The sequence below is a fragment of the Bradyrhizobium sp. URHD0069 genome (assembly GCF_000701345.1).
Lineage (GTDB): Bacteria > Pseudomonadota > Alphaproteobacteria > Rhizobiales > Xanthobacteraceae > Bradyrhizobium.
On record NZ_JNIJ01000005.1, the window covers coordinates 1 to 113,584 of the forward strand.

Sequence of the window (113,584 nt, forward strand, 5' to 3'; positions counted from 1 at the left end):
CAGTCGCCGCTTGAGAGATCGGCCGGTCGGCGTTCGCCACACCGGTTGAGCCGGAGCTGCAAGAGGGGAGCAGATGGTAGGATCGATCGATCCGAGGTGCGAGACAGTCCGTGGGACCCATTGGCCGAAGAAAGGTCGTGAGGCTGTTTGGAGCTCGCGTCGCGGAAACCATCTTGGCCAGCGGTCTAAAACACACCGCATCAACAGGCCGGACATATGGATGCAAGCGATCCGATCAGACCCTGAAGAACTCTTGTGGCACGGGGGCCGTCCACATATGGGTCCCGGCTTTCGCCGGGACGACGAAAGAAATTCGCTTCACACCCGCACCACCGTCTTCGGCCAGTACTTGTCCCGCAAATGCCGCTTCACCAGCTTGCCGGTGGGCGTACGCGGCAGTTCGGCTTCGAAGTCGATGCTGCGCGGGCATTTGATCGGCGACAGGCGCTTGCGGCAGAATAATATCAGCTCGGCTTCGAGTTCCTTCCCGGCGCGCGCCATGTCGTGCGGCTGCACTACCGCCTTGACCTCTTCGCCCATCTCCTCATTCGGCACCCCGAACACCGCAACGTCGGCGACGCCGGGGTGCGTGATCAGCACATCCTCGGTCTCTTGCGGATAGATGTTCACGCCGCCGGAGATGATCATGTAGGACTTGCGGTCGGTGAGATAGAGAAAGCCTTCGTCGTCGAGATAGCCGACGTCGCCGAGCGTCGACCAGCCCCTGGCGTTATAGGCGCGTTGCGTCTTCTCGGGATCGTTGTGATAGGAAAACACCGGCGCGTCGGCGAAATACACCGTGCCGATCTGTCCGGCGGGCAGTTCCTGATCGTTCTCGTCGAGTATCCTGACCTTGCCGACTACGGCGCGGCCGACAGTGCCGCGATGCGTCAGCCATTGCTGCGAGGTCGAAACGGTGACGCCGTTGCCTTCGGAACCGGCATAATACTCGATCAGGATCGGTCCCCACCACTCGATCATCTTCGCCTTGACGTCGATCGGGCAGGGCGCGGCGGCGTGGATCGCGCCCTTCAGCGATGAGACGTCGTAGCGCGCGCGCGCTTCGTCCGGCAGCTTCAGCATGCGCACGAACATGGTCGGTACCAGCTGCGACTGGCTAACCTTGTGCTTCTCGACCAGTTTCAGGAATTCCTCTGCGTCGAAGGATTCCATGACGATCGAGGTGCCGCCGAGCGTGATCGCCATCATGTTGAAGCGCAGGGGAGCGGCGTGATACAGCGGCGCCGGCGACAGATAGATGCTGTCGGAGTTCATGCCGCACATGTCCGCGCAGAGAGTTTTCAGAAACGGGTTTGGCAGATCGATCGGTTTCTTCTCGTTTTCGCGCTTGATGCCTTTCGGGCGGCCGGTGGTGCCCGAAGAGTACAGCATGTCGTAGCCGGCGACTTCGTCAGGGATCGGCGTGGTCGGCTGCACGATGGCTTCCTTGTCCCACGAGCGAAAGCCGGGCAACGGGTCATCGAGCATGTAGAACAGCGGCGCGCCGGGCGCGTTTGTGACCAGCTCCTTGATCTGCTCGGCGCATTTCGGAGAAGTGATGACGACGCGCGCGCCACAGTCTTTGACGATGTAGGCGATCTCGTCCTGGGTGAGATAGCGGCTGATCGCGGTGTAATAGAGCCCGCTGCGCTGCGCCGCCCAGCATATCTCCATGAACGCCAGTCGGTTTTCGATCAGAAAGGCGATGTGGTCGCCCGCTCTCAGGCCGAGCGAACGAAACAGATGCGCGCCCTGGTTCGACAATTCGTCGAGCTCGCGATAGCTGATCGCCTTGCCGCTGCCCGCCATCTGATAGGCGATCTTGTTCGGCTGGGTGCGCGCGTACACCGACGGATGGGTCATGGGGTTTCCTTGGGCGCGAATGGCGAATGGCGAGTAGCGAATAGGGAAGAACGAACGTTGCTCCTTTCCATTCGCTACTCGCCACTCGCTACTCGCCTCTTCCTTCTTACAGCCTTTCCACGATCGTCACATTCGCCATGCCGCCGCCTTCACACATGGTCTGCAGGCCGTAGCGTTTGTTGCGCTGCTTGAGCGCGTTGATCAGCGTGGTCATCAGCTTGGTGCCGGAGCCGCCCAAGGGATGGCCGAGCGCGATGGCGCCGCCATTGACGTTGAGTCTTGCGGGGTCCGCGCCGGTCGTCTTCAGCCAAGCCGTCGGCACCGAGGCAAAGGCCTCGTTGACCTCGAACAGATCGATGTCGTCGATTGACATGCCGGCCTTCTTCAGGGCGCGCTCGGTCGCATGCAATGGCGCATCCAGCATGATCACGGGATCGCCACCCATCATGGTCATGTGATGGATCCGCGCCATCGGCTTCACGCCGAGCGACTTGAGGCCCTTTTCGTTGACCACCATCACGCCGGAGGCACCGTCGCAGATCTGGCTGGCGCTGGCGGCGGTGAGCTTGCCGTTCTCCGCGATCAGCTTGACGCTCTTGATGCCATCGAGGCTGACGTCGAAGCGGATACCTTCATCGATGTTGTGGGTGTCGGTCGAACCGTCGGCGCGGGTGATCTGCAGCGGAATGATTTCGTCCTTGAACTTGCCGGCCTGCGTCGCCGCAATGGCGCGCTGGTGGCTGTCATAGGAAAACTCGTCGAGCTCATCCTTCGAGAGGCCGTACTTTTCCGCCATCATCTCGGCGCCGGTGAACTGGCTGAACACGATGTTCGGATAGCGCTTCTCGATGTTCGGGCTCTTGTAGGTACCGAAGCCGTTCTTGGCCGGCAGCGAGGAGGCGAGGCCCATCGGCACCCGCGTCATGGATTCGACGCCGGCGGCGATGACGCAGTCCATGCTGCCGGACATCACGGCCTGGGCTGCGAAATGCAGCGCCTGCTGCGACGAACCGCATTGCCGATCGATCGAAGTGCCGGGCACGGTCTCGGGAAGCTTCGACGCCATGATGGCGTTGCGGGCGATGTTGTTGGACTGTTCGCCGGTCTGCATCACGCACCCCATGATCACGTCTTCGATCTGGTCGGGAGCAGCGCCGGAACGTTCGACCAGCGAATCCAGCACCGTGGCCGCGAGATCCGCCGGATGCCAGCCTACGAGGCGTCCTCCTTTGCGACCGCCTGCGGTGCGTGCGGCAGCGACGATATAAGCCTCGGCCATGTGCGTTTTCCCTGATTGTTGTTTTGAATGAGAAGCGGATTTAAGGGGCGCAGCGGGATTTAGTCAATCAATCAATTAACTCTTGAGGTGGGCGGCCGCATCGGGTTAGCTGCGGTCCGCACGTCTTCGCGGGCAAGCATCGGATCACAGTTGAATACCGTCGTATCGAACAGCATTCAGGCTGCAAAAAATACCACCGCCGAAAAGCTCCTCGTCGCGGCGAGCGAATTGATGATCGAGCGCTCGTCGATCGAGGTGTCGTTGAGCGATATCGCGCAGAAATCCGGCGTCAACGCCGCCCTGGTGAAATATCACTTCGGCAACAAGGACGGCCTGCTGCTGGCGTTATTGGCGCGGGACGCCGCGACCGAAGTGAGCCATCTTGAATATCTCTTGGCGCAGCCGATTACGCCGACCGCGAAACTCAAGCTGCATATCGCGGGCATCATCCGGGCGTATCACCAGTTTCCCTACATGAACCGCCTGATCCACTACCTCTTGCACGAGAGCAGCGCGGCAGCCGCCGACGAAGTCTCGAAATTCTTTGTCGCGCCGCTGCTGGACTTCCATCGCCGGCTGCTCGCGGAAGGCGTCAAGTCGCGCGAGTTCCGCGATATTGATCCGGTGCTGTTTTACACCAGCCTGATCGGCGCCTGCGATCATTTGTTTTTCGGAAGGCACGCGATGTCGCGGGCGACCGGCGTCGGCCCGGTCACGGAACAAGTCTGCCGCCAGTACATCAGGCATATGGAAGCGCTGATTTGCGGAGGCATGTTGACGACGAGAAAAGCGAATGGCGAGTAGCGAATAGCGAATGGATAGGGTTGTGTGTTCTTGCCCCCATTCGCTACTCCCTATTCGCCACTCACCCACTTAGAAGAAACGCCCAAGGAAAGGTCTTACCCATGCAGTTGAAAGACGTTGCCGTTCTCATCACCGGCGGTGGTTCCGGCCTCGGCGCCGCCACCGCGCGCGCCATGGCCGCCAAGGGCGCGAAAATCGCCGTGCTCGACCAGAGCGAGGAGAATGCCGAGAAGGTCGCGGCCGAGGTGAAAGGCGTCGCCGTCGTTGCCGACGTCACCGATGAGGAGCAGGTCAAGGCTGCGATCGCCAAGGCGGAAGCCGCCCACGGCATCGCGCGCGTGCTGATGAACTGCGCCGGCATCGGCGGATCGCAGCGCACCGTCGGCAAGGACGGCGTCTATCCGCTCGCGAAGTTCGTCCGCATCATCAACGTCAATCTGATCGGCACTTTCAATGTGCTGCGGCTGTTCGCGGAGCGGCTGGCGACCGAAGCGCCGGTTGGAGAAGAGCGCGGCGTCATCATCAACACCGCCAGCGTCGCGGCCTATGAAGGCCAGATCGGCCAGATTGCCTATTCGGCGTCCAAAGGCGGCGTGGTTGGCCTGACGTTGCCGGCGGCGCGCGATCTCGCGAGCTTGAAAATCCGCGTCAACACCATCGCGCCCGGCCTGTTCCTGACGCCGCTGTTGATGGGATTGAACGAGGAAGCGCGCAAGAGCCTCGGCGCGCAGGTGCCGCATCCGGCGCGGCTCGGCGATGCCTCCGAATACGGCAATCTCGCGGTGCACATCGTGGAGAATGCCATGCTCAACGGCGAGACCATCCGCCTTGATGGCGCGATCCGCATGGCACCGAGGTAGTTGTTGTTGTCGTCCCCGCGTTCGCGGGGACCCATACTCCGCGGCGTTGATTGTTTCAGAAGGTCTCGGCCACTATGCCACAATGAGATGGCACGGCGTATGGGTCCCGGCGTTCGCCGGGACGACAGCAATGATAACAAGGATCCGCAAAGGATCGAAACAAAGGGTTCTGGGAGACGCAATAATGAGTGGGAATGCAGCCGTCGCGCTGACCAAGCCGGCCTTTCGCAAGATCGAGTGGCTCGATCGCGACATCGCGGTCGAGCGGCGGCCCGACGGCGTCCTCGTGTTGAAGTCGCGCATTCCATTGAAATCCTACGAGAAGCACATCCCGGCCTCGTTGGTGAAATGGGCCAAGGAGAAACCCAATTGTATCTGGCTGGCGCAGCGCACGGGCGCGGACCGGCAATGGCGCAAGCTGTCGTATGGCGAGGCGAAGCGCACGGTCGACGCGCTGACCCAGGGCATTCTCAATCTAGGGCTCGAGCCCGGCCGACCCGTCGCGATTCTGTCAGGCAATTCGATCGAGCATGCGCTGATGACGCAGGCCGCGATGCAGGCGCGGTTTCCGGCCGCCCCGGTTTCGCCGGCCTATTCGCTGATGAGCCAGGATCATCTCAAGCTCAGATACCTGTTCGACCTGATCAAGCCGGCCGTGGTGATGGTGCAGGACGGACCGACCTTCGAGAAGGCGCTGAAGGTGCTCGATCTCGACGGCGTCACTGTGATTCACGTCGCGCGTCCCTGCGAGGGCATCAAAAGCATCGCGTTCGCCGAACTGGCGGCGACGCCGATAGCAAAAGACGTCGAAGAATCGATCGCCAACATCACGCCCGATACGGTCGGCAAGCTGCTGTTCACCTCCGGCTCGACCGGGATGCCCAAGGCTGTCATCAACACCCAAGAGATGATGTGCGCCAATGCCGCGATGATGATGCAGTGTCGGCCGCGCGATCCAAATGGGCCTCAGGCCACGTATCTCGACTGGATGCCGTGGAATCACACCATGGGCGGCAATGCGCTGTTCAATCCGGTGCTGACCGAAGGCGGCACGCTCTACATCGACGACGGCCGCCCGATGCCAGGCCAGATCGACGAGACGCTGCGTAACCTGCACGAGATATCGCCGACCTATTACGCCAACGTGCCCGCGGGCTACGCCGCGCTTGCCGCTGCCATGGAGAAGGACGATGCGCTGTGCCGGAGCTTCTTCAGGAATCTGGGTTTGATGGCCTATGGCGGTGCGCGTCTGCCGGACGATCTCTATGAGCGGATGCAGGCGCTCGCGGTGCGCGCCACCGGCGAGCGCATCGTATTCTACACCGGCTGGGGCTCGACCGAGACCGCGCCGACGTCGACGGGGACCTATTGGAACACCGAGCGTGTCGGGCTGATCGGACTGCCATTTCCCGGCGTCGAACTGAAGATGGTCCCGGTCGGATCGAAATATGAATTGCGCCTGCGCGGCGTCAACGTCACGCCGGGCTATTTCGGCCGTCCCGATCTCACCAAGGCCGCGTTCGACGAGGAAGGCTTTTATTGCATCGGCGACGCCGGCGTGTTCGTCGATCCCGAAGACCCGCTGCAGGGCATCATCTTTGCAGGCCGTGTGGTGGAGGATTTCAAGCTGACGACCGGCACCTTCGTTCATGTCGGATCGTTGCGCACCGATGCCATCGCCGCCGCGACGCCGGTGATACAGGACGCGCTGGTGACCGGACAGGACCGCCCGTTCGTGGGACTGTTGGCATGGCCCAATCTCCACGCCTGCCGGCAGATCGTCGGCGATCCCGACGCGAGCTATGAGGACGTCGTCAAACACCGTGATGTGATTGCATGCCTCAAGCGCGGGCTGGAAGCGCATAACAAATCGACCAAGGGTGCCAGCAGCATGCGGATCGCGCGGGCAATGCTGATGGTCGATCCGGCCTCGATCGACGGCAATGAACTCACGGATAAAGGTTACATCAATCAACGCGCCGGGCTCGAGCGCCGCGCCACGCTGGTGGAGCGGCTCTATGCCGATCCGCCCGGAGAGGATGTGATTGTGCTGCAATGAACTTCAACCCTGCATCGTCGTCCCCGCGAACGCGGGGACCCATACGCCGAGGCCTATCAGGGTCGGGTCGGAGCCAATTTCGGATAAAACACAAACGCCGGTGGTTATGGGTCCCCGCGTTCGCGGGGACGACCTACTAAAAAGATACACCTCACACACAACAGAGCAGCGCCATGAATTTCGATTTTTCCGACGAACAAAAACAGCTCCGCGACGAGGCCCGAAAATTTCTCGCCGAAAAATGTCCGCCGAAAGCGGTGCGCGTGGTGCTCGACGGCAAGGAGCCCTACGATCGCGAATTGTGGAAGGGGCTCGCCGACATGGGCTTTCTCGGCGTCGCGATCCCGGAAGAATTCGGCGGCGCCGGTGCCGGCCATCTCGAACTCTGCGTGATCGCGGAAGAAATGGGCCGTGCGCTCGCACCGGTGCCGTTTTCGTCAACGGTCTATCTCGCGGCGGAAGCCATCCTGCTCGCCGGCAGCGATGCGCAAAAGCAGAAATGGCTGCCCCTGATTGCGTCGGGCGATGCGATCGGCACGCTGGCGCTGTTCGAAGGCAAGGGCAATCCTTCGCCGGAAGGGATCAAGCTCTCGGCAACCGGCGGTAGCCTCAACGGCGTGAAGAAGCCGGTGCCCGACGGCGCCATTGCCGATTTCGCCATTGTCGCCGCACGCACCGGCTCGACCGGCCGCGACAGCGACGTCTCGCTGTTTCTGGTGGACATGAAAGCCGGGGACGTCGAGGCCAGGACTTTGACCAGTGTCGACCCCTCGCGCGGCCAGGCCGAACTTGCCTTCAGGAATTGCAAGGCTGAGCCGCTCGGTGCCGCCGGGGAGGGCTGGAGCACCCTTTCCCAGCTGCTTGACCGCGCCGCGGTGCTGATAGCGTTCGAGCAGGTCGGCGGCGCCGATCGCGCGCTCGAAATGGGCCGTGACTACGCGCTCGACCGCATCGCGTTCGGCCGGCCGATCGGCTCGTTCCAGGCGGTGAAGCATATGCTCGCCGACATGTACGTCGCGGCGACGCTGGCGCGTTCGAATTGTTACTATGGAGCCTGGGCGCTCTCGACCAACGCGTCGGAACTGCCGGAGGCCGCCGCCGCCGCGCGGATCAGCGCGACGCAGGCGTTCCAGCATTGCGCCAAGAACAACATCCAGGTGCATGGCGGCATGGGCTTCACCTGGGAGTTCGATTGCCACCTTTATTACCGCCGCGCCAATGCGACCGCGCTGTCGCTCGGCAGTCTCTCTTATTGGGAAGACGCACTGATCGACCGGATGCGCAAGAAGAACGCGGCGTAAACAACAAGAGGTGTCGTCCCCGCGAAAGCGGGGACCCATACTCCGGGAAGTCTCGATGAGAAGATGCTGCCAAACTCCGGAACAATGTTAGGCGCCGGTGGCTATGGGTCCCCGCGTTCGCGGGGACGACAACAGAATTCTAGGGACGACACAGATGAACTTCGACGACACCCCGCAGGAAGCCGCGTTCCGGGCCGAGGCAAAGGCCTGGATCACGGCCAACGCGCCCAGGCAGTATGAGGAGGAGTTGCGCAAATCCTCGCTCGGCCGCACTCAGCTCAAGGGCGCCAACATCCTCGAAGTGGCAAAAGCCTGGCAGAAGAAAAAGGCGGATGCCGGCTGGGCCTGCCTGCACTGGCCAAAGGAATATGGCGGGCGCGGCGCAACCCCGATCGAGCGCGTGATCTGGCAGCAGGAAGAAGGCCCCTTCGGCAGGCTCAGCGGAATGTTCATCATCGGTCACGGCATGTGCGGGCCGACCATGATGGCCTTTGCCGGTGAAGATCAGAAGCGAAAGTACCTGCCGCCGCTCGCATCAGGCGAAAAGATCTGGTGCCAGCTGTTTTCCGAGCCCGCCGGCGGATCCGATGTCGCGGGCCTGCGCACGCGCGCGGAAAGGACAGGCGACGACTGGATCATCAACGGCCAGAAGGTCTGGACCTCCGGCGCGCATTATTCAGACTACGGCATCCTGCTGACCCGTACCGATCCCAATGTCCCGAAGCACGAGGGCCTCACCATGTTCTTCCTGGACATGAAGAGCCCGGGGGTCGAGATCAAGCCGATCAAACAGGCCAATGGCCAGTCCGACTTCAATGAAGTGTATTTCACCGATGTGAAAATCCCGGACTCGCAGCGGCTGGGCGAAGTCAATGACGGCTGGAACGTGTCGCTGACCACGCTGATGAACGAGCGTATGTCGATCGGCGCGGGCGTCGCAACCGGTTTCCCGGAGTTGTTCGAGTTCTGCAGCAATCTGATGCTGGAAGATGGCCCGGCGATCGATGATCGTAATGTCCGCTCCAGGCTTGCCAGTTGGGCGGTGAAGGCGAGCGGGCTGAAATACACCAGCATGCGCGCGATCTCGGCGCTATCGAAAGGCGAACGTCCGGGACCGGAGAATTCGATCGGCAAGCTGGTCGCGGGATCGATGATCCAGGATGTCGCGGCCTACGCGATGGACTTGCAGGGCGGGGCCGGCGTGCTGAGCGGGCCTGAGGATGCGGAGGCCGCGGGAAAATTCCAGGCGATGCTGCTGCGCGCGCCCGGCACCCGCGTCGAAGGCGGCACCGACGAGATCATGCGCAACATCATCGCCGAGCGCGTGCTCGGTCTGCCCGGCGACATCCGGGTCGACAAGGACGTGCCGTTCAACAAGATACCGACCAAAGGACGTGGCTGAAGATGCCTCATCCTGAGGAGCCGCGCGAAGCGTGGCGTCTCGAAGGATGGTGCAAAAACTCATGGTTCGAGACGGCGCAAAAGGGCGCCTCCTCACCATGAGGAGGAGACACCGCAAGATTTCAGACTTGAGAGGTTCGTGATGAATTTCGATGACACCCCGCAGGAAGCCGCTTTCCGCGCTGAAGCGCGCAACTGGATCGACGCCAATGCGCCGAAGCAATTCGAGGCGGAGCTATCCAAGTCATCGCTCGGTCGTATCAGACTGCAGAAAGAAGAAATCGTGGACGTCGGCAAGGCCTGGCAGAAGAAGAAGGCCGAAGCCGGCTGGGCCTGCCTGCACTGGCCGAAGGAATATGGCGGGCGCGGTGCCGCGCCGATCGAGCGTGTGATCTGGCAACAAGAAGAAGGCGTTTACGGCAAACTGACGCAGCCGTTCCAGATTGGCGAGGGCATGTGCGGGCCGACCGTGATGGCCTATGGCACCGAGGAACACAAACGCCGCTACCTGCCGAAGCTCGCTTCCGGCGAACAAATCTGGTGCCAATTGTTCTCGGAGCCGGCTGGCGGATCGGACGTCGCCGGATTGCGAACGCGCGCGGAGAAGAAAGGCGAGAACTGGGTCATCAACGGCCAGAAGATTTGGACCTCGGGCGCGCATTATTCCGATTACGGCCTCTTGATCGCGCGGACCGATCCTAATGTGCCAAAGCACAAGGGACTGACGATGTTCTTTCTCGACATGAAGAGCCCGGGCGTCGAAGTGAGGCCGATCAAGCAGGCCAATAGCATGCAGGAGTTCAATGAGGTCTACTTTACCGATGTCGTTATTCCCGACAGCCAGCGTCTCGGCGCGGTCGGCGACGGCTGGAATGTGTCGCTGACCACGCTGATGAACGAGCGGATGTCGATCGGCGCACGTCTTGCGACCGGCTTTCCCGAGATGTTCGAATTTTGCTCCAATCTGATGACCGACCGCGGGCTCGCCATAGACGATCGCGCGACGCGCTCGAAACTCGCCAATTGGGCGGTGAAGGCGAGCGGGCTGAAATATGCCAGCTACCGCGCGATCTCGGCCTTGTCGAAGAGCAAGCGTCCCGGACCGGAAAATTCGATCGGCAAGCTGGTCGCAGGTTCGATGCTGCAGGACATTGCGATGTATGCGATGGATCTTGAAGGCGCGGCCGGCGTCCTCACCGGTGCTGCGGAAGAAGAGGCCGGCGGACAGTTCCAGCAGATGCTGCTGACCTCACCGTCGATGCGCATCGCCGGCGGCACCGATGAAATCCTCCGCAACATCATCGCCGAACGCGTGCTGGGTCTGCCCGGCGACATTCGCGTCGACAAGGATGTGCCGTTCAACAAGATCCCGACCAAGGGGCGATGATTATGGCGGACGCCAACGTGGGCGCGCCGGTCAGCCGGCATAGCGTCGAAGAGCGCATTGGCATGCTCGAAGAGCTGCTGGATGAACGCTATTCCGTCCGCGCGTTCCTGCCGCAGCCGGTACCGCGCGAGACCGTCGAGCATGTGCTCAAGGTGGCGCAACGCACGGCGTCATGGTGCAACAGCCAACCGTGGCAAGTGGTGATCGCGAGCGGCGAAGCCAAGGAGCGTTTCCGCAAATTGATCTACGGTGAAGCCGCTTCGGGTGCCGAAGACGGCCATGATTTCCCGCCGCCGCGCGAATATCTGGGAGTCTATCTCCAACGCCGCCGCGAGAGCGGCTTCCAGCTTTACAACACGCTCGGCATCGCGCGCGGCGATAAGGCGGCCTACGCAAAACAGGCGCTGGAGAATTATAATTTCTTTGGCGCGCCGCATGTCGCCATTATTCATACCGACGAGGCGCTCGGCGTCTACGGCGCGATCGATTGCGGCGGCTATGTCGGGAATTTCATGCTGGCGGCGCAGGCGCTCGGACTCGGCACGATTCCGCAGGCGGCGCTCGCGCGCCATTCCGGTTTGATCCGCCGTCACTTCAATCTCGGCGACGATCGCCGCGTGGTCTGCGGAATTTCATTCGGATTTGCGGATCACGCCCACAAGGTCAACAGCTACCGGACCTCGCGTGCCAGCATTGCCGACACCGTCACCTTCATCGAGGAATAGTTACCCGACCAGTAGCGATGGCTTGACGGCGGAAAGCGGCTCATCGCGAACGCCCGACCTCAGATAGCGTTCAAACGCGTCGGAGGGAAGCGGCCTCGAAAACAGGTGTCTGCGCCGTAACGACACTACACTCCGGTCGAAGGATCGTTGGTCATCTAGTGTGAAAACAGGATCGGCAGTGGCGGTTTCGACAGCAGGCTATGGGTCGCGCCGCCAAGGACGAACTCGCGTAGGCGGGAGTGCCCATACGCGCCCATCACGAGCAGATCGGCTTTATGGGAGCGCGTATACGATTTGAGAACCGCTCCGATCGCCTCGCCTTTGGCATCGACCTCGTCCAATACGACATCGATCCCGTGCCGAGCCAGATTTTTGGCCAGCTCCCCGCCAGAGCGCTTCGTTTTCAGGGCCTTCTCGTTAACAACCGTTACGACGCGAACCTTTTTTGCCAGTTCTAGAATAGGCAAGGCAGCGGATACCGCGCGGGCGGCACAGGTGCTGAAATCCCACGCCACCGCAACCGTCCCCAGTTTGAACGGACGGGGTCGCGGCTCTTCGGGCAGGATGAGGGTAGGCCTTCCCGATCCGAATATGAGCGCCTCGGCGTACCACCGATCGTATGCCGCCCGCACCGAGAGGATCGTAAGATCGCGGAGCCGCGCATATTCAACCACGATATCCGGGACCTCCAGCGTGAGGCATTTCTCGAGGATCGTCTCGTGAAGAACACCAGATTTTTCTGCCGCTGCGTCGAACGCAGCAAGGAGCTCGCGCGCGTTGTTCCGGCTTTTGGCGGCTTCCCCCGCGAGCATGGCATCGACAGCCGAAGTCGAAATAAAATGCCCGGGCACCTGGACGCGGGTCTCGCATGAAAGCGCGGCGATATGAGCGCCGAGCACGGCCGCGATTGAGACCGCATCATCGACCACCGATACCGGCGTCGGATCCGGATAGCTGTTCAGCGCAACGAGGATATCTTTGAATGTCATGAAGCCCTCCTGTTGCAAAAACAATAAGACGCTCTGGCGAGGCAGCGGGTTGATCTAGCTCAATAGCTAAGCTAGACCGATCTACCAACATCGCGGCGGAATCATGCGCCGAACTTCGGTGGACGTTTCTCCGCGAACGCCTTGATGCCTTCCTTGATCTCGGCGCTGCGCATGCTGTCGCGATGGCGGCGGTCGGCAGCCTCTTCATCCATCGTGCCGCGGGCGAATTCGTTGATGGCGCGCTTCATGCCGCGCATCGCGACCGGCGCGTTGCCGGCGAGAGCGGTCGCCAATCGATCGACTTCTTCATCAAGCGCCTCGGCCGGCACCATCGCGGTGAGATAACCGATCCGCAGCATTTCCGCAGCGCCGATCTTCTCCGCGGTCAGGAACAGTTTCTTGGCGTTGTCGACCCCGAGCCGCGACACGTAGCGCTTGATGCCGCTCTTATAGTAATGCAGCCCGAGCCGCGCCGCCGGCATGAACATCTCGCAAGCGTCGACGCCGATACGGAAATCGCAGGCCAACGCCAGATCTGTCGAGCCGCCATAGACGCCGCCGTTGAGCCGGCAGATCGTCGGTACCGCGAGGTCTTCAAGCCGGTTCACGACGATCTCGAACGCCGATCCGGCGGTCTGCTCCTCCGCGTTATCAGCGCGTTCGGCGATCGAGCCAAGATCGTATCCGGCACTGAAGGCACGGCCGGTGCCGGTCAGCACCAGAACCCGAATTGCGGAATCGGCCTCGATCCGGTCGAACAGTTCTAACAGCGCATCGAGATCGTCGGGCTGCAGCCGGTTCAAATGCTTCGGCCGGTTCAGGCGGATGGTGGCACGGGCGCCATCGACATCGAGCACCGGCGGGCTCGCCGTCTCGGCGGCACTGGGAGCGTCTCGCTTCATCATTTGTTCTCCAGCGCGCGCCGCTTGGCAACGCCGCAGGCAACCGCGACATAGGCCGCTTTGGTCATGTTGCGGCCGGCGGTTGAGGCCACGAATTGCGCCAGAGCGGGAGAAACAAGCGGCTTGGACATCGGGAGGTGGCGCATGGTCGCTGAAAAATACCTGATACGGTCATTCCGCGCGTGACCGGTCCGGCAAAGTGCCCGGGTGGGGGGAGGCCGTCAACGATCACCGGGAAACAGCGTTATCGGCGGGGCCGGGAAGGGCGGATCTGATGCAACGTGTCCCGAACGCGGTGCAGCGGTCTTCCGGCGATGGGGTGCATTGGTCCGGTTCACGCTGTTCCGCGGAGCCGGGACCCACGAAGGCGGGTCCAATTTCCGGATCCGCAGCGCCTTGCGGCCCCGAGCGGGCTACACGGCATCCGGGGATCGTCCGCCGAGCCCGGCGAGAGCGGAATTTTTGGCCGGGATTGGATAGAAACCCGGACAAACGTCGCTTTTTCCCCATATATCAAAGGCTCCCGCCGACACTATCATTATGACGGGGCGGGCTCGAATCCGATTCCGCGATTTGCTCAGTCCTTAAAAGCTTGGTTGGCCCCGATGGATACCTCACATCTCGCAGAACACGCCGGCACTGCAGGCATGCTGTTCGCGTCCATTTTCGTCGTTGCAACGACCACAATGCGAACGATGATCCCTTTGCGGGTTTTCGGCATTCTCACCAATATCGTCCTGATCGCGACCTCGATTCCGACCCGTCATTATCCGACCGGGCTGCTGCACTTGGTGTTGCTGGTGCTCAATTCGTATCGGCTGCACCAGATGTTGCAGCTGGTGCGCGACGTGAGGAAATCGGTCAACAGCGATTTGTCGATGGAATGGTTGAAGCCGTTCATGACCGAGCGCAAATGCGAAGCCGGCGAGGTGCTGTTTTACAAGGACGAGAAGGCCGAGGACATGCTCTACATCGTCAGCGGCCGTTACAAGCTGGTCGAATCGGGCATTGAACTGCCGGTGGGCGCGATCGTCGGCGAACTCGGCATGCTGTCGCCCTCGAACATGCGAACCCAGACACTGGAATGCATCAAGGCCGGCGTCATCCTCAGCGTCAGCTATACCAAAGTCGAGGAACTCTACGTGCAGAATCCGGCCTTCGGTTTCTACTTTCTTCGTCTTTCCAGCGCCCGGCTGTTTCAGAACATCGCAACACTGGAGCAGCGGCTGGCGCAGCAGGCGGCACCGGCACCTGCCTCCATTCCGAAGCCCGCGTAGTACGTCGGAGCGTCAAATTGTCAGGCGTGCTTTCCTCGCTGCGCTATTTGCTCTCCGACTTCATCGGAGAGGGCGAAGGCACGCCGCCATCCCTGCCCGACGGTTTGCCCGAGGGCGCAGCGGCTGATGTCAGCGAGGGCATTCATCGGCTGATGGAATACCAGGGCGCCAGCTATGCGCGGCTTTATGTGTATCGGTTGCGCCGGTTCATCGGCCGGCCGGACGTCGATGACGCGATGTTCGGTGAAATCGCGCGGCTGATGGCCGTGCGCATGAGCTATGAGGATCCGATCCGGATTGCGCAATTGAAGCTTGCCGAATACGAGATGAATGCGGGCGATCCGCGCGCTCCAATTAAAGACGACATCAGGAAGTTCAGGCTCGATGAATTGGTCGGCGCGCTGCCCGCTATTATCGCCGAGCCGCTGCTTGATATGCTTGAATGGATGGGTTGGACGCACAAACGGGTCTCGATCCGCTTCAGCGCAAGAAGCTGGTGGGGAATTCGCCGGTTGAAGATGGAGGCGTCGTTGCGGCGATGGCGTCGATTCTCGGTGCGCTACGTCAAGGAGCGGGCCTGGGTCGAACGCTGGCTACACATGATCAGCCGGAGCCTCGCCAAGCAGCCGAAGGCCACGCCCGCCATCGTACAGACCGCGACCATGGTGCAGGGTTATGGCGACGTTTATCGCCAGGGTCTTGCCGACTGGCACGCAATCATCGATGGCCTCGCCAAGCCGACCTTCGACGGTGTGCTGCCCTTGTCGGACCTTGCCGGCGCGATCGCAGGGGCGCGCGCCGCGGCGATGCTCGACCCGCGGCAGGCGGCCCTGAAGCGCACCATCGCGGAGATCAGGGCGCGGGCGCTTAGCGCCGGCGCAAGTGCCGCTGCGGGTTGATGTTCGATTACCGAGAAGACGTCGTTTCGCGTCCTGCCCTCGGCGTCGGTTGCCGTCAGAACGGATTGACGTAGTTGAGGACGGCCAACTGCCGCACCAGGACCTTGCGGATGACATGGGTAGCCGTGGATTGATATTACGCGCTTTGCGCGGTCTTGACGATCACCACGTTGTCGTCGTGGCCGGCGTGCCGCTTCAGGCTCTCGCGCCGCATGCCGAGCTCGTCACGCACGAATTCGTATCCGAGCTTGAAGGTTTCCAGCCCGTCGGTTGAGATCGTACCGTCGCGCAATCCAATCACCACGCGCCGCAGGATGGTTTCGAGTTCGTCCTGCAGCGCATCCAGCGCATCCATCGAAGTTGCATGTTCCATCCGCTCGCCGATGTCGAGAATGGCGGTTGCCAGCTCGCTGGCCTTCTCCGGCGCAACCCGGGTCACCTTGGTGTAGAGCGCGGCAAATATCGAACCGATGATGCTGAGCGCTGCCACGCCCACATATGCAAGGTCGCTGTAGCGGTCCACGAACGATTTGGTATCGTCGTTGATATATTCGGCGGCGCCCTGGTGCGCGACGATGAAGGCATCCTTCTCGGTGTCCGCCGGTTCGATCCTAGAGGCAAATCCATTCTCCAGCGCGAGTTCGGCCTTGTTTTCGTAGATCGTGCGCGCGAGATCTCCTGCGGTTGAGGGCGACATTTTGGACTGCGCGACCAGCAGCCACCGCAGCCCGATGGTGGCGAGATCGTCATCGGGAATCGCGGGCGCGGAGGACAGCATGCCCGTGTCCAGCGTCTCTTCGGAAATCCCCGGATTTCGTCTTGCCAGCGCCTTCGACTGGTCGATCGCGTTCAGGGTGAAAGCGCCACGTTTGGCATGTTGTTCATAGCTCTTGTCCTTCACGATCTTCGAGGCATGCGCAATTGCGATGACCGCGCCATAGCCGCCTGACGTGAACAGCTGGTCGAACGTCGAATACGGCGGCGCCAGCTGGATCCGCGAAGCCGCGTCGGAGCCATCGGGAATTTCCAGGATACCGCGGACGAAGGCGGCGTTATTGTCGCTGTCAGCCAGTACCGCAATCTTCTTTTTCTTCAGCTCCGCGAGCGACTTGATCTTTTTGCCGCCAGGGCTGATCAGCAGCAATACGTCGTGCTCCAGTATCGCAAGCGCACGCGCGCGCGGCGGTACCTTGGCGTCGGTGCGCAGCACCGCGAGATCAGCCTGCCTGCGATCGAACTGTGCGAGCGCCTTGGCGCTATCGGCGTTGGGCACGATCTTGAGGCGCAGCTTTGAGCTGCTGTTCTTGAGCACCGCGGCGAGCTTGCTGGCAAAGCGGGCTTCGACGCTGTTGGCGTCGCCTACCGCGAAGATCAACGTTTCGGAGTTCCTCAGCCAGATCCGGCCGCCCCAAACGGTTACGATGGTCAGGATCAATGTCAGTGCGGCAAACAGCAGCATCTGCCTGCGGTTGCTTACCCGCGGCCGCGCTGGCTGCTTTTCCACATTCGGCGTCGGGACCTCAGCGCTCATGCTCACAACCGCCCCCGGGGCGCTTCGCCGCCATCCGGCTCAGCGGTGCGGCTAAACGAGATCGTAAATGGCTAAGAAAGATACTTTGCAGCTTAAGGATGATATCCGGCCCGGGACCAATTGCAAATTGGGCCTTTTCGGTAACCTTACCGGGTTGGACGCCGATATCGCAGGAGATATCGCAGTTAAGTCACACCATGTGTTTTTCGGACTACCCATAGGTGCATTCCGGCGCCGGAGGTGTCATAAATAAGCAATACCGGTCGGATTGTCCGGGTTTGAGAAGAAGTAGCGCTGAACGCCTCCAGTCTACCCGCACCATTCCGAGTCAGTCCTAGCGAGGACGTCAGCTTTGTCGTTTCCAGCCATGTCGTCGTCGGTTCCCGTTGGTGCGCTGGTGGGATGGATGCTGCTTCTCACCGTCAAGCACATCATTGCCGATTTTGTCCTGCAAAGTTCCTGGATGGCGATCGGCAAGGACCAAAAGACCGGCTGGGCGCTGCCCCTGCTCGCCCACTGTCTGGTACATCTCGCCGTGGCAATGACGCTGATCCTGCTTGTCGCGCCGAAGTTCTGGTTCGTCGCCGTGATCGATTTCGTCATTCACATTACGGTTGACCGCGCCAAGGGATTTTGCGCGTCGACCTTTAACGTGACGCAGGAGCACAAGCACCCATGGTTCTGGACGCTGATCGGGGTCGATCAGGCGCTGCACCATCTCACCGGCTTCGGCCTGGCGATCTTCATGGCGGCGAACGGCTGATATTGCCGGTTTCGGGACTTGCGTCTTGGATCAACACGCTCAGGCGGTGTTGTCCGACATTGCGTTCGATCGAGGTCCAGCCCAGTCTTTCGTAGTACGGCGTACGCTGCGGCCGCGCGCAGAGATAGGCCCGGCTAAAGCCCAGCGCGAAGCAATCGCGCGTTGCACGGTCGACCAACGCGGCGCCAATGCCGCGCTGACGCGCCTGCGGCTCGACCCAAACCGCCGCGACCCATGGCGTAAATTGCGGGCGCTCCACAAGATCGGATGCGATCACCGACGCCGTCCCAAGAAATGCTCCGTCATCATGCGCGACCAGCGCGAAAGGGACGGTCATCGCGCTCATGTTTTCGCGCAACCGGCTGGAAATATAGTCGAGCGGATGGCCATCCGCCTTCCACCAGGCCTGCCAGATCCGGTCGGCAACCGTGTCGAAGAACTCGGGGCGCTGCCGCAGATCGGAAATCGCAAAGCGCATTGCCGGTTTCATGTGAGGAACGTCGCCGTGTCGCGATCAGTCTTACTTCACTCTTCCGGCCATGTCCTCATACCCTGCGAAGCGCGGTGTCCAATGTCACGGGGCGGAAGCACTGAAGCTCGATAGTCGCGCAAAACTAAATCATCCACAGGGCCGTTCCGATTCGCGCGCATCCATCAAGCACCCCGTGCGACCACCGAGTGCCGTGGTTAACCTTTCGTTAGACAGTTGCGTTGCATCTTGCGGACCGGGAGATTGCAAATGTTTTCAAGCCGTGAAGCCTTCGAGAACGATTTCTGCCCGGTGCGGGATGAGTTGCTTGGCGAAATGTATCGCGCCAACGGAAATGGCCTGTCCCGGCTGGTGGAGAGCGTCGCTTCCGATGTCCGAGCCATGCTGGCGCTGTTCTGCTATCGCCGAAGCCATCTGCACTCGCTGGCGCTCTCGATCGCCGCAAGCTGCAGCGAACACGAACTGACACAGTTGGGCGGTCGCGTCGGCACTACGCTTTACGCGCTGTCCCGCGAACCGGCCGCGCACGACGCGCCGTCATCGGCTTACGGCCACCGCAAGCCGATCACGCTCTCGACCAAGCCGCTCAGCACGTTCGCGCCGCTTGACGACGAGCTTGACGAAGAGTTCGCCGAAGCCGTAACGGCGTAAATCCCATAGCCGTCGTCCCGGGCAAGCCAACGGGTCCGCGGCGTCTGGATCCTGCTTTGGCAGGGACGACGCGAGAGAATTAAACCAGCACCGGCAGGCCGTGCTTTCTCCGCGCCATCGCGCATTCGACATCGCCGGGCATGCAGGTCCGGCAGACTTCGGGCCGCGCTGCATAAATCGTACACGAGGTCGCCACGCCGACTTTGCCTGACAGCGCCGAACACCGCTCGCCGTCGCAGCGCATTCCCGACAGCTTTTCGTTGACGAATTTTTCCGGAATGGAATCGAGCGCGGCGTCGTCCTCGACGGTGAACCGCGGCCAATTCGACGAATAGGAACAGCAGGCGCCGCAGGCCTGGCACGGGTTTTCGACACTCGTGGCTTGATCGCTTGTCTCCATGGTTTCGTTTAGCGCGGAATGGAGCGATCGACCAGTGAGAGCATTTTCAAGCGAAGTGGAGGCCGGTTCGCGTCGGGAAAACACGTCAAATCAAGAATCTGGAGCCCGTCGATTCCATCGAAAGGGATAAAGGCTCTGGCCGCGTGGTGCGCCTATCAAATATCGCTCGGCTGCTCCCAGACCAGGCTCCTTCGCCATCTCGCTCTGAGCAGGTCGCGCCGCTCGGGATATTTTTCGTCGAGATACGAGGCATCGACGACACGGTCGGTTCGAAAACTGCGAAAATCCCTGCGCAGTTCGCACCATGCCGCCAGAAGCCGCACGGCTTCGAGATAGCCGATGGCGATCGGCCAGATGGTGCGTTCGCTGTCCCGGCCGTGTTCGTCGCGATAGCGCAGCGCGATCTTCTTTCCTTCGTGGATATGCGCTCGCGTCCGCGTCATGTCGATGCGGTCAGGTTCCCTGCGCCACCCCGGGCGGGCGCGGCTGGCGGGCTCCAGCACAAAAGGTCGTAGCCGTTCAGGGACGGTATCGGCGATCTTTGAAATCAGGTCGTGCGCGGCCCGGGACAAAGCTGTATCGGCATGGCCGGCGACCCATTGCGCGCCGAGCACGGCAGCTTCGATCTCATCGGGGGTGAGCATCAGCGGCGGCAGGTCAAATCCCTTCTCCAGAATATAGCCCATGCCAGCCTCGCCGCGGATTGGCACGCGCTGTGCCATCAGGGTCGCGATGTCGCGGTAGATCGTTCGCTTCGAGGTTTCGAGTTCTGCCGCGATCGCATCCGCCGTGAGTGGTTTGCGGGTGCGCCGGAGCACCTGAATGATCTGGAACAGCCGGTCGGCACGTCTCATGGGGCGTCTCTTTTTAGGGGCAGCCTCGCCGCTGCTGACAGCATGTTGGCAGCAGGTGGCGGCTATATCGGGACAACACTTCAACTGAAGGGAATTTGTCCATGATGAATCTTGATGACTTCGGCCTCCGCGCAGGTTTCGGGCCTCTCTGGCGTGCCCCGACTTGGGGATTTCAGACTTGGAAATTTCAGAATTGGGCATTTCAGACTTGGACATTGGAGCGCCTGATTTTCTTGAACTGCGCGTCCGGGGATATGCGCTGGGCGATTATTGCACTGGCCTTGCGTTCATTCACCGCGGTTTTGGTCTTCGGGCAAAGGCAGTTTGTCCTGTTGCTTCGAAACGTCGCGGGCCGCCTTGGGCAGCGAGCCCGCTTTGCCGCCGACATGACCGATGCTGACACTATGGTGGCAGCAGGGGGTAGCTAGGGTGAGGCGTCCTTTCCAGCGATCGGGAGCTTACATGATTACCCTCTATGGCTTTGGCGCCGGATTCGGCCTGCCGGAGATCAGCCCTTTTGTCACCAAGACCGAAGTGCAGTTGAAGATGGCCGGCCTAAGCTATCGCAAGCAGAGGGCGATGCCTCCGGCCTCTCCCAAGGGGCAACTGCCCTATATCGAGGATGCCGCGCAGAGCATCGCCGATTCCACCTTTATTCGCGCGCATATTGAACGCAAATACGGCTTCGATTTCGATGCCGGCCTTGATTTGCGAACGCGCGCGCAGGCCTGGGCGTTCGAGCGGATGATCGAGCACCACGTCTATTGGGCGCTGATCGGCGCGCGCTGGGTCGATTTTGAGAACTTTGCAAAAGGGTCGGCCCATTTCTTCGATGGCACGCCCGAGCATCTGCGTGACAGGCTCCGCGAAGACGCGCAATTCCGCGTCGCCGAGAACTACCTTCTGAGCGGTCTCGGCCGCCATGCCCCGGACGACGACATCGATCTTGCCGTCCGTTCGTTGTTGGCGTTGTCGGTTCAGCTCGCGGACCAGCCGTATTTAATGGGCGAGAGGCCCTGCGGTACCGATGCCACCGCATTCGGTGCACTTGCCGGGATCCTCACGCCGTTCTTCGATTCGAAATTGCGGGAGCGAGCCGAGGAGTTCCAGAATCTCACGGCCTATGTCGACCGGATGATGCTTCAGTACTATCCGGACTTTGCCTGGAAGCCGCTGCGACAAGCCGCTTGAATTCCAGAGCCTCGGTTCTGACAGAATCAGAATCGAGGTCCGCTTCAGGGCGCCGCGGCGGGCTGGCCCTTCAATGCCGCCAGCTCCGCCTCCAGTTGGGCGATGCGCGCATCGCGCAAGGCGAGCGCCGCCGCCACGTCGGCGGCGTCGAACTTTTGCGGGATATGCTGCGGGCAATTGGTATCCCATGCGGAGATTTTGAACAGGATCACCTGTTCGGGCCGCGCCTTGTAGCCTTGCGGCATCAGCGACTTCATCAGCGCCGGATCGTCATCGACCACGCGGGCCTCGCCCCAGATTTTCACCCTTCGGCGATGGGCGTAATCCATCGCGAAGATGTTGGCCTTCGGATTCTCCGACAGGTTCCCTTGCGTGATGTATTGCCGGTTGCCGCCGTAATCGGCGAACGCCAGCGTGTACTTGTCCAGAACCTTGATGAAGCCCTTTGGCCCGCCGCGATGCTGGATATAGGGTTGACCGGCGGCGCTGGCGGTCGCGAAATACACGCTGTTCGTCTCCGCCAGAAACGCCGCGAGGTTTTCGTCGACCTCGGTGCGCCAGCCGCCGCGCTGCTCGATCTGCGCGTAAGTCTCGCGCGATCCCTTGCGCGCCTGGACCGCCTTCACCGCGGGGGTGAACGCGACATCGTTGGAATGGCGAAGAATGTCTGACATCGGAAGATCTCCGGGGAAGGTCTGGCGCTGGCGCACCCGTTTCGCCGTTTAAAATGAGCCCTTTCGAGATTTAAACAATCCCCTCGATTGACACTTCATCATTGCAATATATGAAATAATGCCATGGATCGCCTCGACGCCATGCAGGCCTTGGTCGCGGTGGCCGACCTCCAGGGTTTTGCGCCGGCCGCCCGCAAGCTCGGGCTGTCGCCGTCAGCGGTGACACGGCTGATCGCGGCGCTGGAGGACCATCTCGGCGCGCGGCTGTTGCAGCGGACTACGCGATCGGTGACGCTGACCGATGTCGGCGCGCGCTATCTGGAGCGCGCCCGCCGGATCCTCGCCGATGTCGAGGAAGCCGAAGGCTCGGCACAGGACGAGCGCGCCCGCCCGGGTGGGCGGCTGGTGGTCTCGGCGCCGATTGGATTCGGGCGCCTCCACGTCAGCCCGGTCATGACGGCCTATCTGATGCGTTATCCCGAGGTGTCGGGCGAACTGCGGCTATCCGATCGCATGATCAATCTCGTCGAAGACGGCGTCGATCTCGCGATCCGGATAGGCCACCTTGCGGATTCCAGTCTGGTGGCGCGCCATGTCGGCGAGATGCGGCGGATCGTGGTCGCCTCCAATGACTATCTTGAGCGGCGCGGCGAGCCGAAGCTCCCGGAGGCAATCGAATCGCATGAGACGATCCAGTTCGGCGCCACCGCCGCGCCGCCGGACTGGCGGTTTGTCGACGACGGCCGCGAGATCCGCGTGGCCTGCCGGCCGCGCTTCGTAACCAACAGCGCCGCCGCCGCTATCGAGTATGCCGAGCAGGGCGGCGGCCTGACGCGGGTGCTGGCCTATCAGGCGGCAGAGGCGATCAAGGCCGGCCGGCTCCGGATCGTGCTGGCCAAATTCGAGCAGCCGCCGCTGCCGATCCACATCGTCTATCCGACGTCGCGGCTGTTGTCGGCCAAGGTTCGCACCTTCATCGATGTCGTCACCGAACTCACCGATTGGCACTTCGGCAAGGCCTAATTCTGCGCTGTCATTCCAAGACACGCGTTCTGCAAAATTCGCCGTCATCGCCCGCGAAAGCGGGCATGACGGTAGAAGCGGATGCGCGCCCCAAAATGACGATTATCCCTGCTTCGGCACCACGCGGAATGTCGCGTTGCCGCGCGCGATGACGACGTCGTCGGCCTTGATCAGGCTTTGCGCGAAGCAGATCGTGCTGCCGGTCTTGATCACGTCCGACTCGACGGCGAGCCATTGTCCGACCTGCGCCGTGCCGACGAAATCGACCGCAAGCCCGATGGTCACCAGCGAGGATACTCCGCCCATTCGATGCGCGCAGCTATGGCCCATCGCGTTGTCGGCGAGCGCCGCAATCAGCCCGCCATGGATCAGGCCGCGACCATTGGTATGGGGTTTTGCCAGCCGCAATCCGATGATCACGGCCTTATCGGTGCGCTTCGAATACAGCGGCTCCCAGGGATCGGTGAGCGGGCTTTGTCGGTAGTGGCGTTCGAAACCTTCGGGAATGTCAGCGGTGGTCATGGGAGGCTCGCGCGTTGGTGCTGCTGATATCATTGAACGCGATTGCCAGGACAAATTCACCGCCTACAAAGTTTTAAACGGGATTTCGGCGGTTGTTTGAAACAATGCTGCCTCGCGAAGTAGCAACAGACATCGCCTCATCCTGAGGAGCGGCCTCTTGGCCGCGTCTCGAAGGATGGGCCGCGGGCCTCCATGGTTCGAGACGCCGCGCAAGTGCGCGGCTCCTCACCATGAGGGATTTTCCAACGTTGTTCTGGGCCAAGCGCGATCTAATACGGCAATCCCACATAATTCTCCGACAGCGAGGTTGTCGCCGCCTTCGAACCCACCAGATAATTCAATTCCGCCAATTGAATCCGCGCTCCGAATTCTCCTTCATCGGGAAACCGATGCAGCATCGAGGTCATCCACCACGAGAAGCGTACCGCCTTCCAGACCCGCGCCAGCGCCTTCGCCGAATAGCCGTCGATCCCGGCGGAAGATCTCTCGTTATAATATTCCCGCAACGCGTGGGAGAGAAAATGCACGTCGCTGGCGGCGAGATTGAGTCCCTTGGCGCCGGTCGGCGGCACGATATGCGCGGCGTCGCCGGTCAGAAACATCCGCCCGAATCGCATCGGCTCGGCGACGAAGCTGCGCAGCGGCGCAATGCTTTTTTCGATCGAAGGCCCGGTGATGAGATTGTCCACCGCCTTCCGATCGAGACGCCGCTTCAATTCGTCCCAGAATCTTTCGTCCGGCCATTGATCGACGTGATCGTCAAGCGAACATTGCACGTAGTAGCGGCTGCGGTGCGTCGAGCGCATGGTGCACAGCGCGAAACCTCTTTCGTGGTTGGTGTAGATCAATTCGTGCGAGACCGGCGGCGTCTCCGACAAGATTCCGAGCCAACCGAACGGATAGATTCGTTCGAATGTCTCGATGGCGGACGATGGCACACTTGCCCGGCTGACGCCGTGGAAGCCGTCGCAACCGGCGATGTAGTCGCAGGCGATCTCGTGGCCGATGCCGTCTTTGACGTAACTGACCCGCGGATGATCGGTATCGAAATCATGCGGCCTGACGTCAGCCGCTTCATAAATCGTGGTGAGACCGGCCGCGCGCCGCGCATTCATCAGGTCGAGCGTCACTTCGGTCTGGCCGTAGATCATCACCGTCTTGCCGGTAGCGGCCTTCATATCGATGCGGTGGCGGGCGCCGCCGAAGGCCAATTCGATGCCATCATGGACCAGGCCCTCGCGGTGTGCGCGCGCGCCGGCGCCGACTTCATCGAGCAGGGCTACCGTTCCCTCCTCAAGCAGCCCGGCGCGGATGCGGCCGAGTACATACTCCGGCGTCTGGCGTTCCAGGATGACGTTGTCGATTCCGTAGGTGTGAAGCAGCTGTCCCAACAGCAATCCCGCCGGCCCCGCGCCAATGATTGCTACTCTTGTCCGCAATACTTGCCTCCCTGATTACTATAGGCTTGAAACGCAGTCAGTGCGGACGTGGCCGCGCGCGTGCTTGCAATGATAATTATCTCATATAACAGTAGGCGCAAAGGGCAGTTGAAGCCTTGGTATTGTGAGGGAGAAGATGCCGATGAGGAAAACGTTTTTGGCGCTGCTGCTGGCCGCCGGCGTGACGCCTGGGTTTGCGCAGGAAAAGACCTTCGAACTCAAATTGTCGCACTGGGTGCCGGCCTCGCATCCGCTGCAAAAGGCGCTGGAAGACTGGGGCTCGGCGGTCGAAAAGGAATCCGGCGGCACGATTAAATCCAAGGTTTTTCCGGCACAGCAGCTCGGCAAGGCGTTCGACCATTACGACATGGCGCGCGATGGCATCGCCGACGTTACCTACGTCAACCCGGGCTATCAGCCCGGCCGCTTCCCGATTATCGGAGCCGGTGAACTCCCGTTCCTGATGTCGGACGCCAAGGGTGGTTCGATGGCGCTCGACGCCTGGTACCGGAAATATGCCGAGAAGGAGATGAAGGACGTCAAATTCTGCCTGGCGTTCATCCACTCGCCCTCGTCGTTCCACTCGCGCACGAAAAAAATCGTGGTTCCGGACGACGTCAAGGGCATGAAGATCCGCCCCGCCCACGCCACCATGGCGAACTTCGTGACGCAGCTCGGCGGCACCAACGTCCAGTCCTCGGCGCCGGAAGTCCGCGACATCATCGAACGCGGCGTTGCCGATGCCGTTACCTTCCCGTGGGGATCGATGGTGCTGTTCGGCATCGACAAGGTGACGAAGTACGACATGGATGCGCCGCTCTATGTCACGACATTTGCTTTTGTGATGAACAAGGACAAATACAACCAGATGTCCGACCGGCAGAAAAAGGCGGTCGACAACAATTGCAACACCGAGGCCGCCGGCCGCGTCGGCGAAGCATGGGGCAAGTTCGAAGACGCCGGCGTCGACAAGTTGAAGGCGCAGGCCGATCGCGAAGTCTACAAGTTGACGGCGGAGCAGATGGCGCTGTGGAAGAAGGCCTCCGAGCCGCTGATCAAGACCTGGGGCGAGGGCGTCAAAAAGACCGGTGCCGACCCGGACGCAGCGATGACCGAGCTCCGTGCCGCGCTCACCAAATACAACGCTTTGGCGCAGTAAAGGCGTAACATCAATGCGGCGGCGGGATATCCTGCCGCCGTCTTCTCCCTTCCATTGCCAGCTGTTCGGAGCGGACATGAATCGCGCGTCGATGGATCGCTTTATCGATACGATCGAATGGATCGCGGCTGGGTTCGTCGGGATCGTCGCCCTCAACATTTTTGTTTCGGTCATTCTGCGTAACACGTTGAACTATGCGATCCCCGACTCGTTCGACATCGGGCGCATGCTGCTCGGTATCCTGATTTTCTGGGGCATCGCCGCCACCAGCTATCGCGGCGGCCACATCACCGTCGACCTGATCTGGGCCAATGTCGGACCGAAATACCAGCGCATGATCGACGTGTTCGCGACGCTGGTCCTGCTGTTCGTCGTGGCGGTGCAGACCTGGACGCTGTTCGACAAGGTGCGCGGCACCTACAACGACAATGTCCTTACATTTGAAATGCACATGCCGACCTGGCCATTCTTCGCGATTGCGTGGGCCGGCGACGTGTCCGCGGTGCTGCTGATCGCGATCCGCACCTACCGGCTGATTTTCTATCCGGAACTGATGGACGATCCCAAGATCAAGACCGTGGAGTAGACGGCATGAGCACCGACGCCGTCGCCATCCTCGGATTTGTCGCGCTGTTTGCGCTGATGCTGCTGCGCGTGCCGGTGGGCATGGCGATGGGCCTCGTCGGTGTGTGTGGCTTCGGTTACCTGGTCGGTTTCTCGCCGGCACTGAAAATGGTCGGCCAGACCTCGATGCGGACGGTGACCGACTATACCTTCGGCGTGATTCCGATGTTCTTGCTGATGGGGACTTTAGTCAGCAATTCCGGCATGAGCCGCGAACTATTCCGCGCCGCCAACGGCTTTGTCGGACATTTGCGCGGCGGGCTCGGCATTGCGACGGTCGCGGCCTGCGGCGGCTTTGCCGCGATCTGCGGCTCGTCGGTGGCGACCGCCGCGACGTTTTCGGCCGTGGCCTATCCGGAAATGCGCCGCTTCGGCTATCCGCAATCCTTCGCCACCGGCGTGATCGCGGCCGGCGGCACGCTCGGCGCGATGCTGCCGCCGTCGACCGTGCTGGCGGTGTACGGCATCATCACCGAGCAGGACATCGGCAAGCTGTTCATCGCCGGCATCATTCCCGGCCTGCTCGCAATGACGATGTACATGATCACCATCGCGTTGATCGGCTATTTTCGGCCGGGCTTCCTCCCGACTGGACCGCAGACCAAATGGCGCGAGAGGTTTGCCGGGCTGAAAAATATCTGGGCGCCGGTGCTGCTGTTCGTGTTTGTCATTGGCGGGCTTTACGGCCTGCCGTTCCTGCCGCGCTTTACCCCGACCGAAGCCGGTGGCGTCGGCGCCACCGGCGCATTCCTGATCGGCGTGTTCACCGGACGGCTGGACAAGGAAAAAATCCTCACCTCGCTGCTGCAGGCGACCCGCACCGCGGCCGCCGTGTTCACGGTGCTGATCGGCGCGCTGATCTTCGGTTATTTCCTGACGGTGACGCAAACCCCACAGAAGGTCACGGAACTTCTCACCGGCCTCGGGCTCGGCCCCTACGGCATCCTCGCCCTCATCATGGTGATGTATCTGGTGCTGGGCTGTCTGATGGATGCGATGGCCATGATCATCCTGACGGTACCGATCATCTTTCCGGTGATTGTGCACCTCGGCTTCGACCCGATCTGGTTCGGCATTATCATCGTGATGACGGTCGAACTTGGCCTGATCCATCCGCCGGTCGGCATGAATGTCTTCGTGATCAAGAGCGTCGTCAAGGACGTGTCATTTTCCACGATTTTCAGGGGCGTGATCCCGTTCGTGGCGACCGACCTCATTCGACTGGTGATCCTGATCGCGTTTCCGCTGCTGGCGACCTGGCTGCCGACACGCATGATGGGAGGGGGCCACTAGCTCGATGGCGCCCACGCTGCAGACCAAGTACGTTTTCACCATCACCGCCCATAGAGCGCATCGCCTAAAGAAGGGGCTGAACTACCAACCGAATTTTGATCTAGACTGAACAGCAATATTCAAGGAGCAACGAATGAAGAAGTTTTATCTGTCCGCGGCAGTAATCGCGGCGTCTCTGGCGCTGCCGGGTTTGCCCGCGATGGCGCAAACCAACGAAATCACCGTCGGCATCACCATCAGCACGACCGGTCCCGCGGCAGCACTCGGCATTCCCGAGCGCAACGCGCTCGAATTCGTGCCGAAGGAAATCGGCGGCGTGCCGCTCAAGGTCATCGTGCTCGACGACGGCGGCGATCCGACCAGCGCCACCACCAATGCGCGGCGCTTCGTCACGGAGTCCAAGGCCGACATCATGATGGGTTCATCGACCACGCCGCCCAGCATCGCGGTGTCCAACGTCGCGAACGAAGCGGGCATTCCGCATTTCGGCCTCGCGCCGTTTCCGATTACGCCGGAGCGGGCAAAATGGTCGGTATCGCTGCCGCAGCCGATCCCGATCATGGGGAAGGTGCTGTACGAGCATATGAAGGCGCACAACGTCAAAACGGTCGGCTATATCGGCTATTCCGATTCCTACGGCGATCTCTGGTTCAACGATTTCAAGACCCAGGGCGGTCCGATGGGGTTGACCATGGTCGCCGAAGAACGCTTTGCGCGGCCGGATACCTCCGTGGCGGGGCAGGTGCTGAAGCTGGTCGCCGCCAATCCCGACGCGATCCTGATCGGCGCGTCCGGCACCGCGGCGGCCTTGCCGCAGACGGCGCTTCGCGAGCGCGGCTACAAGGGCCTGATCTATCAGACCCACGGCGCCGCCAGCATGGATTTCATCCGCATCGCCGGAAAGGCGGCGGAGGGTGTGCTGATGGCGGCGGGTCCGGTAATGGATCCCGAGGATCAGCCCGACAGCGCGCTGACCAAAAAGCCGGGTCTTGCGCTCAACAGCGCCTATGAGGCGAAATATGGTCCCAACAGCCGCAGCCAGTTTGCCGGTCATTCCTATGATGCTTTCGAAGTGCTCAAGCGCGTCGTCCCGGTGGCATTGAAGGCGGCAAAGCCCGGCACCGCGGAATTCCGCGACGCGATCCGACAGGCTTTGCTGAGCGAACGTGAAATCGCCGCGAGCCAGGGCGTCTATAACTTCACCGAAAAAGACCGCCACGGCCTCGACGATCGCTCGCGCATCATCCTCACCGTGAAGGACGGAAAATACGTCCTGACGAAGTGAATAGACGGCCTTCCAAACCCACTGGGCGTCATCATCCGCGAAAGCGGATGATCCAGTAATCGCCGCCAGAGAGTGAATCTCGACGTCACGGATTGCTGGATGCCCCACCGGAGCCTGTCATCGGGCGGCGCTTTGCGCCGACCCGTTGGCGGGGCATGACGGCTGCGAAAGCCGCCTGCGAGCCCATTGATTAAGCCGCAACACCCTTGCATGCTGGCGTGAGGTTTCGCTCGGAACAGCGCGGATGCATAGCCGATGCTGACACTCTATTCCTATCCGGAATTGTTCGGCGTGGCCGACAACAACGGTTATGGGCTGAAGGTGTTTGCTTTCCTCAAGCTGACAGGCGTGCCCTTCGTCCATGAGCATATCTTTGACGCCTCCGCGGCGCCGCGCGGCCAGCTTCCGTATATCGTCGATGACGGCGAGACGATCGGCGACAGCGAGACGATCATTGCGCATCTGATCCGCAACTATCGACTGACGATCGATGCGGCGCTGTCACCGGCCGAGCGAATGACCGACCATCTCGTCACGCGCATGCTCGACGATCTCTATTGGGTGATGTCGTATTCGCGCTGGAAGGACGAGCGCTATTTCCCGGCGTTTCGCGATGGCTTCATGGCGCAGCATTCGCGCGTCGACGCGGCGGGGCTGGACAAGGCCAGGGAGTACAACGGGCAGCGTTATTACTTCCAGGGCATCGGTCGCTACGCTCCCGATGCGGCCTACGCGCGCGGCCTGGCGGACCTTAAGGTCCTGGCCGATCTGATCCCCGCGAAGGGTTATGTGCATGGGGCAAAGCCGACCAGCATCGATGCCGGCATCTACGGCTTCATCGCCAACATCCACTTTTTTCCGATAGAGACGCCGCTGAAGGCCTTCGTCACGGCGCATTCGAATCTGGTGCGCCATTGCGAGGATATTCACGCGGCCGTCAGCGGGTGATGGCAGGCGGCGGGCGCATCTGCGAATTCAGAACAAGACGAATTAAATCACGCTCGTGGCTTCGTGCTGAAATCCGAGATAGCTTGCGGCGACGCGCTGGTTGGTCGCGATATCTTTCGCCGGTCCATCCAGGATAAATTCGCCGAGCTCCATCACATAGGCGCGGTCGGCAATCTGCAGCGCGGCCTGCGCGTTCTGCTCGATCAGCAGCACCGACACGCCTGAGGCGCGTAGCTCGCCGATGGTGCGGAAAATGTCGGCGACGACAATCGGCGCCAGCCCGAGGCTCGGCTCGTCCAGCATCAACAGCCGCGGGGCACCCATCAGCGCGCGGCCCATCGCCAGCATTTGCTGCTCGCCGCCCGATAACGTTCCCGCCAGTTGCTTGCGCCGCTCCTTCAGCCGCGGGAACAGCGTATAGACCCGCGCGAAGGATTTCGCGGCGGTCGCCTTCGCGATCCGGAATGCGCCGAGCTGCAGATTGTCCTCGACATTCATGGTGGCGAATAATTCGCGATGCTCGGGCACCAGGCTCAGGCCCGCCGCGACCCGGTCTTCGATCTCCAGCTTCGCGATATCGTCGCCGGCAAAGGCCACGCGGCCCCTCAGCGGCAGGATCCCCATAATGGCGTTCAACAGCGTGGTCTTGCCGGCGCCATTGGCGCCGATGATGGTGACGATTTCGTTGTCGCCGACCTCGAGCGATACCGAGCGGACGGCCTCGACCTTGCCATAGGCGACATGTGCATCGGACACCGACAATAGCGCGCTCATGCCGGGATTCATGCGACGGCTCCGAGATAGGCTTTGATCACCTCCGGATTGGTCTTGATCGCTTCCGGCTTGCCTTCGGCAATCTTGGTGCCGAAATCGAGCACCACGATGCGGTCGGCCAGATCCATCACAAATCCCATATCGTGCTCCACCAGCAGCACCGACATGCCGCCGTCGCGCAGCTGGCGCAGCAACGCCGCCAACTTCTGCTTCTCCATATGCCGCAATCCCGCCGCCGGCTCGTCGAGCAAGAGCAGCATCGGATCGACGCACAGCGCGCGTGCGATCTCCACGATGCGCTGCTGGCCGAGCGACAGGCTTCCCGCCAACTGGTCGATCTGGTCGGCGAGGCCGACGCGCTCGATCTGGCGCGCCGCTTCCGCCAGCAATCTAGCCTCATCGGCGCGGTCGAGCCGGAACATGCTGGAGAGGGCGCCGGCATGGCCGCGCAGATGCGCGCCGATCGCGACATTTTCCAACACGGTCATGTCCGGCACCAGTTTGACATGCTGGAAGGTTCTGGCGATGCCGAGCTTTGCCACTTGCTGCGGCGGCGCGTTATCGATTTTCCTGCCGAGGACCGAGATCGTGCCGCCCGATGAGGTGAGCACGCCGGTGATCAGGTTGAAGGTCGTGCTCTTGCCGGCGCCGTTCGGGCCAATCAGCGCGACGATCTCGCCGGCCCGGACGTCGAAGGAAACGTCGTTGACGGCGATCACGCCGCCGAACTGCTTGCGCGCACGGTCGATCTGCAGCAGTACGCCGGCAGCGTCGGCATCCCTCACGCGGGCCGGCAATGTCAGGGAAGTGTCGGGCCGCTTGCGTTTCGGCTTGAACGGCAATCGCGCCATCAGCCAGGGCCATACCCCGGTCGGCGCCAGTTGCAGCAGCAGCACCAGCAGGATCCCGAACACGATGGTCTCGAGCTGGCCCTCGCCGTGAAACAGATACGGCAGGTAGCTCTGGAGAATCTCCTTGAGAATGACGACGATGCCGGCGCCGAGCACGCCGCCCCAGACGTAGCCGGCGCCGCCGACGACCGCGATGAAGAGATATTCGATGCCGGCATGCGCGCCGAACGGGGTCGGATTGGCGGCGCGCTGGAAATGCGCATAGAGCCAGCCGGAGAGGCCTGCCAGCACCGCTGCATAGATGAAAACCAACAGCTTGGCGCGCGGCGTTTGCACGCCAAACGCTTCGGCGGCGATGTGTCCACGCCGCAGCGCGCGGATCGCGCGGCCGGTGCGCGAGTCCAGAAGGTTCAGGGTGAGCACCGCGCAGATCAGGACCGCGATCCAGATCGCGAAATAGATCGTGCCGGGATCGATCATCCGCAGCGAGCCGATCGACAGCGGCGGGATCGCCGAGATGCCGTCGTTACGACCGAGGAATTCGAGCTTGCTGAACAGATAGAACAAGCCGAGGCCCCAGGCGAGGGTGCCGAGCGGCAGGTAGTGGCCCGACAGCCGCACCGTGATCAGGCCGAGCAAAACCGCGGCTATGCCGCTGACCAGAAGCGAAAGCGGCAGCGTCAGCCATGGCGACACGCCGTAGGCGGTGGTCAACACCGCGGTGGTATAGGCGCCGAAGCCGCAAAACGCCGCCTGGCCGAACGATGTGAGGCCGCCGACGCCGGTGAGCAGCACGAGCCCCATCGCCACCAGCGCGGCGAGCCCGATATTGTCCAGGAGAACGATCCAGAACGGCGGCACGGCGGGGATGAACGGGATCGCGGCCATGATGAGCGCGAACACGATGATGGGCAGGCGCTGCGGCATCGCCATCAATCCTTCTCTTCCTCGACCGCGGGCGCCGCCAGCGAGCGCAGCAGGAGCACCGGAATAATCAGCGTAAAGACGATGACCTCCTTGAAATTGCTGGCATAGAACGAGGAAAAGGCCTCGACGGTGCCGACCACCAGCGCTGCGACCGCGGTCAGGGGGTAGCTTACGAGACCGCCGATGATGGCCGCGATGAAACCTTTCAAGCCGATCAGGAATCCGGTGTCGTAATACAGCGTCGTGATCGGCACGATCAGGATTCCCGAAATTGCGCCGATCACGGAAGCCAAAAGGAATGCGATCTGCCCCGACAGCGTGGTCCTGATGCCGACAAGCCGTGCGCCGAGCCGATTGATGGCGGTGGCGCGTAACGCCTTGCCGTAGAGCGTAAGACCGAAAAACAGCCAGAGGCCGACAATGAAAGCGATGGTGATGGCATAGACCGTGATGCTCTGTCCGGTGAAGCGCAGCGGGCCAAGCGTGAAGGCGACATCCGCGATCGTCGGGCCGCGCTGGCCTTCGGCGCCGAAAAACACCAAGCCGAATCCCTGCAGCGCGAGATGGCAGCCGACCGAGGCGATCAGGAGCACCAGCACCGAGGTGTGCGCAAGCGGTTGAAACACGATGCGATAGAGGAACACTCCGATCGCGGCGACGATAGAGAGCGACAGCGCGATGTTGACGGCGATCGGGGGATGACGGCCGGCAAGCCAGGAGGTCAGGGCGAAGATCACCACAGGCAGGATGATATTGATCGCGAAGGCGCGTCCGACAAGCCTGGGATGTAGCGATCTCCGGCCGGCGAACAGGTCGAGGCAGAACGCCACGATGCCCATCGCCACCGCCAACCGCGCGGTGCCCGGCACCTGGCCCGATGACAGCGAGGCATAGGTCAGCGCGCCGTAGGTGACGAACTCACCCTGCGGAATCAGGATGACGCGCGTCACGGCGAACACCAGCACCAGCGCAAGGCCGAGCAAGGCATAGATCGCGCCGTTGGTAATGCCGTCCTGTACCAGGAACAGCATGATCGTGGTGTTCAAGACCGGACGCTCCCCTCATGTCGGGCCGATCGCGGCCTCAAGGAGCCGTTTGACGGTCCGATCACAGCAGTTGCAAGGCTGCCCATTTTAGATATATTCTATAATAATTATCGCATATAATCTCAAGGGTCGACTCCGGCCGGCCGTTTTCCAGCCTACCCGGATTGCGGGAATCGAGCGATGACTGTTTCCAAGACAGCTGCAGCCGATCAGGCCAAGGCGAGCCGCCCCACCCGCAAAGGGCACGGCGACGGTGCAACGGAAGGCACGGCGCTGCAGCTGGGCGAACTATCGGAGTTGCTGGGTTATTCGCTCAAACGCGCGCAGCTGAAAGTCTTCGAAGATTTTTTGCGCTGCGTCGCGCCGTTGCAACTGACGCCTGCGCAGTTCTCGGTGCTGCTGCTGCTCGAGAAGAATCCGGGGCGCAACCAGACCGAAATCGCCGGTACGCTCGGCATCCTCAGGCCGAATTTCGTGGCGATGCTCGACGGGCTGGAGAGCCGCGATCTGTGCACGCGCGTCCGTTCGACCAACGACCGCCGCTCCCACATCCTTGTCCTGACCGACAAGGGCAGGGCGGTGCTGGCGCGGGCCAAGAAGCTCGTCGCCGCCAAGCACGAAGCGCGTCTCAACGCGCTGCTGGGGCCCGCCAACCGCGCCGCGCTGCTTGCGATGCTGGCCAAGATCGCGCGGGAGTTTTAGGCTCGCTCGAAGGCCTCATCCTGAGAGTATGGCCGGAAATGCATGCAACAAAATAAGGGATTTTGAGACTGTCATTGCGAGCGTAGCGAAGCAATCCAGAGGATTTAATATCGCTGTTATTGGATTGCTTCGTCGCTTCGCTCCTCGCAATGACGAGAAGTGGCCTATTCTACAGGGCCTGCCCTTTGAGTCAGAGGGTCTGCTAGTCCACCAAAATCACCCGGATGTCGTTGACGTTGGTAAGCGTCGGTCCGGTCAGCAAGAGATCGCCGGTTGCGGCGAAGAATGTCGTGGCGTCGTTGTTGTCCAGATGGGCGCCTGCGTCGAGGCCAAGCGAGGTCATTTTCGCAAACGTGCTTCGATCGATCATCGCGCCGGCGGGATCGGACGCGCTGCCCGCGCCGCCGTCGGCGCCGTCGGTATCTGCCGCCAAAGCCGAAATGCCGGGAGTGTTCTTGAGAAGGCCGGCCAGCGCCAGCGCATATTCCTGGTTGGGGCCGCCGCGCCCGTTGCCGCGCACGGTGACGGTGAGCTCGCCGCCCGACAAGATCGCAACGCGCTTGCCCGCGTCGCGCGCCTGCAATGCGAGGCGCGCGTGATCGGCGGCCACGCTGCGGGCTTCGCCTTCGAGGTCGGCGCCGAGATCGACGATCTCATATCCGGCGTCCCGTGCTTTGCCGATCGCGGCGTCGAGCGAAGCTCTCGGCCGCGCGATCAGTTCAAGTTGCGCCCGTGCAAAAGCGGGATCGCCAGGCTTGCAGCTCTCGTTTTCGGGCTTGTCGAGGGCGCGGCGAATGGCGTCGTCGACCGCAAGGCCATACTTCGCGACGATGGCGCGCGCATCCGCCAGCGTGGTCGGGTCCGGCACCGTTGGACCTGACGCGATCGCGGATGGATCGTCGCGCGGAACGTCCGAGATCGCCAGCGTCACGATCTCGGCGCGGCTCCCAGCGCGCGCGAGCCGGCCGCCCTTGATCCGCGACAGGTGCTTGCGAACGGTGTTGACCTCGCCGATCGGCGCGCCCGAGCGTAACAGTGCCCGGGTCACCTGTTGTTTCTGCGCGAACGACACGCCCTCAACCGGCGCAATCCAGTTGGCGGAGCCGCCGCCCGACAACAGCACCAGCAGCAGATCGTCGGCGCCCGCGTCCTGCGCCAGTCGCAAACTCTCCTCGGCGCCCTTCAGTCCGGCTTCGTCGGGCACCGGATGGCCGGCTTCGACCACCCTGATCCGCCGCGTCGGCACGCCATGGCCGTGACGGGTGGTCGCGATACCCAACAAGCGCGCCGGATCCAGTTCCAGCGCATCGAGATAGTGTTGCTCTGCCGCCGCGGCCATTGCGGCCGCGGCCTTGCCGGCGGCAAGGCAGATCACCCGACCCTTCGGCACCGGGCGCAGATGCGCAGCAAGCACGACGTCGGGATGCGCGGCGGCAACGGCGGCGTCGAAAATCGCGCGCAGGAGAGGGCGTCTGTCGGTCATCGCTTCACAGGATTTGAGATGGAAACATGCGAAGGCCGGTTATCCATCGGTTTCCGGCAAAAGAAAACCCCCGCATCGTGCTGCGGGGGTTCCATAGGATCACGTGGCTTTTTGTGGTTCCCGGCTTTGCTGAGCAGCGTGAAGAACGCTGCACCGCGCCCGGGCACCATACATTACTGACGAAAGAACTCAGCCGCCGACGTCGGCGTCGATGATGTCGCCGAAGCGTTCCCAGGCCTCGCCCTTGAATCTCTGGAGCTGAACCGCGGAGATCGGGGCGAAGTCGGTGGCGCTGGTATTGACCTTGATGCCCGGGAGCAGGCCGCCGAGTTCAAGTCCCTTGATGCTAGCCGCCTGCTTCATGACGTTCTCGCGCGTGAGATTGTCGCCGCAGGCCTTCAGCACATGCACGATGCCTTGCGCGACGGTGTAGCCGAACATCACGTTGGCATCGATCCTGTTGCCTTCAGGGAAGTACTTGGTGAGGAACTCGTCGAAGGCCTTCATGCCGGCATCGTTCTTCCACTCCGGATCGGACGTATCCTTCAGGTAGGCGGACGAGATGATGCCCTGCCCATTCTCAAAACCGGCCGGCTTCATCACGCTGCCGATCGAAGAGGAGACGTTGTTAAGGAAGTGCAGCGGCTTCCAGCCGATTTCGGCACTTTTCTTGATCGCCTGCGCGGCAAATTTCGGGGTGGTGATATTTATGAACACATCGGCATTGGTCGATTTGAGCTTGACGATGTGCGAGTCGATCGTCGGTTCGGAGGTCTCGTAGCTTTCCTCGATGACGATCATCGAAGCGGCCTTGGCGCCGAGTCCGTCTTTCAAACCCTTGAGGTAGTCCTTGCCGTAGTCGTCGTTCTGGTAGAGCACGGCGATCTTGGCGTTCGGCATTTGCTTGAGAATATACTTCGCATAGATTTGCGTTTCGCTCTGGTAATTCGGCTGCCAGCCCATCGTCCACGGGAATTCCTTGGGGTCATTCCATTTGGTGGCGCCGGTGGCGACGAACAGTTGCGGCACCTTCTTCGAATTCATGTATTTGTGGATCGCCGAGTTCGGCGGCGTGCCCAGCGGGTCGAAGATGAAGAGAACCTCGTCACTCTCGACCAGCTTGCGCGCCTGCTCGACCGTCTTCGGCGGGCTGTAGGCATCGTCATAGCTGATGAAGTTGATCTTGCGGCCGTTGATGCCGCCCTCGGCGTTGATCTTCTTGAAATACGCCTCTTCGGTCTTGCCGATCACGCCGTAAGCGGAGGCGGGACCGCTATAGGGCATGATGTTGCCGATCTTGATTTCGGTGTCGGTGGCGCCGGTGTCGTATTTTTTCTGCGCGAGCGCGCCGCTGCTGGTTACGGCAAGCACTGCGATGGCGGCCGAAAGGGCCCCCAGTCGCAATTGGATAGCAGGCATATGGATCTCCCTGATCTCGGTTGAAGGCGTCTTGCTTTTGAGTGGAAGCGCTTCTCGGCTCCTTGGACTGCATTGAATACCTTTCGAACGTGCCCATCAAGAAAAAGCCCCCTGCGATGAGGTCGCAGAGGGCTTTATTTTAGTAACTTTAGTCCCAAGCCGGGGGCCCGTGAAACGGAACCTTAGCCGCCGACTTCGCCGCTGATGATAGGCCCGAACAGGTCCCACTTCTGGCCCTGGAAGCGCTGCATCTGAAGCTGCTCGATCGGATAGAAGTCGGTCGCGCTGGTGCTGATCTTCACGCCCGGCAGCAACGTGTCGGGTACGAAGTCCTTCAGGCTCGCAGCCTGCTTCATGATGTTCTCCCGGGTCAGGTTGTCGCCGGCCTGCTTCAGCACCTGCACCACGGTCTGGGCCTGGCCGTAGCCGTACACGACCGATCCATCGATCTTGTTGGCCTCCGGCGCATATTTGGCAAGGAAGGCATAGAACTTCTTCATGCCCTCGTCATTGTCCCACTGCGGGTCAGACCCATCCTTGGCGTAGTTCGCGGAGAGGATGCCCTGGGAATTTTCGAAACCTGCCGGCTGCAACACCGAGCCGACGGAGGCACCGACATTGCTCTGGAAGTACATCGGCTTCCAGCCCAATTCAGCGACCTTCTTGATGCTCTGGGCTGCGAACTTCGGCGTGGTGATGCTGAAGTAGACGTCGGCCCCGCTCGCCTTCAGCTTGACGATGTGGGAGTCGATGGTCGGTTCGGAGACTTCATAGCTATCCTCGGCCACGATCATCGACGAGGCTTTGGCGCCGAGGCCATCCTTCAGGCCTTTCAGCAGGTCCTTACCGAAATCGTCGTTCTGATACATGATCGCGATCTTGGCGTCTGGCTTCTCCTTCAGCAGATACTTCGCGTAGATCTTGCCTTCGCTCTGGTAGGCCGGCTGCCATCCCATGGTCCAGGGGAAATCCTTGTGCTCGCCGAACTTGGTGGCGCCGGTGGCGACGAAGAGCTGCGGCACCTTCTTGGAATTCAGGTATTTCTGGATCGCAGAGTTCGACGGCGTTCCAAGCGGGCCGAAAAGGAACAGGACCTCATCGCTCTCGACCAGCTTGCGCGCCTGTTCGACGGCCTTCGGCGGGCTGTAGCCGTCGTCATAACTGACGAAGTTGATCTTGCGGCCGTTCACGCCGCCTTGCTCGTTGATCATCTTGAAGTAGGCGTCTTCGATTTTGCCGATCACGCCATAGGCGGAGGCCGGACCGCTATAGGGCATGATGTTGCCGATCTTGATCTCGGTGTCGGTCGCGCCGGTGTCGTATTTCTTTTGGGCGAATGCACTGCCGCTCATGGCAGTGAAAGCGATGACCGCCGTCGAGAATGCGGCGATACGTAATTTTTGTTTAGAAAGCATATTGTCTCCTCAGGTTTTCTTAAGTTTGCCGATCAGTTGTTGAGCGACAATGGCGACTTGCCTTGCGCCGTGAGGCACCAGGAAGATGACAAGGAACAGAAGTACGCCGAACACGGCGCCGGAGAGGCCCTTCGAAATTCCCTCCGCAATGTTCGGCACGAAGATGATGAAGGCGGCGCCGACGATCGAGCCCGGCAACCAGCCGACGCCTCCGACTACCATGCCGAGGAACAGCTGGATCGCCAGCGTGATGGTGAAGCTGTCGGGCGCCACGAATTGCACAGCGATGGCGCCCAGTCCACCGGCGACCCCGGTAATGCCGGCGCTGACGCCGAACGCCAGCGTCTTGTACAGCGCGACGTCGACGCCCATCGCGGATGCCGCGATCTCGTTGTCGCGGATCGCCATGAACGCGCGCCCCGAACGCGACTTCAGCAGGTTGACCGAGAAAATATAGATCGCGATCGTGATCGCGAGGGTGAAATAATAAAGCCACATGTCTTGCGACATCGGCAGCCCGAACGGTGCATCGGGCTTGGTTACCACCAGGCCCTGCACACCGCCGGTCCAGTGCTCGAAATAGCCGAGCTTCAGCAATTGCGGCATCGCCACTGCCAATGCAAAGGTTGCCAGCGCCAGATAGACGCCGCTCAAGCGCAGCGCCGGCTGGCCGAACAAAAATCCAAAACCAAAGCAGATGGCTCCGGCGACGGGCAAGGTCAGGGCGTAGTTCATGCCCACGTGCTCCATGAGGATCGCCGACGTGTAGGCGCCGACTGCGTAGAACGCGCTCTGGCCGAGCGAGAACTGGCCGCTGCCGCCGGTCAGGATGTTCAGAGCGAGCACCGCGAGCCCGAAGTACAAAATCTGTGTCATCTGGAAGATGATGAAGTTCTTCACGAACAGCGGCGTGAGGATCAACGCGGCCAGCACCACCAGCGAGGTGCCGTAGCCCAGCGTCATGGACCTCTTCGGGACAGCCTCGACGGCCGGGGCTTCCGTGACGACATCTTCAACAGCGCTCATGATCAAACTCGCTTCACGATGGGACGGCCGAACAGGCCTGCCGGCTTGACGACCAATACCGTGATAATCAGCGCCAGTGCGATCGGCAGTTTCAGTTCGTTGCCGACGCCGGGGATGTAGGTCCCGGCGAGATTCTCGAAGACACCGACCAGGAAGCCTCCGACCACCGCACCAAGCGGGCTGGTCAGGCCGCCGAGCACGGCAGCGGCAAATCCGTAGATCAGGACGCCGCCCATCATGTTCGGCTCCAGGAACACCACCGGCGCGATCAGCATGCCGGCGATCGAGCCGATCGCAGCCGCCATGCCCCAGCCGAGCGCGATCATCCATGACGTGTTGATGCCGACCAGCCTTGCCGATTCAGGCACCGAGGCCGCCGCGCGCATGGCAAGGCCGATCCGCGTGAACTGAAAGAACAAGTAGAGCAAAATCAACAGCCCCACCGTGACGCCGATCATGCCGGCTTGATGGGTCGAGATGAGCTGGCTGCCGAGAAACGGCGAGGATCCGAACGGCGTCGGATATTGCTTGATCGTGAAATCCCAGGTCAGCCCGGCGACGCTGTTGATGATCGCGAACAACGCGATGAAACCGGCGACGTTGGTCAGAATCGGCGCCTTCGCCAAGGGCCTGAACAGCAACCGTTCGATGGCGATGCCGCCGGCGAACGAGAGCGCCAGGGTGAGCAGGAAGGCCCACCAATAAGGTACCCCCCATTGCATCAGCTGCCAGGAGATGAATGTCGAGAACATCGCCATTTCGCCCTGGGCGAAATTGAGATGATCGATCGCCTGGTAGATCATGACGACGGCGAGCGCCATGCAGGCATAGATCGCACCTGTGGCGATGCCAGCCAGGACCTGGTTGATAAAAAGTTCCATGGCCGCGTTCCTCAATAACCCAGATAGGATTTACGAACGTCTTCGTTGTTCGCGATCTCTTTCGCGTTTCCCGACATCACGATGCGTCCGGTTTCAATCACGTAGGCCTGGTCGGCGAGTTCCAGCGCCAGTTGCGCGTTCTGCTCCACCACCAGAATTGTGACCTTGTCCTCGCGATTGATCTTGCCGAGGATCTTGAAGAGGTCGCGCACGATCAGCGGCGCCAGGCCGAACGACGGCTCGTCCAGCAGCATCAGCCGCGGGCGCAGCATCAGAGCGCGGGCGACCGCGAGCATTTGCTGTTCGCCGCCCGAAAGCGTGCCCGCCTGCTGCGTATGCCGCTCCTTCAGGACCGGAAAGTGATCGTACATGCGCTCGATATCGGAAACCACGCCGGCTTTGTCTTTTCGCGTGATCGCGCCGAGCTGAAGGTTTTCTTCCACCGTCATGGTCGTGAATGTGCCGCGGCCCTGCGGCACATGGGCGATACCGAGGCGGACGATGTTTTCGGTCGAGCGCCCGGTGAGCGGGGCGCCGTCGAATTCGATGGCGCCGGTCGAGCGCACCATGTTGCAAATCGCGCGCAAGGTGGTGGTCTTGCCGGCGCCGTTGGCGCCGAGCAGCGTGGTCAGGCTTCCTTCATTGAGGGCGAACTCGAGACCGTGAAGCGCCTGGACCTGGCCGTAATAGGCCCTGAGATCTTTGACGTTGAGCATCGCGGTCATTGGTCCTTGCTCCCCAGATAGGCCTTAATGACATCCGGGTCGGACTGCACCGCGGCGGGCGTTCCCTCGGCGAGCTTGCGGCCGAAATTCAGCGCGACCACGTGGTCGGCGATCGACATCACCAGGCCCATGTGATGTTCGACGAGCAGGATCGTCACCTTGCGCTCGTCGCGAATGCGGCGGATCAGATCGCCGAGCACGTAGACTTCCTCGTGGTTGAGGCCGCCGGCGGGCTCGTCGAGCAGCAGGATTTTCGGATCGGCAGCCAGCGCGCGCGCCAATTCCACTCGTTTCTGAGTGCCGAACGGCAGGCCGGACACCACCGTGTGGGCGACGTCGTCGAGATCGAGATAGCTGACGATTTCGTGGACGCGCTTGTTGAGTTCGGCCTCGCCGCGGCGGACCCAGGGGAGTTTCAAGGAGTCACTGAAAATGTCGCTATTGGTGCGGGCATGGGTGCCGACCCGGACGTTGTCGAGCACCGAAAGATTGGGAAACAGCGCCACGTTCTGAAAGGTGCGGCCAATGCCGATTTCGGCGATCCTGTGCGGCGGGCGCGTCAGGATACTCTGGCCTTCCATGAGGATGTCGCCCGTGCTCGGCTGATAGAGCCGGCTCAGGCAATTGAACAGCGTCGTCTTGCCGGCGCCGTTCGGCCCGATCAAGCCGAGGATCTGGCCCTGATGCAGGTCGAAGGACACGCCATTCAGCGCGATGATGCCGCCGAACAAGACGCTGACATCGCGAACCGCAAGCAGGGGATACTGTCCCTGCGCGAGTTGTGCCTGCGTCATCTCGTTCCGCCCACATGAACGGTTGGGCCGGAATGACCAAGCGAATTTGCTCGCCGGTCACGACGAAAGCTACCTGATCCCCTCGGCCACACGTGCAACTTTTCCTCCCGATTTCAACTTCTCGTTCTCTTCTCTTTTGATTGCGGCATCGCGCCACCCAACGCCGTTTCGATGTTCCTTACCATCGCCACAAGACGAGGTCCAATATCGTTGCGCAGCCGATCTTCCGTGAAACGAAATGCGGGTGCGCCGCAATTAAAGGCGTAAGGACCGGTTCCGTCGTTGAGCTTCAGCGCCACGCCGACCGCGTGCACATCGTTCTGCCACTCGCCTGCCGAGATGGTAAAACCGAACTTCTCCACGGTTTCGCCGGCGCGTTCGAGGCCATTGCGCATCTTTGGCCAGCGGCTGCCATAGTGCTCGCGGAGTTCGCGCAATAGTGAGGCACGCTCGTCGTTCGGCAGCGCCCAGACATAGGCGCGGCCCATCGCGGTGGTTGCGATCGGAATTCGCGAACCGACATCCAGTTGAACGCCCAGCGTGAGTCCGTTGCGGCTCTGGCCGAAGTAAATCATGCTGTGACGGTCGCGCCCGCCGACGGCAACTGCGCCGCCGGTCTCGCGCATGACTTCCTCGCGGAAAGGTTCGGACAAATGCCGAACGCCAAGATTCGCAAGGGCGGCATACCCCAACGCCATGGCTGACGGCGCCAACTGATATTTCTCGAACCGCGGAACCGGTGTAAGGTATCCAAGTTTGGTCAAGGTATAGGTCAGCCGCGAAACGGTCGGCTTTGGCAAACGCGTACGGGCCGCGATCTCTTGATTGCCAAGAAGCCCGTCGTTGGGTTGGAACGCGCGCAACACATCAAGGCCGCGGGAAAGCGCGACGACGAAGCTGCGATCGGTCGCCACCTTCTTGCCTGGACGTTTCATTGCCTGCTGCGCGGACCTCGTTGACAAGGCACGTGCTTCAAAATAACCCTCCGTGTCAAGATGTGGAATTTAATTTCGCAGTGCGGAATTAACGAAAAACAGGATAATCCAAGGAGAGCCGCGTGAACGAAGTCGTCAAGCTCGAGCGCCATGACGTGGTCGCGATCGTCACGGTCAACAATCCTCCTGTGAATGCGCTGAGCGCCGCCGTCCGCGGCGGCATTCTCGATTGCATCAAGAGCGCAGTCGCCGATCCCGACGTGAAGGCGATCGTTCTGACCTGCGCCGGCCGCACCTTTATCGCCGGCGCCGACATCACCGAATTCGGCAAGCCGCCGAAGCCTCCGAGTCTGCATGAATTGGTGACCGAGATGGAGAACTCACCGAAACCGATCGTTGCCGCCATTCACGGCACCGCGCTCGGCGGTGGTCTCGAGGTCGCGCTCGCCTGCCATTTCCGCGTGGCGACAAAGGACGCAAGACTTGGCCTGCCCGAGGTAAAACTCGGCTTGCTGCCGGGGGCCGGCGGTACGCAGCGCCTGCCGCGCGCGGTCGGTCCCGAACTCGCGGTCAAGATGATCGTCGGCGGCGATCCGATCAGCGCAACAGAGGCGTTGAAGCACGGCCTGATCGAGGAAATCGTCGAAGGTCCGGCGTCTGGCGGCGAAGCCTTTGCCCGCAAGGTGCTGGCGGAGAAGCGTCCACTGCGCAGGCTGCGCGACGACGACAGCAAGCTTGCAGCCGCGAAAGCCGACCGTTCGATCTTCACCAATGCGGTCGCGGCCCTCACCAAGAAAGCGCGCGGGCTGGAAGCGCCGTTTGCCGCGGCCGACGCGGTCGGCGCTGCAATCGACCTGCCGTTCGATGAAGGCTTGAAGAAGGAACGCGAGGCCTTCCTCAAGCTGATGTCGAGCAATCAGTCGAAGGCGCAGCGCTACGCCTTCTTCGCCGAGCGCGAGGCGGCCAAGATCGCAGGCGTCCCCGACGGCACCAAGCCGCGCAAGGTCGAGCGGGTCGCCATCATCGGCGCCGGCACCATGGGCGGTGGCATCGCGATGTCGTTCGCCAATGCCGGTATCCCTGTGACGCTGATCGAAACCGGCGAAGAGCAGCTCAAGCGCGGCATGGGCGTGATGCAGAAGAATTACGAGGCGACCGCGGCACGCGGCGGCATTCCTGCCGACGCGCCCGCCCAGCGCATGGGCCTGATCAACGGCGTGGTCGGGCTTGAGAACGTCAAGGACGCGGATCTGATTATCGAAGCGGTGTTCGAGACCATGGCGATCAAGAAGGAGGTCTTCGGGGCGCTGGAGAAATACGCCAAGCCTGGCGCGGTGCTCGCCAGCAACACCTCCTATCTCAATATCGATGAAATCGCGAAGGTGACGAGCCGTCCGCAGGACGTGCTCGGCATGCACTTCTTCAGCCCGGCGAACGTCATGAAGCTGTGCGAGATCGTGCGTGCCGCAAAGACCGCGCCGGACGCGCTGACGACCGCGGTGGCGGTGGCGCGCAAGATCGCCAAGGTGCCGGCGGTGGTCGGGGTCTGCGACGGTTTCGTCGGCAATCGCATGCTGGCGCAGCGCGGCAAGCAGGCGGAGAAACTCTTGTTCGAAGGCGCGCTGCCGCAGCAGGTCGACGCGGTCGTCACCAAGTTCGGCATGCCGATGGGTCCGTTCGCGATGGGCGATCTCGCCGGCCTCGATATCGGCTGGCGCTCCCGCAAGGACCGCGGCATCAAGTCGGAGATCGCCGACGCGCTGTGCGAAGCCGGCCGGTTCGGCCAGAAGACCGGCAAAGGCTACTACAAATATGAGAGCGGTTCGCGCGCGCCGCTGCCCGATCCGGAAGTCGAGAAGCTGATCGACGAAACCCTGCAGCGGCTCGGCCGCAAGCGCCGCGTCGTCAGCGACGACGAAATCCTCGAGCGCATGATGTATCCGATGATCAACGAGGGCGCGCGGATCCTCGAAGAAAAGGTTGCGGCACGTCCGGGCGATATCGATGTGATCTGGCTCTATGGCTATGGCTGGCCGATCTATCGCGGCGGCCCGATGTATTATGCCGATCACGTCGGCCTCAAGCACATCGCCGACCGGCTGTCGTTCTACGCCAAGGAGACCAACGACCCCTCACTCGAACCGGCGCCGCTGCTCAAGCGGCTGGCGGCCGAAGGCAAGACTTTCGCGTCGCTGGCGCAGACGGCGAAAGCGGCTTGATGGTGATTGGCCGGATGTGCTTTGGCTCGTACCCCAACGTATCGTCCCTGCGAACGCAGGGACCCATACCGCGTGGTTTCGGGTTTGGGCACGCTGGCAGACGCCCTTTTTCAATATCGAGGTCAGGGGTTATGGGTCCCTGCGTTCGCAGGGAAGACCCACCGAAAGGTGGTGACGGGCTTGGCTTGCAGGAAACCCCATGACCCATCCCGGCGAAAAATTCTATCCGGAAGGCGTCCACTGGGACGATCCGATCGCGCGCGGCACGTTGCCCGATCTCATGTCGGAGGCAGCCGCCGAATACGGCGCGCGCCCGGCGATCGAATTCCGCGACCGTCCTATCGGGTATGCGGAGCTGGAAGCGATGGTCGAGGTTGCCGCCTCCGCGTTCCTGCGCGCCGGCTACGGCAAGAACGCCTCGGTGGCGCTGTTCCTCGGTAATTCGCCCGATCATCCCGTGAACTTCTTCGGCGCGCTGAAAGCCGGCGCCCGCGTGGTGCATCTTTCCCCGCTCGACGGCGAACGCGCGCTCTCGCACAAGTTAAGCGACAGCGGCGCGCGCATTCTCGTCACCAGCGATCTCGCGGCGCTGTTGCCGATGGCGCTGAAGTTCCTCGAGAAGGGCCTGCTCGATCGCCTGGTCGTCTGCGAGGACGATGATTGGGGCGCGGTCGGCAATCCGCACACGCCGATCCCGAATAATCCGGCGATCGTCACCTTCAAGCAATTCGTCGACGGCGCAACCAGGCCTGAGCGGTGGCCGTCGATCACTGTCGATGACGTTGCGCTGCTGCAATACACCGGCGGCACCACCGGCCTGCCCAAGGGCGCCATGCTGAGCCATGGCAATCTGACCTCCGCGGTATCGATCTATGATGTCTGGGGCAAGGCGGCGCGGGCCAAACGCGATGCCATCGAGCGCGTGATCTGCGTGCTGCCGCTGTTTCATATCTACGCGCTCACCGTGATCCTGCTGCGCAGCCTGGCGCGCGGCGACCTGATCTCGTTGCACCAGCGCTTCGACGTCGAAGCCGTGATGCGCGATATCGAGGTCAAGCGGGCGACAGCGTTTCCGGGCGTCCCCACCATGTGGATCGCGATTGCAAGCCTCCCCGATCTGGAAAGCCGCGATCTGTCGTCGCTGGTCAGTTGCGGCTCGGGCGGCGCGCCGCTGCCGGTCGAGGTCGCGAGGATTTTCGAGCGCAAGACCAACATGAAGCTCAAGAGCGGCTGGGGCATGACCGAGACCTGCTCCCCCGGCACCGGCCATCCCCAGGAGGGACCGGAAAAGCCCGGCTCGATCGGGCTGATGCTGCCCGGCATCGAAATGGATGTCGTCGCACTCGACGATCCCACGAGGGTATTGCCGCCGGGCGAAGCCGGCGAAATCCGCATCAAGGGGCCGAACGTCACCAAGGGCTATTGGAACCGGCCGCAGGAGACCGCGGAGGCTTTTGTCGGCGACCGTTTCCTGACCGGCGACATCGGCTACATGGACAGCGACGGCTATTTCTATCTGGTCGATCGCAAGAAGGACATGATCATCTCCGGCGGCTTCAACGTCTATCCGCAGATGATCGAGCAGGCGATCTACGAGCATCCCGCGGTGCATGAGGTGATCGTGATCGGCATTCCCGACGATTACCGCGGCGAGGCGGCGAAAGCCTTCGTGAAGCTGCGCGCCGGCGCCAATCCGTTCACCCTGGAAGAGCTCAAGGCATTCCTCGCCGGCAAGCTCGGCAAGCACGAGATTCCTGCGGCGCTGGATTTCGTCGATGAACTGCCGCGGACGCCCGTCGGCAAACTCTCGCGCCACGAATTGCGCAACCTGCAGCCCGCGCGGCATCCGGCACAACCCGAACACCAAGAACTCGCCACAGGAGGCCGTTCATGACCGACGCCGTTATCGTCTCCACCGCCCGCACCCCGATCGGCAAGGCCTATCGCGGCGCGCTCAACGCCACCGAAGGCGCGACCCTGCTCGGTCATGCCATCGGTCAGGCGGTCGCCCGCGCCAGGCTCGACCCGAACGAGATCGAGGATGTGGTGATGGGCTGCGCCATGCAGCAGGGCACAACCGGCGGCAACATCGCCCGCAAGTCGCTGCTCCGCGCCGGCATTCCGGTGACCGCCGCCGGCACCACCATCGATCGTCAATGCGCCTCCGGCCTGCAGGCGATTGCGCTTGCGGCCCGCTCGGTGCTGTTCGACGGCGTCGAGATCGCGGTCGGCGGCGGCGGCGAATCGATCAGCCTGGTGCAGAACGACCACGCCAATAAATTCCACGCCGTCGATCCCGAACTGGTGGCGATCAAGAAGGACGTCTACATGCCGATGCTCGACACCGCCGAGACGGTGGCGAAGCGCTACGGCATTTCGCGCCAGCGCCAGGACGAATATTCGCTCGAAAGCCAGCGCCGCACCGCCGCCGCGCAGCAGGGCGGCAAATTCAACGACGAGCTGGCGCCGATCACGACCAGGATGGGCGTGGCCGACAAGGCCACCGGCGAGATTTCCCTCAAGGAAGTCACGCTGTCGAAGGATGAAGGTCCGCGGCCGGATACCACCGCCGAAGGCCTCGCAAGCCTGAAGGCGGTGCGCGGCGAAGGTTTTACCATCACCGCCGGCAACGCCAGCCAGCTTTCCGACGGCGCCAGCGCCAGCGTGATCATGAGCGACAAGCTCGCCGCGCAAAAGGGCCTGAAGCCGCTCGGCATCTTCCGCGGTTTCGTCTCCGCCGGTTGCGAGCCGGATGAAATGGGCATCGGGCCGGTATTCGCGGTGCCGCGGCTGCTCAAGCGCCACGGTCTCAAGGTCGAGGACATCGATCTCTGGGAATTGAACGAAGCCTTCGCGGTGCAGGTGATCTATTGCCGCGACAAGCTCGGCATCGATCCCGAGAAGCTCAACGTCAACGGCGGCGCGGTTGCGGTCGGCCACCCCTATGGCATGTCGGGCGCGCGCCTCGCCGGCCACGCGCTGATCGAGGGCCGCCGCCGCAAGGCCAAATACGCTGTGGTGACCATGTGCGTCGGCGGCGGCATGGGTGCGGCCGGGTTATTCGAGGTGTTGCAGTAATTTGGTGTCGTCCCCGCCTGGTGCGCAATTGCGCACTTGGCGCGGGGACCCATAGTCATCGGCCGTGGTGGGTAGCAAACGGCGTCTACCACGGTGCCAAAAAGCGAGACCTCGCGGTATGGGTCCCCGCGTTCGCGGTGACGGCGTAAGGAAAAAGAGATCGCGGCAATTGAGAATCTAATTCATTCGCTCACAGGAGGATCCGATGGATCTCAGCTTCAGCAAGGAAGAAGTGGCGTTTCGTGACGAAGTGCGAGCCTTCTTCAGGGACAACGTGCCGTCCTCGACGCGGCAGAAACTGCAGGAGGGCCGGCATCTCGGCAAGCAGGAGATGGTCGATTGGTGGCGCATCCTCAACAAGAAGGGCTGGGGCGTGTCGCACTGGCCGAAGGAATATGGCGGCACCGGCTGGAGCTCGGTTCAGCATTACATCTTCAACGAGGAATTGCAGATGGCGCCGGCGCCGGCGCCGCTCGCCTTCGGCGTCAGCATGGTCGGCCCGGTCATCTACACCTTCGGCAACGAGGCGCAGAAGAAGTACTATCTGCCGCGGATCGCCAATGTCGATGACTGGTGGTGCCAGGGTTTCTCCGAGCCGGGCTCGGGCTCCGATCTCGCCTCGCTCAAGACCAAGGCCGAGCGCAAGGGTGACAAATATATCGTCAACGGCCAGAAGACCTGGACCACGCTGGCCCAGCATGCGGACATGGTCTTCTGCCTGTGCCGCACCGATCCGGCCGCGAAGAAGCAGACCGGCATTTCCTTCATCCTGATCGACATGAAGTCGAAGGGCATCACGGTGCGCCCGATCCAGACCATCGATGGCGGCCACGAGGTCAACGAAGTGTTCTTCGACGACGTCGAGGTGCCGCTCGAAAATCTGGTCGGCGAGGAAAACAAGGGCTGGGATTACGCGAAATTCCTGCTCGGCAACGAGCGCACCGGGATCGCGCGGGTCGGCGTTTCCAAGGAGCGGATTCGCCGCATCAAGGAACTGGCGTCGAAGATCGAGTCCGGCGGCAAGCCGGTGCTGGAGGATGTGAAATTCCGCGAGAAGCTCGCCGAGGTCGAGATCGAGCTGAAGGCGCTCGAGCTGACGCAGCTTCGCGTCGTCGCCGACGAAGGCAACCATGGCAAGGGCAAGCCCAACCCGGCGTCCTCGGTGTTGAAGATCAAGGGCTCGGAAATCCAGCAGGCCACCACCGAGCTGTTGATGGAAGTGATCGGCCCGTTCGCCGCGCCTTATGACGAGCACGGCGATGACGGCAGCAACGAAGCGATGGAATGGACCGCACAGATCGCGCCGAGCTATTTCAACAACCGCAAGGTCTCGATCTACGGCGGCTCCAACGAGATCCAGCGCAACATCATCACCAAGGCCGTGCTGGGGTTGTGATAGACGGAGCGCAATAACAACAGCTCGTCGTCCCCGCGAAGGCGGGGACCCAGTACGCCGCGGGGGTCATGTTTTGCTCGGGCGCCTGCGATTACTGGATCCCCGCTTTCGCGGGGATGACGATGGAATATCGGGCAACCGCAGGGGCAACAGCATTGCCCGCGTTGAATTCTGGAGAGACGGTAAAATGGATTTTGATCTGTCGGAGGAGCAGCGGCTTCTCAAGGAAAGCGTCGACGGCCTGCTGGGCAGCTCCTACGATTTCGAGCAGCGCAAGAAATACATGGCGGAGCAGGGCGGCTGGAGCAAAACCGTCTGGAACAAGCTCGCCGAGCAGGGCCTGCTTGGGCTGCCGTTCTCCGAAGACGACGGCGGTTTCGGCGCCGGCGCGGTCGAGACGATGATCGTGATGGAGGCGCTCGGCAAGGCGCTGGTGGTGGAGCCTTATCTGGCGACGGTCGTGATCGGCGGCGGTTTTCTGCGCCGCGGCGGCTCGGCCGGGCAGAAGGCGGCGCACATCCCTTCGATCATCGACGGCAGCAAGACGCTTGCGTTCGCGCAGCTTGAGAAGAATTCGCGCTACGATCTTGGCGATGTTTCGAGCTCGGCCAAGAAAAAAAGCGGGGGTTACGTGATCGACGGCGAGAAGTTCGTCGTGCTCAACGGCGAAAGCGCCGACACATTGATCGTGACCGCGCGCACCAAGGGCGGCCAGCGCGACACCGGCGGCATCGGCGTGTTCCTGGTGCCCGGCAACGCCAAGGGCGTCGCCAGGAAGGGCTATCCGACCCAGGACGGCCTGCATGCGGCCGACATCACTTTCACCGGCGTCGAGGTGGGCGCCGACGCCGCGATCGGCGACCCCGAGAACGCCTTGCCGCTGATCGAGCGCGTGGTCGATGACGCCCGCAGCGCGATCTGCGCCGAAGCGGTCGGCATCATGGATGAATCGCTCAAGACCACCGTCGAATATCTCAAGACCCGCACCCAATTCGGCGTGCCGATCGGCAGCTTTCAGACCCTGCAGCACCGCGCCGCCGATATGTTCGTCGCCCTGGAGCAGGCCCGCAGCATGTCGATGTTCGCGACCATGGCCTCCGATTTCGACGATGCCAAAGAGCGCGCCACCGCGATAGCGGCGGCGAAAGTGCAGGTCGGCAAATCGGGCAAGTTCATCGGCCAGCAGTCGATCCAGCTGCATGGCGGCATCGGCATGACCATGGAGGTCAAGATCGGCCACCATTTCAAGCGGCTGACCATGATCGAGAACACCTTCGGCGACACCGACTATCACCTGCGCCGCGTCACCAACAGCGGCGGGTTGATGTAGCCCGCAATGTCATTCCGGGGCGATGCGAAGCGTCGAACCCGGAATCTCGAGATTCCGGGTCTGATCCTTCGGACCATCCCGGAATGACGAGGGACCGGCGCGCGCCAGCGCGAACCCGGCGCTCCGTCATTGCGAATTTCCTCGATGTCGTCCGCGCATATCCCCTCGTTGTCGTCCCTGCGAACGCAGGGACCCATACCGCGTTGTGCCCTCGACTAAGACGAGGTGGCCGACGCTCTTCGCAAACCTGACGCTGGTGGCTATGGGTCCCTGCGTTCGCAGGGACGACGCCCGCATATTGACCTTCGTCGCTCAACCCGTTGCCTTACCCGCAACTCCACACGAAGCCCGACGAGATCGCCGGCGCGGTGGCCTATCTCGGCTCCGATGCGTCGACGTTCATGACTGGGCAGACCATCGTGGTCGACAGCGGCGTGACCACGGCGGCGGTGTAGGATTCCTTTTTCCGCTCTCCCCTTGTGGGAGAGGGTGGACGCGATGCGCAGCATCGCGGACGGGTGAGGGGTTTGTCTCCGCGGACAGCGACCCCTCATCCGGCAGCCTTCGGCTGCCACCTTCTCCCACAAGGGGAGAAGGAAGAAAGGAACGCGCCGCTGTAAGTTGTCGTCCCTGCGAACGCAGGGACCCATACCGCGTTGTGCCCTCGATTAAGACGAGGTGGCCGACGCTCTTCGCAAAACTGGCGCTGGTGGTTATGGGTCCCTGCGTTCGCAGGGACGACCATGGACTTCGCAGGGACGACGCTGGATATTGACCTTCGCCGTTCAATCCGCTTGCCTTGCCCGCAACACCACACGACAAACACCTCGGGAAGCAAACGCCATGTCCTATGTGCTGGCCATCGATCAGGGCACCACATCCTCGCGCGCGATCGTGTTTCGATCGGACATTTCGATCGCCGCTTCAGCGCAGCAGGAATTCCCGCAGCACTTTCCGGCGTCCGGCTGGGTGGAGCACGAGCCCGACGACATCTGGACCTCCACCGTCGCCACCTGCCGCGAGGCGCTGCGCCAAGCCGACGTCACCGCCAAGGATATCGCCGCGATCGGCATCACCAACCAGCGCGAGACCACCGTGGTGTGGGACCGCGCCACCGGCAAGGCGGTGCATCGCGCCATCGTCTGGCAGGACCGCCGCACCGCCGATATCTGCGCCCAACTGAAGAATGACGGCCACGAGCCGGCGATCACAGCCAAGACCGGCCTGATCATCGATCCCTATTTCTCCGGCACCAAGGTCGCCTGGATCCTCGATTCCGTGCCCGGCGCGCGCGAGCGCGCGATGCGCGGCGAGCTGATGTTCGGCACCGTCGATTCTTATCTGTTGTGGCGGCTCACCGCTGGCCGCGTGCACGCGACCGACGCCACCAACGCCTCGCGCACGCTCTTGTTCAACATCCACACCGGGCAGTGGGACGACGAGCTCCTGAAAATCCTGCGCGTGCCGCGCTCGATGTTGCCTGAGGTGAAGGATTCCTCGCACCATTTCGGCGACAGCGTGCCGGACCTGTTCGGCGGAGCGATTGCGATCTCCGGCATCGCCGGCGACCAGCAGGCCGCCACTATCGGGCAGGCATGCTTCACGCCCGGCATGATCAAGTCGACCTACGGCACCGGCTGTTTTGCCCTGCTCAACACCGGCACCACCCCGGTCGCCTCGAAGAACAAGCTGCTGACCACGATCGCCTACCAGCTGAAGGGCCAGCGCACCTACGCGCTGGAGGGCTCGATCTTCGTCGCCGGCTCCGCGGTGCAGTGGTTGCGCGACGGCTTGGGGATCATCAAGCAGGCCAGCGAGACCGGGCCGCTCGCCGACAAATCCGACTCGATGCAAAGCGTCTATCTGGTGCCGGCCTTCGTCGGCCTCGGCGCGCCCTACTGGAATCCGCGCGTGCGCGGCGCGCTGTTCGGGCTGACGCGCAACACCGGCCCCGCTGAGTTGGCGCATGCCGCGCTGGAAAGCGTCTGCTACCAGACCTTTGATCTCTGGGCGGCGATGCGCGCCGACTGGCCGGAGGCCAAGGCCACCAGGACAGTGCTGCGCGTCGACGGCGGCATGACCGCGTCCGACTGGACCATGCAGCGCCTCGCCGATTTGCTCGACGCGCCGGTCGATCGCCCGATGATCCAGGAAACCACCGCGCTCGGCGCCGCCTATCTCGCCGGCCTTTCCGCCGGCGTCTATCCCGAGCCCACAAAATTCGCCGACAACTGGCGGCTCGAGCACCGCTTCAAGCCCGCGATGAGCGCGGCGACGCGTGAGCGCAAACTGGCCGGATGGGCGCGGGCGGTGAGGGGGCTGCTGGCGAGCGATGAGGGGGAGGGGTAGCCGGTCAAGGGCTTGAGCGACGAGCGGTCGAAGAGTGCCGCCGCATGTAGCGACGCTACTCGTAACAGCAATGGCACCGTGGCACTAACGAGCACCCTTTCTATTCAAAAACCGAGATGTTCCCTAACCGCTTCTCGCATGAGATCGTTGCGTTGTTTGCGCTGAGCTCTATTATTTACGCCTTCCCGAGCCGCCAAAGAGTATTCCGGTGGAAGATTCTGCTCAAATTTCTCTAGGCACCCCTTGATAGCCCGTGCAGAGGCTTCTTGAAAAAGAGGCAGCTCATTTGCAATCGTCACAAACAGCGTAAAGGCGTTCGCTTTGTTCTGCCACATTGAACCTTTCGGGAGCTTCATTTGGCCTATCAAGTGCGCCGTCCGATCAAATGTAAAAATGATCTGATCTTTTGCGCCGAACTGCTGTGCAAATTCCTCAAGATAATCCCGGGCCTTATCATTGCGATTATAAAACCCGTGAAGATGTGTAGCCATGAGATTTAACGTGTACATTAAGTGCACCATTCGCGACGTCTCATATGGAGAGAATATCTTCCCACCAAGCACGAACGATTCGTATTCGGAGACTTTTTGGGCCTGGGCCCAGGCTAGAAATTCTTGAGATACACTCGGATCAAAATCATTTCGGTTGATGTTGATCGCATCCTCAAGGTCGAGGTTCTTCGACGGCAATAGCTCATCGCACAATATCTTGGCGACTAACATAAACTCCGAAGACGCATACTCTGTCGCAAAACGTTCGATTGTCGATAGGGAGTAGAAGGTGCGGTTTAATCGTTTAAAGATCTCTATCAATTGTGGATCATTGTCGCGTAAATCCAAATCCATTACGGGAACCTGATATTTGACGAATTCCTCTCGTTCGGGAACGGTGAGACTTTCAAATTTTCGTCCATCAACATCTAATTCCCCATCGATGAATTGCATGATGGAGCTCATTCTCTGCTGGCCGTCCACAATACACGACGTGCTTACCATCGTCTCGACGTCAATATTACCCCGCGCAACGAATATTTGAGGAAACGGAAAGCCCTTCAAGATGGTGTCAATGAAGTCCCGTTTATGCACGTCTCTCCAAACTAAATTGCGCTGAAAGAAAGGTGAAAGTATCAACCTACCTCGCTTGATGTCATTGTAGAGGTCGATAATTTCACGCGAACGTATGGTATGGCGGATCATGCTAGCCTCTTCTTACGGCAGTAACTGAAGAAATTTGTTTCGCGACGAAGCACTCTTCAGAAAGATAGATTGCGCCTGATATCTTCTTGAAATGGGGAATGTGCTGGGCGCTCAGCCTTGCGAAGAAATCAAACCAGGCTGATTTATTAGGAGCACGGGGCATCAAATCAGGGCGCAGCATTCCCCTCTCTGCCGTGTATTTGATAAAGGCTTCTTTTGTCGAGACACCTTCCCTTCGTTCAAATCCTGTAAGGTCAGTGAAGCCCCGTGTTGCTTGTATAATTTCTCCAAGAAAGCGTGCAAAAAGCGCTGGCGACACAACCGCCAAATCCAGATCGGATTCACCAGCGGCAAAGTCCTTTTGCTTGTGGATGCTATATCCGGTATGTGCTGAACCACAGACAAGAATATGGTGAAGCGGAACGTTATATTTTGAGGAGACTGCTTTTCGGATTTGATGCAGTAATTCTGATTTGTCGGAAAAATATGCTGACGCTTCCGCTAAGAACACCAGTTCGGAAACTTCCCGGACCGACCCCTTTGCGTTTTTTATTACTGAAACTATGCGCGGCTCGATGTCGACGGGCATTCAAACCTCAATCTGTTCGAACACGATAGCTACCTTTGGGATTGATGCAACTGCTGGGCGAGCATTGGGTAGCGTATAAGTCGACCTAGCCTTTAACATCGGTCACTGCTGGATACCCGCTTTCGCGGGTATGACGGCCTTTTGTGAGGCACGCAGTGCCTCTCTCTCCCCGTCAAGGTAAGGAAGATTGTTTCGCTTGCTCGGCCTTTAATCTCTGGCAAGCTGCGATCATATCCGTTCCATCCTCAAGGTGCACCTGATCCCATGCTCCTGATCGGTCAATATGACTCCCCCTTCGTCCGCCGTGTGGCGATTGCGCTGCGGCTTTATGGGCTGTCGTTCGAGCACCGGCCGTGGTCGACGTTTGGCGATGCCGACAAGATCGCGCCATATAATCCGCTGCGGCGGGTACCGACGCTGGTGCTCGATGACGGCGAGACGCTGATCGAGAGCACGGCGATTCTGGATTATCTCGATGAGCTGGCTGGACCGGAACAAGCGATGATCGCAGGCAGCGGACCGGAGCGGCGGCGTGCGTTGAAAATCTGCGCGCTGGCGACCGGGCTCGGCGACAAGGGTGTGAGCCTGCTTTACGAGCGCGTGCTGCGCAAGGATCAGTCGAAAATCTGGGTCGAACGCTGCGAGGCGCAGATCGGCGGCGTGCTCGATGTGCTGGAAAAACAGCGCGCCGCTATCACTTCGCCATACTGGTTCGGCGATCGCATCGGACATGCCGACATCGCGGTCGCCTGCGTGTTGCGATTTACCGGCGAGGCGCATCCGCAATTGTTCAATGCCGCGCGCTATCCGGCACTGAAGACGCACGCCGCGCGCTGCGACGCGCTGCCGCCGTTTCAGGAGATCGTGCAGCCGCTGCGCCCGCCGAGCGGGGATTGAGCGAGGTGCGTTACTTTCTTCCTTCTCCCCTTGTGGGAGAAAGGTGGCGCGAAGCGCCGGATGAGGGGTCTCCATCCGCGGAGAGAACCCCTTGCCCGTCTTCGCTTCCTCTCCCACAGGGGGAGAGGGGAACAGCGAACAGCCAAACTGATTTGCCCGACGGGCAAATCACCGATTTTCCTGTCCAGCCCTGTTCGCAAAAATATTTCGCTTCGCCGTTTGGTAGAAACAGCTTTATGGATTCCGCCGTCCCGTCTCGAAAGAGGGGCGTTGGCCATCGTCACGAACGTTGGGGTGGGATGCGGTGGACGCGGCAGCGTCGGGCGCGCAAAGGGGATCGCAGGGCGGGTTTGGCTCGTGAGCGAATAGCCGGCGCGCAGACGAACGGCGCTGAAGCGTACGGTAAAACCGTGTGGTCCTGGCACCCGTTGCTGGTGTCAAGTCGGCGGAGGTTTTGCAAGCCCAACCGGGCCTTGCACAACCATCAATTCGCTGATGACGGTGACAAGACGAATTCGTCGCCGGGGAGAGCACGGCATAAGCCGTAAAGCCATTGCGCAGGGAATGCCGGACTGCCTCCGCTGCCCCTGTATGCTCGTGTGCGCCCTTTTTTGCGCTATTGCACACGAGACCGCTGGGTGCAGCATGCACCCGGCATTCCCTGCGCCCTCTGTCTTTCGAGGGTCATGGTTCCAGCAAAACTCGGGCACGCGGTGCCGCGGGAATACGAGCGTGTGCCATGAGAGCGTCATTGCGAGGACCGCTTGCGACGAAGCAATCCAGACTTCCTTCGCGGCATTCTGGATTGCTTCGCTTCGCTCGCAATGACGGGGCGCCGCTGTCACCCCGCTCCCACCGCCTTCTTCCGATACGCCAGATGCACCGCGCAGCTGCAGCCCGGCGGATGCGCGGCCAATTCAGTGGAGGCGGCATCGTTGGCGGGTACGGCAATTGCCGGCGCCAGCGTCGGCATCGCTTCTTTCACGCGGCGGTCCTGCAGCGATTGATCCTGCGCCGGGATGTAGTTCAAGACCGGCGCCAGCCAGCGCTCGGCTTCCGCGACGCTCCAGCCTTTTCGCGCGGCGTAATCCTCGACCTGGTCGCGCTCGATCTTGCCGACGCCGAAATAGAAGCTTCCGGGATGGCTAAAATAGAGTCCGGATACCGACGAGCCCGGCCACATCGCAAAGCTCTCGGTCAGCTTCACGCCGGCGGTGTTTTCCGCATCGAGCAAGGCAAACAGCGTGGCCTTCTCGGTGTGATCGGGCTGCGCGGGATAGCCGGGCGCGGGGCGGATGCCCTGATATTTTTCCAGGATCAGGTCTTCCGGCGACAGCGCCTCGTCCGGCGCATAGCCCCAGAATTCCCTGCGGACGCGCGCATGCATCCGCTCGGCGAAGGCTTCGGCGAGACGATCGGCCAGCGCCTTGCACAGGATCGAGGAGTAATCGTCATTGGCGTTCTTGAAGCGGTCGGCAACGATATCTTCGCCGATCCCCGCGGTGACCACGAACGCACCGATATAATCCGTCACGCCGCTCGCAACCGGCGCGATGAAATCCGACAGCGCCGCGTTGAAGCGGCCTTCGCGTTTCTCCAGCTGCTGGCGCAAGGTGTGGAAGGTCGCGATCTTCTTTTTGCGGCCGTCGTCGGCATAAACAGCGATGTCGTCGCCTTCGGCATTGGCCGGCCAGAAGCCGATGGTCGCCTGCGCCTTGAACCAGTTCTCTTTCACGATCAAGTCGAGCATCTTGCGGGCGTCGTCATAGAGCGAGCGCGCGACCTCGCCGACTTTGGGATCGTCGAGAATGGCGGGGAAGCGGCCGGTCAGCTCCCAGGTCTGGAAGAACGGCGTCCAGTCGATGTATTCGGCGAGCTCGGCGAGGTCATAATCTCTAAACGTCTTGATGCCCAGAAACGCCGGCTTCTTCGGCGGTGTCTGGGCGAAGTCGATTTTCACCGCGTTGGCGCGGGCATCGGCGAGCTTGAGCCGCTTCTTGTCGGCCTGCGCGCGGAAATGCGCCGCGGAAATCTTCGCGTAATCCGCGCGGACTTCGGCCGCATAGGCCTCGCGCCGCTCCGGCGAGAGCAGCGACGAGGCGACGCCGACCGCGCGACTGGCGTCGTTGACATGCACCACCGGCCCGCCGCGATAGTTCGGGTCGATCTTCACCGCGGTATGGACGCGGCTGGTGGTGGCGCCGCCGATCAACAGCGGCACCTTCATGCCCTGGCGCTCCAGCTCGCCGGCGAGAAAGCTCATCTCGTCGAGCGAGGGCGTGATCAGGCCGGACAGGCCGATGATATCGGCATCTTCCGCCTTCGCGGTCTCGATGATCTTTGTGGCCGGCACCATGACGCCGAGGTCGATCACCTCGAAATTGTTACATTGCAGCACGATGCCGACGATGTTCTTGCCGATGTCGTGCACGTCGCCCTTCACGGTGGCGAGCACGATCTTGCCGGCGGAGTTGCGGCCGTCGCCGGCAATGCCGTTGGCCAGGTTGCGCGCCTTCTCTTCTTCCATGAACGGCATCAGATAGGCGACGGCCTGCTTCATCACGCGGGCGGATTTCACCACCTGCGGCAGGAACATCTTGCCGTCGCCGAACAGGTCGCCGACGATGTTCATGCCGGCCATCAGCGGGCCTTCGATCACATTCAGCGGCCGCTCGGCGACTTTGCGGGCGTCCTCGGTATCGACATCGATATATTCGGTGATGCCGTGCACCAGCGCGTGGGACAGCCGCTTGTCGACCGGCCATTCGCGCCAGGCGAGATCCTGCTCCCTGGTCTGCTTCTCCTTGCCGCGGAATTTTTCGGCCAGCGCCAGCAGCCGCTCGGAGGCGCCGGGATCGCGATTGAGGATGACGTCTTCGCACACCTGGCGCAGCTCGGGATCGATGTCGTCATAGACGATCATCTGCCCGGCATTGACGATGCCCATGTCCATGCCGGCATGAATCGCGTGATACAGGAACACCGAATGCATGGCTTCGCGCACCGGCTCGTTGCCGCGGAACGAGAACGACAGGTTCGACACGCCGCCGGAGATATGGGCGTGCGGCAGGTTCTGCCGGATCCAGCGCGTCGCCTCGATGAAATCGACGCCGTAATTGTTGTGCTCCTCGAGCCCGGTGGCGATCGCGAAAATGTTCGGATCGAAAATGATATCCTCGGGCGGGAAGTCGAGCCGGTTGACCAGGATGTCATAGGCGCGCTTGCAGATCTCGGTCTTGCGCGCGAACGTGTCGGCCTGTCCCACTTCATCGAACGCCATCACCACCACGGCCGCGCCGTGACGCCGCGCGATCATGGCTTCGTGAATGAATTTCTCCTCGCCTTCCTTCATCGAGATCGAATTCACCACCGGCTTGCCCTGCACGCATTTCAGGCCGGCTTCGATCACGGAAAATTTCGAGGAATCGACCATCACGGGGACGCGGGCGATGTCCGGCTCCGCGGCGACGAGGTTGAGGAATGTCACCATCGCCTTTTCGGAATCCAGCAGGCCCTCGTCCATGTTGACGTCGATGATCTGGGCGCCGTTCTCGACCTGGTCGCGCGCCACCTGCAACGCCGCGGTGTAGTCGCCCGCGGTGATCAGCTTGCGAAATCGCGCCGAGCCGGTGACGTTGGTACGTTCGCCGACATTGACGAAGGGGATCGCGGGCGTCAGTTCGAACGGCTCCAGGCCCGAGAGCCGCAGGCGCGGTTCGATGGTGGGGATCACGCGCGGCTTGTGCGGCGCAACGGCTGCGGCAATCGCCGCGATATGGTCGGGCGTGGTGCCGCAGCAACCGCCGACGATGTTGACGAGGCCGTCGCGCGCGAATTCGCCGATCAGCCGCGCCATATATTCGGGGCTTTCGTCGTACTGGCCGAATTCGTTGGGAAGCCCGGCATTCGGATAGGCGCAGACCAGCGCGTCGGCGACGCGGCCGATGTCGGCGATATGGGCGCGCAGATCTTCGGCGCCGAGCGCGCAGTTGAATCCGATGGTGATCGGCTTGGCGTGGCGCACCGAATTCCAGAACGCTTCCGGCAACTGGCCGGACAGCAGCCGGCCGGATTTGTCGGTGATGGTGCCGGAGATCATCACGGGCACGTCGATGCCGCGGGCCTCGCAGATTTCCGAGATGGCGTACAGCGCCGCCTTGGCGTTGAGCGTGTCGAAGATGGTCTCGAGCAGCAGCAGGTCGGCGCCGCCGTCCAGCAGCCCGTTGATCTGTTCGCCATAGGCGGTGCGCAGGTCGTCGAAGGTGACGGCGCGGTAACCGGGGCTCGAGACGTCAGGCGAGATCGAGGCGGTGCGGTTGGTCGGGCCGATCGCGCCGGCGACAAAGCGCGGCTTGCCGTCCTCGGCGCTGACTTTCTCCGCGGCGGCGCGGGCCAGCCTGGCGCCTTCGAGATTCATCTCGTAGGCGATGCTGGAGAGGTCGTAATCGGCCTGCGCGATCGAGGTCGAGGAAAACGTGTTGGTGGCGACGATGTCGGCGCCGGCGCGCAAGTAGTCGGCGTGGATGTCCTCGATCGCCTTCGGCTGCGTCAGGATCAACAGGTCGTTGTTGCCCCTGAGGTCGCGATGGAAATCCTTGAAGCGCTCGCCGCGAAACGCGGCCTCGTCATATTGCAGGCCCTGGATCATGGTGCCCATGGCGCCGTCGAGCACCAGGATGCGCTCGTGGGCAGCCGCGAGCAGGGCGGTTCGCTTGGGTGAGACAGGCACGCTCATCGGATCATGCAGCTTTCTGTGCGCCGTGGGGGCGAATGCCGAGCAAATGGCTGATCGCGAACACGAGGTCGGCGCGGTTCATGGTGTAGAAGTGAAAGGTGTCGACGCCGTGCTTGGCGAGCTTCTGCACCTGGCCGGCCGCGACCGCCGCCGCCACCAGCTTGCGGGTTTCGGGATCATCATCGAGGCCTTCGAATTTCTTCGCGAGCCAGTCCGGCATGCTGGCGCCGGTGCGCTTGGCGAAATTCGCGGCCTGCTTGAAATTCTGCACCGGAAGAATCCCCGGCACGATCGGAATGTCGATGCCACGCGCGCGCACACGGTCGAGGTAGCGGAAGTAGAGATCGTTATCGAAGAAGAATTGCGTGATGGCGCGGGTGGCGCCGGCATCGACTTTGGCCTTGAGCATGTCGACATCGGCATCGAAGCTCGGGCTTTCCGGGTGCTTTTCGGGATAGGCCGACACCGTCACCTCGATATCTCCATGGCGGCGCTTGATCGCGGCGACGAGATCGGCCGAACTGCGATAACCCTGCGGATGCGGCACATAGGTGCCGCCGAGCCCGCTCGAGGGATCGCCGCGCAACGCCACGATGTGGCGGACACCAACCTCGTGATATTTCGTCACCACGTCGTCGATATCGCCGCACGGCGCATCGACGCAGGTGAGGTGCGCGGCTGGGGTCAGGCTGGTTTCAGCAAGGATGCGGGCGATGGTGGAATGGGTGCGCTCCCGGGTCGAACCGCCGGCGCCATAGGTCACCGAGACGAAATTCGGCGCGAGCGGCGCGAGCCGGCTGATGGTCTCCCACAGATTGCGCTCCATCTCCTCGGTCTTCGGCGGGAAGAACTCGAACGAGATCGCAGGGGCTTTAGGCGCACGGTGCCCATCTCGTACGGCGGGCGGAACCTCGGTCATGGCACCACAAACTCCACTTGGCGGGCGACAGGCTTAGCTGCAGTCCTAGTAAAAATAAGCCAAACAGGGCCGGGCAAACAGCCCATTGGGGATGGGAAATTGCCCAATTTCTTTGTGAAATCCTGAATTTGTACTCCATTATTTTATAAGTGGGCAGGATATTTGAAAGTGCGGTTACCTCAGAAATTTGCAAATACTTCAACATTATATGGCGTAAATTGACGCTTGTGCCAAAGCGGCCTCTCAAGTTCGAGTGTGGGCAAGGTACGATAGTATGATTTTATCGATAGCCCGTCCCAACCGCCCCCTGGAATTGCCGGCGCCTCGGGCAGCCGATGCGTGCCTGATCTGCGCGGCTGGGCCCTTTGTCGGCCTGATCTGGCGGACTAGCTTAGCGTCATGATTCCACTCTCGATTCTTGATCTCTCCGTCGTCACCACCGGCACCAAACCAGCCGCGGCGCTGCGCAACAGCATCGATCTGGCGCAACACGCCGATGCGCTCGGCTACGTCCGCTATTGGCTCGCCGAGCATCACAATCTTGCATCGGTCGCGAGCCCCGCGCCCGACATTATGATCGGGCAGATCGCCGCGGTGACCAACCGCATTCGGGTCGGCTCCGGCGGCGTGATGCTGCCGAACCACGCGCCGCTGATGGTGGCCGAGCGCTTCAAGACGCTGGAGGCGCTGTTTCCCGGCCGGATCGATCTCGGGCTGGGCCGTGCGCCCGGCACCGATGGCGCCACTGCGTATGCGCTGCGCACCCGGCTCGATCGCCGCGAGGGCGATGATTTCCTCGAGCGGCTGCAAGAATTGACGCTGTGGGAAACCCGCGACTTTCCGCCGAACCATCCCTTCAACAATGTGGTGGCGATGCCGGACGACACGCCGCTGCCGCCGATCTGGCTGCTCGGCTCCAGCGACTACAGTTCGGAACTCGCAGCCCAGGTCGGCATGGGCTTCGCGTTCGCGCATCATTTCGCGTCCTATGACGCCATCGAAGCCATGACGAACTACCGTGCGCACTTCAAGCCGTCGGGCTGGCGCTCAACACCGCACGGCATTCTCGCCGTCGCGGTGGTGGCGGCGGAGACCGATGCAGAAGCCGAACGGCTGGCGTCCTCCATGGATCTCAACCGGTTGCGCCGCGACCGCGGCCAGTATCTGCCGCTGCCGAGCGTCGAGGAGGCGTTGGCCTATCCCTATACGGACGCCGAACGCGCCTCGATCGCGCGCAACCGCTCACGGCTGTTCGTCGGCAGCCCGGCGACGGTGATGGCGAAGCTGCAGCCGATGATTACGGCAAGCCAGGCCGATGAGCTGATGATCATCACCGCGGTGTACGATCACGACGCACGCAAAAAATCCTACAGCCTGTTGGCGGACGCGTTCGGGTTAGGGAAGCAGGCCGCGGCGTAAGCTACCCGCCGTCATTCCGGGGCAGCCCGCAGGGCTGAACCCGGAATCCAGAGATGATTTGGCGCAGAGATTCCGGGTTCGACGCTGCGCGTCGCCCCGGAATGACGACCTCATTCACTCCGGCTTCTCGCTGAACGTCGCGCGGAAGGGATGGCCGGGATAGACCCCGACGATGCGGAATTCGCGCGAGAAGAATTTCAATTCCTCCAGCGCAAAGGCGAGGTTGCTGTCCTCGGGATGGCCGTCGACATCGGCGTAGAATTGCGTGGCGAAGAAATTGCCGTCGATCATGTAGCTTTCGAGCTTGGTCATGTTGACGCCGTTGGTGGCGAAGCCGCCCATCGCCTTGTAAAGCGCGGCTGGCAGGTTGCGCACCCGGAAAACAAAGGTGGTGACCAGCGGTCCCGAGCCCTGCTTGGCCCAGTCGGCCTCGCGCGCCAGCACCACAAAACGCGTGGTGTTATGGGTCTCGTCCTCGACGTCCTCGGCCAGGATATCGAGGCCGTAGATGTCGGCGGCAAGCTTTGAAGCAATCGCTGCGCAGCTCTTGTCGCCGCGTTCGGCGACAATGCGCGCGGACCCTGCCGTATCGCCCGCGACGATCGGCTTGATGCCGAGCTTGCGGATGATGCGGCGGCACTGCCCGAGCGCGTGGACGTGGCTTTCGACAGATTTGATATCGGCAAGCTTGGCGCCGCGCGGCGCCATCAGCTGATGATGGATCGGCAAAAACCATTCGCCGACGATGAACAGGCCGGATTGCGGCAACAGATGATGGATGTCGGCGACGCGGCCGGCGACCGAGTTCTCGATCGGGATCATGCCCAGATCGGCCTCGCCCGAGGCGATCGTCGCCAGAGCGTCTTCGAAGGTCGGACAGGCCAGCGGCTCCGCGTCTGGATAGGCTTCGGCGATGGCGATATGGGAATTCGCGCCCGGCTCGCCCTGGAATGCAATTTTCATGGTTTGGGTCATGGCGCCTTGTATCAGCCGCTCAGGTTTTTGCCAGTATTTGGCGGGCGGTTTCGAGGTCGGCCGGCGTGTCGACGCCGCGCGGCACCGTGTCAACGATGGTGATGTCGATCCGCATACCGGCCTCGAGCGCCCGCAGCTGCTCGAGTTTTTCCTGCTGTTCCAGCACGGAAGGAGCGAGCGCAACGAAACGCTCCAGTGCCGCACGGCGATAGGCATAGAGGCCGATGTGATGGTAGCGCGGGCCGTCGCCCCAAGGCGCCGTGGCGCGTGTGAAGTAAAGCGCGCGCAGCCGCCTCGCGCTTAAGCGAGCGCCGACAGCTTTCACCACATTCGGGTTGGTGCTCTCTTCCTCGGTGTGGATTTCGGCGGCAAGCGTTGCGATATCGACCGCGGGATCGGCGAGCGGGGCGAGCACGCTGCGGATGTTGTCCGGGCGAATGGTCGGAAAATCGCCCTGCAGATTGACGACTATTTCAGCCTCGCGCCGGGGATCGAGCTTGCCGAGCGCCTCATGGATGCGATCGGATCCGGACGGATGATCGGCGCGCGTCATGACCGCCTCAAAGCCGTGGGCGTTCACCGCCGCCGCAATTTCCGGCGTGTCGGTGGCGACCGCGACACGGCCGATTTGCGCCGCCTCGGCCCGGCGCAGCACATGGACGATCATCGGCAGGCCGGCAATATCCAATAGCGGCTTGCCGGGCAGGCGGGTCGCGGCCATGCGGGCTGGAATCAGCACTAAGTTGCGGGTTTCGGTCATCAGAGTGAGGTCTGGACCCCGTTGAGAACAAGCTGGAAATGATGGGGAATGGTCGAAAGTCGGCGCATTTATACGGGTTGCCAGAGCACGGGCAACCCGATATCTCAACGCTGCTGAGGGGGCGGTGCGAAAGCCTGATTCCTGATGCTCATTCGCGGCCGTCTCTCCGGCCTAAAGTCGACCTTCCGGGCTGGAGCCTGATCCAATATGGACTCCTTTGAACTCAATAAAATTCTCGGTGCAGTTCTCGGCACCTGCCTTGTTCTGATGGTGACGAGCTTCGCGGCTGGTGCAATTTTTGCCCCGGCGATGCCGGAAAAGCCGGGTTTCGAAATCGCGGTAAAGGAACAACCGCAAGGCGGCGCCAAGGAAGCTGCGGCCGCGCCGTCCGAGCCGATCGAGAAATTGCTGCAAACCGCTTCGGTCGAAAAGGGTGCTGCCGCGGCGAAGAAATGCGTCGCCTGCCACACCTTCGAGAAGGGCGGCCCCAACCGCGTCGGTCCGAATCTTTATGGAATCGTCAACGATCACAGAGGCGAGGGGCGCGGGTTTAATTTCTCGGCTGCCATGAAGGCCAAGGACGGGACCTGGACTTACGACGACCTCAACAAGTTCATCGCCAATCCCAAGGGCTTCATCCCGGGAACTGCGATGGGATTCGCCGGCATCTCCAAGGACAGCGAGCGCGCCGACGTGATCGCCTATCTGCGCACGCTCTCGGACAACCCGGTTCCGCTGCCGACGGCGTCGAAATAACGGCCCCCGATATCTCCACATGGGCTTCAAGGATCGACGGCCGGGCATTGTCTGGCCGTTTTTGATTCCGGTCACCGGCCCGTTATCGGGACGTTTCGCCGCACTGCTAGTGCTTCCGGGCTGGTATCATGAGGAAAAAGCAACATAATCGGTCGAACCCTTGCCTTATAATGGCGCGTCAATAGGTGTCTCTGCTAACGACAGGAATGTTTCATTTGGCGATTACCCGACGGCATCTTCTGCAAAGCGGCGCCATCGCCGCGATCGCCCCGGCGCTGGGGAGCGTAGCCGGCCTGCCCGCGGCCGATCCGGCCATGGCACAATCCGCAAACGGCGAACTCGCCTGGCGCCACGCGCTGTCGCTGTTTGGCAACATCAAATACCCCGCCGACTTCAAGCGCTTCGATTACGTCAATCCGGACGCGCCCAAGGGTGGCGTGGCGCGCCAGATCTTCATCGGCACTTTCGACAATTTCAACATCGTGGTGGCAGGTGTCAAAGGCTCGGTCGCGGCGGCCGCATCGCTCATCTACGAGTCCCTGACGACGCCGGCGCTTGACGAGGTCTCGACCGAGTATGGCGCGCTCGCCGAAGCGGCAAGCCATCCCGACGATTTCTCCTATGTGATCTACCGTCTGCGTCCGCAGGCCAAATGGCACGACGGCAAGCCGGTGACGGCGGACGACGTGATCTTCTCGCTCGACGCCTTCAAGAAATATCACCCGATGTACTCGGCTTACTACAGCCACGTGGTCAAGGCCGAGAAGCTCAGCGATCGCGAGGTGAAGTTCGTTTTCGATGCGCCGGGCAACCGTGAGCTGCCGCAGATCGTGGGCCAGCTCACCATCCTGCCGAAGCATTGGTGGGAAGGCACCGACGGCTCCGGCCGCAAGCGCGACGTCTCCGCGACCACGCTCGAACAGCCGTTGGGGTCGGGCGCCTATCGCATCAAGGAATTCGTCGCCGGCAGGACCGTCACGCTCGAGCGCGTGAAGGATTATTGGGGCCGCGAGTTCGCGGCAAATGTCGGCCGCAACAATTTCGACGAGCTGCGCTACGAATATTTCAGGGACGCAACCGTTGCGATCGAGGCGTTCAAGGCCGATCAGGTCGACTGGCGCACGGAGAACAGCGCCAAAGCCTGGGCGACCCAGTACGATTTTCCGGCCGTTTCCGAGAAGCGCGTGCTGCTGGAAGAATTTCCCAACCGCAGCTCCGGCCTCATGCAGGCCTTTGCGCCGAACATCCGTCGCGCCAAATTCAGCGATGCTCGGGTGCGCCGCGCCCTGAACTATGCATTCGACTTCGAGGAAATGAACAAGCAGATTTTCTTCGGCCAGTACAAGCGCATCAGCAGTTATTTCGACGGCGCCGAAGAACTGATGGCGACCGGTCTGCCGCAAGGCAAAGAGCTCGAAATCCTCGAGCCGTTGCGCGCCGAAGTTCCGCCCGAGGTCTTTACGACCGCCTACAGCAACCCCGTGGGAGGCAGTCCGGAAGCCGTGCGCGACAATCTTCGCGAGGCGCTGCGCTTGTTGAAGGAAGCCGGTTACGAGGTGCGCGATCGCAAGCTGGTCGATACCAAGACCGGGACGCAGCTCGCGGTCGAATTGTTGAGCCAGGATCCAACATTCGAACGGGTCATGCTGTTCTACAAACCCTCGCTGGAGCGGCTCGGCATCGCGGTCAGCGTGCGCACGATCGACCCCATCCAATACGAGAACCGGCTTCGCGAATGGGACTTCGACATCGTGGTCGGGTCCTGGCCGGAGTCGTTGTCGCCCGGCAACGAGCAGCGCGAGTTCTGGGGATCGCAGGCCGCCGGCATGGCTGGTTCGCGCAACATTGTCGGCATCAAGAATCCCGCCATCGATAAGCTGATCGATCGCGTGATTTTCGCAAAGGACCGCGACAATCTGGTCGCCGCCACCAAGGCGCTCGACCGCGTGCTGCTGTGGAATCACTATGTCGTGCCGCAGTGGAATTACTCAAAGGTGCGTACGGCGCGCTGGGACCGCTTCGGCCGCCCGGCGGAACTGCCCAAATATGGTCTGTCGGGCTTCCCGGCGATCTGGTGGTATGACGCGGACAAGGCGGCACGGATCGCAAAACGGTCGTGAAGGACATCTCCCGCATGGCGCTTTTCTCTCGCCGGCATGTGTTCGGTCTCGGGGTGGGCGCGCTGAGCGCGTCGCTGGCCCGGCCGGCGCCGGCGGTGGAGATCGGTCCTGACGTCCACGGCATGTCGGCCTTCGGCGACCTGAAATACCCGACCGACTTCCACCATTTCGACTACGTCAATCTGAACGCGCCGAAGGGCGGCCTGCTGTCGACCATCCCGTCGAACCGCGCCTACAACCAGTCATTCCTGACCTTCAACTCGCTTAACGCCTTCATTTTGAAGGGCGATGGCGCGCAGGGCATGGGCCTGACCTTTGCGGCTCTTATGGCACGTGCCGGCGACGAGCCGGATGCAATGTACGGTCTTGCAGCCAAGTCGGTGGCGATTTCGCCCGATGGCCTGATCTATCGCTTCACGATCCGTCCCGAAGCGAAATTCCACGATGGCGCCAGGCTTACGGCGCGGGACGTGGCGTTCTCGCTCAACATCCTGAAGAGCAAGGGTCATCCGATCATCGCGCAGCAGGTGCGCGACATGCTGAAGGCGGAGGCGTCTGACGACGGCACGCTGGTCGTCACCTTTGCCGAGAAGCGCGGCCGCGACGTGCCGCTGTTCGTCGCGAGCCTGCCGATCTTCTCGCAGGCCTATTACGCGACGCATCCCTTCGACGAGTCCACTCTCGATATCCCCTTGGGTAACGGGCCTTACAAGGTCGGCAAGTTCGAGGTCAACCGATTCATCGAGTTCGAGAGGGTCAAGGACTGGTGGGGTGCGGACCTGCCGGTCAACCGCGGAAGCTACAATTTCGACGTGATCCGTTACGAGTTCTACCGCGACCGCGACGTTGCCTTTGAGGGCTTCACAGGACGCAATTACTTGTACCGCGAAGAATTCACCTCGCGCATCTGGAACACGCGCTACGATTTTCCGGCCGTGACAGACGGTCGCGTCAAGCGCGAGATACTACCAGACGAAACGCCATCGGGCGCGCAGGGCTGGTTCATCAATACCCGCCGCGACAGGTTCAAGGATCCGCGCGTCCGCGAAGCGCTCAACTATGCCTTCGATTTCGAATGGACCAACAAGACCATCATGTACGGGTCTTATGCCCGCACCCATTCGGTATTCCAGAATTCGGACATGATGGCGGTCGGGCCGCCTTCGCCTGAAGAACTCGCCTTGCTCGAACCGTTCCGCGACAAGGTGCCAAAGGAGGTGTTTGGCCCGCCCTTCGTGCCGCCGGTCTCGGACGGCTCGGGGCAGGACCGCGCGCTGTTGCGCAAGGCAGGGCAATTGCTCCAGGAGGCGGGCTGCCCGGTCAAGGATGGCAAGCGGATGACGCCGCAAGGCGAAGTCTTCCGCATCGAGTTCCTGCTCGATGAGCCATCGTTCCAGCCGCATCACGCGCCCTTCATCAAGAACCTCGGCACGCTCGGCATCGAGGCGACGATCCGGCTGGTCGATCCCGTGCAGTTCCGGGCGCGACGCGACGATTTCGACTACGACCTGCTCATCGAGCGCTTCGGTTTCTCGACCGTCCCCGGCGACTCGCTGCGGCCCTTTTTCACCTCGCAGGCGGCGACCACCAAAGGCTCGAACAATCTGGCCGGGATCGCCGATCCCGTCATCGACGCGATGGTGGAGACCTTGATCGCGGCCGACACTCGGCCGAAGCTGGTGTTCGCGGCGCGCGCGCTCGACCGGCTGATCCGCGCCGGACGTTACTGGGTGCCGCAGTGGTACGCCAACACGCACAGGCTGGCCTATTGGGATCTATTCGGCCATCCGCCAACCCTGCCGAAATATTCTGGGGTCAGTGTCATCGAACTCTGGTGGACGGCGAAATCGCCCGGTGCCATGGAACAGGCGAAATAGCCCATGAGCGCCTATATCGCCCGCCGCATTCTTTTGATGCTGCCCACGCTGCTCGGCATCCTGTTCGTATCCTTCGTGGTCGTGCAGTTCGCGCCGGGCGGTCCGGTCGAGCGCGTAATCGCACAGATCAATGGCTCCGATACCGGGGCGGCCTCGCGTATCTCCGGCTCTTCCGGCGGCGATTTCGGCGCGCGCCCGCAAGCCGGCGCGTCGGCGGACGCCGTCAATTCAAAATATCGCGGCGCGCAGGGGCTTGATCCTGCCTTCATCAAGAATCTCGAAAAGCAGTTTGGCTTCGACAAGCCAGCGCCCGAACGCTTCCTGCTGATGGTGTGGAATTTCTCCCGCTTCGATTTCGGCAAGAGCTACTTTCGCGACGTCAGCGTGCTGCAATTAATCAAGGAGAAGCTGCCGGTATCGATGTCGCTCGGCATCTGGATGACGCTCCTGACCTATCTGATCTCGATCCCGCTCGGCATCCGAAAGGCCGTCCAGGACGGGTCGCGGTTCGATACCTGGACGTCCGCCGTGATCATCGTCGGCTTTGCTATCCCAGGTTTTTTGTTCGCGATCCTTCTGATCATCCTGTTCGCCGGCGGCTCGTTCTTCAACATATTCCCGCTGCGCGGCCTGACCTCGGACGGTTGGGCGCAATTTCCCTGGTACTGGAAGATCATCGATTATTTCTGGCACCTCACGCTGCCGCTGATCTCGATGGCGCTCGGAGCGTTCGCCACCATGACGCTGCTGACCAAGAATTCGTTCCTCGACGAGATCCGCAAGCAATATGCCATGACCGCGCGCGCCAAGGGCTGCAGCGAACGGCAGGTGCTCTATAATCACATCTTCCGCAACGCCATGCTGATCGTGATCGCGGGATTCCCGAGCGCGTTCATCCACGCCTTCTTTTCCGGTTCGTTGCTGATCGAAACCATCTTTTCGCTCGACGGATTGGGCCTGCTCGGCTTCGAGAGCGTGCTTAATCGCGATTATCCGGTGGTGTTCGGCACGCTGTTTATTTTTTCCCTGGTCGGGCTGGTGGTGAACCTGATCTCCGATCTTGCCTATATGTGGATCGATCCCAGGATCGATTTCGAGTCGCGGGAAGTCTGATGGCGATGCTTGCGCCCCAGCCGGTCGAGACCACGACGCAGTCGCCGCTTGGCGAAGCCGCGCCACCAACGCGACATCCCCTGCAGCCTTCGCCGCTCAACAAGCGGCGCTGGCAGAATTTCAAGGCCAACCACCGTGGTTACTGGTCGTTCTGGATATTCCTCGCGCTGTTCGCGATTTCGCTGTTTGCCAATTTCATCGCCAACGATCGGCCGCTCGTCGTCAAATATGACGGTCGCCTCTATTGGCCGATTTTCTTCAACTACGCCGAGACCACCTTTGGCGGCGACTTCGAGACCACTGCCGACTACCGCGATCCCTATCTGCAGAAGCAGATCGCCGAGAAGGCCGGCACCATTATCTGGCCGCCGATCCGCTATTCCTACGGCACCCATAATCTCGACCTCCCGACGCCGGCGCCGTCGAAGCCGACCTGGATGCTGACGGAGGCGCAGTGCAAGGAAGTGGTGCAGAAGAAAGGCCTGAAGAGCTGCCGCGATCTCGAATACAACTGGCTCGGCACCGATGACCAGGGCCGCGACGTCGTCGCGCGCCTGATCTACGGTTTCCGAATCTCGGTGCTGTTCGGCCTCACGCTGACCATCCTCTCCTCGATCATCGGGATTGCCGCCGGCGGCGTGCAGGGTTATTTCGGCGGCTGGGTCGACCTCATCTTCCAGCGCTTCATCGAAATCTGGACCGCGATTCCTTCGCTCTATCTGCTTCTGATCATCTCGGCCGTGCTGCCGCCCGGCTTCTTCATCCTGCTCGGCATCCTCCTCTTGTTCTCCTGGGTGTCGCTGGTCGGCCTGGTGCGCGCGGAGTTCTTGCGCGGCCGCAATTTCGAATACATCATGGCGGCGCGCGCGCTCGGCGTTTCCAATGCCGTGATCATGTTCCGGCACCTGCTGCCGAACGCCATGGTGGCGACCATGACGTTCCTCCCCTTCATCGTGTCGTCGTCGGTGATGACGCTCACCGCGCTGGACTTCCTCGGCTTCGGCTTGCCGCCGGGTTCGCCATCGCTCGGCGAATTGCTGTCGCAGGGCAAGGCCAATGTGCAGGCGCCCTGGCTCGGCTTCACTGGATTCTTCTCGGTCGCGATCATGTTGTCGCTGCTGATCTTTATCGGCGAGGCCGCGCGCGACGCCTTCGATCCGCGCAAGACGTTTCGATAGGAAGCCGGCATGGACGTCATCAACCAACCCCTGCTCGATGTCCGCGATTTGTCGGTGGCGTTTCACCAGCCGAGCGGCACCTCGGTCGCGGTCGACCGTATCTCGTTCGAGATCAAGCGGGGCGATTGCGTGGCGCTGGTCGGCGAATCCGGTTCCGGAAAATCCGTCAGCGCGCTGTCGGTCCTGAAGCTGTTGCCCTATCCGACCGCATCGCATCCGTCGGGCAGCATTCACTTCAAGGGCCGTGAGTTGCTGGATCTGCCCGAGCGCGAGATGCGCGGCATTCGCGGCAACGACATTTCGATCATCTTCCAGGAGCCGATGACCTCGCTCAATCCGCTGCACACGATCGAGGCCCAGATCGGAGAGATCCTGCAGCTTCACAGCGGAATTAGCGGCGCCAGAGCGCGGGCGCGAACGCTCGAACTGCTAACCCAGGTCGGCATTCCCCAGCCGGAAACCCGGCTTGCCAGCTATCCGCATCAATTGTCCGGGGGCCAGCGCCAGCGCGTCATGATCGCGATGGCGCTCGCCAACGAGCCGGATTTGCTGATCGCGGATGAGCCGACCACAGCGCTCGATGTCACCGTGCAGGCCCAGATCCTGACGCTGCTGGCGGAGATTCGCGCCCGGCTCGGCATGAGCCTGCTGTTCATCACCCACGATCTCGGCATCGTTCGCCGCATCGCGGACGTGGTCTGCGTCATGAATGGCGGCAAGATCGTCGAGCAGGGACCGGTGGAGCAGGTCTTTACCGCGCCGAAACATCCCTACACACGCGCGCTGCTCGCGGCGGAGCCCAAGCCCGACCCGGCGCCGCCCCGCCCCAGTTCTCCTGTCGTGATGTCGGCCGACAATCTGAGAGTCTGGTTTCCGGTCAAGCGCGGTCTGCTGCGCCGTACGGTCGGACACATCAAGGCGGTCGATGGCGTCAATGTCTCCGTGCGCAAGGGCGAGACGCTTGGCGTGGTCGGAGAATCCGGCTCCGGCAAGACCACGCTCGGCCTGGCGCTGCTGCGGCTGATCTCATCGGATGGCCCGATCGTTTTTTTGGGCAGCAATATCCAGGGCCTCCGCTTCAAGGCGATGCGGCCGTTCCGGCGCGACATGCAGATCGTGTTCCAGGATCCGTTCGGCGCGCTCAGCCCGCGCATGTCGGTCGGCGACATCGTGGCGGAAGGCCTCAGCGTGCATCAGCGCTCGCTTTCACAACAGGAGCGCGAGACCCGCGTGATCAAGGCGCTCAGGGATGTCGGCATGGATCCCAATACGCGGTTTCGCTATCCGCACGAATTCTCGGGCGGCCAGCGCCAGCGCATCAGCATTGCCCGTGCCGCGGTGCTGGAGCCGAATTTCGTCGTGCTGGATGAGCCGACCAGCGCGCTCGATATGCTGTTCCAGGCGCAGATGGTCGATCTGTTGCGCGAACTGCAGCGCAAGCGCGACCTCACCTACATGTTCATTTCGCATGACCTGCGCGTGGTCGCTTCACTGGCAAGCCATCTGATCGTGATGCGTCAGGGCAAGGTAGTGGAGGAAGGGCCGGCTTCGGTGCTGTTCAAGAACCCGAAGTCCGATTACACGCGCGCGCTGTTCGCCGCGGCGTTCCGGCTCGAAACTGCGACTTGATGGCTTGCGCGTATTCCATTCGCAAGACCGGTACCGACCCTCGGATCAAGTCAGAAGGCGTGCTCTTGAGGAATACGCGCCACGGCGTGACGCAGTTTTAATGGCGTTCAAGTCAGCCGCTTGATCGCGGTGATGCCGATGGTCGCCTTGATGCGCGCGATGGCTTCGCGCCTGTTCTCGACCTCGGTCGTCATGTGATACGCATTGGCGTGCACGATCGTATCGGCATCGCGCACGATGGCGACATGGCCGTTCCAGAAAATCAGGTCGCCACGCTGCAGTTTCTTTGACTCCGCCGGATCCAATGCGCGGCCTAGGCCGTCCCGCTGCATGTCACTGTCGCGCGGGCAGCCGATTCCGGCGGCGTTCAGTGAAACCTGCACCAGGCCGGAACAATCGATCCCAAGACTGCTCTTGCCGCCCCAGAGATACGGCGTACCGACAAACCGTTCGGCCACCGCGACGAAATCCGCCGCCATCTCGTCGAGGCTACCGACATGCTGCCGCGGCAGATAAAGACCCTCGCGCGTCACGGCGAAGGCGCCATCCTCGCGCGTTACGGTGACCATTGTCCCCATCAGCAGTGTATCGACCGGCGGCAGTTTGATGGACGGCCCCGGAAACGCGAATGTCCGCAACGCCGTGATCTTGTGCGTCGGCGGAGCACCGGGCTTTACCAGCGCGCGATCTGGAAGCCAGCCCACATAGCCGTCACTCTTCAACTGGCCCCAGGCCCAGCCTTCGCCGGTGCGATCATAGATGGTTGCGCGCTCGCCTTTGAGGGCCTGCGTGGAAAGCTCGGCATCGGCACTCGGCCGGCTGCGCAGCGGCGCGATGGCATCCGATATCTCGAACTCTTCGCCGGTGACGAAGCGCGCCGCCGCGACCTTGCCTTCGAGATATTTCGCGGCAAGCTCAGGCCGCGCCGGTGTCAGGCGCGGATCATCCATAGCGTTGCCCGAGCAATTTGTAGATCGCGCGGGCGGCCTGGCATTCGCCGCCCTCGGGCCGTGCCGGCTTAGCCGACGGCGTCCAGCCGTAGATATCGACATGGAGCCAGCTCTTTGCGTCCTCGACGAAGCGTTGCAGAAACAGCGCGCAGGTGATGGAGCCGGCGAAGGTGCCCGACGGCGCGTTGTTGATGTTGGCGACCTTCGAATCGAGCCAGGCGTCGTAGGCTGGCCACAGCGGCAATCGCCACAACGGATCGTTCTCCTGTTTCGCGCAAGTCGCCAAGTCGGACGCCAGCGTCTCATCATTCGTGTAAAAGGGCGGTAAATCGGGACCCAGCGCCACGCGCGCCGCACCGGTCAGGGTGCCGAGGTCGATCAGCAGATCAGGCCTTTCTTCGCAGGCCAGCGCAATGGCGTCGGCCAGCACCAGCCGGCCCTCGGCGTCGGTATTGCCGATCTCCACGCTAAGGCCCTTGCGCGAGGTGAAGATATCGAGCGGGCGGAAGGCGTTGCCGGCGACCGCATTCTCGACCGCGGGGATTAGCACCCGCAGCCGAACTTTAAGCTTCGCATCCATCACCATCAGCGCCAGCGCCAGCACGCTGGCGGCGCCGCCCATATCCTTCTTCATGATCAGCATGCCGCTGGAGGGCTTCAGATCGAGCCCCCCGCTATCGAAACACACGCCTTTGCCGACCAGGGTGACCTTGGGGTGAGCGGGATCGCCCCAGGTCAAATCGATCAGCCGCGGCGCGCGCGACGACGCCATCCCCACCGCATGAATCAAGGGGAAATTCTGCCGCGTCAGCTCGTCGCCGACGATGCAGTTGAAATCGGCGCCGAAACGCTCGGCAAGATGCTGCGCGGCCAGCGCCAACTGCTCCGGCCCCATATCGTTCGACGGCGTGTTGATGAGGTCGCGGGCAAGCTGCGTTGCTTCCGCCATTCGCGTGATGTCTGCGATATCAATGCCATCGGGCGCGACCAGTTTCACGGCGGGCGCATCCGTCTTGCGATAGCGGCTGAAGCGATAGCTGCCGAGCGCAAAGGCGAGCGTAGCGAGGCGCGTATCGTGCGGCGCATTGGCGAAGCGATAGACACCCGCCGGCAGCAGGCCGGGCAGTTGTCCGGGCCGGAACAGGTCGCGGTGTTTACTGGTTTCGTCTTCCAGACCGAAGATGACCTGCGCGATGCGTCCGTCCGCAGAGGGCAGCGTGAGGCACGCCCCAGGTTTCGCGGCAAAGCCATTGGCTTTCGCGAACTGCCGGGCCTCGCCGGGAAGGTCAGCGCAGATCGCATCCCACGATTCCCTGGTCGCAAACGTAACGGGAATGGCTGATGGGGCGGGGGCGGCGAACACTGAATGCATGTGTCTCTCGGCTTCAGTTGAAACGGGGCAGCGGCAGGCGCGGAGGGTCAACAAAGACGTTGCAGTTTTTTCGCGCGGCCGCAATCGCTTGTAGCAGCAGCCGAAGGACGCCCTGCTGCAAGCCGCTTGGGGACGGTGATAGCCTCGCCCTCAACGCTGGTCTTCGAAGATAAGAGCATCATTTCTAGCGGGGGAATGCGATGGATAGGAAGCGTCCCGGCGCTGAAGATTGATGGATGGGCTGAGGCTAATCGCGCTCGGCGAGCTGCCCTACGACCTCGCCAATCCTGCATGGCCACTGGCGCCTCGCCTAGCGCTACCGTTGAAATCGATGGGCTTTCGCTTAGAGCGAGCATTAACCGGCCGTTAGGGTTAACCATCTATTGCTGGGCGCGTTCGTCGCGATCCATTCGCCTAATATCGTGAGTTAAGTGCCATGCAGCCCAGTCTTGCCCGGCTTCTTGCGTCCGCGGCCGCGACGGCGATCTTGGCCGCAACGCTTGGCGGCTGCCAGACGATGTCCGATATTACGGGATCGCTGAACTCGAAAACGCAGGCCAGCGCCAGCCCTGACGCCGATCCCCGGCGTGCGGTCGAGGCCTATGGCGAGCGCTATCGCGCCAATCCCAAGGACGCGGACCTTGCTCTGCGTTACGGACAGGCACTTCGCGCCACTGGACAGCGCGCCCAGGCCGTCGCCGTACTCGAACAGGCCACCATCGCCCATGCCGGCAATAAGGCGCTGCTCGCCGGCTACGGCCGGGCGTTGGCCGACAACGGTAATTTCCAGCAGGCGTTCGATGTTCTCTCCCGCGCCCATTCGCCCGACAATCCCGATTGGCGAATCCTTTCGGTGCAGGGAACGGCGCTCGATCAGCTTGGCCGGCACGACGAGGCACGGCTCTACTATGCCAGCGCCTTGAAGATCGTGCCCGACGAGCCTTCGGTGCTGTCCAATCTCGGCCTCTCCTATGTCCTCTCCAAGGACCTGCCGAAGGCGGAGGAAACCCTTCGCCGCGCTTATGCCAGCACCAGAGCCGATGCGCGGGTGCGGCAGAACCTTGGTCTGGTGGTTGGCCTGCAGGGCCGCTTTGCCGAGGCTGAAAGCATCGTGAAGGCCGACCTGCCGTCGGAGGAAGCGGCCGCAAATGTCGCCTACCTGAAGCAGATGCTGAGCCGCAAAGACAATCCGCGCGCAGGCGGCGGAACGATGCCGGTGGCGTCTCTCAACCGTCCAGGCTGATCGCTCCAAATCAAAGCCATCATCATCCGCGAACGCGAGTGATCCGGTAATTGGTGGCCTCGGCGTTTACTGGATCGCCGGGTCAAGCCTGGCGACGACGGTATCAAATGGCGCAGCTATTTGCTGCACCAACAAGCTCAGTGCATCGCTGCGATCTTGATGCCGCTCGGCCCGAGGATGACGATAAACAAGCACGGCAGGAAGAACAAAATCATCGGCACCGTTAGTTTCGGCGGCAGTGCCGCCGCCTTCTTCTCAGCCTCGTTCATGCGCATGTCGCGGTTCTCCTGCGCCATGACCCGCAAGCTCTGACCGAGCGGCGTCCCGTAACGTTCCGACTGCTGCAACGCCAGACACACCGATTTCACGCCCTCAAGACCGGTGCGCTTCGCCAGATTTTCGTAAGCCACCTTACGATCCTGCAGATACGACAGCTCGGCCGTGGTCAGCGTGAATTCCTCCGATAGCGCAACCGATTGGGTTACGATTTCGCTGCTGACCTTGCGGAATGCGGTTTCGATCGACATGCCGGACTCGATGCAGATCAGCAGGAGATCGAGCGAATCGGGAAATGCGCGCTTGATCGAGAGCTGGCGCTTCGCGATCGCGTTTTTCAGAAACAGCATCGGCGCCTGCAATCCGAGATAGGCCGCGCCGATACATATACCGATCTTTACCGGCGTCGATTTATCCATATGTGTGATCACGAAGACGTACAACACCGCCCCCAGGAACAGTACGACAGGCGTTACCAGCCGGAAAAACAGGAATGTCACGTAGGGCGCCTGCCCACGATAGCCGGCCATGATGAGTTTTTCGCGCGCGGCCTCCTGGGCGAGCCACTTTCCAAGGTTCAGGTCATCCACCACCTTGGAGACGACTTGCTTGGGCGTCTGACGCAGCGACACTTTGTCGGTCTTGGAGAGACGCTCGCGCTCCCGTTGCCGGATCCGCTCGCGTTCGCTCGCGACCGCCTTCATGCGCTTGGCCAGACCCTCGTCCGCAAACAATGGCGTGATCAGCGTGTACGCGGTAGCGCTCGCGGCGACGGCGGCGAGCATCATGGTGATGAACCGCGCGTCGTGCATCTTTTCGATCAGAAAATCAATCATGCTGCACCGTCAGAAGTCGAAGTTGATCATCTTTTTCATCACGAGAATGCCGATGGACATCCAGACTGCGCAGCCAAGCAGCATCAGTTGACCAGTCGGATGCGTCCACAGCAGCGAGATGTAGTCGGGGGTCGAGATGTAGACGAGTAGCATGACGAGGGGTGGCAACGCGCCGATGATGGACGCGGACGCCTTGGCTTCCATCGACATGGCCTGAACTTTCTCCGCCATCTTCTTGCGATCGCGCAGCACCTTGGACAGATTGCCCAAAGCCTCGGACAGATTGCCACCGGACTTTTGCTGGATCGCGATCACGATCCCGAAGAAGTTCGCCTCCGGCACTGGCATGCGTTCGTAGAGGCGCGCGCAGGCATCGCCCAGCGGCATGCCGATCGCCTGGGTTTCGATAATGGCGATGAACTCGCTCTTGAGCGGTTCCGAAGCATCGGCCGCCACGACTTTGATGGAATCAAACAGCGGCAGGCCGGACTTGATGCCGCGCACGACCACGTCGACGGCGTCCGGCAGCGCCTTGAGAAAGTTCTTTTCGCGGCGTTTCTTGAGGAAGCTCAGGCCCCAGCGCGGCAGGCCGAAGCCGCCGGCGAAGGCCAAGCCGATGGCCCCAAGTAGTCCGCCTCCAAACATCATGGCTATCGCAAAGCAGGCGGCTGCGGGAACGCCTGAAATGATCATGAACTTCTGAGGCGACCAATCCAGGCCGGCCTGGGTGAGGCGAGTGCTCAGCGAAATCTTGCTTTGCTTTTGCCGGCGCGCCTCGAGTTCCTTCAGCGACCCTTCGACCTGTTCGCGACGCGAGCGCTGGCTCTTTTCGCCCTGACGGTCCATAGGCTCCGATTTTGCGATGGACGCGCGGCGATTCTCGGCCTTCTTCTCGCCCGACAACAGGGGATAGAGAAAGACCCATGCCACGCCGCCGATGGCGGTGGCCGCGAGAAAGGCCAGCGCGAGCGCTTGTATGTTCATGGCACGCTCCTTCAGACTTCCACAGTGACTTCGGCGGCGTCGAGGGCTGCGGCAAGCCGCTTCTCTTCGCCGTAGTATCGCGCACGATCCCAAAAGCGCGGTCGTCCGATTCCGGTTGAGCGATGCCGGCCGATGATGTGCCCGTCAGCGTCCTCGCCGACGATATCGTAGACGAATACGTCTTGGGTAATGATGGTGTCGCCTTCCATGCCCATCACCTCGGTGATGTGGGTAATGCGCCGGGAGCCGTCGCGCAGCCGGGCGGCCTGGATGACGACGTCGATCGAGGCGCAGATCATCTCGCGAATGGTCCGCGACGGCAGCGAAAATCCACCCATCGTGATCATCGATTCGCAGCGCGACAGGGCTTCGCGGGGATTATTGGCGTGCAGCGTTCCCATCGATCCGTCATGGCCGGTGTTCATGGCTTGCAGCAGGTCGAATGCTTCGGGTCCGCGGACTTCGCCGACGATGATGCGTTCGGGACGCATACGCAGGCAGTTTCGGACCAGTTCGCGCATGCTGATCTGGCCTTCGCCCTCGATGTTGGGCGGTCGGGTTTCCAGGCGCACCACATGCGGCTGCTGCAGCTGGAGTTCCGCGGCGTCTTCGCAGGTGATGATACGTTCGTCGTTCTCGATGTATTGCGTCAGGCAGTTCAGCAGCGTCGTCTTGCCGGAGCCGGTACCGCCGGAGATCAGAACATTGGCGCGGCAACGCCCGATGATCTGGAGAATCTGGGCGCCTTCCGGCGTGATGGCGCCGAATTTGACCAGCTGGTCCAGGGTCAGCTTGTCCTTCTTGAACTTGCGGATCGTCAGTGCGGGGCCGTCGATCGCCAGAGGTGGAACGATGGCGTTGACGCGTGAGCCGTCGGCAAGACGCGCGTCGCAGATCGGCGAGGATTCGTCGACGCGCCGGCCGACCTGGCTGACGATGCGCTGACAGATATTCAAAAGCTGCTGGTTGTCGCGGAAGCGGATCCCGGTGCGCTGGATGCGACCCGCGACTTCGATGAACACCGTCCCGGCGCCGTTGACCATGATGTCGGAGATGTCGTCGCGCGACAGCAGCGGCTCGAGCGGGCCATATCCGAGAACGTCGTTGCAAATGTCGTCGAGCAGCTCTTCCTGCTCGGCAATCGACATCACGATGTTCTTGATCGCGATGATCTCGTTGACGATATCGCGAATTTCCTCACGCGCCGACTCGCCGTCCAATTTGGCGAGTTGGGCAAGGTCGATCGCTTCGATCAAGGCGCCGAAGATTGTCGCTTTGACCTGATAGTAGGTGTCCGACCGCCGCGCTTCGTTGGTCGGCGGTGGCGGCGCCGCTTTGGCTGGCGAAAGCGGCGGCGAAGAAACGGTGGGCGGTGATGGCGCGCGCGAAACGGCAGGCGCCGGGCCGGAAGCAGGTTCCGGCGCAGCGGCGGGTTTTATCCCCCGGGAATCGATTTCTGGTCCACGCTTACCAAACACAACGGTACTCCAAGCGGGCGCTTACTTCGCCCGCAGCTTATCGATCAGCGGAGACAGGAACGAACCCCGCGGCTTTTTGGTCTCGCCCCGGCCTGTCAGCCGTTGCGCGATCTGCAGAAACATTTCGGTGGTGCGATGATTGGCGGAAATTTCCGCGATCATCTGGCCATTGTTGGCGGCTAAGCCGAACACTTGCGGGTCGAACGGAATAGTTGCGATCGGCTGGCCCTCGATGGCCTTGGCGAATTCGCCTGCGTTGATTTCCGGTCGCTTCGGCACGCCGACCTGATTGAGGCAATATAGCGGTGTCCGATCGTTGGGTCGGGATGCCTTCAGGAGGTCGAAGATGTTCTTGGTGTTGCGCAGATTGGCAAGGTCCGGCGCCGCGACGATCAGAATGTCATCCGCTCCCACCAAAGCGCGCCTGGTCCACCCAGACCATTGGTGGGGTACGTCAAGCACGATGCATGGCATCGTCGTGCGAAGCGTATCGAAGATCGAATCGAAGGCGTCGTCGCCGAAGTCGTAGACCCGCTCCAGCGTCGCCGGCGCCGCCAGCAGGCTGAGATGGTCGGTGCATTTCGACAGCAGACGGTCGATGAACGCCGTATCGATGCGATCGGGCGAAAATACCGCGTCGGCGATGCCTTGCGGAGGATCCTGATTGTAGTCGAGACCGGCGGTGCCGAACGCGAGGTCGAGATCGGCGACGACGGAATCCAGCGCGAGATCTCGTGCGATCGCCCAGGCGACGTTGTGGGCGATGGTGGAAGCGCCGACGCCGCCTTTTGCCCCGACGATCGCGATGATCCGGCCGACGGCTTTTGCCTCAGGCGCCGAGAACAGGCCGCAAATCGAGCGCACCACGCCCAGCGTGTTGACCGGCGCAATCACGTAGTCGCTGACGCCGCGGCGCACCAGTTCGCGATACAGCGCGACATCGTTGATGCGGCCGATCACGATGACGCGGGTTCCGGCATCGCAAACCGTCGCAAGTTGATCGAGGCCGACAAGGATATCGCTGCGGCCTTCGGTCTCGAGGATAATCACGTTCGGGGTGGGAGCCGTGCGATAGGCCTCGATGGCGGCTGCCATGCCGCCCATTTGAATCTTGAGATGAGCCTTGCCGAGACGGCGGTCTTCGCCCGCCGATTGCACGGCGGCTGCGGTTTCCATCGTCTCGCAAAAAGCTTGTACCGACACCCGCGGCGCTGGCGCAATGTGATCGTCCAGGGGCGGCGATGTGACGTCCAGCTGCTCTTTGGGATCTTGGCGGGCGTAGCTGATCATTTGCCTGTACTGCTGAGTTTGGCCTGGTCCACTTCGGGATAGGTGGTCGCGGTCGACTCGCCTTTGCGATACTTCTCGAAAGCGGCCGTGCGCCGCGCCGTATACGCGGGGGTTTCAGAGCGCGGCTGCACGAGGTCCGACGGGTTGTCGACCATCGCCGCCAGGTTGCGCTGGTTGGCGCAACCGAAATTGTAATACGACTTGTTTTCGAAATAGCTCTTGTTCTTGATCGAGGGGCCGAGATCCTCCGGCCACAGGCCACAGGGGCCGGCCACGGCAGAGATTTTCGGATAGCTCAGGCGGATCGTCGCCATCTGGCGCGGGTCTTCCGGATGATAGCGGCGGACGACGATTCCGCGCGGCGGCACGCCGGCGGCCGCGAGCAACGCCTGAATTTCCCGGAACGAGTCGGCGGCCGCCGGCGCGTTCGGCGTGCCGGCCGGCACATCGACCACAATCGCGCCGGTTGCTTCGCGAAGCCAGGTTTGTGCCAGCCCCATCACATCGGCGCGCTGCGAAGCGGACAGACCGCCACGCGCATGACCGACGAAAATGACGACTGACCGGTTGGCCTCCTGAATGGCGATAGGATGGCGCTGGCGATAATCCTCGGGAAAGCTCGCCGTCAGCTCGCCGTCGGCATGCTTGCAAGCTCCGAGCACGACCGCAAGACCGACAAGCGTACCCGCGATGCGGAAGGCGCGCCTACGGTCGAGGGGTATTTGGGCTGTCATCGTTGGTGTCCTCGTGCCGCCTCAGTCGGTGATAAAGCCATAGGTGCCGCGATAATTTCGGGCCGGCTCGACGCGGCCGGGCACGCCATAGATGCGATTGATGCTGCCGAGGAGATCGGCCTGCGGATCCGACGCATTGGCAAATCCGTCATCCGGACGCGACAGGTCCTTCTGCGCGACGGCGCGAACCACATACGGCGTCACCAGCACCATCAGCTCGGTCTGGCTGTTGACGAAGTCGCGGCTGCGGAACAACGTGCCGAGAATCGGCAGCTGCATCAGCCCGGGAAATCCGTTGATGGCCTGCTTGGTCTGTTCCTGGATCAGGCCGGCCATTGCCATCGCGCCGCCCGAGGGAATTTCCAGCGTGGTCTCCGCGCGGCGGGTCTTGATCGAGGGAATCGTCGTTCCGCCGGCACCGCCAGTCAAAGCGTTTTCGGTCGAGACTTCCGACACTTCGGTCATCACGCGCAGGCTGATCCGTCCTTCGGTCAGTACCACCGGCGTGAAGTTGAGCGAGATGCCGAATTTCTTGAAGGCGACCGTCTGGACGCAATTGCCGAGCGCGCCCCCTGTCGTCGTTTGGCAGGTCACGCCGGTCGGAATTGGAAATTCGCCGCCTGAAATAAATGTCGCGGACTCGCCGGAGATCGTTGTCAGATTGGGTTCGGCCAGCGTTCGCACGACGCCGGCGCTTTCCATCGCGCGCAGCGTCGCCTGGACCGACGGCGTCGCGCCGAACGACGTCGTCAGAGCGTTGTCGGCGACGAGCGGCGCATTATTTGCGGTGAACGGGTTGGTATTGCTGAACTTAACAACGGCCGTGCCGTAATTCAGGTTGGCGCTGAGGTCGATGCCGAGCTGCTTGATGACCGTGCGCTGGACCTCGGCGAGCGTGACTTTCAACATCACCTGATCGCGGCCGCGGACCGCAATGCTGTTAACGACCTTGTCTACACCGCCTACCAGCCGTGCGGCCAAATCCCCGGCCTGCTGCGCTTCGATCGGGCTCGACGCCGAACCAGACAGCACCACGCCGTCACCGACGCCGTCGATCTGGATGTCGGCATTCGGCAGCGTCTGCCTCAGCGCGGCGCGAACGCCGTTTAGATCGCGCTTCACCGCGATGTCATAGGCGGCGATCTGCTGGCCTGCAGAATCGAAGAACACGATATTGGTCTGGCCGACCGCCGCGCCGATGATATAGGCGCGCTGCGCCGAACGGACCACGGCATTCGCAATCTTCGGATCGGCGACCAGCACATCCTTGATGTCGCGCGGCAGATCGATCACGACGGATTTGCCGATTCCGAGCGCAAGGAAACGCGCATTCATCTGCCCATCGGCGGCGATCGGCGCAGCGGCGCGATAGTCGCTCGCCACGACCGGCGTCAAGGCCGGATTGAGGGTCAGCGCGGCGACAGCCGAAAACGACAGGGCGCGGACTATGAAAGTCCGCATCACCGGCTGCTTTTCCCTGCATTGCATATCGGACGTCCTTTCGGTCACTGTGTCGTCGTCGGGGTTAAGACGCCGTAGCGAACGACATTGACGCGGTTACCCCGCTTGGGAGCCTGATCGTCGGAACTATTCTTGACCGCGTTGAGATCGGCGCTGCTGCGCAGCGCCGGCGGGAGGTTCTCAGGCGCGACCGACTGGCCAAGGCCGATGTCGGACTTCGCAACGAGAACGTCCAAGGTCTGCAGCTGTGGTGCGGTCGGGGGAGGCTTGGTGTCAGACCCGCTCGCGAGGTATGCGGCAATGCCGCCGGCACCGACAGCGACGGTCAGGTCGACAATGCGTGCGGTATTCATACGCTTCACTTTCCACATTACGCCGCGACGCTTCCGCCGCTGTGATGGGAGTTGATCAGTTATTCGTCAAAGCATGGTTAATGAGGCGTATCTAAATCGCCTTAACGCCGGGTTTACTCGAGGCGCGATCAGTGAATGGCGAAGTGGGTCAGGTCGATCGCCTTGATCCATTCCGTCTCCGGATAGATCGTCAGTGCGCCGATCGCGAGCGCGATACCGTAGGGCACTCCGCTTTCCTTGGCGTGCAGCTTGAGCAGCCAGGCCTGGTTGGCGAGAGGATAGGGCAGCGGCCATTGCCGGAACTGGAGCAACAACAGCGTCAGGGCGCCGCCGAACAGTGAGGCATAAAGCAGATAGTTCAAAAGATCGCCAAAGCCGAACCAGAGCGCCGCCCCGGCCGCTAGCTTGGCGTCACCGCCGCCAACCCAGCCCATGGCAAAACAGGCAAAGCCGACCGCAAGTACCGTCGCGCCTGCACCTACATGCGAAAGGATATCGTGGAGCCCCATGCCGCCCAAAACCGCGAGCGTGGAAAAACCTGCGACCAACACCAGCGACACCCGGTTCGAAATCGTCATGGTGAAAAGGTCGCTCGCCGCCGCGAACGCCATCAGGGCCGGAAACAGCAGAAGCCGTGCGATGTCGAGAATCATGGAGAGCATCGCCCGAGCCTAGCGGTGAGATATAAATAATCGGGAAACGCGCGGACGGATTACCAGATACTTGCAATCCGGAAGGCGAGAGCGAGAAGCGCCAGCATCAGCGCCAGACAGACCAGCTTCACGGCCGCATCGTCCTGGCTGCCTGCCGGCACGAAGTCTTTTTTTGCCGCGACGGAGGCGGCAGCAGGTTTACGCATCTTTACGCCATCTGCATCCGAGCGAAAACAACAAAGGCCCCGGCATCGCCGAGGCCTTTGATGCCGGTACGCGGAAGTCGCTTACTTCGACAGCTCGGTGGAGACCTTGCCGAACAGCGTGTTGAGGTTGGTACCCACGAGGTTAACAGCGGTGATGATCGCGACCGCAATGCCGGCGGCGATCAGGCCGTATTCGATGGCGGTTGCGCCGGACTCGTCCTTCACGAAACGCGAAACGATATTTTTCATAAATAACTCCATGTGTCCACGCTGGTCGAACTAACGTTTGGTCTCGCCGGCGTTCTCAGCACCGTGACCATGGGCTTCACCCTAAGCTCGGAGAATTGCGGCGCGGTTAATTCGATTGCGAAAACATCGCTGCAACCGGCTGTTCCGGAGCACAGTAAATTTGGAATTAAGGGCTTCGGTAGAATGCAAAATTGATGCTGAGCTAGTTTTTTTCGGGCCTCTTTCGGATGCCTGAAAACACAAACTCCCGGCTGACTATGGCAGAACGAACAGGCCCGACGCAGCATTGCAGACCGGCGGCATCCTCGTCGTGACGGACAGGGGCTACGGCGCGACCAATTTCATCGCGATGGACCGCAACGGCGAGATGCTGGGGGACCGCTACTTTCAGGTGGACTTCAAAACGGCGGTCGACCAGGCCAATTCTCTCAGCAATCAGGCCCGGCGGCAGCGCCGCTGCGGGCGGTAAGCCGGCGAACCGAGGCGTTCGTCGCAGCCTTAGCCAGCGGTCGCGCGAATCGATTCCGCTCGCGCGAACCGCACCGCTAAAATGGTTACTATGCGGTTAACCGAGCAGCCCACTCTGCCTCGATCCGACGAAACACTTCAACAATCAGTTTCAGGTAATTCTCGCGGGCAGACAATTGCTGCCTGGGGATTTCTTGATGTCGTCGTCCGCCGCTTCAGCGCCCGTCAGAAATGCATTGCGTCGATTTCACCGCAACCAACGAGGCTCGAGTGCGGTTGAATTCGCGCTGGTCGCGCCCATGTTCCTTGCGCTGCTATTTGCGATTATCGAAACGGCGCTCGTGTTTTTCGCGGGCCAGGTTTTGGAGACCGGTGTCCAGGACACCGGGCGGCGGCTCTACACGAGTCAAGCGACATCGCAAACGGACTTCAGGCAGGCTCTCTGTGACCGCGTCAGCCTAATTGTGCCATGCAGCAGCAGTCTCTGCGTTGACGTGAGGTCATACCCTCCGGGCGCCCCCATCTCACTTAGCAATCCCATCGACGAAAGCGGAAAATACACCCCCGATTGCGTGTATCAGCCGCCGACAACTCTCGACCAGACCGTTGTTGTCCGTGCGTTCTATCCATGGCCGCTGCTTGTCACCGGGCTTGGCTACAATATTGCAAATATCGGTGGAGGCAGCAGCACCAGCCAAAAATTGCTGGCTGCGACGGCCGCGTTTCGTCCCCAATGACGGTAAAATCATGAAGCCGCTCGCGCCCTCGGGATTGCTGGCTCCTCTACAACCGTCAGCCGTGAGGCTGATGCGCGACAAGGGAGGCAATGCAGCAGTTGAGTTTGCGGTAATTGTACCGCTGATGCTCGTAATGTTCTTCGGAATGGTCGAATTTACATCAGCGATCTCGATCGCTCGAAAGATGTCACTGGTGACGCAAGGGCTTGCTGATCTAGCCTCGCGATACGCAAGTGTCGGTGACACGGACATCGACAATTTCAATATCATCGCCAAGACGATGCTGACGCCCTATTCCGCGACTCCGCTCAAATCCACGATCACCGAGCTGTATATCGACCCTTCAACAGGCGTCGCGCGGGCGCAATGGAGCAAAGGAGCTGAGCCTCGGGGACTTGGTTCGTCCGTCCATGTGCCGGAGAATTTGATTGCCAGAGATTCAGTGACGACAGCGATACTTCCGAACCAATATTTGATTTTCTCAGAAGCCAACTACCTCTACACACCGGCAGTCGGCTATGTCATGGACAAGGCGGGCTTCACTCTCAGCGAGAAGAGTTACATGCGCCCGCGTCTGACCACCTGTGTTATCTATCCAACACCTGCTCCGGGTGCTCAGCCCAACTGTCCGAAATCGTGATAGCACGGCTGCCTGATCATCAATCGCGGCACGTCCCGCTCAAGATATAGCCCCGCTCAAAAATAAAGGCCGCGCAAACAAGCGCGGCCTCTGTCTCATTTCAGGCGGGATCTCTCGGTGCAAACCGAGAAAATCCTTTAGCCGGCGGCGCGCAGATTGTCCGCCGAAGACTTGCCAGAGCGGCGATCGGCTACGATCTCGTAGCTGATCTTCTGGCCTTCACGCAGTGTTCCAAGTCCGGCGCGCTCTACGGCGCTGATGTGCACGAACACGTCGTTGCCACCGTCGTCCGGTTGGATGAAGCCGAAGCCCTTTGTCGCGTTAAACCACTTCACGGTTCCCATGCTCACGGGATAGTCCCTTCTCAAGGTAGATATAGTAAAGCCCATATACGATGGGCTGGTGAGATCGAATTTTTGGAAGGGTCGTCAGCGTCTAAACCGGCTGTACCGGTGGATAGCTAATGTCGTCCGGCCGAAAATCGATATGTTCATGTTATTCCAAAGTAGCCTCCAAAACAATCCTGATGCGCGCGATTTTTTGATCGCGCCCAATCTTGCAGCTGAAGGCTACCGCCCGCGCACCAACTTTTTATCCTGCGCGATTTCGTGTGAGTCGTGAACCGCACTTACCTGCGTCGGAACTGGCCGCGCGGCGGTGCACCGCGCGGGGCTCCGCCACCACCCGGACGCTCGTCCTTGTGACGGAAGATCAGCCGGCCTTTTTCGAGGTCATAGGGCGACATCTCGATGGTCACCCGATCGCCGGCCAGCGTCTTGATCCGGTTCTTCTTCATCTTGCCGGCGGTGTAGGCGACGATCTCGTGTCCGGCATCGAGCTGGACGCGATAACGTGCATCGGGGAGGATTTCGGTCACCAGTCCTTCGAACTGGATCAGCTCTTCTTTAGCCATGGTTCTCTCCAGATCGATCGACGGCTAGCGTGGTCGTTGGGTACGGTTGGGTCGGGTGTTCGGACGGCTTTCGCGATGCAAAAAAGCAACCCCCTGCATCCCTTCGGGCTTGCCGCCTTGCGACGACGGACGTAACGATTCCTGCCGGTTGGTCTCGTGCCGGTTGGTTTGCGGAACGGCATTATTACCACCGGGACGGCGGCGACGGCGAGGCCCTTTCGATCCTGGTGCGGCTTCATTCGCCCGGGCGCCATGCACGCGCGGCGCGGAGCGTCCGCCTCGATGTTGCGAAGCCGCAGGCGCCGCGTCGCGATGACCCGGCGTCCGACGGTCTTCTCGGGGCAATGCAATGCGGATCAGTTTTTCGATGTCGCGCAGATATCCCATTTCCTCGCCGCCCGCGATCAGCGAGATCGCAATACCGTCCGCTCCGGCGCGCGCGGTGCGGCCGATGCGATGCACATAAGTCTCGGGCACATTGGGAAGATCGAAATTCACTACATGGCTGATGCCATCGACGTCGATCCCGCGGGCGGCAATGTCGGTGGCAACCAGCGTGCGGATCTCGCCGGAGCGGAATGCCGCCAGCACACGCTCGCGGTGATTCTGCGATTTGTTACCGTGAATGGCGTCGGCGGTAATGCCGGCTCTCGCGAGGCCCTTCACCACCTTATCCGCGCCATGCTTGGTGCGGGTAAAGACCAGCGCGCGATCGACCGGTTCCTGCTGCAGCAGTTGCGCCAGCAACGCAGGTTTGGCCGAGTGATCGACCTGGATGATGCGCTGGGTGATGCGCTCGACCGTCGAGGCGACCGGCGTCACCGCCACGCGCGCCGGATCGCGCAGCATCTGTTCGGCGAGTTCGGCGATATCCTTTGGCATTGTCGCCGAAAAGAACAGCGTCTGCCGCTTGGTCGGCAATTTGGCGACGATCTTTCGGATGTCATTGATGAAGCCCATGTCAAGCATGCGGTCGGCCTCATCGAGCACGAGGAACTCGACCTGTCCGAGCTTCAAGCCGTTGCTTTGAACGAGATCGAGCAGACGGCCGGGCGTGGCTACCATGACCTCGACGCCTTGCATGACCGATCGGACCTGACGTCCCATCGGCACGCCGCCGATGGCCAGCGCTGAAGTGAGCCGCATGTGACGGCCATAGGCGTTGAAGCTCTCGAGTATCTGTCCCGACAATTCACGTGTCGGGCTGAGCACGAGCACGCGGCAGGATTTGGGCTGCGGCTTGAGGCGATGCTCCAGAATCCGGTGCAGGATGGGAAGCGCAAACGCCGCGGTCTTGCCGGTACCGGTCTGGGCGATACCGACGATGTCACGGCCGGTAAGTGCAAGGGGAATGGTTTGAGCCTGGATGGGCGTGGGCGTGAGATAATTTTCTTCTTTGAGTGCACGCGAAATAGGGTCGGCGAGGCCGAAATCCTGAAAGGAGGTCAAAAGGTGGGTTCTTTCCATTATGAAAGCAGGCGCCCGGCGGTCATGGCCAGGAGCTCGCGAGGTGTCAGAGACACCCGCGTGTTTGGGGCGTCGGTTTTGGTTAGCTGAAGGGGCAAGCCAGAACCGTTGAACGGGCTCAGAACACGCAGCTCGCAATGACCCGGTGATTCCCTGGGTCGTGGCGCTCATATGGGCCACGAACGCGGCGCTTTCAAGGTAAATCGTGAGATGAGGTGTTGGCACGATTAACAAGGGAGGGGCGAGACGCCGTTTGCGGTTCAAATGGGCTGGTGGGTACGCTGCAGTGCAGAAAGCGTAGTGCCGTATTTTTAGACACGCGGTCCATTTTGATTAGAAATTGTGCGGTTTGTCCCTGGAACATGCATTTTTCCGGCCCAAAGTTTAGGCGGTACTGTCCGCGATTCAGGGCGCGAGGGCGGATTCTTCAATGGCACCATGAGCTTAACCTATCTCCATACCGTGGCATGGTTCTTGCGATCCCGTTAACGCAGGGCGGCCGTGGGGGCCGTTTCGCAGCGTTTACGTCTGCGTCAGGGAGATGACACCTCATGCTTACTCGATTGACTGACGATATAGCTCCGCCTCTCAGCCGCCGTCGCTGGCTGGCGGTGACCGCTGGTCTGGCTTTGGGCTTGGCCGCGCTTACGACCGCGAAAGCGGCGGACGACACCATCAAGGTCGGCGTTCTTCACTCGCTCTCCGGCACCATGGCCATCAGCGAAACCACGCTCAAGGATACGATTCTCTTCCTGATCGACGAGCAGAACAAGAAGGGCGGCGTTCTCGGCAAGAAGCTCGAAGCCGTGGTCGTCGACCCCGCATCAAACTGGCCGCTGTTCGCGGAAAAAGCCCGTGAATTGATCACCAAGGACAAGGTGTCCGTCGTGTTCGGCTGCTGGACTTCGGTGTCGCGCAAGTCCGTGCTGCCGGTGTTCAAGGAATTGAACTCGATCCTGTTCTATCCCGTGCAGTACGAGGGCGAAGAGAGCGAACGCAACGTATTCTATACCGGCGCTGCGCCGAACCAGCAGGCGATCCCTGCCGTCGACTACCTGATGAAGGACGAAAAGGTGAAGCGCTGGGTGCTGGCCGGCACCGACTACGTCTATCCGCGCACCACCAACAAGATCCTCGAAGCCTACTTGAAGTCGAAAGGCGTCAAGCAGGAAGACATCATGATCAACTACACGCCGTTCGGTCATAGCGATTGGCAGACGATCGTGGCCGACATCAAGAAGTTCGGATCGACCGGCAAGAAGACCGCGGTGGTCTCGACCATCAACGGTGACGCCAACGTTCCCTTCTACAAGGAACTCGGCAACCAAGGCGTCAAGGCGACCGACATTCCGGTTGTCGCGTTTTCGGTCGGAGAAGAGGAGCTCGCCGGCATCGACACCAAGCCGCTGCTCGGCCATCTCGCGGCCTGGAACTACTTCCAGTCGATCAAGACCCCGGAGAACGAGAAGTTCATCAAGGCGTGGCAGGCCTACACCAAGAATCCGAAGCGCGTGACCAACGATCCGATGGAAGCGCACGTCATCGGCTTCGAGATGTGGGTGAAGGCGGTGGAGAAGGCGAAGTCGGTCGACGCCGACAAGGTGATCGACGCTCTGCCCGGCATCGAAGCCAAGAACCTGACCGGCGGCACCTCGAAGATGCTTCCGAACCATCATATCACCAAGCCGGTATTCATTGGCGAGATCAAAGCCAACGGCCAGTTCGACGTGGTGTGGAAGACCCCGGGCCTGGCTGCCGGCGATGCATGGTCGAAGGAACTTGACGGTTCCAAGGACCTGATCGGCGACTGGGTCGGCAAGAAGTGCGGCAACTACAACACCAAGACCAGCAAGTGCGGCGGTCAGGGCTCCTGATTGATCCCTGAGTCCAACCAAACCAGGGAAGGCGGCGATATCTGCCGCCTTCCTTTTGCTGCTGCCGGGGTCATCCAGTGCTCACCAAGGTCTTTCGAAAGTTCCGCGTACTCCCATTCGCGGTGTTGCTAGTTCTTGCAACCGGCCTGCCTGTCATGGCCGGGCTGTTCGAAGACGCGGTCGGTAAATTCGCAAATGACGAGTTCTCCGACACCGAAGAAGCCATAGGTGCGATCGCCACCAGCGGCAATCCGCTGGCCTATCCGATCATCAGCGCGCTCCAGGACGGACGGTTGATGGCCGATCCCGATACCAAGAAAGTTTATGTCACCGAGCCCGACGGCAAGAGCATCGACGCCACGACCGGCGCGCCGGTTGCTGGCGTACCCGATAGCGCCGCTGCCGTTCGCCTCAACAACCGCCTGCGTCGCACCGTCGAGGCGGCACTCGGCGGCTTGACGCTGCTATCGCCCGACCCCGCCAAGCGAATCCAGGCCGCGCAATCGGTTTTCAAGACCCACGACGCGACCATGCTTCCCGTGATCGACGGCGCGCTCCAGAAGGAAACCAACAAGGGCGCCAAACTGGCATTCACCGAAGCCCGCGCGGCGATCCTGCTATTCAAGGAAGATGCTACCGACGCGGAAAAGCTTGAGGCCATCGCCACCATCAAGGCGCGCGGCGATCAGGAAGCGCTGGCGCTCTTGACCGGGTTGAGCGGAGACCAGCCGCCGGCGATCGCGCGTGCCGCCGCCAATGCGACCTCGACCATCCAGAGTAGCCTCGCGATGTGGTCCGCCGTGCAGAACGCCTGGTACGGCCTGTCGCTCGGCTCGGTTCTGCTGCTCGCGGCAATCGGCCTCGCCATCACCTTCGGAGTGATGGGCGTCATCAACATGGCCCATGGCGAGATGGTCATGATCGGGGCCTATGTCACCTTCGTGGTGCAGGAAACCATCCGCACCAGTTTTCCCGGACTGTTCGACTATTCGCTGCTGATGGCCGTGCCATTGGCTTTCATCGTCGCCGGCGCGATCGGTATCCTGATCGAGCGCAGCATCATCCGCTTTCTCTACGGCCGCCCGCTGGAAACGCTGCTGGCGACATGGGGCTTGTCGCTGGTCTTGCAACAAGCGGTGCGCACCATGTTCGGTCCGACCAACCGCGAGGTCGGGAATCCCTCCTGGATGAGCGGCGCGTTCGAGCTCGGACAGATCACGATTACCTATAACCGGCTGTGGATTCTCTGCTTCACACTTGCGGTGTTCGCCATCCTGCTGGTCATGCTGCGCTACACGGCGCTGGGGCTTGAGATGCGCGCGGTCACGCAAAACCGCAGGATGGCGGCGTCGATGGGAATTGCGACCTCGCGCGTCGATGCGCTGACGTTCGGGCTGGGCTCCGGCATCGCCGGGATCGCCGGCGTGGCGCTATCGCAGATCGACAACGTCAGTCCCAATCTCGGCCAGAGCTATATCATCGACTCCTTCATGGTCGTGGTGTTCGGCGGGGTCGGCAATCTCTGGGGCACGCTGGTCGGCGCCTTCACGCTCGGCATCGCCAACAAGTTCCTGGAGCCGGTCGCCGGCGCCGTGCTCGGCAAGATCGCTATTCTGGTTCTCATCATCCTGTTCATTCAGAAACGCCCGCGCGGCCTGTTCGCGCTCAAAGGGCGGGCGGTGGAAGCATGATGCCGCACGTGCTCACGCGCTCGCTGGATCGCAGCGCGACCGTATTTTTGGGCGTGGTGGCGGCCGCGGGCGTGCTGATCCCGCTGTCAAACCTGCTATTACCGGCGGCTTCCGGATTGCAGGTGCCGACTTACCTGGTGGCACTGTTCGGAAAATATGTTTGCTACGCCATTCTGGCGCTCGCGATCGATCTGATCTGGGGTTATTGCGGCATTCTCTCGCTCGGCCACGGCGCGTTCTTCGCGCTCGGCGGCTACGCCATGGGCATGTATCTGATGCGCCAGGTCGGCAGCCGCGGCGTCTACGGCAATCCGATCCTGCCCGACTTCATGGTGTTCCTGAATTACCCAGGCCTGCCATGGTACTGGTACGGTTTTGATATGTTCTGGTTCGCAGCGCTGATGGTGCTGGTCGTGCCGGGCCTGCTGGCGTTCTGCTTCGGCTGGCTGGCGTTTCGTTCCCGCGTCACCGGCGTCTATCTCTCGATCATCACACAGGCGATGACCTACGCGTTCTTGCTGGCGTTCTTCCGCAACGATTTCGGCTTCGGCGGCAACAATGGCCTCACCGATTTCAAGGATATTTTGGGCTTTAGCGTGCAGGCCGACGGCACGCGCGCGGCGTTGTTCGCGCTGAGCTGTCTGGCGCTGATCATCGGCTTTCTGATCTGCCGCGCGGTGGTGACGTCGAAACTCGGCAAGGTCTTGATCGCGGTGCGCGACGCCGAATCCCGCACGCGGTTTCTTGGCTACCGCGTCGAGTCCTACAAGCTGTTCGTATTCACGCTGTCGGCCTGCATGGCCGGCGTCGCCGGCGCGCTCTACGTGCCGCAGGTCGGCATCATCAATCCCGGCGAATTCGCGCCCGGCAATTCGATTGAAGCCGTAATCTGGGTCGCCGTCGGCGGCCGCGGCACGCTGATCGGCGCGGCGCTGGGTGCCGTCGTCGTCAACTACGCGAAGACCGTATTCACGTCCGGTCCGCTGGCGCCGTACTGGCTGTTCATGCTGGGCGCGCTGTTCATCCTGGTGACGCTGCTGCTGCCGAAGGGAATTGTCGGCACCTTCAATGCCTGGTGGGAGCCCTGGAAGGCGCAACGCATCACAGAAAATGCCGTCAGCGCCGCTCGCGAAGACGGCATCAGCGAACCGAAGATGGCGGAGTGAGCGCATGAACGTCATGGACACCCGCGCCACATCCGCGCTGCTCTATCTCGACGGCGTGCATGTCTCGTTCGACGGCTTTCACGCCATCAACAATCTTTCGCTGACGCTGGCGCCCGGCGAGATGCGCGCCATCATCGGCCCCAATGGCGCCGGCAAGACCACGATGATGGACATCATCACGGGCAAGACCAAGCCGGACGAGGGCGAGGTGCTGTTCGACGGCATCACCGACCTGACCCGGCTCGACGAGGCGCGGATCGCCGAACTCGGGATCGGCCGGAAATTCCAAAAGCCGACGGTGTTCGAGAGCCAGACCATCGAGGACAATTTGCTGCTGGCGCTCAATGTCGATCACAGCGTGAAGGGCACGCTGTTCTGGCGCGAGACCAGGGCTGAAACCGAACGCATCGAGCACGTGCTGGAAACCATTCGCCTGACCGAAGCGCGCAATCGTCTGGCCGGAAGCCTGTCGCACGGCCAGAAGCAATGGCTGGAGATCGGTATGCTGCTGGCGCAGGATCCGAAACTGCTGCTGGTCGACGAGCCGGTCGCCGGCATGACCGACGTCGAAACCCACCAGACCGCCGAACTGCTGAAGCAAATCAACAAGGACAAGACGGTGATGGTCGTCGAACACGACATGACCTTTGTCCGCGAACTCGGCGTCAAGGTGACCTGCCTGCACGAGGGTTCGGTGCTGGCCGAAGGAACCATCGATCAGGTTTCGTCGAACGAACGGGTGATCGAAGTGTATCTGGGACGGTAGCGGATGCTGAAGGTCGACAACATCAACCTCTACTACGGTGCGGCCCAGGCGCTGCGCGGCGTCTCGATCTCGGCCGAACCCGGCAAGGTGACCTGTGTGCTCGGCCGTAACGGAGTCGGCAAGACCAGCCTCTTGCGCGCGATGGTCGGCCAATACCCGATTGCCAGCGGCTCGATCACCTTCGATGGCGCCGACATCTCGGATCTTAGGCCCTATGAGCGGGCGCGGCGCGGCATCGGTTTCGTGCCGCAGGGCCGCGAGATTTTTCCGCTGCTGACGGTAGAGGAAAATCTCAGGACTGGCTTTGGACCGTTGAAGCGCGACGATCGCCATATTCCCGATGACGTGTTCTCGCTGTTTCCGGTGCTGCAATCGATGTTGGGGCGCCGCGGCGGCGACCTGTCCGGCGGCCAGCAGCAGCAACTTGCGATCGGGCGCGCCTTGGTTATGCGGCCAAAATTGCTGCTGCTGGATGAGCCGACCGAGGGCATTCAGCCGTCGATCATCAAGGACATCGGGCGCGCGATTTCGTATCTGCGCAACCTGGGCAACATCGCGATCGTTCTTGTCGAACAATATCTCGACTTTGCCTGCGAGCTCGGCGACAACTTCTCGGTCATGGACCGGGGCGCCGTGAAATATGTCTGCGATCGCAGCACTCTCGATCCCTGCGAAATCAGTCGCCAGATGGCGCTCTAAGATAGCTTTTTGACGCGGCTTTGGGGGCGGATGCGGACTGATATCACCAGCACGGCTTCGACGATTTTCGCGGCCAACCGCGCCCGGGGCGCGGTGATGTTCGACGTACATCAAGTCGAGGGCGTCACCCGTCGCCGCCATCTGCATGAATCCGGCTCGCTGCGCGTCCGCTTCCCTTCGCCCGAAGCGGAGGGACTGTCGGCGGTTTTCGTCAACACAGCCGGTGGCATCGCCGGCGGCGATCGTTTCGATATCGACATCGCGGCGGGCGAAGGATCGCGTCTGGCGGTGACGACGGCGGCCGCTGAAAAGGTCTATCGGGCGGAGGGGCCGGCTGCGCAGGTCAATATCGCCCTGAAAGCTGCCGCGGGTTCGCACCTCGCGTGGCTGCCGCAGGAGACCATTTTGTTCGATCAGGCACGGGTGTCGCGCCGGATCGACATCGATCTTGCAGAAGGCGCCTCGCTCCTGCTCTGTGAAATCGTGGTGTTCGGACGCTCCGCGATGGGCGAACGAATGCTGCATGGCGAATTTATCGACCGCTGGCGGATGCGGCGCGGCGGCAGGCTGGTGTTTGCAGAGACCGTACGGCTCGACGACGACATCGGCGACAAGCTTAGCAGACCGGCGATCGCAAAAGGTGGCGTGGCGGTCGGCACCGCGTTGATCGTGCCGGGCGACGAGGCGTTGGTACAACGCATTCAGGAGCTTTCGGAATCGTTCGGTGGAGAGGTCGGCGTGTCCGCCTGGAATGGGTTTGCAATGGCCCGCTTCTGTGCCCAAGATGCGGCTCGGCTTCGCGCCGATATGATGGCGGTGCTCGGCCGCGTCAGCGGTGCAGCGCTGCCGCGGCTGTGGCTCAATTAGGTCGGTCAAATTGGTTACAGTGCCCGCATGAATCTGTCTCCCCGCGAAAAGGACAAGCTTCTGATCTCGATGGCCGCGATAGTGGCGCGGCGGCGGCTGGAGCGCGGCGTCAAGCTCAACCACCCCGAGGCCATCGCCATCATTTCCGATTTCATCGTCGAGGGCGCGCGCGACGGCCGCACCGTGGCCGATCTGATGCAGGCCGGCGCGCAAGTGTTGACCCGTGCCCAGGTGATGCAGGGCATTGCGGAAATGATCCACGACATTCAGGTCGAGGCGACGTTTCCGGACGGCACCAAGCTCGTCACCGTGCACGAGCCGATCAGATGAAAACGTCATTCGGGGATGCGTTGCAGGCGCAGACCGGCAATCCAGAGGCAATTGATTTCGAGATTCCGGGTTCGGTCTTTGACGCGCCCCGAACGGCTGAGGAGAATGCACGATGATTCCCGGCGAGATGTTCATCAAGGACGGCGAGATCGAACTCAATGCCGGCCGCAAGACCGTGACGCTCACGATTGCCAACTCCGGCGATCGTCCGATCCAGGTCGGCTCGCACTATCATTTCTTCGAGACCAACCCGGCGCTGAAGTTCGACCGCCGACGCGCCCGCGGCATGCGGCTCGACATCGCGGCCGGCACCGCGGTGCGGTTCGAGCCGGGGCAAACCCGCGACGTGCAACTGGTGGCGGTCGCCGGCAAGCGCGTCATCTACGGTTTTCGCGGCGATGTGATGGGGAAGCTGTAGGGCGATGCTGTCAGCCTTGCGTCTCGTTTCCGAAGCTGCCGACCTCGCGGCGCGCCGTCACAGCGGCCAGCAGCGCAAGGGGCGCGGCAATGAGCCTTATGTCAATCACCTCGCCGAGGTCGCGAACTTGCTTTCGATAGCGACCGAAGGGAAAGACGCCGAGCTTGTGGCGGCCAGCTGGCTGCACGACACCATCGAGGACACGGAAACCACCCATCAAGAACTGGCAAGGACGTTCGGCGAGCGCGTCGCAGCACTCGTGGTCGAGGTGACTGACGATATGACCTTGCCAAAGCACGAGCGCCGGCGAAGGCAGATTATCGACGCGCCACAAAAATCGCCGGGAGCCAGGCTGATCAAGATTGCCGACAAGATCAGCAATATTCGCGCACGCATTGTGCCTCAACCGAACCAGGACGAGCGCGACGATCTGATCGACTATCTCGCCTGGGCCGAGAAGGTGGTCGCGGGATGCCGCGGCAGCAACGCGGTGCTCGACCGGATGTTCGACGAGACCGTAAGGGCAGCAAGGAGCGCGCTTTGACTACGACGTGCTCAACCCCCTCCCTAACCCTGCCCCGCAAGCGGGCAGGGAACATTTCCGCCGATGGAGCGCGATGATGGCGACCAAGATCAAGCGTTCCGTCTATGCCGACATGTTCGGGCCGACCACCGGCGATCGGGTGCGGCTGGCCGACACCGAGCTCATCATCGAAGTCGAAAAGGATTTCACCGTCTACGGCGAGGAGGTGAAGTTCGGCGGCGGCAAGGTGATCCGCGACGGCATGGGCCAATCCCAGGTCACCAACAAGCAGGGCGCGGCCGATACCGTGATTACCAATGCGCTGATCGTCGATCATTGGGGGATCGTGAAAGCCGACGTCGCGATCGAGGAGGGCTATATCAGCGCCATCGGCAAGGCCGGCAACCCCGACATCCAGCCCGGCGTGAACATCGTGATCGGCCCCGGCACCGACGTCATCGCGGGCGAGGGGAAAATCCTCACCGCAGGCGGGTTCGACAGCCATATCCATTTCATCTGTCCGCAGCAGATCGAGCACGCATTAATGTCTGGCGTCACCTCGATGCTGGGCGGCGGCACCGGTCCGTCGCACGGCACGTTCGCGACCACCTGCACGCCCGGCCCCTGGCACATGGCGCGGATGATTCAGTCGTTCGATGCATTTCCGGTCAATCTCGGCATTTCCGGCAAGGGCAACGCATCGCGTCCGGCATCACTGGTGGAGATGATCAACGCCGGCGCCTGTGCGTTAAAACTGCACGAGGATTGGGGCACCACGCCTGCAGCGATCGACAATTGTCTTTCGGTTGCCGATGATCACGACATCCAGGTGATGATCCATTCCGACACGCTGAATGAGTCGGGCTTTATCGAGGATACCGTGAAAGCCTTTAAGGGTCGCACCATTCATGCTTTCCATACCGAGGGCGCGGGGGGCGGTCACGCGCCTGACATCATCAAGCTCGCCGGCTTGAAGAACGTGCTGCCTTCCTCGACCAATCCGACGCGCCCTTTTACCCGCAACACCATCGACGAGCATCTGGATATGCTGATGGTGTGCCACCATCTCGATCCATCGATCGCCGAAGATCTCGCTTTCGCCGAAAGCCGCATCCGCAAAGAAACCATCGCGGCGGAAGATATCCTGCACGATCTGGGCGCGCTTTCGATGATGTCCTCGGATTCGCAAGCCATGGGCCGGCTCGGCGAAGTCATCATCCGCACCTGGCAGACCGCCGACAAAATGAAGAAGCAGCGCGGCTCGCTGCCGCAGGACAACGGCAGCAACGATAATTTCCGCGTCAAGCGCTACATCGCAAAATACACCATCAATCCCGCGATCGCCCATGGCGTATCGAAGCTGATCGGCTCGGTGGAAAAGGGCAAGCTCGCCGATCTCGTGCTGTGGTCGCCGGCATTCTTCGGCGTCAAGCCGGATTGCATCATCAAGGGCGGCTCCATCGTCGCCGCCCCGATGGGCGATCCCAACGCGTCTATACCGACGCCGCAACCCGTGCACTACCAGCCGATGTTCGCAGCTTTCGGCAAATCGCTGACGGCCTCGTCGGTGGTGTTTTCCTCGAAGGCGGCGGTGTCTTCGGGGCTGGCGAAGAAGCTCGGCATCGACAAGAAGCTCTACGCGGTGGAAAACACCCGTGACGGCATCTCCAAAAAGAGCATGATCCATAACGGCGCCACGCCCAAGATCGAGGTCGATCCCGAGACCTATGAAGTGCGCGCCGACGGCGAACTCCTGACCTGCGCCCCCGCCGAGGTGCTGCCCATGGCGCAGCGCTATTTCATGTTCTAGCGCGCGGTCAGCAAAAGTGGGTAGCGGTTTTGCGTTCGACCTCGCTCTAGATGTTAAATGGGCCCATGATCTTGTCGCCAAACCGCTCACACTTCGGTGGATCATGCGCTATGGTCCTTCCGGCATCTCAAAGCCACAACAAAAGACCGGGAGGACTTTCGTGATTTATGTCGTTGCCACGCTGACCGTGAAACCTGAAACTCGCGCCGAGTTCATCGCCGCCGCGACTGCCTGCATCGAGGAAACCCGCAAAGAGGCTGGCAATATTGCCTATGACCTGCATGAAAGCGTCACCGATCCGGCCAAAATGGTGTTCGTCGAGCAATGGGAAAATGCCGAGGCGCTGGTGCCGCACCGCAGCGCCGAGCACATGAAAACGTTCGGCCGCGTTGCCGTGAAATGCATGTCGGCCCCACCCAGGATCGAGGTGATTACGCCCGAAAAAGTCGACGTCCGCTAATCAAGAAAAAAACCGGGAGACCAATCCAATGATCTATGTCGTCGCCACCTCTCAAGTGAAGCCGGAAGTGCGGGATGCCTTCATCAAGGGCGACAAGGAATGCATCGCGGTCACCCGGAAGGAAAAAGGCTGCATTTCCTATGAGAGCCACACCAGCATCAACGACCCCAATCTTTTCGTGGTGGTCGAGCGCTGGGAAAGTCGCGAGGATCTCGCTGCGCATGGCCGCGCGCCGCATATGAAAGTCTGGCGCGAATATTCGGCGCCGCTGAAAGTGTCACCGACGGTGATCGAGATCATCAGCGACGGCAAGGTCGAGAAGCTGTGAGCATTTTTGCATGATTCGCGCGATGCAGGTCTGTGCGCAGCATCGCTGGACGCAGGCGCCGGCCGATACCGTCGTGCTGGATTTCGACGATCGTCACCGGCGGCGGATGGCGATGACCGGCACGCGCGGCCTTGCGTTTTTGCTCGACCTGGAAAACGCCGTGGTGTTGCGCGGTGGCGACGCGCTGGTGCTCGAGGACGGCCGGCTGATCGAGGTCGTCGCGGCGCCGGAGCCGTTGGTCGAGATCAGGGGCAGCGACCCGCACCATCTGGTTCGGGTCGCCTGGCATCTCGGCAACCGTCATTTGCCGGCTCAGATCACGGCCAGGGGCCTGCGCATCAGGCGCGACCACGTCATCGAGGCGATGGTCAGGGGGTTAGGCGCCCGCGTGATCGAGATCGAAGCGCCGTTCGATCCCGAAGGCGGCGCCTATGCCGGCGGCGGCCACGCGCCGGAAAGCGGTCCGCACGAGCATGCGGTGCACGATCATTCATCGCACGATCACGGCGACCATCATCACCATGACGAGCATTGCGACCATGACCATCAACACGGCCAGTCCCATGCTCATGACCACAAGTAAGGCGCCGGCGAGACCGCGGCGGCGTGCGGTGGCTCGACCGGGCGCCGCAAGCGAAGCTGTCAAGCAGCCGATCCCTGGCCCAGACGGAATGCAGGACGGCGAAGCGGCGGCGCTATACCGGCTGATGACCTGGCTGTCGCCGTCGTTTCCAGTCGGCGCGTTTTCCTATTCCAGCGGCATCGAATGGGCGGTGGAAGCCGGCGACATCGGCGACGCCGCAGCCTTGCGGGATTGGCTCGCCTCGATGCTCGCGGATGGACCGGGATTTTGCGACGGCGCTTTTCTGGCCCATGCGCACCGGGCGGCGGCGTCGCATGACAATGCGGCGCTGCGCGAGGTCGCCGAGCTTGCGGCTGCTTTCGTGCCCTCGCGCGAGCGCCAGCTCGAGACATCGGCGCAAGGACGCGCGTTCGTCGACATCGCGCGCGCCGCATGGAATTGCGACGGCCTTGAGAGAATGATCGAGCATTGCGACGGCCCAATCGTCTACCCCGTCGCGGTGGGCCTCGTTAGCGCCGCGCATGCGATACCTCTCGCGCCCACCATGCACGCTTTCTTTCACGCAGTGATTTCGAACTGGATATCAGCCGGCGCACGGCTTGTTCCCCTCGGGCAAACCGATAGCCAGCGCGTGCTGGTTCAGCTCGAGCCGCTCGTGATCGCGACGGCAAAACGAGCGCTGCGGGCATCGCTCGATGATCTCGGCAGCGCAAGCTTTCGCGCCGATCTCGCCAGCATGCAACACGAAACACAGTATACGAGATTGTTCAGGTCATGAGTGGACGGCGCTTCCACACATTATCTCGTCGTCCCCACGAACGCGGGGACCCATACGCCGTGCAATCGCGATTGGAGAACGGGGTGAGATATTTCGCTAAAGATACAGCCGCCGGTGGCTATGGGTCCCTGCGTTCGCAGGGACGACGAAATAGAAAGAACTTCTGACATGTCTGACAACGGCCCGCTTCGGATCGGCATTGGTGGTCCCGTCGGATCCGGAAAAACCGCGTTGATGGACCTGCTCTGCAAGACGATGCGGGAGCGTTACGACATCGCCGCGATCACCAACGACATCTACACCAAATGGGATGCGGAATTTCTGGTGCGTTCAGGATCGCTAACGCCGGACCGCATCGCGGGCGTCGAAACGGGCGGCTGCCCGCATACGGCGATCCGCGAGGATGCCTCGATGAATCTCGCCGCGGTCGCCGACATGCGTGCGAAATTTCCCGATCTCGATCTGGTGCTGATCGAATCCGGTGGCGACAATCTCGCCGCGACCTTCTCGCCCGAACTCGCCGACCTCACGATTTATGTGATCGACGTCGCGGCGGGCGACAAGATCCCTTCGAAAGGGGGCCCCGGCATCACCCGGTCGGACCTTCTCGTCATCAACAAGATCGATCTCGCGCCGCATGTCGGCGCATCGCTGGAAAAGATGGACACCGACGCCAGGCGCATGCGTGGCGAACGACCGTTTGTCATGACCAACCTCAGGAAAAGCGAAGGCCTCGACCGCATTGTCAGCTTTATCGAGGTCAAGGGGGGTCTCAGCCCCCCGGCCCAGGCCAAAGTGAGTTGAGTGCATTTTGCGCCATGCGCCCCGCCGTTAACCCTTTTGGTCCCGCCAGCCCCCTGAGGCGAGCCAAATCAGAAACTTTTGCCATTGGTCGGAACAAAGCCGCCTTGCTGCGATTAACATTCTTCGCCGTTGCCGAGACGGCGCTCTCCGCTGCCTTGTTAATCTTCGCCGCCAACCGCAGTTGCGTACTGATGATCGCTCCTCCAATATCTCAGACGGTTGGTTTTCATTCTGTTTCGGATCGTTGTCGCCCCCGCGGAAAGCAGATAGTTCTCCTTCTTCGCCAACTCCTCATTTCCGAGTAAGCGAGTGGTTCGGCTGGGTTTTATCATCGGTTTTATCGCGCTTGTCGGGGTTCTGCTCTCCGGTCTTGCGGCCAATCGCGTCCACGATCAGGAGCTGAGGGTCAATGGAATCGCGTTGGCGCGGGCGATCGACGTTCATGCCAGCCTGGTTCAAGACCGGTTGACCGAACGTGAACTGCTCGCCCGCGTCGCGTCGGGCCTGTTCCGGGCACCTACTGTGATCAAGGCCAATATGCTGCAGCCGCTGCGGTCGTCGATCTACGCCTTCAAAACCGATTTCGTCGTCGCAAGCTGGATCGCACGGCTGAAGCGGGACGAGCTGGAAGCGGCGCGTACCGAGCTTGCCAGCGCAGGCTTTCCCAATCCGACGATCCGTGATTTCAACGATCAGCCTTTGGATGCGCGGTCTCTCGATCAGCCGATGGACGTGGTGATGGACGTCGAACCCCGCAATGAAGAGACGATGGCCATCCCGGGACGTTCTCTCAGTCAGCATCCGATTCTGGGCCCGATGCTGGCGCGGGCCATGACCGAGGGAAAGCCGGTGGCTTCCGATCCGATTGGGCTATTGCGCCCGAATGGGCCGATCGGCCTCGTTCTTGCCGCGCCGGTTCTGCAGGAGGGTGGCAGTTCACCGGCCGGCTTCGTGACATTTTCCTATGAATTGGCGTCGCTGATGCTGGCGAACGACGATCTCTCGCTGTTCTCGGTCGTACTGAAGGATCCTCGCAGCGCCGATGGCGAGCTGATCGAAAACGCGCAGGGCATTGTCACGACGAGGGCGGCAACACAGCAAGAGTCTGCACCCCCGATGACGCGCACAGTGATATTCGGCGGCCGCGACTGGTCGCTCGGCTATTACCCCAAGACCAACGCGGTCAAGCGCGCCGAGCAGATGGCCGCCTTCGTGGCCGCCATCGGTCTTGCCTTGACCGGCATCGTCTGCGGGCTGTTCGGATATGTCGCCTACAACAACTTGCGGCTCAGCCGTGAAATCCAGGTGCGGATCGGCTTCGAGCGCCGACTGACCGCGGTCATCGACGAACTCAATCATCGGGTGAAAAACATCCTCGCGGTGATCCAGTCGATCGTGACGCGCACACTGCGCCATGGCTCCGACATCGATGTCGCCCGAGAACTATTGATCGGCCGGATCCATGCCATGTCGAACGTGGTCTCGCTGTTGAGTGAAAGCCAATGGCAGGGCGTGAAACTGAAAGGCTTGTTCGAGGCGCGCGCGATACCTAACGCCGAACGCATCGCGGTCAGCGGTCCGGATATCGCGGTGAGCGCGCGAGCCGCGCAGAGTCTCTCGCTCTTGTTTTTCGAGCTGGCGTCGCATTCCGACGAGGGCCTGTCGCTGGTCGGCAAGCACCCCCACATCGTCGCGCATTGGGAAGTGACCGGAGAAGATCCCGAAACGACGTTTCATTTTCGCTGGGAAGAGTTCAACACCAGCGCCGCGACACGGAGGGAAGACAGTGATTTCGGCCTGATCCTGCTCGATCGCGTCGCTCCGGAGGCACTCGGAGGTGTATCGAAGCGATATTTCACCGATGTCAGTTATGTGTACGAGCTCACCGCTCCGATGGAGACGGTTGTCGACATGACGGAGAGGGATCGCTCCGAACAATTCTCGGCACCGCTGAAGCCGGGCCGTTAGTTTCGCTCTTAATGCATTCGGCGGCCTGCGCTGGACCTCCTCTCAAAAAAAGCGGCCACAACCGGTGACCGCTTTTCTGGTATCGCGAGCGAGGCTCGAACTAGCCGCCGCTGCCGCCGATCACGGCGCGCACCGTTTCATCGGGGCCGAAGTCTTCGGCGCCGTCGACGTAGAGCAGGGCGCTTAGTTTCGATCGCGCCCGATTGACACGGCTCTTGATGGTGCCGACCGCGCAACCGCAGATCGCCGCCGCGTCCTCGTAGGAGAAGCCGGAGGCGCCCACCAGAATCAACGCTTCGCGCTGGTCCTGAGGAAGCTTTTCGAGCGCGGCGCGGAATTCCTCGAATTCGAGATGCGCGCTTTGCGCGGGTTGGGTTTTGAGGGTCTTGGCATAGCTGCCCTCGGCATCCTCCACTTCCCGCCGCCGCTTGCGATAGTCGGAGCGGAACAGGTTGCGCAGGATCGTAAACAACCACGCCGCCAGGTTTGAGCCGGGTTGGAACGAATCGATGTTAGCGAGCGCCCGCAACAGGGTTTCCTGGACGAGGTCGTCGGCGCGATCGCCGTTGCCGCTGAGTGAAATTGCGAACGCGCGCAGGCTGGGTACCGACGCCAAGATGTCGTCGCGAAGCGAGTCTGTGAGAGGCATTACTCCCTCCCGTCATTTTTTACAGTTTGACCACCGGTGTTTCCCGTCTGGGGATCCGCCTCAGGTAAATCAAGCTTTCGGATCAGGTCCGCGAACCGATCCGGCACCCCCTGCCGCACAATATCATCGTACATGGCGCGGAGTTGGTGGCCGATTCTTGATTGAATCTCGGCATTCAGGCCCCCCTGCTTTCCCGGTGCCGCATTCTTGCTGGCTTGAGGCTTTACATCTTTCATGACCTGTTCCACGCTTCCCCGAGGGTTAAGTCCCTGTAACTTCAAGAATTACCTCGGATTAGAAACCCTTGCAGCGTAACACGTGTAGAAACGCTAATTCGAACTCAGCTGGAAAGTTCCGAAACCGAGGAACTTTTCTGGGCCTGAAGCGTAGTCAGGCACGCAGGGGAACCGGGTCACCCCATATAGGTATTCTGATAGGTTTTCTGACCTGACCCGAGAGGATGGAGTGGGGATGTCCCGATCACAGCTGGTTGCTGAACACCTACCGTTGTTGCGGCGTTATGCCCGTGCGCTGACGGGAAACCAGGCGTCGGGCGACGCATATGTCGGAGCCATGCTTGAAGCCCTGCTTCAGGATCCGTCGCTGCTCGATGAGCGGCACGGACCCCGTGCCGGGCTTTTTAAGCTGTTTACCCAGATCTGGAATTCGGTTTCGCTCAACGAAAATGCCGACGTCGCCACCCTGCCGATGCCGCCGGAGCGGCGGCTTTCAAACATCACTCCCTTGCCGCGCCAGGCCTTTCTGCTGCTGTCGCTGGAAGGCTTCTCCGAGGAGGAGGTAGCGTTCATTCTCGGCAGCGATGTTGCCGACACCCGCAAGCTCGCTGATGCGGCGGGGCGGGAAATGGCCGCCGAGATCGCCACTGACGTGTTGATCATCGAGGACGAGACCTTCATCGCGATGGACCTCGAAAGCCTGGTGAGAAACCTGGGTCACAACGTCATCGGCGTCGCCCGCACCCATTCCGACGCGGTGGCGCTGGCCAAGAACAAGAAGCCCGGTCTGATCCTCGCCGACATCCAGCTTGCCGATGGCAGCTCCGGCCTCGACGCCGTCAACGAGCTGTTGCGGGTCTTCGAAGTCCCGGTGGTGTTCATCACCGCCTACCCCGAGCGCTTCCTGACCGGCGAGCGCCCCGAACCGGCATTCCTGATCTCGAAGCCATTCCAGCCGGCGATGGTATCGGCCGTCGCCAGCCAGGCCCTGTTCTTCCAGCGCAATTCGCGCAACCGCGCGCCTCGAGCTGCCGCTTCCTGAGCGAGACTTGTTGCTTTTGATAAGCCCGGCGCTTCACGACGCGCCGGGCTTTTTGCCGTGGCGGCCGTTGCCGCACTCGGCCGCGCAAACATTGCAGTTTGGGACACAACAAAAAAAGCAGGGCGCGACTGGCATCACCACAGCCGCGCCCCACATCGCCGGTCAATGGGGCAGGGGGGATAACCGGCTGCCGGGATGACGCACAGGCCCCCAAAGTTGTTCCTGCCCTCCGCAAAATTTTTACACACGGTTAAGTGATAGAAGGCGCTGAGAACCGCCTCGGTGTGTTCGCGTTGTGTCCTTGATCGCCATGGGGCGAGGGACCAACGAACATGCCGCAGACATCCAGGGCTATCTTCGGGGCGATCGCCGTTTCGCTGACGTGTGGCGCCGTTCAGTTCGCGTCGGGCCGCGATCTCTCCGGACTTGTGCAGAATTCCCCAAGTCAGAATTCCCCAAGTCAGAATTCCTCCGTTGCCCCCGAAGCTTCGATTAATCGCGCCGCGAAAGCCGATCGTGTTGCTCGCATCGCGGAATCGGCGGCACAGACGCGGACGATTTCGCTCCAGCTGGATGGGCTTTCCGATACATCGGTCCTTGTCCGCATCCCAGCCGCCCAGGAGGCCCGCAATACTTCTCGCCCTCCGTCGGCGACAAAGTCCGGGAAGCGGAAGCTGACGGTGGCCTGCGAGCCGGTCGTCAGCGTATTGACCGAAGTCGCCAAGCAGCTTGAGCCGGGCCGCTGCGTCACCTGATCCTGGTTTCGAAGATCATTCCGCCGGTGCTTGATCGCTCGCGCTGTTGCGGCTTGCCAAAAATCCCAGCGCCAATCCACCCACCGCCAGAATCGGGATCAGTCTCTTGATGCCGATCGCGCGGATCACCTGGATGCCGGCCGCGACCAGCATGGGATCGGAAAGCGCGGTTTGCGCAGCTGATTTTGCGGTCTGCTCTGCGCGAGCCTTGACGTGGTTTTTGCGCACCATGTTTTTGCGCACCATATAGCAGCCGGCCGCGATCACCGTGACCACAAAGAACACCGCGGCGCCGGTCAGGCAGGCTTCGATCAGGCCATATCTCTGAAGCACGAAGACAAAGGCCGCAGCGCACAGAAACGATGTCGTGATGAACAGGCAAAGGGCCGCCGCCGTTGCCAGAGATGTCAGCTGCAAGGCCGTGCCGGTACTTTCCTTGAAATCTTCGATCATGCGCTGAAACATCGGAAAGCCTCGCTGAAATTAATGCCGACAAACGAATCCACGACGCATGCGCGCCGGTGTTCAAATCAAAGAATTGATTACATCGCCCACTGCGACGGGCCGGACGCTTTGTCGTTACCGGCGCCAGGTCAACCCGATCAGGAACCCCAGGCCGAGCGCCAAGCCCACGGTCGCAAGCGGGCGCTGCGCAATGACGTCCTCCAGAGTTTCTTCAATGGAGGAGGCCGCTTCCTGCGCGGCGTCCATCATGGCGCCGCCACGCTCCGATGCATCTTCCACCGCCGAATCGACATTGGCACGGGCTTGCCTGTAGCCGTGGCGCGCCTGGTTCTTGGCAGTGCCGGCGAATGAGTTGAGCGCGTCGGTGATTTTTTCGGTCAGGGCTGCGATATCGTTTTTCACGGCTGCTACATCCTTTTCGAGGCGTTCAGTGGTCGCTTTATCCGTCAGATTCTTCATTCCGAATTCGCCATTTGTACTCGACATCAAAAGCTCCCGGGAACTACTCAGGTTACGTACGGCACAAACGCCGCGCTTTGCGGGAAGTTCCCGGCGCCACGAAACCCGATTAATCCGGCGGCAGCTGCGGCGAATTCTCCGGCAGCAGATGCTCCTTGAGAACGAGGGCCACGATCAAAAGCGGCGAGGCGAGAAAGCCGCCCATCGGTCCCCACAGCCATGTCCAGAACGCCAATGCGATGAATACGGCCAGCGCGTTCAGCTCGAGCCGGCGACCGATGATGGCCGGTGTAACAAAATGACCTTCGAGAAAGGTGAGCCCGGCAAAAGCCAGCGGCGCGATCAGCCCAGCGCCGAGCGTGGAGAAGGCCATGATTCCGACCGCCGTCAAAATTATAAACATCGCGATCGGGCCGATGATGGGGAAGTAGTTCAAGATCACGGCCAGCGCGCCAAGGGCGGCCGGGTTGGGCATGCCGGCGACCGCGCAGATGATGCCGGTTGCCAGGCCGACGGCGAGATTGATGGTCGTCACGGTAAGTAGGTAGCCGCCAAGATGGTCCTCGATTTCATTGAGGATCCGCAACGTTCGCAGTCGTGAGGCACGATCGCCGAACGCCAGGACCAATGCGCGGCGCAAATCACGCCAGCTCGCGATGAACAAGATCAGCGTTACAAAGAACAGCAGGAACTCGGTGAAGGTCGGCGACAAGAACTCGATGGTTGGCTGAACCCAATCGAATTTTGGCAGATGGAATGTCGTGATCGGATCCGATCCACCCAGCATGATCTGGACCTGCTGCCAGAGTGCGAGCGGCCGATCGAAGACGTGCAGTTTGTCCCTGAGCAGCGATCCCAACTCCGGCAGGCGCGTGCTCCATTCCATGAGTGGTGAAGAGATCAGGCCGACGATGAACGTGGCGCCGGCGCCAACCCCGGAAACGATCAGAACCGCTGATACCGAGCGGGGAATTCGATGCTGCTCGAGAAAACCGGCGGCCGGCGACAGCATGGTGCCGATCACGAACGCCGCCACGACTGGCAGAAAGAATCCCTTCGCGACATAGAGAACGGCGAAAACGCAGATCAGGAGCAGTGCGACCAGTGCGAAGGCCACCAGCTCTGTGCGGCGGATGATCGGCGGTAATTCGGCTGTGCTGTCAGGCAACGAGGTGCCCGGTTCGCTGCGTGGGACACGTTCGTTGGGAAGGACACGCAATGAGCTCTCCTCCGCATGCAAACGGCCAAAGTGGTTTTAAGGCGTTGGCGAGCCGAAATCTGCCCCGCACAACCTGCAGGCCTGCGAAAGGTTCCATCGCAGGTGAGGATTGCCCCGGGTTGACACGATTGGCCGCTGCTCAGTCGAGCGGAACTGCAAAGCCTCGGTCGCGTTTGTTGTGTCAGAAGCATCAGCGTGATGCCCAATCAATGGGGCGATTCATGACACAGCAATTCGCAGCCAATCGCATGGACCTGCCGCGCGCGACCAGCGCGCTGCTATTCGCTGGGGTTTTGTTACTTGCGCCGGCATTTCTCTCCAACGAGGCGAGCGCGCAGGTTCTCGGCTATGCAGCGGCATCCCAAAGCTCAATATCCCAAAGCTCAATTTCGTCAGGCTCATTTTCGTCAGGCTCAATTTCGTCAGGCAGCGCGCTCGCGCTTCCCGCGGGTGCGCTGACCGATGAGGCCGGTGGCAGCGGAAGCGCGGTCCCGGAGCGGCTGCGGCGCGCGATCGTTTCCTTTGATGCCCGCGAAGCGCCCGGCACCATCGTCATCGATACCGGCAACACCGCGCTCTATTACGTGCTCGGCCAAGGCCGGGCCATTCGTTACGGCGTCGGCGTTGGCCGCGAAGGCTTTACTTGGGCCGGCGTGCAGACCATCAGCCGGAAGGCAGAATGGCCGGATTGGTCTCCGCCGTCCCAAATGATCGCGCGCCAGCCCTATTTGCCGCGCTTCATGGCGGGCGGCCCCGGCAATCCGCTTGGGGCTCGTGCCATGTATCTCGGCTCCAGCCAATATCGCATTCATGGCACCAACGATCCCTCCACCATCGGAAAATTCGTGTCGAGCGGCTGTATCCGGATGACCAATGAAGACGTCGTCGACCTGTTCAGCCGCGCAAATGTCGGCACCAAGGTCGTGGTACTGCCGAAGAATGCGCCCCATCCGGAGGGCCAAGCGTTGGTAGCAAGGGGAACGACTACCGTTCGCCCGACGCCGGCACAGTCGCGTCCTGCGGTGACGACATTGTCCCCAGGTCGTCAGGCGATGAACGTTTCGACATCGTCCCTGTATTGAGGCGAACATGGTCAGGAGATCACGCAGGCAGGTAGCGTTGGGCGCGACGGCGGCGGCGCTGTGCGCGCTGGCGCCGGCTCCCGCCGCGCAAGCCGAAGACTTTCTCTCTGCCTTGTTCAGCGCGTTCGGAGGTGGTCGGTGGCGTCCGCCTGCGATCCGGTCGCCGTTTGTGGGCGAGGGCGGTCCCTTCGCCCCACAAAACGAGGCACCTCCGCGTGCCGGCTATTTCGGCTCGCAGGCCTATTGCGTGCGTACCTGCGACGGACGCTATTTTCCGATCTCGTCGTCCGACAGCCAAAGCCGCGCAGCAGCCTGCAGCAGCTTCTGCCCGGCGAGCGAAACCAAAGTGGTCTATGGCAGCAGTATCGATCATGCCGCGACCGAGCACGGCCAGTCCTATTCCGAATTGCCGAATGCGTTTCGCTATCGCAACGAGCTGGTCGCGGGATGCACCTGCAACGGCAAGGACCAGGCCGGTCTGGCGCCGGTCAAGATCGAGAACGATCCGACACTTCGCAAGGGTGACATCGTCGCCGGTGCCGACGGACTGATGGTTGCCGGCCGCAGCGCCGACAAGCGCGGTGCGTCGTTGAATTTCTCGCCCGTCTCGGAAAAGATCCGCGCGCGCTATCAGCGCGTGCCGGTAGTGGCGGCGGAGTGACAGGCCGCCGGACTAGCCAGCGGCTTAGGTCCCCGAGCGGAAATCTCCGCAAGCTGAAATTAGGCAGCGCGGATTTCCCCCAAAGACTACGGTGAGATAAAGTACTGATAACAGTGTAGTTTTTTGGAAGGTTCCCTGACAGGAACTTTTGACCGGGCGGGCGGTTCTAGTAGTGCGCGACAGGCCAAGAACGGGCGTCGCAAACAAGGGGGACGAGACCGTGTCCGCACTCATCGGTATTTTGATCACTTTTCTCGTTATTATTTTGGTTCTCTATCTCATCAACATGTTGCCGCTCGATGGTCGCGCCAAACAGATCGCGCGCGTCGTTGTCATCATCATCGGCATCGTTTCTTTGCTGAAGTATCTAGCGGTGTTCTAAGGCCGCTGCTGCAGGCCTGACAAAAAAGCCCCGGGGCTCCGCCGGGGCTTTTTGCATTCTCCAAGACACAAACTCCAAGACACGAACTTATTTCAGCGACTTGAACCAGTCGTCGACGTCCTTGTGGATTTGATCCTTGGCGAAGCCATAGCGCTGCTGCAACTTGCCTTCGAGCTGGTCGCGGCGACCCTCGATCACATTGAGGTCGTCGTCGGTCAGTTCGCCCCATTTCTCCTTGGCTTTCCCCTTGAACTGCTTCCAGTTGCCTTCAACCCGGTTCCAATCCATCGTCATTCCTCCTGAATCGACATGGACTTCTAACGGGCGGGGAATCCAAACGTTCCCGCAAAGTGCGATCAGCAAAAAGTGGGTACTGATTTTGCGATAGGGCTCATCGGCGGCGCCGAACACCGCGGATTTCCGACCGGCATGGTTCATCAGCCTCCGTATTTATACGGGGCTCCAAAGAGCTCCAGGCTAATCGGTCAACAGCACTTGAGCTCTATCTGTGGGACGGATGAAGCGCGAAGACACACTGAAAGTTAACGTGAGTGGCGGATAGTCTTCTCTTGAAGAGATTCATTTTTGGCTCGGGCTTTGGCCGGAGCCGCAATTGTATTTGGGATAACGGCAATGAAGCTTCGCTTATCGATCGCGCGCGCCATGGTGCTGTTCGGTCTTGTCACGGCGACCGGTTTGGGAGCGGTGGTTTTCACCGGCATTTACGCCCTCAGCGAACTCAAGGTGGGCGGGCCGCTCTACAACAAGATCAAGCTCGGCAACGATCTTGTGGCCGACATCCTGCCTCCCCCGGAATACGTGATCGAATCGTACCTTGAAGCAACCCTTGCGTTGAATAATCCGGCTGAGCTTGCCACCCGTCGAGACCGTCTCGCTCGATTGAAAAAGGAGTTCGAGGAGCGCCACGAATTCTGGTTGAAATCGGACCTCGATGCCGCGATCAAGGCGAGGCTCGTTCAGGATTCGCATCGCGAGGTGCAGCGCTTTTGGGCCGCCATCGAGCAAGTGTTTCTGCCAGCCTTGGCCAAGGGCGATGCGGCCGCCGCTGCGAAGTCCTATTCCGAGATCACAGCCGCCTATCTGGCCCACCGTGCGCTAATCGATGAAATCGTTAAAAAAACCAATGACGATA

The 113,584-nt window shown here is 61.5% G+C and carries 107 protein-coding genes and 4 pseudogenes (1 of these 111 cut by a window edge); 61 read left to right on the forward strand and 50 right to left on the reverse strand.

Annotation, left to right across the window (positions count from 1 at the left end; all coding sequences use genetic code 11):
• Window positions 1–318 precede the first annotated feature (318 nt).
• A complete protein-coding gene (locus N554_RS0100005; protein WP_029581578.1) occupies window positions 319–1,863 on the reverse strand; it encodes an acyl-CoA synthetase in 1,545 nt (514 codons plus the stop codon).
• Window positions 1,864–1,969: 106 nt separating this feature from the next.
• Complete coding sequence (locus N554_RS0100010; protein WP_029581579.1) at window positions 1,970–3,142, reverse strand: acetyl-CoA C-acetyltransferase; 1,173 nt, start codon at window positions 3,140–3,142, stop codon at window positions 1,970–1,972.
• Between the two features lie 150 nt (window positions 3,143–3,292).
• Between N554_RS0100010 and N554_RS0100015 the strand changes: the two genes are divergently transcribed.
• The 7 genes from N554_RS0100015 (at window position 3,293) to N554_RS0100045 (ending at window position 11,679) form a co-directional block, all read left to right on the forward strand.
• Window positions 3,293–3,946, forward strand: a complete 654-nt coding sequence (locus tag N554_RS0100015; RefSeq protein WP_029581580.1) for a TetR family transcriptional regulator — start codon at window positions 3,293–3,295, stop codon at window positions 3,944–3,946.
• 101 nt (window positions 3,947–4,047) lie between these two features.
• Complete coding sequence (locus N554_RS0100020) at window positions 4,048–4,806, forward strand: SDR family NAD(P)-dependent oxidoreductase (RefSeq protein ID WP_029581581.1); 759 nt, start codon at window positions 4,048–4,050, stop codon at window positions 4,804–4,806.
• A 184-nt stretch (window positions 4,807–4,990) separates the two neighbouring features.
• Window positions 4,991–6,865: an AMP-binding protein gene (locus tag N554_RS0100025; protein WP_029581582.1), complete on the forward strand. Its 1,875-nt coding sequence runs from the start codon at window positions 4,991–4,993 to the stop codon at window positions 6,863–6,865.
• Between the two features lie 173 nt (window positions 6,866–7,038).
• A complete protein-coding gene (locus tag N554_RS0100030; RefSeq protein ID WP_029581583.1) occupies window positions 7,039–8,166 on the forward strand; it encodes an acyl-CoA dehydrogenase family protein in 1,128 nt (375 codons plus the stop codon).
• Between the two features lie 154 nt (window positions 8,167–8,320).
• Window positions 8,321–9,568 (forward strand): acyl-CoA dehydrogenase, encoded by a 1,248-nt coding sequence (locus tag N554_RS0100035; protein WP_029581584.1) that lies wholly within the window; start codon window positions 8,321–8,323, stop codon window positions 9,566–9,568.
• A gap of 141 nt (window positions 9,569–9,709) precedes the next feature.
• On the forward strand, window positions 9,710–10,954 hold the full coding sequence (locus tag N554_RS0100040; RefSeq protein ID WP_029581585.1) for an acyl-CoA dehydrogenase: 1,245 nt from the start codon (window positions 9,710–9,712) through the stop codon (window positions 10,952–10,954).
• Between the two features lie 2 nt (window positions 10,955–10,956).
• Window positions 10,957–11,679, forward strand: a complete 723-nt coding sequence (locus tag N554_RS0100045; RefSeq protein ID WP_197033382.1) for a nitroreductase — start codon at window positions 10,957–10,959, stop codon at window positions 11,677–11,679.
• A 155-nt stretch (window positions 11,680–11,834) separates the two neighbouring features.
• Here N554_RS0100045 and N554_RS0100050 read toward each other — a convergent pair whose 3' ends face one another.
• The 3 genes from N554_RS0100050 to N554_RS42600 form a co-directional block, all read right to left on the reverse strand.
• Window positions 11,835–12,668 carry a universal stress protein gene (locus N554_RS0100050; RefSeq protein ID WP_029581587.1) on the reverse strand — a complete coding sequence of 278 codons (834 nt, stop codon included), beginning with the start codon at window positions 12,666–12,668 and terminating at the stop codon, window positions 11,835–11,837.
• Window positions 12,669–12,769: 101 nt separating this feature from the next.
• Complete coding sequence (locus N554_RS0100055; protein ID WP_156041704.1) at window positions 12,770–13,570, reverse strand: enoyl-CoA hydratase/isomerase family protein; 801 nt, start codon at window positions 13,568–13,570, stop codon at window positions 12,770–12,772.
• Window positions 13,570–13,701, reverse strand: a complete 132-nt coding sequence (locus tag N554_RS42600) for a hypothetical protein (RefSeq protein ID WP_256378714.1) — start codon at window positions 13,699–13,701, stop codon at window positions 13,570–13,572. Before N554_RS42600 ends, N554_RS0100055 begins: the two co-directional genes overlap by 1 nt.
• Before the next feature lie 474 nt (window positions 13,702–14,175).
• On the opposite strand from N554_RS42600, the gene N554_RS0100065 reads away from it, so the two are divergent.
• Together N554_RS0100065 and N554_RS0100070 are read left to right on the forward strand one after the other, a co-directional pair.
• Window positions 14,176–14,847: a Crp/Fnr family transcriptional regulator gene (locus tag N554_RS0100065; protein ID WP_029581589.1), complete on the forward strand. Its 672-nt coding sequence runs from the start codon at window positions 14,176–14,178 to the stop codon at window positions 14,845–14,847.
• Window positions 14,848–14,864: 17 nt separating this feature from the next.
• Window positions 14,865–15,746 (forward strand): DUF6537 domain-containing protein, encoded by an 882-nt coding sequence (locus N554_RS0100070; RefSeq protein WP_029581590.1) that lies wholly within the window; start codon window positions 14,865–14,867, stop codon window positions 15,744–15,746.
• A 136-nt stretch (window positions 15,747–15,882) separates the two neighbouring features.
• Here the strand turns inward: N554_RS0100070 and N554_RS0100075 are convergent, their stop codons facing one another.
• On the reverse strand, window positions 15,883–17,277 hold the full coding sequence (locus tag N554_RS0100075) for a TAXI family TRAP transporter solute-binding subunit (protein ID WP_029581591.1): 1,395 nt from the start codon (window positions 17,275–17,277) through the stop codon (window positions 15,883–15,885).
• Between the two features lie 406 nt (window positions 17,278–17,683).
• Here N554_RS0100075 and N554_RS0100080 point away from each other — a divergent pair, with 406 nt between their 5' ends.
• Window positions 17,684–18,040 carry a DUF3307 domain-containing protein gene (locus N554_RS0100080; RefSeq protein ID WP_051677232.1) on the forward strand — a complete coding sequence of 119 codons (357 nt, stop codon included), beginning with the start codon at window positions 17,684–17,686 and terminating at the stop codon, window positions 18,038–18,040.
• Here N554_RS0100080 and N554_RS0100085 read toward each other — a convergent pair.
• The gene (locus N554_RS0100085; RefSeq protein ID WP_245283484.1) at window positions 18,021–18,530 is read right to left on the reverse strand and encodes a GNAT family N-acetyltransferase; all 510 of its coding nucleotides are present in this window, start codon (window positions 18,528–18,530) and stop codon (window positions 18,021–18,023) included. The genes N554_RS0100080 and N554_RS0100085 overlap by 20 nt on opposite strands.
• A 249-nt stretch (window positions 18,531–18,779) precedes the next feature.
• Here N554_RS0100085 and N554_RS0100090 point away from each other — a divergent pair, with 249 nt between their 5' ends.
• Entirely contained in the window at window positions 18,780–19,181 is a 402-nt protein-coding gene (locus N554_RS0100090; protein ID WP_029581594.1) for a hypothetical protein, read from the forward strand.
• 79 nt (window positions 19,182–19,260) lie between these two features.
• Here N554_RS0100090 and N554_RS0100095 read toward each other — a convergent pair whose 3' ends face one another.
• Complete coding sequence (locus N554_RS0100095; protein WP_029581595.1) at window positions 19,261–19,581, reverse strand: YkgJ family cysteine cluster protein; 321 nt, start codon at window positions 19,579–19,581, stop codon at window positions 19,261–19,263.
• Window positions 19,582–19,736: 155 nt separating this feature from the next.
• A complete protein-coding gene (locus N554_RS0100100) occupies window positions 19,737–20,435 on the reverse strand; it encodes a helix-turn-helix transcriptional regulator (RefSeq protein WP_029581596.1) in 699 nt (232 codons plus the stop codon).
• A gap of 101 nt (window positions 20,436–20,536) precedes the next feature.
• Here N554_RS0100100 and N554_RS0100105 point away from each other — a divergent pair, with 101 nt between their 5' ends.
• On the forward strand, window positions 20,537–20,863 hold the full coding sequence (locus N554_RS0100105) for a hypothetical protein (RefSeq protein ID WP_029581597.1): 327 nt from the start codon (window positions 20,537–20,539) through the stop codon (window positions 20,861–20,863).
• Window positions 20,864–20,897: 34 nt separating this feature from the next.
• Window positions 20,898–21,626 (forward strand): glutathione S-transferase family protein, encoded by a 729-nt coding sequence (locus N554_RS0100110; protein ID WP_029581598.1) that lies wholly within the window; start codon window positions 20,898–20,900, stop codon window positions 21,624–21,626.
• 44 nt (window positions 21,627–21,670) lie between these two features.
• On the opposite strand, the gene N554_RS0100115 is transcribed toward N554_RS0100110, so the two are convergent.
• Window positions 21,671–22,300: a pyridoxamine 5'-phosphate oxidase family protein gene (locus N554_RS0100115; protein ID WP_029581599.1), complete on the reverse strand. Its 630-nt coding sequence runs from the start codon at window positions 22,298–22,300 to the stop codon at window positions 21,671–21,673.
• A 123-nt stretch (window positions 22,301–22,423) separates the two neighbouring features.
• Between N554_RS0100115 and N554_RS0100120 the strand changes: the two genes are divergently transcribed.
• The gene (locus tag N554_RS0100120) at window positions 22,424–23,323 is read left to right on the forward strand and encodes a LysR family transcriptional regulator (RefSeq protein ID WP_029581600.1); all 900 of its coding nucleotides are present in this window, start codon (window positions 22,424–22,426) and stop codon (window positions 23,321–23,323) included.
• Between the two features lie 102 nt (window positions 23,324–23,425).
• Here N554_RS0100120 and N554_RS0100125 read toward each other — a convergent pair whose 3' ends face one another.
• The gene (locus tag N554_RS0100125) at window positions 23,426–23,845 is read right to left on the reverse strand and encodes a PaaI family thioesterase (RefSeq protein WP_029581601.1); all 420 of its coding nucleotides are present in this window, start codon (window positions 23,843–23,845) and stop codon (window positions 23,426–23,428) included.
• Window positions 23,846–24,114: 269 nt separating this feature from the next.
• Window positions 24,115–25,284: a 4-hydroxybenzoate 3-monooxygenase gene (gene pobA / locus N554_RS0100135; RefSeq protein ID WP_029581602.1), complete on the reverse strand. Its 1,170-nt coding sequence runs from the start codon at window positions 25,282–25,284 to the stop codon at window positions 24,115–24,117.
• Window positions 25,285–25,426: 142 nt separating this feature from the next.
• Between pobA and N554_RS0100140 the strand changes: the two genes are divergently transcribed.
• From N554_RS0100140 to N554_RS0100160, 5 genes are all read left to right on the forward strand, one after another.
• Complete coding sequence (locus N554_RS0100140; RefSeq protein WP_029581603.1) at window positions 25,427–26,443, forward strand: TRAP transporter substrate-binding protein; 1,017 nt, start codon at window positions 25,427–25,429, stop codon at window positions 26,441–26,443.
• 76 nt (window positions 26,444–26,519) lie between these two features.
• Window positions 26,520–27,029: a TRAP transporter small permease gene (locus N554_RS0100145; RefSeq protein WP_029581604.1), complete on the forward strand. Its 510-nt coding sequence runs from the start codon at window positions 26,520–26,522 to the stop codon at window positions 27,027–27,029.
• A gap of 5 nt (window positions 27,030–27,034) precedes the next feature.
• A complete protein-coding gene (locus N554_RS0100150; RefSeq protein ID WP_029581605.1) occupies window positions 27,035–28,360 on the forward strand; it encodes a TRAP transporter large permease in 1,326 nt (441 codons plus the stop codon).
• A gap of 133 nt (window positions 28,361–28,493) precedes the next feature.
• Window positions 28,494–29,645, forward strand: a complete 1,152-nt coding sequence (locus N554_RS0100155) for an ABC transporter substrate-binding protein (protein ID WP_029581606.1) — start codon at window positions 28,494–28,496, stop codon at window positions 29,643–29,645.
• Between the two features lie 255 nt (window positions 29,646–29,900).
• Window positions 29,901–30,593, forward strand: coding sequence for a glutathione S-transferase family protein (locus tag N554_RS0100160; protein WP_029581607.1), 693 nt, complete (start codon window positions 29,901–29,903; stop codon window positions 30,591–30,593).
• Between the two features lie 42 nt (window positions 30,594–30,635).
• Here N554_RS0100160 and N554_RS0100165 read toward each other — a convergent pair whose 3' ends face one another.
• The 3 genes from N554_RS0100165 to N554_RS0100175 are packed head-to-tail and all read right to left on the reverse strand — an operon-like array spanning window position 30,636 to window position 34,191.
• Window positions 30,636–31,367, reverse strand: a complete 732-nt coding sequence (locus N554_RS0100165) for an ABC transporter ATP-binding protein (RefSeq protein WP_029581608.1) — start codon at window positions 31,365–31,367, stop codon at window positions 30,636–30,638.
• 8 nt (window positions 31,368–31,375) lie between these two features.
• A complete protein-coding gene (locus N554_RS0100170) occupies window positions 31,376–33,145 on the reverse strand; it encodes a branched-chain amino acid ABC transporter ATP-binding protein/permease (RefSeq protein WP_081851059.1) in 1,770 nt (589 codons plus the stop codon).
• 5 nt (window positions 33,146–33,150) lie between these two features.
• Entirely contained in the window at window positions 33,151–34,191 is a 1,041-nt protein-coding gene (locus N554_RS0100175; RefSeq protein WP_029581610.1) for a branched-chain amino acid ABC transporter permease, read from the reverse strand.
• 180 nt (window positions 34,192–34,371) lie between these two features.
• On the opposite strand from N554_RS0100175, the gene N554_RS0100180 reads away from it, so the two are divergent.
• The gene (locus tag N554_RS0100180; protein ID WP_029581611.1) at window positions 34,372–34,893 is read left to right on the forward strand and encodes a MarR family winged helix-turn-helix transcriptional regulator; all 522 of its coding nucleotides are present in this window, start codon (window positions 34,372–34,374) and stop codon (window positions 34,891–34,893) included.
• Window positions 34,894–35,095: 202 nt separating this feature from the next.
• Here the strand turns inward: N554_RS0100180 and N554_RS0100185 are convergent, their stop codons facing one another.
• From N554_RS0100185 to N554_RS35200, 8 genes and pseudogenes are all read right to left on the reverse strand, one after another.
• Window positions 35,096–36,376, reverse strand: a complete 1,281-nt coding sequence (locus N554_RS0100185) for a glycerate kinase type-2 family protein (RefSeq protein WP_029581612.1) — start codon at window positions 36,374–36,376, stop codon at window positions 35,096–35,098.
• A gap of 189 nt (window positions 36,377–36,565) precedes the next feature.
• Complete coding sequence (locus N554_RS0100190; protein ID WP_029581613.1) at window positions 36,566–37,795, reverse strand: ABC transporter substrate-binding protein; 1,230 nt, start codon at window positions 37,793–37,795, stop codon at window positions 36,566–36,568.
• Between the two features lie 182 nt (window positions 37,796–37,977).
• Window positions 37,978–39,210, reverse strand: a complete 1,233-nt coding sequence (locus N554_RS0100195; protein WP_029581614.1) for an ABC transporter substrate-binding protein — start codon at window positions 39,208–39,210, stop codon at window positions 37,978–37,980.
• 9 nt (window positions 39,211–39,219) lie between these two features.
• The gene (locus N554_RS0100200; protein ID WP_029581615.1) at window positions 39,220–40,236 is read right to left on the reverse strand and encodes a branched-chain amino acid ABC transporter permease; all 1,017 of its coding nucleotides are present in this window, start codon (window positions 40,234–40,236) and stop codon (window positions 39,220–39,222) included.
• Window positions 40,237–40,238: 2 nt separating this feature from the next.
• Window positions 40,239–41,117: a branched-chain amino acid ABC transporter permease gene (locus tag N554_RS0100205; RefSeq protein ID WP_029581616.1), complete on the reverse strand. Its 879-nt coding sequence runs from the start codon at window positions 41,115–41,117 to the stop codon at window positions 40,239–40,241.
• Window positions 41,118–41,128: 11 nt separating this feature from the next.
• On the reverse strand, window positions 41,129–41,842 hold the full coding sequence (locus N554_RS0100210; protein WP_029581617.1) for an ABC transporter ATP-binding protein: 714 nt from the start codon (window positions 41,840–41,842) through the stop codon (window positions 41,129–41,131).
• A complete protein-coding gene (locus N554_RS0100215) occupies window positions 41,839–42,636 on the reverse strand; it encodes an ABC transporter ATP-binding protein (RefSeq protein ID WP_029581618.1) in 798 nt (265 codons plus the stop codon). Before N554_RS0100215 ends, N554_RS0100210 begins: the two co-directional genes overlap by 4 nt.
• 69 nt (window positions 42,637–42,705) lie before the next feature.
• Window positions 42,706–43,571: pseudogene (locus N554_RS35200) on the reverse strand (IclR family transcriptional regulator).
• A 122-nt stretch (window positions 43,572–43,693) separates the two neighbouring features.
• Between N554_RS35200 and N554_RS0100225 the strand changes: the two are divergent.
• From N554_RS0100225 to glpK, 7 genes and pseudogenes are all read left to right on the forward strand, one after another.
• Entirely contained in the window at window positions 43,694–45,790 is a 2,097-nt protein-coding gene (locus tag N554_RS0100225) for a 3-hydroxyacyl-CoA dehydrogenase NAD-binding domain-containing protein (protein ID WP_029581619.1), read from the forward strand.
• Window positions 45,791–45,989: 199 nt separating this feature from the next.
• Window positions 45,990–47,684, forward strand: coding sequence for a dicarboxylate--CoA ligase PimA (pimA, locus tag N554_RS0100230; RefSeq protein WP_029581620.1), 1,695 nt, complete (start codon window positions 45,990–45,992; stop codon window positions 47,682–47,684).
• Complete coding sequence (locus N554_RS0100235) at window positions 47,681–48,868, forward strand: acetyl-CoA C-acyltransferase (RefSeq protein ID WP_029581621.1); 1,188 nt, start codon at window positions 47,681–47,683, stop codon at window positions 48,866–48,868. The genes pimA and N554_RS0100235 overlap by 4 nt, the downstream gene beginning before the upstream one ends.
• A gap of 205 nt (window positions 48,869–49,073) precedes the next feature.
• Window positions 49,074–50,264, forward strand: a complete 1,191-nt coding sequence (pimC, locus tag N554_RS0100240) for a pimeloyl-CoA dehydrogenase large subunit (RefSeq protein WP_029581622.1) — start codon at window positions 49,074–49,076, stop codon at window positions 50,262–50,264.
• 187 nt (window positions 50,265–50,451) lie between these two features.
• Window positions 50,452–51,594, forward strand: coding sequence for a pimeloyl-CoA dehydrogenase small subunit (gene pimD / locus N554_RS0100245; RefSeq protein ID WP_029581623.1), 1,143 nt, complete (start codon window positions 50,452–50,454; stop codon window positions 51,592–51,594).
• 344 nt (window positions 51,595–51,938) lie between these two features.
• Window positions 51,939–52,049: pseudogene (locus N554_RS37740) on the forward strand (SDR family oxidoreductase); the annotation flags it as partial.
• Window positions 52,050–52,437: 388 nt separating this feature from the next.
• Complete coding sequence (gene glpK, locus N554_RS0100255) at window positions 52,438–53,943, forward strand: glycerol kinase GlpK (RefSeq protein WP_029581624.1); 1,506 nt, start codon at window positions 52,438–52,440, stop codon at window positions 53,941–53,943.
• Window positions 53,944–54,047: 104 nt separating this feature from the next.
• On the opposite strand, the gene N554_RS0100260 is transcribed toward glpK, so the two are convergent.
• Window positions 54,048–55,139, reverse strand: coding sequence for a DUF262 domain-containing protein (locus N554_RS0100260; protein WP_029581625.1), 1,092 nt, complete (start codon window positions 55,137–55,139; stop codon window positions 54,048–54,050).
• A 1-nt stretch (window position 55,140) separates the two neighbouring features.
• The gene (locus N554_RS39430; protein ID WP_156041705.1) at window positions 55,141–55,728 is read right to left on the reverse strand and encodes a hypothetical protein; all 588 of its coding nucleotides are present in this window, start codon (window positions 55,726–55,728) and stop codon (window positions 55,141–55,143) included.
• 264 nt (window positions 55,729–55,992) lie between these two features.
• Between N554_RS39430 and N554_RS0100265 the strand changes: the two genes are divergently transcribed.
• Entirely contained in the window at window positions 55,993–56,625 is a 633-nt protein-coding gene (locus N554_RS0100265; protein WP_029581626.1) for a glutathione S-transferase family protein, read from the forward strand.
• An 841-nt stretch (window positions 56,626–57,466) separates the two neighbouring features.
• Here the strand turns inward: N554_RS0100265 and metH are convergent.
• Together metH and metF are read right to left on the reverse strand one after the other, a co-directional pair.
• Entirely contained in the window at window positions 57,467–61,360 is a 3,894-nt protein-coding gene (metH, locus tag N554_RS0100270) for a methionine synthase (protein ID WP_029581627.1), read from the reverse strand.
• 4 nt (window positions 61,361–61,364) lie between these two features.
• Entirely contained in the window at window positions 61,365–62,279 is a 915-nt protein-coding gene (gene metF, locus N554_RS0100275; RefSeq protein WP_029581628.1) for a methylenetetrahydrofolate reductase [NAD(P)H], read from the reverse strand.
• A 399-nt stretch (window positions 62,280–62,678) separates the two neighbouring features.
• Here metF and N554_RS0100280 point away from each other — a divergent pair, with 399 nt between their 5' ends.
• Window positions 62,679–63,698 (forward strand): LLM class flavin-dependent oxidoreductase, encoded by a 1,020-nt coding sequence (locus N554_RS0100280; protein ID WP_029581629.1) that lies wholly within the window; start codon window positions 62,679–62,681, stop codon window positions 63,696–63,698.
• Window positions 63,699–63,812: 114 nt separating this feature from the next.
• Here N554_RS0100280 and N554_RS0100285 read toward each other — a convergent pair whose 3' ends face one another.
• Both N554_RS0100285 and N554_RS0100290 read right to left on the reverse strand, forming a co-directional pair.
• Window positions 63,813–64,673 (reverse strand): prephenate dehydratase, encoded by an 861-nt coding sequence (locus tag N554_RS0100285; RefSeq protein ID WP_029581630.1) that lies wholly within the window; start codon window positions 64,671–64,673, stop codon window positions 63,813–63,815.
• A gap of 19 nt (window positions 64,674–64,692) precedes the next feature.
• Entirely contained in the window at window positions 64,693–65,433 is a 741-nt protein-coding gene (locus N554_RS0100290; protein WP_029581631.1) for a 3-deoxy-manno-octulosonate cytidylyltransferase, read from the reverse strand.
• A gap of 207 nt (window positions 65,434–65,640) precedes the next feature.
• Here N554_RS0100290 and N554_RS0100295 point away from each other — a divergent pair, with 207 nt between their 5' ends.
• From N554_RS0100295 to N554_RS0100325, 6 genes are all read left to right on the forward strand, one after another.
• Window positions 65,641–66,189 (forward strand): c-type cytochrome, encoded by a 549-nt coding sequence (locus N554_RS0100295; protein ID WP_029581632.1) that lies wholly within the window; start codon window positions 65,641–65,643, stop codon window positions 66,187–66,189.
• A gap of 215 nt (window positions 66,190–66,404) precedes the next feature.
• Window positions 66,405–68,309 (forward strand): extracellular solute-binding protein, encoded by a 1,905-nt coding sequence (locus N554_RS0100305; RefSeq protein ID WP_029581633.1) that lies wholly within the window; start codon window positions 66,405–66,407, stop codon window positions 68,307–68,309.
• A gap of 14 nt (window positions 68,310–68,323) precedes the next feature.
• A complete protein-coding gene (locus N554_RS0100310) occupies window positions 68,324–70,186 on the forward strand; it encodes an extracellular solute-binding protein (RefSeq protein ID WP_029581634.1) in 1,863 nt (620 codons plus the stop codon).
• Window positions 70,187–70,189: 3 nt separating this feature from the next.
• Window positions 70,190–71,299, forward strand: a complete 1,110-nt coding sequence (locus N554_RS0100315; protein ID WP_029581635.1) for a microcin C ABC transporter permease YejB — start codon at window positions 70,190–70,192, stop codon at window positions 71,297–71,299.
• A complete protein-coding gene (locus tag N554_RS0100320; protein WP_029581636.1) occupies window positions 71,299–72,477 on the forward strand; it encodes an ABC transporter permease in 1,179 nt (392 codons plus the stop codon). Before N554_RS0100315 ends, N554_RS0100320 begins: the two co-directional genes overlap by 1 nt.
• 9 nt (window positions 72,478–72,486) lie before the next feature.
• Window positions 72,487–74,106, forward strand: coding sequence for an ABC transporter ATP-binding protein (locus tag N554_RS0100325; RefSeq protein WP_029581637.1), 1,620 nt, complete (start codon window positions 72,487–72,489; stop codon window positions 74,104–74,106).
• Between the two features lie 107 nt (window positions 74,107–74,213).
• Here N554_RS0100325 and N554_RS0100330 read toward each other — a convergent pair whose 3' ends face one another.
• Together N554_RS0100330 and N554_RS0100335 are read right to left on the reverse strand one after the other, a co-directional pair.
• A complete protein-coding gene (locus tag N554_RS0100330; RefSeq protein ID WP_029581638.1) occupies window positions 74,214–75,056 on the reverse strand; it encodes a C40 family peptidase in 843 nt (280 codons plus the stop codon).
• A complete protein-coding gene (locus N554_RS0100335; RefSeq protein WP_029581639.1) occupies window positions 75,049–76,428 on the reverse strand; it encodes a leucyl aminopeptidase family protein in 1,380 nt (459 codons plus the stop codon). Before N554_RS0100335 ends, N554_RS0100330 begins: the two co-directional genes overlap by 8 nt.
• A gap of 436 nt (window positions 76,429–76,864) precedes the next feature.
• Here N554_RS0100335 and N554_RS0100340 point away from each other — a divergent pair, with 436 nt between their 5' ends.
• Window positions 76,865–77,671 carry a tetratricopeptide repeat protein gene (locus tag N554_RS0100340; protein WP_029581640.1) on the forward strand — a complete coding sequence of 269 codons (807 nt, stop codon included), beginning with the start codon at window positions 76,865–76,867 and terminating at the stop codon, window positions 77,669–77,671.
• A 137-nt stretch (window positions 77,672–77,808) separates the two neighbouring features.
• Here N554_RS0100340 and N554_RS0100345 read toward each other — a convergent pair whose 3' ends face one another.
• The 10 genes and pseudogenes from N554_RS0100345 to N554_RS37750 all read right to left on the reverse strand — a co-directional run bounded on the left by N554_RS0100345 (window position 77,809) and on the right by N554_RS37750 (window position 86,191).
• Window positions 77,809–78,783: a type II secretion system F family protein gene (locus tag N554_RS0100345; protein ID WP_029581641.1), complete on the reverse strand. Its 975-nt coding sequence runs from the start codon at window positions 78,781–78,783 to the stop codon at window positions 77,809–77,811.
• Window positions 78,784–78,792: 9 nt separating this feature from the next.
• Complete coding sequence (locus N554_RS0100350; RefSeq protein WP_029581642.1) at window positions 78,793–79,767, reverse strand: type II secretion system F family protein; 975 nt, start codon at window positions 79,765–79,767, stop codon at window positions 78,793–78,795.
• A gap of 11 nt (window positions 79,768–79,778) precedes the next feature.
• Window positions 79,779–81,245, reverse strand: coding sequence for a CpaF family protein (locus tag N554_RS0100355; RefSeq protein WP_029581643.1), 1,467 nt, complete (start codon window positions 81,243–81,245; stop codon window positions 79,779–79,781).
• A 21-nt stretch (window positions 81,246–81,266) separates the two neighbouring features.
• Window positions 81,267–82,535: an AAA family ATPase gene (locus N554_RS0100360; protein WP_029581644.1), complete on the reverse strand. Its 1,269-nt coding sequence runs from the start codon at window positions 82,533–82,535 to the stop codon at window positions 81,267–81,269.
• Window positions 82,532–83,269 carry a CpaD family pilus assembly protein gene (locus N554_RS0100365; protein WP_029581645.1) on the reverse strand — a complete coding sequence of 246 codons (738 nt, stop codon included), beginning with the start codon at window positions 83,267–83,269 and terminating at the stop codon, window positions 82,532–82,534. Before N554_RS0100365 ends, N554_RS0100360 begins: the two co-directional genes overlap by 4 nt.
• Before the next feature lie 21 nt (window positions 83,270–83,290).
• Window positions 83,291–84,730, reverse strand: a complete 1,440-nt coding sequence (locus N554_RS0100370; protein ID WP_156041706.1) for a type II and III secretion system protein family protein — start codon at window positions 84,728–84,730, stop codon at window positions 83,291–83,293.
• Window positions 84,731–84,903: 173 nt separating this feature from the next.
• A pseudogene (locus N554_RS37745) lies at window positions 84,904–85,083 on the reverse strand (Flp pilus assembly protein CpaB); the annotation flags it as partial.
• A 128-nt stretch (window positions 85,084–85,211) separates the two neighbouring features.
• Window positions 85,212–85,736, reverse strand: a complete 525-nt coding sequence (locus tag N554_RS0100380) for an A24 family peptidase (RefSeq protein ID WP_029581648.1) — start codon at window positions 85,734–85,736, stop codon at window positions 85,212–85,214.
• A gap of 59 nt (window positions 85,737–85,795) precedes the next feature.
• Entirely contained in the window at window positions 85,796–85,942 is a 147-nt protein-coding gene (locus N554_RS39435) for a hypothetical protein (protein ID WP_156041707.1), read from the reverse strand.
• Between the two features lie 81 nt (window positions 85,943–86,023).
• Window positions 86,024–86,191, reverse strand: coding sequence for a Flp family type IVb pilin (locus N554_RS37750; protein ID WP_081851054.1), 168 nt, complete (start codon window positions 86,189–86,191; stop codon window positions 86,024–86,026).
• 277 nt (window positions 86,192–86,468) lie between these two features.
• Here N554_RS37750 and N554_RS42825 point away from each other — a divergent pair.
• The 3 genes and pseudogenes from N554_RS42825 to N554_RS0100405 form a co-directional block, all read left to right on the forward strand.
• Window positions 86,469–86,660, forward strand: a pseudogene (locus N554_RS42825) (hypothetical protein); the annotation flags it as partial.
• 196 nt (window positions 86,661–86,856) lie between these two features.
• Complete coding sequence (locus N554_RS0100400) at window positions 86,857–87,396, forward strand: TadE/TadG family type IV pilus assembly protein (protein WP_029581650.1); 540 nt, start codon at window positions 86,857–86,859, stop codon at window positions 87,394–87,396.
• Window positions 87,397–87,406: 10 nt separating this feature from the next.
• Window positions 87,407–88,036: a TadE/TadG family type IV pilus assembly protein gene (locus N554_RS0100405; protein ID WP_029581651.1), complete on the forward strand. Its 630-nt coding sequence runs from the start codon at window positions 87,407–87,409 to the stop codon at window positions 88,034–88,036.
• 137 nt (window positions 88,037–88,173) lie between these two features.
• On the opposite strand, the gene N554_RS0100410 is transcribed toward N554_RS0100405, so the two are convergent.
• The 3 genes from N554_RS0100410 to N554_RS0100425 form a co-directional block, all read right to left on the reverse strand.
• Entirely contained in the window at window positions 88,174–88,386 is a 213-nt protein-coding gene (locus tag N554_RS0100410) for a cold-shock protein (protein ID WP_011474122.1), read from the reverse strand.
• A gap of 278 nt (window positions 88,387–88,664) precedes the next feature.
• Window positions 88,665–88,949, reverse strand: a complete 285-nt coding sequence (gene infA, locus N554_RS0100420) for a translation initiation factor IF-1 (RefSeq protein WP_029581652.1) — start codon at window positions 88,947–88,949, stop codon at window positions 88,665–88,667.
• Between the two features lie 24 nt (window positions 88,950–88,973).
• A complete protein-coding gene (locus N554_RS0100425) occupies window positions 88,974–90,416 on the reverse strand; it encodes a DEAD/DEAH box helicase (RefSeq protein ID WP_029581653.1) in 1,443 nt (480 codons plus the stop codon).
• 551 nt (window positions 90,417–90,967) lie between these two features.
• Between N554_RS0100425 and urtA the strand changes: the two genes are divergently transcribed.
• The 16 genes from urtA to N554_RS0100510 all read left to right on the forward strand — a co-directional run bounded on the left by urtA (window position 90,968) and on the right by N554_RS0100510 (window position 105,481).
• Window positions 90,968–92,290, forward strand: coding sequence for an urea ABC transporter substrate-binding protein (gene urtA / locus N554_RS0100430; RefSeq protein ID WP_029581654.1), 1,323 nt, complete (start codon window positions 90,968–90,970; stop codon window positions 92,288–92,290).
• Window positions 92,291–92,445: 155 nt separating this feature from the next.
• Complete coding sequence (urtB, locus tag N554_RS0100435; RefSeq protein ID WP_081851060.1) at window positions 92,446–93,981, forward strand: urea ABC transporter permease subunit UrtB; 1,536 nt, start codon at window positions 92,446–92,448, stop codon at window positions 93,979–93,981.
• A complete protein-coding gene (gene urtC, locus N554_RS0100440; RefSeq protein ID WP_029581656.1) occupies window positions 93,978–95,147 on the forward strand; it encodes an urea ABC transporter permease subunit UrtC in 1,170 nt (389 codons plus the stop codon). The genes urtB and urtC overlap by 4 nt, the downstream gene beginning before the upstream one ends.
• A 4-nt stretch (window positions 95,148–95,151) precedes the next feature.
• Window positions 95,152–95,913, forward strand: coding sequence for an urea ABC transporter ATP-binding protein UrtD (gene urtD / locus N554_RS0100445; RefSeq protein ID WP_029581657.1), 762 nt, complete (start codon window positions 95,152–95,154; stop codon window positions 95,911–95,913).
• A 3-nt stretch (window positions 95,914–95,916) separates the two neighbouring features.
• Window positions 95,917–96,612, forward strand: coding sequence for an urea ABC transporter ATP-binding subunit UrtE (gene urtE, locus N554_RS0100450; protein WP_029581658.1), 696 nt, complete (start codon window positions 95,917–95,919; stop codon window positions 96,610–96,612).
• A gap of 30 nt (window positions 96,613–96,642) precedes the next feature.
• Window positions 96,643–97,479, forward strand: coding sequence for an urease accessory protein UreD (locus N554_RS0100455; protein WP_029581659.1), 837 nt, complete (start codon window positions 96,643–96,645; stop codon window positions 97,477–97,479).
• A gap of 27 nt (window positions 97,480–97,506) precedes the next feature.
• Window positions 97,507–97,809, forward strand: a complete 303-nt coding sequence (locus tag N554_RS0100460; protein ID WP_029581660.1) for an urease subunit gamma — start codon at window positions 97,507–97,509, stop codon at window positions 97,807–97,809.
• Window positions 97,810–97,921: 112 nt separating this feature from the next.
• On the forward strand, window positions 97,922–98,227 hold the full coding sequence (locus N554_RS0100470) for an urease subunit beta (RefSeq protein ID WP_029581661.1): 306 nt from the start codon (window positions 97,922–97,924) through the stop codon (window positions 98,225–98,227).
• A gap of 4 nt (window positions 98,228–98,231) precedes the next feature.
• A complete protein-coding gene (locus N554_RS0100475; protein ID WP_029581662.1) occupies window positions 98,232–98,771 on the forward strand; it encodes an HD domain-containing protein in 540 nt (179 codons plus the stop codon).
• Between the two features lie 76 nt (window positions 98,772–98,847).
• Window positions 98,848–100,560, forward strand: coding sequence for an urease subunit alpha (gene ureC, locus N554_RS0100480; RefSeq protein ID WP_029581663.1), 1,713 nt, complete (start codon window positions 98,848–98,850; stop codon window positions 100,558–100,560).
• Window positions 100,561–100,720: 160 nt separating this feature from the next.
• Window positions 100,721–101,020, forward strand: a complete 300-nt coding sequence (locus N554_RS0100485) for a putative quinol monooxygenase (protein WP_029581664.1) — start codon at window positions 100,721–100,723, stop codon at window positions 101,018–101,020.
• 28 nt (window positions 101,021–101,048) lie between these two features.
• Entirely contained in the window at window positions 101,049–101,348 is a 300-nt protein-coding gene (locus N554_RS0100490; RefSeq protein WP_029581665.1) for a putative quinol monooxygenase, read from the forward strand.
• Between the two features lie 10 nt (window positions 101,349–101,358).
• Window positions 101,359–101,931 (forward strand): urease accessory protein UreE, encoded by a 573-nt coding sequence (locus tag N554_RS0100495; protein ID WP_029581666.1) that lies wholly within the window; start codon window positions 101,359–101,361, stop codon window positions 101,929–101,931.
• A gap of 88 nt (window positions 101,932–102,019) precedes the next feature.
• Window positions 102,020–102,709: an urease accessory protein UreF gene (locus N554_RS0100500; protein ID WP_051677221.1), complete on the forward strand. Its 690-nt coding sequence runs from the start codon at window positions 102,020–102,022 to the stop codon at window positions 102,707–102,709.
• A 168-nt stretch (window positions 102,710–102,877) separates the two neighbouring features.
• Window positions 102,878–103,513 (forward strand): urease accessory protein UreG, encoded by a 636-nt coding sequence (gene ureG, locus N554_RS0100505; protein WP_029581668.1) that lies wholly within the window; start codon window positions 102,878–102,880, stop codon window positions 103,511–103,513.
• 309 nt (window positions 103,514–103,822) lie between these two features.
• Window positions 103,823–105,481: a CHASE domain-containing protein gene (locus N554_RS0100510; protein ID WP_029581669.1), complete on the forward strand. Its 1,659-nt coding sequence runs from the start codon at window positions 103,823–103,825 to the stop codon at window positions 105,479–105,481.
• 100 nt (window positions 105,482–105,581) lie between these two features.
• Here the strand turns inward: N554_RS0100510 and N554_RS0100515 are convergent, their stop codons facing one another.
• Window positions 105,582–106,130, reverse strand: coding sequence for a sigma-70 family RNA polymerase sigma factor (locus tag N554_RS0100515; protein WP_029581670.1), 549 nt, complete (start codon window positions 106,128–106,130; stop codon window positions 105,582–105,584).
• Window positions 106,130–106,366 (reverse strand): NepR family anti-sigma factor, encoded by a 237-nt coding sequence (locus N554_RS0100520; RefSeq protein ID WP_029581671.1) that lies wholly within the window; start codon window positions 106,364–106,366, stop codon window positions 106,130–106,132. The genes N554_RS0100515 and N554_RS0100520 overlap by 1 nt, the downstream gene beginning before the upstream one ends.
• 235 nt (window positions 106,367–106,601) lie before the next feature.
• On the opposite strand from N554_RS0100520, the gene N554_RS0100525 reads away from it, so the two are divergent.
• Entirely contained in the window at window positions 106,602–107,408 is an 807-nt protein-coding gene (locus tag N554_RS0100525; protein WP_029581672.1) for a response regulator, read from the forward strand.
• Between the two features lie 332 nt (window positions 107,409–107,740).
• Window positions 107,741–108,163, forward strand: coding sequence for a hypothetical protein (locus N554_RS0100530; protein ID WP_029581673.1), 423 nt, complete (start codon window positions 107,741–107,743; stop codon window positions 108,161–108,163).
• A gap of 15 nt (window positions 108,164–108,178) precedes the next feature.
• Here N554_RS0100530 and N554_RS0100535 read toward each other — a convergent pair whose 3' ends face one another.
• The 3 genes from N554_RS0100535 to N554_RS0100545 all read right to left on the reverse strand — a co-directional run bounded on the left by N554_RS0100535 (window position 108,179) and on the right by N554_RS0100545 (window position 110,306).
• The gene (locus N554_RS0100535) at window positions 108,179–108,628 is read right to left on the reverse strand and encodes a hypothetical protein (protein ID WP_029581674.1); all 450 of its coding nucleotides are present in this window, start codon (window positions 108,626–108,628) and stop codon (window positions 108,179–108,181) included.
• A 114-nt stretch (window positions 108,629–108,742) separates the two neighbouring features.
• On the reverse strand, window positions 108,743–109,114 hold the full coding sequence (locus tag N554_RS0100540; protein WP_029581675.1) for an ElaB/YgaM/YqjD family protein: 372 nt from the start codon (window positions 109,112–109,114) through the stop codon (window positions 108,743–108,745).
• 82 nt (window positions 109,115–109,196) lie between these two features.
• Entirely contained in the window at window positions 109,197–110,306 is a 1,110-nt protein-coding gene (locus N554_RS0100545) for an AI-2E family transporter (RefSeq protein ID WP_029581676.1), read from the reverse strand.
• A 221-nt stretch (window positions 110,307–110,527) separates the two neighbouring features.
• Between N554_RS0100545 and N554_RS0100550 the strand changes: the two genes are divergently transcribed.
• From N554_RS0100550 to N554_RS35205, 3 genes are all read left to right on the forward strand, one after another.
• Entirely contained in the window at window positions 110,528–111,388 is an 861-nt protein-coding gene (locus N554_RS0100550; RefSeq protein ID WP_029581677.1) for a L,D-transpeptidase, read from the forward strand.
• A gap of 7 nt (window positions 111,389–111,395) precedes the next feature.
• The gene (locus tag N554_RS0100555; RefSeq protein WP_029581678.1) at window positions 111,396–112,049 is read left to right on the forward strand and encodes a DUF2865 domain-containing protein; all 654 of its coding nucleotides are present in this window, start codon (window positions 111,396–111,398) and stop codon (window positions 112,047–112,049) included.
• A gap of 220 nt (window positions 112,050–112,269) precedes the next feature.
• The gene (locus N554_RS35205; protein WP_156041708.1) at window positions 112,270–112,431 is read left to right on the forward strand and encodes a Thivi_2564 family membrane protein; all 162 of its coding nucleotides are present in this window, start codon (window positions 112,270–112,272) and stop codon (window positions 112,429–112,431) included.
• An 87-nt stretch (window positions 112,432–112,518) separates the two neighbouring features.
• Here N554_RS35205 and N554_RS0100565 read toward each other — a convergent pair whose 3' ends face one another.
• Entirely contained in the window at window positions 112,519–112,719 is a 201-nt protein-coding gene (locus tag N554_RS0100565) for a CsbD family protein (protein ID WP_029581679.1), read from the reverse strand.
• Between the two features lie 345 nt (window positions 112,720–113,064).
• Here N554_RS0100565 and N554_RS0100570 point away from each other — a divergent pair, with 345 nt between their 5' ends.
• On the forward strand, window positions 113,065–113,584 hold the beginning of the coding sequence (locus N554_RS0100570; RefSeq protein ID WP_029581680.1) for a methyl-accepting chemotaxis protein. 1,169 nt of this gene lie beyond the right edge of the window; 520 of the gene's 1,689 nt are visible here — the first part of the coding sequence; it begins with the start codon at window positions 113,065–113,067; its stop codon lies beyond the right edge, outside the window.

Bases quoted from the DNA above. Each gene is read 5' to 3' on its own strand.
- N554_RS0100005 (WP_029581578.1), bottom strand. From the start codon at position 1,863: ATGACCCATCCGTCGGTGTACGCGCGCACCCAGCCGAACAAGATCGCC.
- N554_RS0100010 (WP_029581579.1), bottom strand. From the start codon at position 3,142: ATGGCCGAGGCTTATATCGTCGCTGCCGCACGCACCGCAGGCGGTCGC.
- N554_RS0100020 (WP_029581581.1), top strand. From the start codon at position 4,048: ATGCAGTTGAAAGACGTTGCCGTTCTCATCACCGGCGGTGGTTCCGGC.
- N554_RS0100025 (WP_029581582.1), top strand. From the start codon at position 4,991: ATGAGTGGGAATGCAGCCGTCGCGCTGACCAAGCCGGCCTTTCGCAAG.
- N554_RS0100030 (WP_029581583.1), top strand. From the start codon at position 7,039: ATGAATTTCGATTTTTCCGACGAACAAAAACAGCTCCGCGACGAGGCC.
- N554_RS0100035 (WP_029581584.1), top strand. From the start codon at position 8,321: ATGAACTTCGACGACACCCCGCAGGAAGCCGCGTTCCGGGCCGAGGCA.
- N554_RS0100040 (WP_029581585.1), top strand. From the start codon at position 9,710: ATGAATTTCGATGACACCCCGCAGGAAGCCGCTTTCCGCGCTGAAGCG.
- N554_RS0100045 (WP_197033382.1), top strand. From the start codon at position 10,957: ATGGCGGACGCCAACGTGGGCGCGCCGGTCAGCCGGCATAGCGTCGAA.
- N554_RS0100050 (WP_029581587.1), bottom strand. From the start codon at position 12,668: ATGACATTCAAAGATATCCTCGTTGCGCTGAACAGCTATCCGGATCCG.
- N554_RS0100055 (WP_156041704.1), bottom strand. From the start codon at position 13,570: ATGAAGCGAGACGCTCCCAGTGCCGCCGAGACGGCGAGCCCGCCGGTG.
- N554_RS42600 (WP_256378714.1), bottom strand. From the start codon at position 13,701: ATGTCCAAGCCGCTTGTTTCTCCCGCTCTGGCGCAATTCGTGGCCTCA.
- N554_RS0100065 (WP_029581589.1), top strand. From the start codon at position 14,176: ATGGATACCTCACATCTCGCAGAACACGCCGGCACTGCAGGCATGCTG.
- N554_RS0100075 (WP_029581591.1), bottom strand. From the start codon at position 17,277: ATGAGCGCTGAGGTCCCGACGCCGAATGTGGAAAAGCAGCCAGCGCGG.
- N554_RS0100080 (WP_051677232.1), top strand. From the start codon at position 17,684: ATGCTGCTTCTCACCGTCAAGCACATCATTGCCGATTTTGTCCTGCAA.
- N554_RS0100085 (WP_245283484.1), bottom strand. From the start codon at position 18,530: ATGAAACCGGCAATGCGCTTTGCGATTTCCGATCTGCGGCAGCGCCCC.
- N554_RS0100090 (WP_029581594.1), top strand. From the start codon at position 18,780: ATGTTTTCAAGCCGTGAAGCCTTCGAGAACGATTTCTGCCCGGTGCGG.
- N554_RS0100095 (WP_029581595.1), bottom strand. From the start codon at position 19,581: ATGGAGACAAGCGATCAAGCCACGAGTGTCGAAAACCCGTGCCAGGCC.
- N554_RS0100100 (WP_029581596.1), bottom strand. From the start codon at position 20,435: ATGAGACGTGCCGACCGGCTGTTCCAGATCATTCAGGTGCTCCGGCGC.
- N554_RS0100105 (WP_029581597.1), top strand. From the start codon at position 20,537: ATGATGAATCTTGATGACTTCGGCCTCCGCGCAGGTTTCGGGCCTCTC.
- N554_RS0100110 (WP_029581598.1), top strand. From the start codon at position 20,898: ATGATTACCCTCTATGGCTTTGGCGCCGGATTCGGCCTGCCGGAGATC.
- N554_RS0100115 (WP_029581599.1), bottom strand. From the start codon at position 22,300: ATGTCAGACATTCTTCGCCATTCCAACGATGTCGCGTTCACCCCCGCG.
- N554_RS0100120 (WP_029581600.1), top strand. From the start codon at position 22,424: ATGGATCGCCTCGACGCCATGCAGGCCTTGGTCGCGGTGGCCGACCTC.
- N554_RS0100125 (WP_029581601.1), bottom strand. From the start codon at position 23,845: ATGACCACCGCTGACATTCCCGAAGGTTTCGAACGCCACTACCGACAA.
- N554_RS0100140 (WP_029581603.1), top strand. From the start codon at position 25,427: ATGAGGAAAACGTTTTTGGCGCTGCTGCTGGCCGCCGGCGTGACGCCT.
- N554_RS0100145 (WP_029581604.1), top strand. From the start codon at position 26,520: ATGAATCGCGCGTCGATGGATCGCTTTATCGATACGATCGAATGGATC.
- N554_RS0100150 (WP_029581605.1), top strand. From the start codon at position 27,035: ATGAGCACCGACGCCGTCGCCATCCTCGGATTTGTCGCGCTGTTTGCG.
- N554_RS0100155 (WP_029581606.1), top strand. From the start codon at position 28,494: ATGAAGAAGTTTTATCTGTCCGCGGCAGTAATCGCGGCGTCTCTGGCG.
- N554_RS0100160 (WP_029581607.1), top strand. From the start codon at position 29,901: ATGCTGACACTCTATTCCTATCCGGAATTGTTCGGCGTGGCCGACAAC.
- N554_RS0100165 (WP_029581608.1), bottom strand. From the start codon at position 31,367: ATGAGCGCGCTATTGTCGGTGTCCGATGCACATGTCGCCTATGGCAAG.
- N554_RS0100170 (WP_081851059.1), bottom strand. From the start codon at position 33,145: ATGCCGCAGCGCCTGCCCATCATCGTGTTCGCGCTCATCATGGCCGCG.
- N554_RS0100180 (WP_029581611.1), top strand. From the start codon at position 34,372: ATGACTGTTTCCAAGACAGCTGCAGCCGATCAGGCCAAGGCGAGCCGC.
- N554_RS0100185 (WP_029581612.1), bottom strand. From the start codon at position 36,376: ATGACCGACAGACGCCCTCTCCTGCGCGCGATTTTCGACGCCGCCGTT.
- N554_RS0100190 (WP_029581613.1), bottom strand. From the start codon at position 37,795: ATGCCTGCTATCCAATTGCGACTGGGGGCCCTTTCGGCCGCCATCGCA.
- N554_RS0100195 (WP_029581614.1), bottom strand. From the start codon at position 39,210: ATGCTTTCTAAACAAAAATTACGTATCGCCGCATTCTCGACGGCGGTC.
- N554_RS0100200 (WP_029581615.1), bottom strand. From the start codon at position 40,236: ATGAGCGCTGTTGAAGATGTCGTCACGGAAGCCCCGGCCGTCGAGGCT.
- N554_RS0100205 (WP_029581616.1), bottom strand. From the start codon at position 41,117: ATGGAACTTTTTATCAACCAGGTCCTGGCTGGCATCGCCACAGGTGCG.
- N554_RS0100210 (WP_029581617.1), bottom strand. From the start codon at position 41,842: ATGACCGCGATGCTCAACGTCAAAGATCTCAGGGCCTATTACGGCCAG.
- N554_RS0100215 (WP_029581618.1), bottom strand. From the start codon at position 42,636: ATGACGCAGGCACAACTCGCGCAGGGACAGTATCCCCTGCTTGCGGTT.
- pimA (WP_029581620.1), top strand. From the start codon at position 45,990: ATGACCCATCCCGGCGAAAAATTCTATCCGGAAGGCGTCCACTGGGAC.
- N554_RS0100235 (WP_029581621.1), top strand. From the start codon at position 47,681: ATGACCGACGCCGTTATCGTCTCCACCGCCCGCACCCCGATCGGCAAG.
- pimC (WP_029581622.1), top strand. From the start codon at position 49,074: ATGGATCTCAGCTTCAGCAAGGAAGAAGTGGCGTTTCGTGACGAAGTG.
- pimD (WP_029581623.1), top strand. From the start codon at position 50,452: ATGGATTTTGATCTGTCGGAGGAGCAGCGGCTTCTCAAGGAAAGCGTC.
- glpK (WP_029581624.1), top strand. From the start codon at position 52,438: ATGTCCTATGTGCTGGCCATCGATCAGGGCACCACATCCTCGCGCGCG.
- N554_RS0100260 (WP_029581625.1), bottom strand. From the start codon at position 55,139: ATGATCCGCCATACCATACGTTCGCGTGAAATTATCGACCTCTACAAT.
- N554_RS39430 (WP_156041705.1), bottom strand. From the start codon at position 55,728: ATGCCCGTCGACATCGAGCCGCGCATAGTTTCAGTAATAAAAAACGCA.
- N554_RS0100265 (WP_029581626.1), top strand. From the start codon at position 55,993: ATGCTCCTGATCGGTCAATATGACTCCCCCTTCGTCCGCCGTGTGGCG.
- metH (WP_029581627.1), bottom strand. From the start codon at position 61,360: ATGAGCGTGCCTGTCTCACCCAAGCGAACCGCCCTGCTCGCGGCTGCC.
- metF (WP_029581628.1), bottom strand. From the start codon at position 62,279: ATGACCGAGGTTCCGCCCGCCGTACGAGATGGGCACCGTGCGCCTAAA.
- N554_RS0100280 (WP_029581629.1), top strand. From the start codon at position 62,679: ATGATTCCACTCTCGATTCTTGATCTCTCCGTCGTCACCACCGGCACC.
- N554_RS0100285 (WP_029581630.1), bottom strand. From the start codon at position 64,673: ATGACCCAAACCATGAAAATTGCATTCCAGGGCGAGCCGGGCGCGAAT.
- N554_RS0100290 (WP_029581631.1), bottom strand. From the start codon at position 65,433: ATGACCGAAACCCGCAACTTAGTGCTGATTCCAGCCCGCATGGCCGCG.
- N554_RS0100295 (WP_029581632.1), top strand. From the start codon at position 65,641: ATGGACTCCTTTGAACTCAATAAAATTCTCGGTGCAGTTCTCGGCACC.
- N554_RS0100310 (WP_029581634.1), top strand. From the start codon at position 68,324: ATGGCGCTTTTCTCTCGCCGGCATGTGTTCGGTCTCGGGGTGGGCGCG.
- N554_RS0100315 (WP_029581635.1), top strand. From the start codon at position 70,190: ATGAGCGCCTATATCGCCCGCCGCATTCTTTTGATGCTGCCCACGCTG.
- N554_RS0100320 (WP_029581636.1), top strand. From the start codon at position 71,299: ATGGCGATGCTTGCGCCCCAGCCGGTCGAGACCACGACGCAGTCGCCG.
- N554_RS0100325 (WP_029581637.1), top strand. From the start codon at position 72,487: ATGGACGTCATCAACCAACCCCTGCTCGATGTCCGCGATTTGTCGGTG.
- N554_RS0100330 (WP_029581638.1), bottom strand. From the start codon at position 75,056: ATGGATGATCCGCGCCTGACACCGGCGCGGCCTGAGCTTGCCGCGAAA.
- N554_RS0100335 (WP_029581639.1), bottom strand. From the start codon at position 76,428: ATGCATTCAGTGTTCGCCGCCCCCGCCCCATCAGCCATTCCCGTTACG.
- N554_RS0100340 (WP_029581640.1), top strand. From the start codon at position 76,865: ATGCAGCCCAGTCTTGCCCGGCTTCTTGCGTCCGCGGCCGCGACGGCG.
- N554_RS0100345 (WP_029581641.1), bottom strand. From the start codon at position 78,783: ATGATTGATTTTCTGATCGAAAAGATGCACGACGCGCGGTTCATCACC.
- N554_RS0100350 (WP_029581642.1), bottom strand. From the start codon at position 79,767: ATGAACATACAAGCGCTCGCGCTGGCCTTTCTCGCGGCCACCGCCATC.
- N554_RS0100360 (WP_029581644.1), bottom strand. From the start codon at position 82,535: ATGATCAGCTACGCCCGCCAAGATCCCAAAGAGCAGCTGGACGTCACA.
- N554_RS0100365 (WP_029581645.1), bottom strand. From the start codon at position 83,269: ATGACAGCCCAAATACCCCTCGACCGTAGGCGCGCCTTCCGCATCGCG.
- N554_RS0100370 (WP_156041706.1), bottom strand. From the start codon at position 84,730: ATGCGGACTTTCATAGTCCGCGCCCTGTCGTTTTCGGCTGTCGCCGCG.
- N554_RS0100380 (WP_029581648.1), bottom strand. From the start codon at position 85,736: ATGATTCTCGACATCGCACGGCTTCTGCTGTTTCCGGCCCTGATGGCG.
- N554_RS39435 (WP_156041707.1), bottom strand. From the start codon at position 85,942: ATGCGTAAACCTGCTGCCGCCTCCGTCGCGGCAAAAAAAGACTTCGTG.
- N554_RS37750 (WP_081851054.1), bottom strand. From the start codon at position 86,191: ATGAAAAATATCGTTTCGCGTTTCGTGAAGGACGAGTCCGGCGCAACC.
- N554_RS0100400 (WP_029581650.1), top strand. From the start codon at position 86,857: ATGTCGTCGTCCGCCGCTTCAGCGCCCGTCAGAAATGCATTGCGTCGA.
- N554_RS0100405 (WP_029581651.1), top strand. From the start codon at position 87,407: ATGAAGCCGCTCGCGCCCTCGGGATTGCTGGCTCCTCTACAACCGTCA.
- infA (WP_029581652.1), bottom strand. From the start codon at position 88,949: ATGGCTAAAGAAGAGCTGATCCAGTTCGAAGGACTGGTGACCGAAATC.
- N554_RS0100425 (WP_029581653.1), bottom strand. From the start codon at position 90,416: ATGGAAAGAACCCACCTTTTGACCTCCTTTCAGGATTTCGGCCTCGCC.
- urtA (WP_029581654.1), top strand. From the start codon at position 90,968: ATGCTTACTCGATTGACTGACGATATAGCTCCGCCTCTCAGCCGCCGT.
- urtB (WP_081851060.1), top strand. From the start codon at position 92,446: ATGGCCGGGCTGTTCGAAGACGCGGTCGGTAAATTCGCAAATGACGAG.
- urtC (WP_029581656.1), top strand. From the start codon at position 93,978: ATGATGCCGCACGTGCTCACGCGCTCGCTGGATCGCAGCGCGACCGTA.
- urtD (WP_029581657.1), top strand. From the start codon at position 95,152: ATGAACGTCATGGACACCCGCGCCACATCCGCGCTGCTCTATCTCGAC.
- urtE (WP_029581658.1), top strand. From the start codon at position 95,917: ATGCTGAAGGTCGACAACATCAACCTCTACTACGGTGCGGCCCAGGCG.
- N554_RS0100455 (WP_029581659.1), top strand. From the start codon at position 96,643: ATGCGGACTGATATCACCAGCACGGCTTCGACGATTTTCGCGGCCAAC.
- N554_RS0100460 (WP_029581660.1), top strand. From the start codon at position 97,507: ATGAATCTGTCTCCCCGCGAAAAGGACAAGCTTCTGATCTCGATGGCC.
- N554_RS0100470 (WP_029581661.1), top strand. From the start codon at position 97,922: ATGATTCCCGGCGAGATGTTCATCAAGGACGGCGAGATCGAACTCAAT.
- N554_RS0100475 (WP_029581662.1), top strand. From the start codon at position 98,232: ATGCTGTCAGCCTTGCGTCTCGTTTCCGAAGCTGCCGACCTCGCGGCG.
- ureC (WP_029581663.1), top strand. From the start codon at position 98,848: ATGGCGACCAAGATCAAGCGTTCCGTCTATGCCGACATGTTCGGGCCG.
- N554_RS0100490 (WP_029581665.1), top strand. From the start codon at position 101,049: ATGATCTATGTCGTCGCCACCTCTCAAGTGAAGCCGGAAGTGCGGGAT.
- N554_RS0100495 (WP_029581666.1), top strand. From the start codon at position 101,359: ATGATTCGCGCGATGCAGGTCTGTGCGCAGCATCGCTGGACGCAGGCG.
- N554_RS0100500 (WP_051677221.1), top strand. From the start codon at position 102,020: ATGCAGGACGGCGAAGCGGCGGCGCTATACCGGCTGATGACCTGGCTG.
- ureG (WP_029581668.1), top strand. From the start codon at position 102,878: ATGTCTGACAACGGCCCGCTTCGGATCGGCATTGGTGGTCCCGTCGGA.
- N554_RS0100515 (WP_029581670.1), bottom strand. From the start codon at position 106,130: ATGCCTCTCACAGACTCGCTTCGCGACGACATCTTGGCGTCGGTACCC.
- N554_RS0100520 (WP_029581671.1), bottom strand. From the start codon at position 106,366: ATGAAAGATGTAAAGCCTCAAGCCAGCAAGAATGCGGCACCGGGAAAG.
- N554_RS0100525 (WP_029581672.1), top strand. From the start codon at position 106,602: ATGTCCCGATCACAGCTGGTTGCTGAACACCTACCGTTGTTGCGGCGT.
- N554_RS0100530 (WP_029581673.1), top strand. From the start codon at position 107,741: ATGCCGCAGACATCCAGGGCTATCTTCGGGGCGATCGCCGTTTCGCTG.
- N554_RS0100535 (WP_029581674.1), bottom strand. From the start codon at position 108,628: ATGTTTCAGCGCATGATCGAAGATTTCAAGGAAAGTACCGGCACGGCC.
- N554_RS0100540 (WP_029581675.1), bottom strand. From the start codon at position 109,114: ATGTCGAGTACAAATGGCGAATTCGGAATGAAGAATCTGACGGATAAA.
- N554_RS0100550 (WP_029581677.1), top strand. From the start codon at position 110,528: ATGACACAGCAATTCGCAGCCAATCGCATGGACCTGCCGCGCGCGACC.
- N554_RS0100555 (WP_029581678.1), top strand. From the start codon at position 111,396: ATGGTCAGGAGATCACGCAGGCAGGTAGCGTTGGGCGCGACGGCGGCG.
- N554_RS0100565 (WP_029581679.1), bottom strand. From the start codon at position 112,719: ATGGATTGGAACCGGGTTGAAGGCAACTGGAAGCAGTTCAAGGGGAAA.